We start from the raw sequence: 115,343 nt of genomic DNA, 5'->3' as shown, positions 1-115,343 counted from the left end.
TGACAGCATTGAACTGTTTAGCACGCTGGTGCTGGCCCTAGTGGCGCTGCTGACGCTGGTGGCGTTGATGGATTGGATTATGCGGATGCTGCGGGCATCTAAGCTGGCCCAACGGCGTCAGCGGCGCAAGGAACTGGATGATCTGGACTAGGGGCTAGACCGGATCGACAAAGGCGGGGCGATCGCTCTGGGTTTGCCCGAGCAATGTCTCTAGGCTGTCCCAGTCGGAGGTTTCGATGGTTTGGAGGATGGCATCCAACTGCTGACGATAGCCCTGCAGCGATCGCACCACGGCGGCCTGGTTATACCGGGCCATCATCACCCCCAGCTCCGGATTGCCGCCGCCCACCCGACTCGTATCTCGAAAGCCAGAGCTAGCTAGGGTTTGGGCAAGCGATCGCACTGTGGCGCTCTCTTCGTCCATGCAGCTAGCAATCAAACTAGCACTGACCATCACCGGCAGGTGGGAAATCCAAGCCACAGCCCGGTCGTGATCCTGGGGATCGCACTGGTAAACCTGGGCCTGCAGCGATCGCGCGAGCTGGGTGACCACCTCCACGGCCCGGTTCGGAGTTTGGGCTGTGGGCGTGATCGCGTAGATGCAGTTTTGGAAGAGCCCCGTCAAGGCAGCATCGAGACCGCTCTCCGCCGTGCCCGCCATGGGATGCCCGCCCACAAAATTCTCCCAGCGCGGGGCGATCGCCTCCACTACCCAGCCCTTCACCGAACCCACATCGGTGACAATCGTCTCTGGCGACAAATGGGGCAAGAGCTGATCCACTGCGGGTAAAAAGGCTCCAAGGGGCGTGCAGAGCACCACCACCTCCGCCTCTGCCATCAGAGCTAGGTCGCAGCTTGCCTGGTCTACGATGCCGCGAGCGATCGCCGCTTCACAGGTGCTAGGGCGACGGCTGACCCCCAAGATGGTATGGCCCAGCGATCGCCAATCGATGGCCAGCGATCCGCCAATCAGACCCAGTCCCACAATGCCAATTTTCATCGTTGTTGCTCCACGGCTAGCCCATTATCGTTCAACATCATGCCATGCAAGATTCATCCTACTGAACTATGGGGTTCAAGGCCTCTCACCCTCTGTGCAACCATGTTTCTGGGCAACCATGTTTCTGGGCAACCATGTTATCGAGGGGGCATCGATCGTCGAGGATGGGGAGTAGCAGGGGGCGATCGCTGATTCAGCCAGCCTTTGTGCCGCCTCCCAACATTTGAAGTAAGGGCTTCGTGGGAATTCGTTGACGCAGAACGTTAAGATATTTAGGGGTAGGGATAGGGCAGCCGTGCATTGTAGGATTCTAGAGAAGTAACCTACGGCGCTGAGCCTGTTTGCTAAACTGCGGCGTCCGTTCCACCTTTCGAACGTTGTCCAACTATTGCACACCGAGGTTAGAGACTCGTGCTGTCTACCCTAACGGCCGACTTCCGCATCATTTTTGACCGCGACCCGGCAGCCCGCAACTGGCTTGAAGTCATTCTGTGCTACCCCGGGCTACAAGCCTTAGTACTCCATCGCATTGCTCATCAACTCCATTGCTGGCGGCTCCCTCTGATTCCCCGCGTCATTTCCCATCTGGCGCGCTTCATCACCGGCGTTGAAATTCACCCCGGCGCGGTCATTGGTCACGGTGTGTTCATTGACCATGGCATGGGCGTCGTGATTGGCGAAACGGCCATCATCGGCGACTATGTGCTGATTTACCAAGGGGTGACCTTGGGCGGAACCGGCAAGGAAAGCGGTAAACGCCACCCAACCCTAGGCAATAACGTGGTGGTGGGTGCTGGCGCTAAGGTGTTGGGCAATCTAGAAATTGGCGACAATGTGCGGATTGGGGCTGGTTCCGTCGTGCTTCGGGACGTGCCATCCGACTGCACGGTGGTGGGTGTTCCCGGACGGATCGTCTATCGCTCCGGTGAGCGGGTAGAACCGTTGGAGCACGGCCGCCTGCCCGACTCGGAAGCCCAGGTGATTCGAGCCCTCCTCGATCGCATTGAGGCCCTAGAAAAGCAAGTGGAACAATGGCAGCAAACGGCTCCTCCCCAGCGGGTGTTGGTGTCTATGGGTGCGCCATCGGATCACGGAGCTGACCAAGATTCTGACTCCTGCCGCTTGAATGATCGGGCCATCGAAGAGTTTCTTAACGGCACAGGAATTTAGGACAGATCAACTCGCCTCTGGACGGGATCGGCCTAGGCAAGACTGAACAAAAGAGAGCGTCGCTGGAGTGATCCAGTCCAGCCCGCACTGTACCGTAGTTCAGTATTGGGACAACATCACATGCTTGAATGCCTAAGGATTTACGGACTGGCTAGTCCAAGTTGCTCCTTGGCGCTCATACAGGCAGCGATGTTGCGGTTCTCCCCGCAGGTCTAGATGATCAACGCTATCCGGATCTAGCAGCAGCAGACAGAAGGTATCCAGCGGCTGATCTAGGTCTAGGTCAGCGATCGCTTCTGAGCTTAGGTCTGAACCCTCCTTTGTCCGTGGCGCACCGGGATCGGGCCAGGCAAACTGGCTGCGGGCGTCTGGGGAGAGAGCGTGCCAGAGCGATCGCCGCGCGGTTTGGAGCATCGGCTCTGGTTCAGCATGGGTGACCATGGTTAAGGATCCTGCTAGGCGAAACTGCTCGCGGGTTTTGGGAAAGTACCAGCAGAGTTCACCGTAGGCCTGATGCTGAATCTGGTCAATTTTTTGGCTACGGACATCGGTCGCCATCCGTAGCTGATTGCTGTCATCCAAAAATCCGCGAAACACCACTGTGCGATTTGCCGGTTGGCCATTTGGCCGCACGGTCGCCAACTGTAGATAGCGAGCATAGGCTAGGGAACGATTGCGATGCAGAGCCCGAGCCAAGGGCGATCGCCAGGGAGCAAGCATGATCCATGTCTCCTTTCTAGACTGTCCTGAACCTTGAGCGTACCCGTTGCTGGCAGAGGTAGCGCGGGGACAGCCATCTATATCGCTCCTAGGGGGCTGGAACTCCATTCCCTGCCGCAGCGTTTGAGTCGCCATCCAGACCGAGCCTACCACCGATCCCAGAAATCTGATCCCAAACCCCTGACCTCCCTCAAGACAGCTTATGATCAAGGTCAGACTTGATGGATACAGCCTGTCATGGATTCCCGTTCTACTCCTCTCTCCCTGTTGCTTCAATCGTGGGACAAGCATCCTGCTCTCCGTTGGGGACTATCCGCCCTTGGGTTGGCGCTGCTCTGCGGTGGAGCCTTTTTTTTGCATCTGGGCAGCGTGGGTCTCATTGACGAAACCGAGCCTCTGTTTGCTGAAGCCGCCCGCCAGATGACCGTCACGGGAGATTGGATCACGCCCTATTTTAACGGGGATACTCGGTTTGATAAGCCTCCCCTCATCTACTGGCTGATGGCGATCGCCTATCAAACCCTTGGGGTCAATGAATGGTCGGTGCGTCTGCCGTCGGCCCTCTCCGCCACTGCGCTGACGGTGATGGGATTCTACGTACTGCGCCGTTTTGGGTTTCCATCCCCCGCCCAGGCGAATGATCCCCAATCTAGTTCAGGCCAGCGATGGGCAGCCGCTTGGATTGGTGCTGCTCTGATGGCGCTGAATGCCCATACGTTAATCTGGGCCCGCACGGGCGTGTCGGATATGTTGCTGAGCGGCTGTATGGGAACAGCCCTCCTGTCATTTTTCTGCGGCTATACAGAACGCGATCGCCCCCGAGTGCAGCAGGGATGGTATTTTGCGTTTTATACCCTCACGGCCTTAGCCGTACTTGCGAAGGGGCCGGTGGGTTTGGTGATTCCCGGCTTGACTATTATTTGCTTTTTGGCATACACCGGCAACCTCTGGACGGTGCTGTGGAAGGAAATGCATCTGGTGTTGGGGATTCTCTGGTTTGTGATCCTGACGCTGCCCTGGTATGTGCTGGTTATTTTAGAAAACGGGGCTGCCTACACCGATAGCTTTTTTGGCTACCACAACTTTGAGCGCTTCACCCAAGTAGTCAACAACCACGGTGCGCCTTGGTATTTTTACTTCATCGTTGTCCTAGCGGGCTTCTTTCCCGGCTCGATCTATCTGCCGGTGGCGATCGCTCGTTTGCAGGTTTGGCGGCGATCGCTCTGGGTAGATCAACCCCGATCTGGGCAACTGAGTTTGTTTGCCCTGGCTTGGTTTGGGGTGATTTTTGGATTCTTCACCGTGGCGGTCACCAAGCTACCCAGCTATGTGCTGCCCTTGATGCCGGCGGCCGCGATACTGGTGGGTTTATTTTGGAGTGATCAACTGCTGCGATCGCCATCTCAGGGCTGGGCGATTCGCCTCAGTCATGGTGTAACCGTGGTGCTGTCTGTGGCCTTGGGGATTGCCTTGCTCTATAGCCCTGCGGTGATGGGCGATGATCCGGCGATGCCCACGTTGCCGGAGGTGATTCAGCAAACATCGCTGCTCCAGGCTGGCACGGTCGTATGGCTGCTGATGGCGATCGCCATGGTCACCTTGTGGCTCAAGGGGCAGGGGCGCTGGTTTTGGTCTGTGCATATCGTCGGTTTTGCGGCCTTTTTGATGGTGACGGTGATGCCCATGGGGTTCATCGTCGATGAACTACGCCAAGCTCCCCTGCGCCATCTTGCTCAGGTGGCGGTTGCTCAGCAGCGGCCCAATGAACCCATTGCCATGGTGGGGTTTAGTAAGCCCAGCCTGGTGTTTTATACCCAGCAGCCGATTTTATATTTGAGCGCTCCCAGTTTGGTGATCCAGCGTCTGCAGCGCTTGGGCGATCGCCCGGATGCACCGGACTCCCTTCTGCTGCTGGGCTATCCAGGGCGGCTGCGGCGCACAGGCCTCCCCCTAGATCAAGCCGAAAAACTAGAGGAAACCGATGCGTTCCAGCTCTTTCGCGTCACCTTGCCCCTGCCCGATGATTTGCCGCCACCGCCGGAGGAGTAGTTCTCTTTGGAATGCTACCTGGAAGCGCTCACTGGGATTGGGAATATTGTTGCCCTAAGGTGCTTTGAATCCGCAAAATGACGTCTTCGACCAAAATATCCAGGGGTAGCATTTGGGCAGCGATCGCATCTAACCGCTGGCGCAGAGTTTGGGTTTCTGACCAAAACTCTGGACTAGCCGATCGCTGTCCTTGCCGTCCTGCCTGCTGCCACACTAAAACCGGTGGTCGAATAGGAGCCTGCTCTAAGATTTGAATCACCTGCACCAAGGCTGGGTTAAAGGCCAGGGTATCGGTGCAGAGCAGCAGCAAATCCCCAGACTTTTGCTGAAGCGCTTGAGCCATCTCCGTGGGAGATTGGGCAATAACACTGGCTAGACCTGACTGCTGTAGATATTGGAGCGGTGGCTGCAGCAGGGGCGTCTCTCCTGTTGTGGTGACATCGACCACCAAAACATGGGGTGTCCAATAGGTGCCGGTGGCCACCCGAATCACCTCCAGCAGGGTTGGAATGCCAGCATCTCGACTCATGGGTGAAACCGGGGCCGCAGGGTCGAGACAGGGGAACACCGTGAGTTCAGGGTATTGATTGGCTGCCTGGGTGAGTTCCGCCGTGAGGGTAATCATCGGCAGGGTGCTTAGGTAGGAGCAGTCCTGAATTTGCTGGAAATAAGCGACGGGATCCGCTGCGCGATCGCTGAGGAGTACCACATCCGGCCGCCACACCCGCGATAGCACATCAGCCTGATCGATATCGTCAACTTCTAAAACCCGGCAATGGTAGGGATGCAGCAAATGATTGAGGTCTAAAACTGGAGAGCGATCGCTGCCGTCAGGCGACGGCACCCAGTCGGGATCTGCCAAGGCGATCTCAGTCCATGGGCTGGGTTGGCCAAGGTGTAACACCGTTAGGCTCGGGTACTGTTCGGTAGGCGTCGCGATCGCAAGCTGTTGATCCATCAACTGCTCTAGGGCCTCCCCATCGATGGGTAAGCTGAGCACACCATCTACTCCGGCAGACTCCGCCCGCTGGCTTTCGGCCTGGGTGGTCATGGCAATGATGGGAATATGGCTGGTGTCGTCATCAGACTTGAGCAGCGTCAGTACATCCCATCCCGAAAGCTGCGGTAGGACGGGATCGAGGAATACCATAGCTGGCTGAAGCTGCCGAGTTTTTTCTAGGGCCTCGGTTCCGGAGCGAGCGATCGCCACCTGGTAGCCCAGTTTGCCTAGGTGATAGGTCACGTCGTCGAGCAACTGGGGGACAGACTCCATCACCAGCATCAGCCGATTATTAGACGATCGCTTATGGGGCAGGATCACCGCTGCTTCTGCCGGGTCAAGGGTTTGCTTGGCCTGGGGCGGCACCACGGGCAGAAGAATGGTAAACCGGCTTCCCTCCCCCTCTTTGGATGTGAACGTCACCTCACCCCCGTGCAGACGAGCTAGCCGCTGGGTGATCACTAACCCGAGTCCTGTTCCTTCAAAACTGCGTGTTAGGGGCTGTTCAAGCTGTTGGAATTTCTGGAAAATTAGGTGTTGTTTATCGGCGGGAATTCCCATGCCCGTGTCCCACACGGTGAAGGCTAGCCAATGCCCCCAGTCTTCCACCTCCAGCCCCACTGCCCCAGATGCCGTGGTGAATTTCATGGCATTTGACAGTAGGTTGGCCAGCATTTGGCGCAGGCGCAGTTCATCGGCTAAGAGGCAAGCTTGGTCTGTGCGGATCGTCACCTGAATAGAGGGGCACGATGCTGTTGGATCATCCTCCCCCTCTTGGTGTAGGGGATTGGACGGGCCGCCATGGCCCTGAGTCACCTGTTCGTAGGCGCGGTGGCAAACGACCTCTAGGTTGACGGGCTCTAGGATCAGCTCCATTTGCCCGGTTTCAATGCGCGTCAGATCGAGAATATCGTTGACAATCAGCATCAAATGCCGACTGCTTTGGTAGATCAATTGTGCATAGCGGGCTTGGCGATCGCTCATGGCTCCAATCGCCTGATCTTTCAGCAAGCTTGATAGTCCCAAAATGGATGTGAGCGGCGTTTTTAGCTCGTGACTGATGCAGGCCAAAAACTCATCCTTGAGACGATTGAGCTGAATGAGGTCGGCATTTTTGGCCGCCAACTCTTGCCCAACCCGCTGCTGTTCGGTGTAGTCCTGGGCTAAGACGAGCCATAGGGAATCATAGGCGGCATCGTAGTCTGGCGATCGCACGTCCCCTAGGGAGACGGTGGTGAACTGCCAGAGCCGATTGCTGCCATCGGAGGTCGGACAAACGCAAATGCAGGTATTCGTATCTGCATCAATGCGGCATTGATTGGCGCTCAAGACGTCGCCGCCCTTGGTGACTTGGTATCCCTGGGCGATGGAGGCGAGGGATAGGGAGGGTTGTCGGAGGCTGGAAAACTGTTCGCTTTCCCAGGGGTGGGCGAGGATCGATGGATCGGTGGCGGCCTGTTTCACCGTTTGTAGATTGCTGCGCAGATGGGGCACTTCGCCAATCTGCCGCTGCCAAATTTGATTTTGGGCGATGACTGTGCCGCTGCTGGTCTGCAGCATGAGGGGCAGCGGTAGGTGATCCAGAACCTGCACGAGCAGGGCGGTGGGGGACGGGTCAATTGGAATAGGCCAGGCTGGTGACTCGGGGGGCTTGGTGCTAGCCGATGGCTGAAGAGCGATAAACCGCCAAAATTCTGTTTGGTTGAGTAACCCCAAATAGCATCCCTCAGGATCGACAATGGCAATGATGTCTGGCAGGGGCGCGGCCATGCCCTGTCGTCCCAGCTCTAGCGCTAACTCGCTATTGGTTACTAAGGGCAGCGATCGCATCAGATCCGGTGGAATGCCATAGTCTTCTGTATGGTTTGATGAAGGGGATGCATTGCGCCGCCAAGCTACGGTCAGCACCTCTAGCGATCGCACCCACCCTATGGGCCGCTGGTGCTCGTTGAGCACCACCACCTGCTCACAGGGATGGTCAGCCAGCCAAGTCGCCACGGTGGAGAGGGGCTCCGTGGCGAGAATGGTAGGTGCTGATATTAAAAAGTTGAGAACAGTGGCGGTTGGCATAGGGATAAAACCGAGCACTCCGAGTTAAGAACTGAGCGGAGAGCTACGTGGGTAATAGATAGTGCGATATTCCCAGCAAAACTCCTACCCGTAAGACTATGGCAGTAGATGTAGAACCTATGAAGCAGACGACCGTAGCCACACCTGCTTATGAGACAGTGTGGGTTGCCCTCTACTTTATAGACTAACGCGATAGGCACAATAGCCCGCTAGACAGAAGAATCGTTTTAGAATCTCATCCAACCTTTTGACTCAATCTGTCTTAACACACTTGACGGTTGCTTGTGCTGAGACAAAAAAATAGCATTGCAAAGGACGAGCTTAGACGTCATGGCACAAGCTAGCCATGACCCGACTTTTTTAATTGTGTCTTATTCATTCTGAAACGCAACACTCTTTCTCGAAATTGCAGCTATAACTTTATATTTCCCCCGGCAGGCTGCTCTTTGTCTAATGGGGCAGGGGATGTTGGAGGTCAAAAGACGTATGGGTAGGGCGTTTGAGATAGATGAATGCTAGATTTGAGAGCCAGAAACGCCATGGCTTGGACGTTTGGTATGGACGATTAGCGTCTCGAAGCGGGGGGAAGTCCGATGGTTGTAGGTTCTGGGCAAGACGATCTGATGGATCGATCAATCCATCAGATCGATACCCAATCCCTTGCCCAACGTTTTTTGCGCTCAACCTCCCTCCTGTACCTAGGTGCGGACATACAAGGCGCGATAAACCGGTTTTCCTTGAGATAAGGTAACGGCTTCCCGCTCCGTTTGGACTGGGAATGGACTCGCGTCCAGCCAGTCTGGACTAGAACGAACAAACCCTCCATGCTCAGAAAAGCGATCGCCCATGGCCACAGCGACGCTTTCGATGTCAGATTGGAGAAACACCTGGCCGCCAGCGGGCAAGACCTCTGCTAGCACATGCACCAACTCGGGCTGCACAACTCGGCGCTTTTGATGGCGCTTTTTGAACCATGGATCAGGAAACTGAATCGAGGCACTGCGCAGCACCCCTGGCGGCAACGCCGTGAGTATACCGCGCAGGGAGTTGTTGGCATTGCCAAACAAGAAATGGGCATTGGTCAAAGCTTGTGCCTGACGCTGAGCGGCTTCGACTAAGGGTTCCCGAATTTCCAGCCCCAGAAAATTCCAGTCGGGCCACTGCTGGGCCATGGCGATCGCAAACTGCCCCCTAGCCGAGCCAATGTCGAGATGAAGCGGGTGGGTGGGGTCGGCAAAGATCTCTGCCCAATTGGGCGGTGGCAAAGGCGTGCCATATTTTGCGCTCAGGGGATTGACATGCTGTCTCACCCGTTTTTTCATGGAGGCTGGGAGCATAGGTTCGCTTCGAAGACTATATCGCCGGCTTTTGATCCTAGCATTCTGCTTGGGAGGATGGCTCAAAAAAGCGATCGCTTCCCTAGGGATAGCCAGGCTTCGGCATTCAACGATATGCTCAGAAAGAACCGTCTCACCTGTCTAATGGGTGCTTGGGTGTCTTGTTTTGAGCAAGGCAGGAACACATGTCGAAGGCTCGGGCTAGATGGGTAGCATGGGACGGGTTCAAGGTTAACGTTGCTCCTGGATTGAAGCTATGCCCCTGTCCGTTCGATTTACCATCGCCAGCGATTTACACATTGGGTTGCCCCACACCATTCTGGATCATCCCAATCGCTTCCATCTCGTTGAGGTGAGCATTCCGTCCCTAGAGGTGGTGTTAGACCATTTTTCCAGCCTCGATCTGGACTTCTTGCTCCTGCCCGGAGATCTGACCCAGCATGGGGAACCGGAAAACCATGCCTGGCTGGCCCAGCGCCTTGCCCAATTGCCCTATCCGGTGTACGTCATTCCCGGCAATCACGACCTGATTGCCACCCATAGAGGCGATCGCTTCATTGCCGCCAGTGATTTCCCTGAGATTTACCGCCAGTTTGGCTATCAAAACACCGACAAGCTGTACTACAGTCACCTCCTCGCGCCGGGGCTACGGTTAATCGGCCTCAATTCCATTGCCTTTGATGACGATGGACAGCAGCGATCGCTAGGAGCCCTTGATGATCAGCAAATCCACTGGCTAGAGACGACCCTTGCCCAGACCCACGATGAGCTGGTGATGGTGATGATTCATCACAATGTGGTGGAGCATTTACCCGGCCAGCGCCACCATGTGTTGGGACAACGCTACATGCTGGATCATGCTCCCCGCCTCCAGCAGATCTTGCGGGCAGCAGGGGTGCAACTGGTGTTCACCGGGCATCTGCATGTGCAGGATATTGCTCAGCAGGATGGTTTGTACGACATCACCACCGGCTCCTTGGTTAGCTATCCCCACCCCTATCGCATTCTGGAACTGCAGCAGGAAGCACAGGGCTACAGGCTCCATATCCAGTCGCATAAGGTGCCAGCCGTTCCTGGCTATCCCCATCTGCAGCAGATGTCGCGGGAATGGATGGGCGATCGCTCCTTTTCGTTCATGATGAAGCTGCTCACCCATCCGCCCCTGAATCTGCCGGTCAACCAAGCCCAAGCCCTCGCTCCCCACCTGCGTTATTTCTGGGCAGATATTGCCCAAGGGGATGCCCACATCCAACTCTCGATGTTGGACGAGCCCCTGCGCCAGCATTTTGAGCAGTTTAGTGCGTTGGATGCCCATGGCAACTACGCCCCTATCGATAACCATACGACGCTGCTGCTGCAAGAGCGTTTAGTCTCGGCGGGTCGTTAGCCTTAGGGGCGACCTGTTTTGATGAATCGCTAGATGGACTCTAGATGGATCCGTGAGGACTCTGAATGGTTCTGGATAGGTCTCTGCTTCGATTTATGGCGCAACTGGCAGGAAAATTTCCGTAGAATCTCCGTTAAATCTTTACCAGAGTTTTATGTTGTCTCAGCATATCTCACTGCATTCCTCTTATGGAGTTGTGTATAATTTGAGCCATGGGTATAGTTCACGACTGCCAACTGCATAGCTTCAGTAAAATCTATGATGTGATACAAACCGGATGCCCCCATGTGCTATCTACAGGCGAGTTGCAATCACTAAGGCTCTTCATATCGTTCTGGAGCACATCGTTTTTCGGTCGGTAGTTATCGTTCAGATATCCGGATCACGTCATAAGTAAAAACATACGTTGGGTGACATCAGCGATCGCGTCCGCATAGGGTATCTACCAATCAGTCATGAGCTTCATTGACGTCCGCCGACATGTTCTAGCCTGCTTGCCCCCAGATATCAGCGACGAGATTCCTCTCAGGGTTTGACCGTGCCTCCTGTTGGATAACCAACGCACTGAATTTCTATGCATTCTACCGCTTCATTCAGCCGATCCCAGCCGTTTTGCCTTAAGGTTCCATTAACGAAAAAGCTGCCGCCAAGATCTTGAATCAGAGCTTTTGCGGAGCTGATCTCTTTGCTGGATAAAAAATATCCGTAGTCTATCGCTGTCCTGCTGATGGGGAGGTCTGTATAGTCATGGGTATCCCAGCATGGAGAGATATCAGGTCATAGATTAGACATGTGATCTACCAATATCTCCGTTGTTCTACGGTCTCTCCAAGATCGCGGGCGATCGCTGCTCGTGGCTTCTGGGGTGAGACTGCTAGGGTAACCGTTGTGCTGGCTCTCAACTCTAGAGGATCAGTCTAGAGGAGCTGCTGCTAAGCAAATCGCTGGTGATTCTCAATTCTCTCTCATCATCGTGATGCGAGGGCGATTTTGGATGGGGCGATCGCTGATGACGTCGATGAATCTTACTCGTCTATCTATAGATTCATCTTGTTCTGACTTTGTTCCTGAATACTTTCCTGAATTGTTTACACCGTCACAAATACTAGGTTTTAAGATGTCTACCCGTCACGTTTTAGTTCCCACAACTCGGATTTTGAGCGCTACAAGCACCACGGATATTCTCTGCTGGATTAATCAGAGCCTAGACGATGGCGCTACCGAACTCCTGCTTGATCTCCGCAATGTTATGTTCATGGATAGCAGTGGTTTAGGTACGTTAGTCGTTGCCTTAACGAGAGTGCAAGCGATGGGGGGTACCTTCGCCCTATGTTCTCTGGGTGGGCAGGCCCGCATGTTGCTAGAAGAAACCGATACAGAACAGATGTTTACGATCTATAGCGATCGCAAAATGTTCGAACAACGGCTAGCCGCCGCCTAGCGGGGGACATCGATCGGCTGTGGTTATGCTCTAAACGGGTTTAGCGATCGCTAAACCCGTGGATGATGTGTGCCGTTGCGATCTGTTCCTTCAGCCAGATTAGGATGAGTGAAGAGCTTGATGATCTCCGTCGAATAGGGAGGACTTATTTTCTAGCTGGAGGTGTATCTGGAGGCGATGTCTGGAGGCGATATCTGGAGGCGATCGCCCGACTGAGATTAATATCTTGATGCAATGCCCATAAGGGCTTGATGCTTAGCAGTCATCGGTATTGACAGAGCTATCGGGTAATGTTGCTCCACAAAGATCGGTATTAGATAGGTCAGCGCCCTCTAAGCTGGCTCCCGTGAAATCAACCCCACGCAGGTTAGCACCGCTGAGGTCTGCTCCTGCTAGGTTGGCGCGACGTAAGACTGCCCGCTCTAGATTGGCGCGGCGGAGATTTGCGCCTGCCAACGTTGCCTCCATCAGTAGGGTATCGCCCAAATAGGCTTGCTCTAAGCTAGCGCCATCTAAACTGGCTCCTTCAAGATTGGCGTTGCCGAGATAGGCATAGTCTAAAAAGGCTTGGCGGAGATTGGCACCGCGTAGATCAGCTTCTTCTAGATTCGTTGCCCCTAGGTTGGCTTGCTCTAAGTCTGCGCCGCGCAGCATGGCTCGGAAGAGGTTGGAACCCAGGAGGTGGGCTTCTCTGAGGTTGGCGCTGCTGAGGTAGGCGGCGACTAGGTCACAGTTGACGCAGTTATTGGCCCGCTGGAGTCGAGTCAGGTGATCGGGCTCGAAGGCGATCGCCGCTTGTCCAGTGACGAAGGGAACCGTGAGTAACAGCAGTGCAAAAAGTGATCGCTTCATGGGTTTTCAGGAGAAGGAGCATGGAACCGACCGGTTCTTCAACGCGGCCCTGGATCCTCTGTCCGGCGGATCCAGTAATGCAAGTATAGTTATCTGTTCGCGCTGCTGTAGGATGATCCGGGCAGTTTCAGCAGGTTGCCGCTCAGACGTCGCCCTTGCCCTACCTCTGAAGGGTGTTGCTAGGGTGTTGGTTAAAGCTGGGGCAGGAGTTCCGGCAAAAGGTGACCTGGCACTTTTGAGAGGGCCAGATTTTGCCCGCTGATGCCGCCTTGGGTGTAGGCGGTGCGGATGGCCTGCAAGACACATTTGAGGGTGGCTTCTCGTAGGTCAGGGCGATGTTCCCAGCCTGCTAGCGCTTCTAGGTGATACTCCAGGGCTGATTCCATGTGCGTTTGCCGCTGATCTGTATCCAGTTGAATCTGGCGATCGCTGCCCAGTTGGTAATGGGCTAGCCCTAGATTGTTATGGGTGGCAAAGATATCAAAGTTGAGGGGAGGATGGTCGGGGCCGGCTTCTTTGAGATGCTGGACGATCGCCACGGCGGATTTGTAGGCAGCGATCGCTTGCTGTAGGTAATCAAGGCGGGCATCGGGGGAGTCTTTGGCATGGTTGGCCAAGTGCCAGTAGGCGGTGCCGAGATTGTTCTGGGTGGCCGCGTAGGCAACTGGAGCCGTTTGGCGGGTGCGGTAGCGCAGGGCGGTGCGATAGGCCGCCAGGGACAACATCAACCATTCCCTCGGACGCTCATGCTGCGCCAGGTTCCAGTAGGCGGTACCCAGGTTGTTTTGAATCATGGCGTGATTCATCGGCTCAGACTCGGGGCTGTAGTAGCGCAGGGCTTCTGAATAGGCAGCGATCGCTTGCTTGAGGTAAATCTTAGGTTGCTGATGCTGCGCCAGATTCCAGTAGGTGGTGCCGAGATTATTTTGGGTGAGGGCGTAGCGTTGGGGTTCATCATCCGGTTTGCGATAGCGCAGGGCTTGTTGATAGGCCTGGATGGAGCGCTGGAGGTTATCCGCCGTATCTTGATACCGAGCTAGATCGCCGTAGGCTGCCCCCAGGTTGCTCTGCACCATGGTGTAGCTGGCTACCTGGGTTTGGATGTTGATTTTGTTGAGAGCGAGCTGATAGGCCTGAATACCCTGCTGTAAATTAGACAACACCTCATCGAGACGGGCAGACTGGCGCGACAGCATCCAGTAGAGATTGCCCAAATCGTTGAGCACATCGGCCCAGAGGGGAGAAGTTTCATGCAGCCAGACGAGAACTTGCTCATAGGCTTGAATCGCTGCTTTTAGATCCTCGGCTGAGGCGAGTCCCTGCTCAATGCGATCGCGATACACATTGCCCAAGGTGCGATAGGCATTGGCCAGCAGAGCTGGCGGAGCATGTTGCTTATGCAGGCGCTCGATTTGTTCATGCAGCGTGGAGGGATCCAGATCCTGCACCGGCAGGGGCATCCCAACTGCCACGGCGGGGGCTTCTGCGGCGGCGGATTCCTCAACAGCGTCGGTCACCTGGTCTGCCACCTGGCTCGCTACCCGATTCGCCACTCGATCCACGACGGAAACGGCGGCATCCTCTCGCTGGCTGGGCGACTTATAGCTGTCGTGGGTGGCTTGGGACTGGCGGAGGGTTTTGCGCACAGCTTGCAGCACGGTCACCGGTTGGCGGGCCGCGGGTCTGCTGACGGGTCGATAGGGGGTCAACGTTTTGCGGGGCATGGTCTGAGCGACCACAGCCTGCTTTTCCTCTACCCGATCGCCCACCCGATCGCTCCCCCGATCATCAAGGTCTAGCTTGGAGCGATCGAGGGTATCTCGGTGCAGGCGGGGCGATCGCCCATTCTCGTCCTCTGCATGACCAGAGTAGTCAGGCTGATCAGGATCGGGCATGGCTGGAGCTTCTGTCCAGCCCATATCGAGAGGGCGATCGCCTTCTGCTGGGGAAGGTTCACGGGGCTCTGCAGAACCTTGCGACTCAGGCTCATCGCTGCTATCCTCACGACGTTCCTCAACGATAGGGGCAGACATGTCCATCTGCTGGCTGAGGTCATGGTGCAGAATAGTCCACAGCTCTTCCTGAGACAGAGGCAGTGGAATACCTCCGGTGGGCGGTGGTGGTAAGACTGGGGGCGTCATGGCTGGGGTGGCCATGGGCTGGTCGTCTACTAGGGGCTCCTCCTGTTGACTGTCTTGAGGGCTCTCTTGGGCAATCTCTTGAACGATGGCTGGCGGAGCATTCTCTTGGAGAGGTTCCTGGGAATCTTCGTAGGGATCCTCGTAGGACTCCTCGTGGGGGATGTCTTGGGAATTGTCTAGGGTGACGTCGTGGCGATTGTCGAGGATATCCTGCGCTATGTCTTGGGACGTATTTTGGGGAGTGTCTAGGGGAGCGATCGCCTCTAAATCAGCCGTCAACTCGGCGAGTAAGTCTGCGGGAACGTCCAGCCCATCTTCTAGGAAATCCGTTGGATCGGGCAATGCTTCGTCGTCTAGCAGCTCGTCGATCTCAAACGGCAACTCCGTTGGTTTCGGCATCGCTGCGGCGCTCACCACAGGCTCCTCAACCTGGGTGGTGGGCATCGGATCGCCGATGAACTCAAAAACGGCCGTGCGGCAACGCCAAAACTCTGGAGCCGACTGCGGTAGACCATTCACCCAAGGGCGAGGCATCCAAAACACAATGCCCGACTCTAGGCGGGGTAGGTTGCGTTCAACATTTTGTAAGTAGTTGAAAAAGAGCCGCTGCACCACCAAGGATTGGCGCGTCAGTTGCTCAATCCCCACAATTTGAAAGATCGGCATGGTGGCTCGTTGTCCACCCACAATCGGCGGTGGATATTGGTTGAGCCACTGGGCAATCTGGGCAATGGGGTTGGGGTCGCCTAGGTCTAAAACCAGGGTGACCACCGAGGGATAAATGGTGCCTGCGGATGGAGCGGAACGCCCTAAATCCTGCTGAAGCTGGGCAACGAAGCGATCGCGCTCTCTAGGATCATCACAGACGGCGATCAAAAGCTGACGGCGCAACCCGAGCTGCAACGATAACGTTAGCCGATCGTAGGTCTGTTGATTGGAGCCTGCATTCAAGTCTGAGGGAAGTTCTGTCACGGCAGTTGGGGCAGATGAGTCATGCAGTCATCAAACGGCTCAGCGCGATCGCCCATTCGTGGTTACCGTCGCCCGCTTACATGGCAGGGGCATCGGTGACTTAATGGAGGTGACTCGATCGCTGCTCCTGGAATCCAAAAAGGACAGGGTGACGGATCGGAGTCATGCAAGGGGATGAATAGGTGATGGATGCGGAGCGCCGTCGGTTGGCTTATCTTCTTCTTCGGTGACTTGACAGCAGGGTCAGGATAGGATTTGCCGCTGTTGGACGAACGGCGATCGCTTACCCTGCGCAAAGAGGCGCAGTCCCTAGGCTTGACCCTAACTCCGAAATGATTCTAAATATTTTTGTCTGGGTTGCTTCTGGGGCGTTTCTGGGGCGCGTTGTCGTTGTGCGGCTGGCTTTTAGGAGACGACGGCATACCGGACGAGCTGGATCATGCGCTGTCGGAGCGTCTCTAAACCTAGGCGATGGCTGGCGGACAAGAAAACGGCCTGGGGATATTCCTCACGGGCGATCGCTAAGGTCTCGCTCTCGGCCTGGTCAATTTTGTTGAAGGCCAGCAAAATTGGCCCCGGCGTAATCGGCATATCGGACAAAATTTGCATCACGGAGCGAATATGACTCTGCCAGGCCGGATGGGATAAATCTACCAAATGCAGCAGGGCATCGGCTTCTGTGACTTCTTCTAGGGTGGCTCGGAAGGCATTCACCAAGGGCGGCGGCAATTCATGGATGAAGCCCACGGTGTCGGTCAAAACAATGGGAAACGGTTCTTCGGTTTCCGCATCGGTGAGCGCTAAGCGGCGAGTGGTGGGATCGAGGGTAGCAAAGAGCTGGTCGGCGGTGTAGACCTCGGCGTTGGTCAACACATTGAGCAGGGTAGACTTGCCGGCATTGGTGTAGCCCACCACAGCAATGGAAGGCACCTGCTGATGCTGGCGCTGCTGTCTCATGCGCGATCGATGGGCCTGCAGTTGTGTCACCTCGCGCTGTAGGCGAGAAATGCGTTGCTGAATGGCTCGGCGCTCGGTCTCCAGCTTGGTTTCCCCAGGGCCTCGGGTACCGATGCCACCCCCTAGCCGCGACATGGATTGCCCACGTCCTGTCAGACGCGGCATCATATATTCAAGCTGGGCTAGCTCCACCTGCAGCTTCCCGGCCCCCGACTGGGCCCGCTGGGCGAAGATGTCTAGGATAACTTCGGTGCGATCCACCACCCGCACGCCCATCCGACCTTCCAAGTTGCGCACCTGAGCTGGCGATAGGTCTCGGTCAAACACCACGAGATTGGCCCCAATGGTTTGCACAGTCAGGGCAATTTCCTGCACCTTTCCATCCCCAACAACGGTGCGAGGGTGGGGGCGCGATCGCTTTTGGATCAACACCTGCAGCACCTCACCCCCGGCAGTTTCCACCAGCCGCGTTAGTTCGGTCAGACCATCTTGAAAGCGTTGGGGAGACACGGTTTGGGTCTGTACGCCAATCAGCAGGACGCGATCGTGGTCGAGGTCTACCTCCTCCGCCACATATTGCCGCCGAAACTCTTCCTCTAGGCCTTCCGTGAGGTCAACAAAATCTTGTTCCGCCAAATCCTCTAGGGACATGGGGTCTGACACTGTCCATGTCACTTCGGGATGGGGTACCAAATGGGCTAGGTACGCTTCTTGCACATAGCCAGCCACCGTACCGCCGCGACGGGTGAAGCCACTGCCCGACAGGGTCAACACGGCCAAGGCATCTAGTCGCTGAATAGCCATGGCTGTCAACACAGCACTGCTGGGACTCTCGGACTTCATTTGGGTGGAAATGCAGCGAATGCCACAGAGCCGTTCTGTGCCGTAGCGGGGCAGCTCGCCAGGGGGAATCTGGGTTTGGGCCGGCGACCCCACCCCCACGCGAATCACCTGGCCTCGGCGATTAATATAGGCGCTCACGGGTTGATCGAGTTCGGCACTCACGGCCGCCAAGCGCTGGGAAAACTCAGGCGTAGTGATGCGATCGCCTGGTAAGCGCTGGTGGTACAAGCGCTGAAGTAGTTTGAGCTGGCTTGATTTTAGCCCTTTCAGATTACCGTAAATAGTTTCGATAGGCGCACTCGACCGGAACTCCGGCCACCTCACTCAATAGTATAAAAAAGATCTACCCTCCATTCTATCGAGTCTATCGAGCGTTGCCCTGTTCAGGATCGATGCAGAATCTGTGATCTTTTGGAAGATTTGGCTGACCCATAAGCCAGCCTCGGTTAGCTTGTCTCCCAGACGAACCGAGGCTGAACACAGGGATACCTGTTGCTTGGATGGGGGGCATGCGCTTAGGGAATCCCGAGTTCCTTTTTGCTGTGCTTCAAGGTTTTCCAAAGATGGCTAACTTGGGTGTAGGCTTCCTCGGGCGTGAGTTTTCCAGCGGTTTCTAAATTAGAAATGTAGCTGACCCGCTGGGCGAATTCCTGTAGGTTTGCGTTGAAAATGAGATGGTTGGGGCGATCGCTGCCATGGTAGGACGCGCGAGGGTATAGCCAATCTCGATGGGTATTGTTGCTCATGGATCATCTCCAATCAAACGAGGTGGACAACCATCTAGAGGTCTAGATGAAATGCCGCTGACGACCCCTGGGATCATCATCCCTGATCATTCAAGGTCACTCAACGGCTGACAACCATGCCCTATGAAAGGTTGAAGAACTTCTCAAACCCAAACCCAGGGACATTGCTCAATTGCAGCATGTATCTGCTATGTAAGGGAACAGCCGCCGGAGTCTTGTTCCCATGGCTCCAACCGCGCACTATATCTACCCCAACTCTGCCTGTATCAGAGTCTGCATCAGAGTCTATGGGGTAGGCACAAGGAGCACAGTCTAGCTTTTATGATCATCGTCTGTCTTAATCTGATCTTAACCCAACCTTAACTAACTGCCTAGGCCACTACAATAAACGACACATCAGCCTCCATTGCTGACGAAGCTCAAGGGGACATGTTGATGGACTTCCAACGAACTGAGACTCCCCAGACTAAAAACCGGGGAGTCTCAAAGATGGGGCACTGTGCGCTTAGCAACTGTGCGCTTAGTAAGACTTGGAGTAGGGGGCAAGGCATCACGCCTACTCCACTACGCCTACTCCAGGAGTGAACGATGGATTGGATTGGGAGGATTAGAGCTGCATCAGGTGACGGCGGCGTTCGAGCACCTTGCTGGGATCAATTTGGGTGACGGCTTTGTGGAGCGGTAGGGTACGGACTGATTGATCAAACACATTGACTTGATACACCTGATGATGATCCACATCAACGCCTGTGAGCCAGCCGCTCTTGGGATGGTAGGCTCCGGTATCAATATCCAGCCAGCCTTGCCCTTGGGCTAATTCACCAGGATTCACCCCCGGCAGCGTAAAGGTGATGGTATGACCAATAATGATCAGCTTGTCTTCAAAGTAGGGCTGGGTCATGCTGTGGAAGCGTTCGCGGATCCAGCATAGTTCTTGGGTGGTTTGTTCAGACACCGGCAGCCCTGGATGGATGCCAGCGTGGGCCAGCCAGATATCCCCTAGATCGAGGTGAGTGGGGAGGGTGCGAATCCAATTGCGGTGTTCGAGCAGATGATCGACACTTTTGTAGCTAGAAACGGTGGACTGACCGCCGCTATAGAGCCATGCTTGCAGAGCGGGAGGGTGAACGCCTTCTTCGATCAGCGCTTCGAGTAAGAGGTGTTCGTGGTTGCCCATAATGCAGGTGTAGCTGTTCTCCTTGACGAACTCCACCACGTCACAGCTTTTGGGCCCACGGTCAATGAGGTCTCCGAGGAAGTAGATCTGGTCGTCGGAGGCGGGAGCGATCGCATCAAAAAGGGCCATTAGCCCATCATAATGACCATGAACATCTCCGATAAAAATTCGACGACCACTAGACACAGTTTTTAAATCCTTCCTAGGTGCAGATGAATGGCATGACCGGTAGATGGAATAGGAGACTGGTTGCACCAACAGTGGAGGGGGTTAAGATGCATAGGGCAGTCTTTCTTTAATGCTAACGCGTTCCTTCTATCTTGCGCGATCGCCCCTCGTCTCGCGTGAAAGAAGCGTATGGAAGTGATAAAGGAATGATGAATAAACAGCCTTGCAGGAGGCTCTCAGGATAGACATTGGACGTCATGGTACCCTTGGTCGCCCCGATCTGCTGCGCGTCATGAACCGACTTCTAGCCTAACCGCTGAAGCGCGATCGCTGGTTCCTCTTCTCTTAAAGTTTCCTTAAAGTTTTGGTTGGGATGTGGGCAGATGGCTGGATAGTTGCTGCTGGACTGAGGAGCCCCATGCCCAAGTCGTGTGACCAACCATGTTGGGATTACCCCACTCTTGATAGAGTGATTGAAGCCAACTCTCGCCTAGGTAGCACCAGGCAACAAGCAGTTAGGAGCAGACAACGATGGCGATTATTGATTCAAACGGGCGATTATTTGGGAAGGTGAGCATCCTCGATATTGGTGCCGCCGTGATTATTTTGCTGGTGCTGGCCGGCGTGTTTCTCTTTCCCGGCACATCGGGCTCCGTGGCGCAATTGGGCGTCACCACGCGGCCTGTGGAAGTGGATTTGATGGTGCGTGGATTGACGGTGGCAGAACCCCAGGCCTTGGTCACCAGCATGCGTGAAGAGGGCCGCCTCAATATCATCATTCGCAATCAACCGGCGGGGTCGGTGGGGGTGAAGGAGATTCAAGAATTGCCGCGATCGGTGGCGGTGCCCCAACCCGATGGTTCTGTGACGGCATTCCCCGATCCGCGGCCGGAATTGGGCTTTACGTTAGACATGCTGGTGACCTTGGCAGACGAAGCTCAGATTACGGACGGGGGGCCTATTTTTGGCAACAACAAGGTCAAAATTGGTACCCAGATTGAAGTGGAGGGGTTGACCTATCGCTTTAATACGTCGGTGGTGGGGGTGAGGATTTTGGAGGAATCCTAGGGGTGCGCCCTCATGATTCTGGGATGCCTCATGATTCTGGGATATTAGAGGTTTCTAAGACCTTGGCTGGTCGAGAGCGCTGATGCTTGCGCAGCGGCGGCGGTGTGGTGATCCGCTCTAGGACTAAAATACCCAGGTTGATGGCTAGGGCCAGGAGCGAGACAGCGATCGCTCCGGCCCAAATTTTGTCATAGCGTCCGGCTTGGGCAATGCCTTCAAACAGCAACACCCCCAGACCGCCAGATCCAAACTTGGCTCCGATGGTGGCGATGGCGATGGCAACAATGGCCGAGAGCCGTACCCCAGCTAAAAAGATCGGTAGCACTAGGGGCACCTGCACGCGCCACCAGCGTTGCCCCATGTCCATGCCCATGCCCTTCGCCGCTTCGATCAGGGCCGGATCAATGGACTGCAGGGCCACCGATAGATTGCGTACCAAAATCACCTGAATGTACAGCACCATGGCGGCAATCACCGACTGGGCATTGAGCCCCAGCAGCGGCACCAAGAGGATAATCAATGCCAAGCTGGGGATGGTGTAGATGATGCCGAGGGTGCCCATGACCGGCACGGTGAGCCAGCGACTGCGGGCAATCAACACCGAGAGCGGCACGGCAATCATAATGGCGATCGCTAGGGCTATGCCGGTCATTTGCAGATGCTGGAGCAGGTAGCCCCAGACCTGGCCTGGATTGTTCCACAAATAGTCCATAAACTAGTTGGCTAAACCTGAACGGCGGTAGCGGAGTCCCGAATATGTTCTAGGGTGAGCACGCCAATGGGTTTTCCTTGATCCAAGACGGTCAGTTGCGGCGCGCCGGTTTTGAGAATCAGCGACAGGGCATGGCGAAGGCTATCTTGGGGAGCGATCGCGGGTTGACCATTGTGGTGGTAATTATCGGGCGGCTGCACCATGGCGGTTTCCACCCGCAGCAGCCGCAGTTGGCGCACCATGTCATCCGCACCCATGAGATCATGCACGAAGCTATTCACAGGGCGAGTTAAAACGGCAAAGGGCGTGTCGTATTGCACAATCTTGCCCTCCTGCAGAATTAAGATGCGATCGGCTAACCGGAGGGCTTCTTCCACGTCGTGGGAGACAAACAGAATGGTTTTTTTGAGCTGCCGCTGGAGGCGAAGAATTTCATCCTGCAGACCAGCTCGGGTGATGGCATCAATGGCTCCAAAGGGTTCATCCATGAGCATCACCTGCGGATCGCCAGCCAAGGCCCGCGCCAGCCCCACCCGCTGCTGCTGCCCACCAGAGAGTTGGGAGGGATAGCGATCGCGATATTCTCCGGGAGTGAGGCTCACGAGGGCCAGCAGTTCATCAATGCGGGCTTGGATTTTGGGCTTGGGCCAGCCCAGGAGTTCTGGCACCACCGCCACGTTTTGGGCCACGGTCATATGGGGAAACAGCCCCGACTGCTGGATGACGTAGCCAATTTGCTGCCGCAGCTTCGAGACATTCATGCGGCGAATATCTCGACCGTAGAGCGTAATCGACCCTTGGCTGGGTTCATACAGACGGTTCACCATCTTCAGGAGAGTGGTTTTGCCACATCCCGACGGCCCGAGGATCACCACCAGTTCTCCCTCTTGCACCGTAAAGCTACAGTGGTTGACGGCAGGGCGGGATGCCTGGGGAAATTTCAGAAAAACCTGATCAAATTGAATTGCACTCACGGCTGCTGTGCCTCATGGTTAACCCCCAGGACGATCATCGGTGGCTAGTGTTTAGTGGCTAGTGTTGGCTGACTAGGATGGAGAACGGGTTGGATTGGCTGGCCTGCCAGGTCAGCAAGCTTGATGTCAGCAAGATTCTGAGTTTTGGCTCAACTATCGGCAGCAAGAATGCCTTGGCTGACCAGAAAATCTCGGGCCACATCCGAAGGCTCTCGCTGATTGCCGCTGACCTCGTAGTTGAGAGCTTGCATCACCTCATCCGTCAACAGGGGAGCGATCGCATTCAGAGCATCAGCAATGGCAGGATTAGCCTCTAAGACGTCTTGGCGCACCACTGGAGCAACTTGGTAGGGCGGGAATAGCTCTTGGTCATCCTCTAGCAAGACCAAATCAAAGGCGCTGATTTCGCCATCGGTACCAAAGGCTACAACCACATCCGCTTCACCGTCTACTAGTCCCTTATAGCGTAGACCAGAATCCACGGCCTTATACTCCTTGAGCGTGAAGTTACCGTAGGCGGCCTGAATTCCCGGTAGACCGTCTTCCCGAACTTCAAACTCAGGGGGCCCAATGAGAACCAAGTCGCTGGCCTGGGCAGCCATATCCGAGATGCTGGTAATGTTCAGCTCCTCTGCCTTAGTGCGGGTCATAGCCAGGGCTTGGGTGTTGTTCATCGGCGATGGATCAAGCCAGGTTAACTCAAACTGGCTTTCATATTCCGTGACCACAGTCTCGTAGACCGCTTGGCGATCGCTGCTGGACGGCAGTTTGAGCACTGTCAGCAAACCTGTGCCGGTATATTCCGGATAAAGGTCAATTTCGCCGCTGGTCAGAGCTGCCTGAGCCACCGGTGTGCCTCCTAGATTGAGCTTGCGTTCGACCTGAATATCAGCATTTTCTAGGGCTAGGGCATACATTTCTCCCAGGATAAACTGTTCAGTAAAATCTTTAGAACCCACGCGAATGGTCGCTGTAGCTCCATCGGCAGGGGACTGGGAGGTGGTGGTGTTGCAGGCAATCACCAATAGGGCAACAACGGCAGCTAGGCATGTGAGAAGAAGTGAGCGACGGGTAGCTTTCATAAATCCTGGGGGATGAAGAACAGACAAACGACCTGATTACTTCAACATAATACTGGAGTCTGCCAAGGTTCTGGGGGATGGAGAACCTACCCTGTCCCCAAGGTGATCCGGGCGCTTCACCTAGCTGATACCAGTTTTGGCATTTGATATCGTTCCTATACTATGCGTGGGAATGCTCCCAGGGTTGCTCCTGCGCCCAGATCTTTAAGTCTTAAGAGTCGCAGAAGCGATCAAGACCGGTACGCGGGAGCGCTGGCACCATACGAAGCGACCAAAAGCTTGTCTTTTCCCTCCTTATGCTCATAAGATAGGAGACTTGAAGGGGAGTAGCTATTGGGGAGAAAAACCCCAAGCTCTCGAATCAACATACTGGTAATTCACCTGGTTCGAGATATCCTAGGGCGTGCTATCGAGCATGGCCTGCGATCAGCGAGACCTTCACTTAGTTCACAACATCTGTGAGCTTGGTGAAGCCTAGTCTCCTATCAAGCTCACAGCCACTACGAGAGGAGCTTGATAGATAGTGCTAGAAGCATTTACGGCTGGATTGTTATTGATTACGGTCTCCGAGTTGGGAGACAAGACATTTTTCATTGCGGTCATTTTGGCGATGAAGCACTCGCGGCGCTTGGTGTTTCTGGGCGCTTGGGGTGCCTTGGCTGCTATGACGGTGCTTTCCGTCTTGTTTGGGCAGGTGGTATCGCTCTTGCCTCCCTCGCTGGTGCGCTGGGCAGAGGTGCTGCTGTTTTTGGGCTTTGGGCTCAAGCTGTTGTATGACGCTTGGAGGATGAAGGCGATCGCTGATGGGTGTGAGGAGGGAGAAGCGATGGAGGCGGTGGCTCGGGCGGAATCCAATAGCCCTCCTAAGCCCAGTGTTCTAGCGATCGTCTTTGAGGTGTTCAGCCTAACGTTTCTTGCCGAATGGGGCGATCGCACCCAAATTGCTACTATTGCTCTCGCTGCTGCTAAGCATCCCTTGGGGGTGACGGTCGGGGCGATCCTCGGTCATGCCATCTGTACGGCGATCGCTGTCATTGGCGGACGGGCGATTTGCGGGCGGATTTCTGAGCGCACGGTCACCCTCTTGAGCGGCATCCTGTTCTTGATCTTTGCTGGAGTGGCCGCCACCCGCTTAGGGTAGTCCGTCCTTCGCCCCACCTCGTAGAATAGAAAGACTGGGTCTTGTCTCCTTGGGGACGATGCCCACCGTCCCTCCATTCCCGGTTGCTATGTCTGTTTCTTTGATCGATCGCCCATCTCCTCTACCGCCGCTGCTCGGTGCATCCTTACCAGAACTCACCGACTGGGTGGCCCAACACAATCAGCCGGCCTACCGAGCCAAGCAACTGCATCAATGGCTCTATCACCAAGGTGGGCGATCGCTGTCTGATCTGTCCGTATTTCCCAAACAATGGCGCAGTGAGCTGGCGGATATTCCCGTGGGGCGATCGCAGATCCACCATCGCTCGGCGGCTCCCGACGGGACGGTGAAGTACCTGTTGCGGATGGAGGACGGACAGATTATTGAAACCGTCGGCATTCCCTCGGGGAAGCGGCTGACGGTTTGCGTTTCATCCCAGGTGGGTTGCCCTATGGCTTGTGACTTTTGTGCCACGGGCAAGGGCGGCTTTCTGCGTAATCTGCATCGCCATGAAATTGTCGATCAGGTGCTGACGGTGCAGGAAGATTTTGAGCAACGGGTCAGCAATGTTGTCTTTATGGGCATGGGCGAGCCGTTGCTGAATGTGGATGTGGTGCTCGATAGCGTGCGATCGCTTAATGAAGACGTGGGAATTGGGCAGCGATCGCTCACCGTGTCTACCGTGGGCATTCCGGGGCGCATCCGCAGGTTGGCTGAGCAACGCCTGCAGGCAACGTTAGCCGTCAGCCTCCATGCCTCTAACCAAGCTCTGCGCGAAACGTTGATTCCCAGCGCTCGCCAATATCCCCTAGAGCAATTGCTCGATGAATGTCGCGACTATGTCGATAGCACCGGACGGCGGGTCACCTTCGAGTACATTTTGCTGGCAGAACTCAACGACTGCCACTCCCATGCCTTGGAATTGGCCAAGCATCTGCGCGGTTTCCAAACCCATGTCAACCTCATTCCCTACAATCCCATCCAGGAAGTAGACTACCAGCGCCCCAGCCCTCAACGCATCCAAGACTTCATGGATACGCTCAAGGCGCAGCACATTGCCGTCAGCGTCCGGCGATCGCGTGGTCTGGCGGCTGATGCGGCCTGCGGGCAACTGCGGGCCAATGCTGATTCTTCCACGAGCCCTAGCTAGGATGACGGAGTATCCAGCAACTGGCGAATGGTTTGCAGTTCTTGCAAGATGGCCCGCAGCAGATCGTGGGTGACATTGGGCGGCGCTTCTTGTACCTGAATGGTGACATTTTGCCGCAGCACATCCTTGGCAAAGCGGGCAACTTCGTTGGGATGGAACATCAGCGGGTCGTCCTTCGTCATGCGAAGTTCAGGATTTAGCCGGTTCGGGTCATAGGGCGGATTGAGGTCATTGGCATCCGTATTGGCATAGCGATAGACAGATGCCCGCGATCGCCCGATGGCCTGCTGTACCGCTTCGACCGGCATCAGTTGGGCTACATCGGGAGCATCGAGGGCTGAAGGTTCGGAGGTCAGGGGATCAAGGCTCATGAATTCCATCGCTGTTGTCGGATGGTTGCGCTGTAAATCCTAACCGGAAATCAGGAAAAATGGCGGCGATCGCCTGTTTTTTTTATGACCTGCCTTCATCGTGGCATCTACGGGCAGGCGGTTTGTCAACGAATCAAGACGGGGCGATGGGAATCTTTGGGGTTGAGTAGAGGCGTTAGGACAGGATCAACGTCTTGATGACGGCTGTTCATGGTGCCTGAGGGCGATCGCTGAACCCCGTTGGCGGACAACAGCGATCGCTCCCCAGATGCTTAGCTCACCTCAGCGATCGCTTCCTCATCGACCGGATTCGACTCGCCCAGCTCCGTGAGGAACTGCAGCGCTTGGGCGATATATTCGGCGCAGGTGCGGGGCGAACTATCGTAGAACGCTTGCCAGGCTTCCGCTTTGAATTCATCGTAGCGATCGCTATGGTCGGGATGATGGGTTAGCCAACCCAGGCGCACCGCATGACCGATGAGGACATCCATGACAATGTAGTCTTCAATCTGTAGATCTGGGTTTTCGTCAGCCAGAACGGCTAGTTCCATCAGCGCCTCGATGTTGACTTGGCGATATTCTGGAGCCTGGATCTTGTTGAGTAAATGCTCCACCCGCAGGGCGAAGTTCTTTTCCTCGGGCGTCATTTCTGACACAATCACTTCGCCATCGAGACGATTGCGCCGCTCTAACTTATCGCCAATCACCAAGCCGCGACAGTGGTGTAATACCTGCCATACGCCAGGATAAAATCCTTCTGGCACGCGGTTCAAAGAGCCGTCGAGCTGCCGCTGCCGTCGCCAGCTTTCCGGTGTAGGAATGCTGCTTTCTTCGGGTAAGACCACCCATTGAATGGCCTGTTGCTGACGGATATGTAAGGACTCCTGCTGCATCAGGGCTTTGTTATGTCCTTCATAGCCTGCCAGCACTTGGCGCAGGCGAGTTTTGATCTCAAAGGGACTAAGCTGCATCAGATGCTCGTAGGCTTCGTCTTGGGTGACATGGAGTTCCTGGGCTAGCTCCGTGGTGATTAGGAGGGTCAGATAACTTACGCGCAGGGTGAGAAAGCCTCGGAATACACTGGGGTCGGTTTTTAGCAGGATGCTGAGGTAAATCAGCATTTCTTGGGTGAGGGAGCGATCGCGAATATCCTCTCCACAGAAGTCCTGGATTTTGTGCATGATCTCTAGGTGAGACATGGGGCGATCGATCAGAGAAGCTTGGCTGAAGGCCTTGCCTACGGTAATTTGCTTTTGGCGCACTAGGATTTCCATCACCGCATCGGATAAACCAATGTCGATCTTATTGAGGAGTCCAGCGGCTTTGCGAATAATTGACCACAGCTCAAGCTGGGTGGCTTTTTCGTAGACTTCATCCAGCAAGTCTGCCACCGTTAGGGGGCGATCGCTTTCCCAGGGAAGTTCGTAGGTGAGTCCTTCTACTTCACAAAGGGTGTCTAGCAGCTCGATCTGTTCATAGAGGCTGGCGGATTGTTTTAAGCGATCTAGAATTGCTTCAGCTTCGGTTTCGCATTCCAGCAAAAACTCCTGGGGGCCGGTCAGCGGTTGGTTGACCGCTGGATCAAAGGGTAAGAATTGGGGTTTGGGGGGTACGGGGCGCACGGGGGCTTGGCTAAAGCGGAAGTCATGGACGAAATCAATGCGCTCTACCGCTGCTGTGGACATTAATTGATTCAGCGGCGCAACGCGCACGGAGACATCATCACAGCGGCCGCTCATCAATTCCTGAATCAATTGTAATAACGGCGATTCACCAATGGCGCTGGGCTGACCTACTTCAAACATACTGTGGGTCAGCAAAAGGGTGAGGGTGGGTCGTCCTAGCTGGCTCCAGTGGCGCTGAATATAGGCTAGTTCACCTTTGATTTGGGCAACCAGGAAATGGTAGTCGATGGTCAGATAAAACTGTTGCTGATCCAAAAATGAAGGTAAGAAAGCTATTGCATCACCATGGACGTAGAAGAGGCGTGATGTGGTCAGACTGCGCAAGCGACGCAGGGGACGTCCTGATAGCCCTAATACGTCGTTGCGGCCAATTTGGCTGTAGATAACGGCTAGCTCTGCGGCATGGCGAATTTGCACCGGCTCCACTTGGGTGGGTACCTGGGTGGGCACGCCATAGGTGGATAGCTGGGCCTGCAGGGCTTCATCTTCGGCAATCAGGGCAACTTGCACCAGCGGCGCTTGGGGAGCCTGGAGGGATAAATGCCGTCCTAGAGGATCGAGATCGCCCACGGCAATCAAATGGTCGGACAGCAGCAGCCCTAGGTAGTAGAGGCTCTGGGCCCAGACCAGCGGGACATTGTCATTGGGTTGGCGGGGTTGGCTGCCGGGGTCGTCGCGTTCGGCATCCAGATGCTCTTGGGGGACATAGTACAGTTCGGGAAGCAGCATCCGCCCATTCTGTTCCACCAGCACCGATTGCAGGCGCTGCTGATAGTCGTCGATCTGAGGGCGATCGCCCCGAAAGATCGCGTCGAGGAACAGGTAGGTGTAAAACAGCGGCCACTCGCATTCGATATGCTCAAACTGCTTGAGTTCAATGGGCTCATAGTGCAACCGCTGGCTGTCTTCAATCACCGTTTGGTGCCCATCCCGCAGGAAGCGCTTGCAGCCGTAGTTGCCCTGGAGTTTGTCCACTACGTTGCGGCGGGTGCGATCGACCAAGTTGGGGTTATCAATGGCGAAGGCGGGGAAGCCGATGACGCTCAGCAGGGCCGCATCCACTTCCTTGGAGCCGGATTCCCTGGGCAGTAGGGATTCTAGGGTGCTGCGGGTGCGGGCAATCTCATCGGGCAGCACGTGGATGACGGAGGACTGATCGCCCTCGATGCCAAAAAGGTTGATGCCGTTCATCGCTTCAAGGGCCGCCTTGGCCATGCCGATGGAGCTGGCATTCAGCTCTGGGTCACCATGGTTAATCTTGTTGCCCCGTTCCCAGATGCCATAGTCGGGGGTGCGGTAGGCGCGGCCGATGTAGTACACCAGATTTTGCACCACGTTGACTTCATCGAGGGTGTAGATAATGCGCAGACCGGACGCAGTCATCTGCGCCAACATCAGCAGGTAGATGGAGGTGGCATCAAGCTGTAGGTGTCCCCATTCATGATCGCCGACCACCGTTTCGCCGGTGCTGGTGCGGTACTTGGCATGGAGGGCATCCATGGGCGACTGGGTGGTCTTGAAGCGCTCAATTTTGTTGGACTGCTTCATCATGGAGGTCAGTAAGCCGCGCATCAGCTTGATGACACTGTGGTCTAGCTCATAGGCGCGCCCCTGATCGCGATCGCATTTGCGGTAGGCTAGCCCCAAACCCCATACAGCCAGAATGCTGTACACATTGTCGCGCACCCAGGCGTCAGTATAGTTGCCGTGGCTATTGATGGCGGTGCTGGCGGGCAGCAGGCCCGTAATCGGGTGCTGACGGTTTAAGATCACCGCTTTGATGTCTTGGTAGTAGGTATCGAGGCGATCGCGCAGTGCTCCTTGGGTGGTGGGGTAGGCAGCAGAATGGGCATGAGGCTGAGACATAGGCATCCAACTAAGCATCCAACAATGATGACGCAATGACGACGACGCAAACAGTGGAAGCGATCGCTCCTACCAGAATGCCCATCATCGTACCGTTGTGCAACATGATCAGATTGTTCAGCCAGCAGATCAACCGCTAAATCAACCCTTAAATCAATCCTTAAATCAATCCTTAAATCAACCCTTAGATCTGCCATTAGACAGTCATAGATGAGTCATTAGGCCGTCACCAGTTTTCGAGCAACCAGACAAAAGCGCTCCTGACCATTTTGTTTAAAGTAATGCATCCCTAGGGAAACAGCGATCGCTTGCTGGGTGACCGATTGATGCTCCATTTGCAGGGTGATAAAGCCCCAATCCCTTAGCTTTTGGCGATATCCAGACCACTGGTCGGGCGTTAGGGTGGGGGCGATGGTGTAGAGGCTGAGGGTGAGCAAATCGCTATAGGAATAGCCGAGGTGCTTGCAGGCTGGCTCGTTGCCATGGATGACTTGGGCTTGGTCATCACAAAATAGAACGTAGTCGCCAATTTGCGCCATCGCTAGCCGCATCAGCTCGGCTTGGTTTTGCTCGGTCTTAATACGCTGCAGTTCTTCCTCAAGCCGTACATTTTGCCCCCGCAGCCGCTGCTGAAGCTGGCGAATTTGCATTTGATTTTCAATGCGGGCGGCCACTTCTTCAATGCGAAAGGGTTTGGTAATGTAGTCGGCTCCGCCAGCTTGAAAGGCCTTAACCTTATCGAAGGTGTCGTCGATGGCGCTGACAAAAATGATGGGAATGTCGGCGGTTTCCACCTGGGACTTCAGCTCGCGGCAGACCTCATAGCCATCCATCCCCGGCATCATGATGTCCAGCAAGACCAGATCGGGCTTCGCCGTTTTCGCCGCCGTAATCGCCATGGAGCCGCTCACGGTACTGCGAATGTCATAGCCCTGCTTACTGAGGGTGGTCGATAGCAATCGCAAATTTTCAGGCTGATCATCCACCAGCAGCAATAGCCCTCGATGTTCAGGGCGATCTAGCCGAAACCCTAGCAGCCAAAAAATTTCCGACTGGGTTTGCTCTAGTTCTTGGCGATGGAGTCCGCCTTGGGTGGCGAGAGCCTGATGACAGGTGGCTAGGTGCTCGATGCTTTGAACAGCTTCCTTCAGCTCATCTGCCTCCAAATATAGGCTTCCCATCACCTCGTTGAGGTCAGAGAGGGGGTTGGCCTCCAGCCCAGCTCCGCTGGCTAAGACCGATCGCAGCTGATCAAGGTTTTGATGCAGCAAGCGACGGATGTAGTAGCTGGTTGTGGGGGACAACCGAGGCAAGGGGGGACGAGATGATTCAGGCATTCTGTTCACCGTTCATCCTGGTAGGGGGTGGTGTTGGTTGACAAGGTAGATTGACGGTCAGGTAGATTGACGCTCAGGTGTGGGCGAACCATGGCTGCTGCCCTGGCCCTAAGCCTTTCTGCCAGGCGGGAAGAGGGCTTGGGAGACCATGACTCCTTAGACGTCCCCTACCTTTTGGGAAAAGGCATGGGAAGCAAGGTGTGTCCGTCAACCGGGATTGGTAGAGGATCCCTATTCTTCTTGTTCATCAAAAAACACATAGGTTCGGGAATTTCCTCACCTTTATATTGGAAAATCGATCACTTTCTCCTGAAAATATTCGATAGGGTAGTAGTGTCTAACGTCTACTAGGCGATCGCCCTGGGTATGCGTTAGTCCCCTAGGCTGCATCAGGGTGCCTAGACGACTCACCATTTCGTTGCTTGCCAACCTCTGTCGGGGTTTAGAATTCCTGAGTGTGTATCAGTTTAGGCAGTTGTTGCCCTTGCGGTGCTGTAGGCAACCTTGCAGCCTACAGAGAGCTATGTCATCGATGGGGGCTTGGAACTGTGACTCATCCCATTGGTCTAAGCTGGGACACTCTTCGAGGTAGCGATTCGAATACCTACAAGGCCAAACACCTCAAGCGAGGCTTGAGAGGAGAGATGGTGTTGCTCACGCTTGCGATCGTTAGACCTGATGCTTGGAAGACTACCCTAACCAGCGTCATGCCCCTGTCTATGTCGATCTGAGCATGGGTTCATCGTTGTCTACTTAAGCCCTATCTGGGGGTAGAGCCTGCACTCCCACCAAGGCTCCTAAGATGAGATATAAGTCAACCTAATGCTGTTTCACCCTCCTCTGCTTTTGGGCTATGCAAGGGTTTTATGGGGCGATCGCCCTCCATGTACATCACCCTGAGCTAGAGCAGATGCCATTTCATCCTCCGCCAGTATCTCTGGCACATTTGCACCTCTCGACCATGAACCCACCTACCTCTGACACTGCTGGCCACATTCTGGTTGTCGATGACATTTTGCCAAATGCTCGGATTTTATGCCAACTGTTAGAACAGGAAGGCTATCAAGCCACCATGGCTTTGAGTCCAGAGCAAGCGCTCCACAATTTGGCTCACATGTCCTGCGACCTTGTGCTGCTAGATATTCGTATGCCGCAGATGGATGGGTATGAACTTTGTCGGCGGCTGAAGGCTCATCCAGCGACGGCAGATATACCTGTCATTTTTGTCAGTGCTTTAGAAGAGCCGTTGGATAAGGTGCGGGCGTTTGAGGTGGGCGGTGCTGATTACCTGACCAAGCCTCTGAATATTCAGGAAGTGGTGGTTCGCATTCAGCATCAATTGCACATCCGCCATCTCCAGCAGCAGTTGCTGCAGAAAAATCAACGCCTTCAGCAGGAAATCCGCGATCGCACCCAGGCGGAAGCTCAAAACCAGGTGTTGCTGTCCATGATGCAGGAGGTGAGCAGTGCGCCAGACCTGAATGCCGCTCTAGACGTGGTGCTGAGGTATCTATGCAATGTGTTGGACTTTGGCTATGGCTGCGCCTGGATGCCCACGGATCCCAACACCTTAGCCTGTAGCTTTATGTGGTATGCCCAGCCTAAACTCTGCGCCAGCCACGTTGTGGAGCTAGAGGAAAGTCAGCAGCATCTTCAGGCGATCACGCTGCAGCCCCATCAAGGTTTAGAAGGGCAGGTATGGCAGTCGGGGGAGCCCATGTGGGGCACGCTGGGCAGTCCGGAGGATTGGGGCAGTCAGCCGTTACGGTGGCTGGCAGATTTGGGCTATGGGCGAAAGTTGGTGATTCCCATTGTGTCGCCCCAGGCGGAGGTGCCCCAGGTAGACTCTTGCCAGACGCCGCCCGTGCTGGCTGTCTTGGTGTTCTACACCCATCCCCATGCGGATGAACCGAAGCAGATGCAGCTTTCTATGGCGATCGCGTCCCAACTACGGGCCATTCTTGAGCAAAAGCGCATTCAAGACGCTCTCAGTCAAAGTGAAGAGCGCTGGCAGTTGGCCCTCGACGGCAATAATGACGGCATTTGGGATTGGGATATTCCCAGCAACCACATTGTTTGTTCCGATCGCTTTGCGGATATTTTGGGCTATGGGCCATCGGAGCTGGTGCTCAACTATGACAGGTGGCTGCAGCGGATTCATCCCAATGATGCTGAACTGGTGGAGGTGGCTGCCCAGACCCATCTGCGGCGACAGCGTTCTACCTTCATGGCGGAATATCGCATGAAGTGCAGCAATGGTGCCTATAAATGGGTGCTGGTGCGGGGCAAGGCCCAGTGGAACAGCATCGGGCAGCCCCTGCGCATGGTGGGTTCGCTACGCGATATTAGCGACCTCAAGCTGACCGAGGAAGCCCTGTCCCAGCAGCTTAATCAAGCCTTGCTGATCCGTCAGGTGACCGATGAAATTCGCTGGCAAATCGACAGCAAGAAAATTTTTGAGACGACGGTGGCTCAAGTGGCTCGCACCTTTGGTGTGAATCGCTGCATTATCCACACCTGCAGCCAGTCGCCGCCGTCTGCTATTTCCACCGTGGCAGTCTATGCGGAGTCGGGCTATCAACTGCCGATGACGTTTCAAATTCCGCTGCACAATAACTCCTACGCGATCGCTGTCTTGGCCCATGATCAGGTGATTCCTGTTCCCGATGTTGCAACCGATCCGCGTCTTGCTGCGCTACAGCCGTTGTGGAACCAGGTGCAGGTGCAGTCGATTCTGGCGGTGCGCACGTCTTACCAAGGGCAGCCAACGGGAATGCTGGAGCTGCATCAATGCGACCATCAGCGAGACTGGACGGAGGAGGACATGCATCTGCTGCAGGCGATCGCTGCCCAGGTAGGCATTGCTCTGCAGCACGCGAAACTGTTGGAACAGGAGCAGCAGCAGCGCCAGTTGCTGGATCGGCAAAACCGAGACCTCCAGCATGAAATTCGCGATCGCCATCAGGCCCAAGAAGCCCTCAAGGAACTAGCCGAACGCCAGCGGGCAGCGCAACATGTGATTGAACGGATGCGCCAAACCTTGGATCTAGAGCAAATCTTTCGTTCTACCACCCAAGAGCTGCGGCAATTGCTCCAGTGCGATCGCGTGGCCATTTACCGTTTTAATGCCGATTGGAGTGGCGAGTTCATTGCTGAATCAGCGGGGGCGGGCTGGAAACCCTTGGTGATTGACCAATGGCATGAAGGTGGCTTGAACGATGAGGTACTACAAGAAGATAGCTGTGTCGTCAAAGACTGGTCGAAGCGCGGCAGCGATACCCAAGATACCTATCTCCATGAAACCCAGGGAGGAAGCTATGCTCGGGGTACGCAGTTTCTCTGTGTCCGCGATATTTACCAGGCAGGATTTTCCCCTTGCTACATTAGCCTGCTGGAGCGCTATCAGGCCCGAGCCTATCTCACCGTGCCAATTTTCCAGGGCGATCGCCTCTGGGGTTTGCTCGCCCACTACCAAAACGATCGCCCCCGCTATTGGAAAGATAGCGACGTTCAGCTCGCCACCCATGTGGGCACCCAACTGGGCGTGGCGGTGCAGCAGGCCGAATTGTTGCAGCGTACCCAGCTCCAAGCGATTGAGCTAGCCAATGCCAGGGATGCCGCCCAATCGGCCAATCGGGCTAAGAGCGAATTTTTGGCTAATATGAGCCATGAGTTGCGCACGCCGCTTAATGCCATTTTGGGATTTAGCCAAGTGATGAACCATGATCTATCTCTGGGGTCTGACAACCGGGAATACCTGAACATCATTAACCGCAGTGGCCAGCACCTTCTCACCCTGATCAATGATGTCTTGGAGATGTCTAAAATTGAAGCCGGGCAGATTGATCTCAATGAGCAAAGCTTTGATTTATACAACTTGCTAGATGGCTTGGAAGATATGCTGCGCCTTAAGGCCCATGAAAAAGATCTCACCCTGGCCTTCCATCGTTCACCCGGTGTGCCGCGCTATGTGACGGCGGATGAAGGCAAGCTCCAGCAAGTGCTGATCAACCTACTGGGCAACGCCATCAAATTTACCCGCCAAGGCGGCGTGGTGTTGCGGGTGCATACTCTGCCCCGCTCGACGGACTTGGTGCCATCTTCGGATCCACAGGAGCGATATCAGTTGCTTTGGTTTGAGGTCAGTGATACGGGGGTGGGCATTGGTCGTAGCGATATGGAACGCCTGTTTTTGCCCTTCGAGCAGGCCGCGGCTGGTCATGCCCAGCGGGAAGGAACCGGGCTGGGGCTGAGTATTAGTCAAAAATTTGTGCAGCTCATGGGGGGAGCAATTTCCGTTAGCAGCGAACTGGATCAAGGCAGCACCTTCAAGTTTTATATTCAGGTGCGTTTGGCTAGTATTGCCGATCTGCCAGAGCGATCGCTCCCCCAGCGCGTCATCGGTCTGATGCCCGATCAACCCGAATGTCGGATTTTAGTGGTTGATGATCATGAAGATAGTCGTAATGTCTTGGTGAAGTTGCTGACCTTTATTGGTTTTATCGTCCAAGAGGCCGAGAATGGGGAAGAAGCGATCGCCCTTTGGCAACAATGGCACCCCCATGCCATTCTGATGGATATGCGGATGCCCGTAATGAGTGGCTATGAAGCGACTCAACGCATTAAAGCCGAGGAGCAGGGTCGGCAGACCCCCATTATTGCCGTTACGAGTAGCGTGTTTGAAGATGATCGGGCTGATATTCTCAATGCAGGGTGCGATGACTTTTTGTATAAGCCGGTTCAAGAGCAACGGCTGCTAGACCTCCTGTCCTACCATCTAGGACTTGACTATTCCTATGAAGATCAAACCGATGTGGCGACCAGTCAGATGGTGCTTACCCCCGATGCCCTAGCCACCATGCCCCCAGACTGGCTGGCCCAGCTCCATCGCGCTGCCAGTGGATGTAGCGATCGCTTAGTGCTGCAGCTCATTCAGCAATTGCCCGATAACCAGCAACCCCTTGCCCTTGCCCTCACCAAACTCACCCACGATTTTCGTTTTGAAGACATTGTCGCCCTGACCTCCTCCTCCTCCCACACCCTTCCAACTCCATGAGCAAGTCAGATCTAATGGACGATCGCTCCCTCAACGGCAACATTCTGATTGTGGATGACAAAGCCGATAATCTGCGTCTGCTGTCTCGCATGTTGGGGCAGCGGGGGTATGAAGTGCGCAGCGCCATTAGCGGTTCTGCAGCGTTGATGGCGGTTCGAGCCCTCCCCCCGGATCTGATTTTGTTGGATATCAACATGCCGGCTATGAACGGTTATCAGGTTTGTGAAGAGTTGAAAGCCTGTGAACAAACGGGGGCAATTCCCGTCATTTTTCTAAGTGCGCTGAGCGATACGGCGGATAAGGTCAAGGCGTTTCGAGTTGGCGGCGCAGACTACATTACCAAGCCGTTTCAGGTGGAAGAGGTGCTGGCGCGGGTGGAAAACCAGCTTACCCTGCGGCAAATGCAGCTTAAATTGCAGCAAAGTAACCAAACCTTGATGCAGGAAGTGCAGCAACGTAAGCAAGCCCAAGATATTTTGCAGGATTCGGAGGCGGCTCTACGCCAGCGTACCCAGGAGCTAGAAGTTGCCCTGGAGGAGCTGCGCTTGACCCAGATGCAACTGGTGCAGTCGGAAAAAATGTCCAGCTTGGGGCAATTGGTGGCAGGCGTGGCCCACGAGATCAACAATCCGATTAACTTTATTCACGGCAATTTGCGCCCCGCTCGGGACTACGCTGAGCACCTGCTGATGCTGATCCATGCCTACCAGAAAAGCGCACCCACGCCGCCGGAGCTCCAGGCGCAAATGGACAGTATTGATCTGGAGTTTGTGAAGCAAGATCTGCCGCAGCTCTTAGAATCTATGCAGGTGGGCATTGACCGGATTATGGGCATTGTGCGATCGCTGCGGACGTTTTCCCGGCTAGATGAAGCGGATATTAAAACCGTTGATCTCCATGATGGGCTAGACAGCACGCTGATGATTTTAAGCAATCGTATTAAGCAAGATAACCACCAAGATGGCAGTAGCGACGGTGTTGAGATTGTGAAGCGCTACGGTGATTTACCTCGGGTGGAATGTTATCCGGGGCAGCTCAACCAAGTGTTTATGAATATTCTCACCAATGCCCTCGATGCCATTGAGGATGGAAACAGCCAGTGCCTGGCCCAAGGGCGATCGCCCATTCCTGGGCAGGTGACAATTTCCACTTGGATGACGGAGGCGCAGACCGTACATATCGGCATCCTCGACAATGGCCCAGGAATGCCAGACAGCGTTCAGCAGCGGTTGTTCGATCCATTTTTTACCACCAAACCCATTGGCCGCGGCACGGGTCTAGGGATGTCCATCAGCTATCGAATCATCACCGAACGCCATCGGGGCACCCTCACCTGCACCTCTACCCTCGGGCAGGGGACGGAGTTTGTGATCACCATTCCCCTGCAGCAATCACGATCTCAGCCCCAGCCCAGGCAACGAGAGGAAGCGGGCCTAAGCCCAGAGCCTTGCTAAGCGTAGGCCGACATCGGTAGGCAAGCGCAGACTAAGTTGCGATCGCCATAGGCATTGTCCACCCGGGCCACCGCTGGCCAGAATTTACGCTGCCTCGTCCATGCCGTAGGATACACCGCCTGAGCACGGGAATAGGCGTGGGGCCATGCATCCACCGTGAGGCAAGCAGCGGTGTGGGGGGCATGTTTCAAGGGGTTATCCTGGGCATCCATCGCCCCGGTTTCGATCTGGCTGATTTCCTCGCGGATGGCGATCATGGCGTCACAGAAGCGATCCAGTTCAGGTTTGCTTTCACTTTCCGTGGGTTCTACCATGATGGTGCCGGCCACGGGCCAAGACATGGTGGGAGGGTGGAAGCCGTAGTCAATCAACCGCTTGGCGATATCATCGACCTCAATGCCCACGGCTTTTTTGAAGGGACGTAGATCCACGATGCATTCATGGGCCACGAGTCCGCCATTACCGCGATAGAGAATGGAGTAGTGATCCTCTAGCCGTTTGGCGATGTAGTTGGCATTGAGAATTGCCAGCTTGGTGGCATCGGTCAACCCCGTTCCGCCCATCATGCGGATATACATCCAGGAGATCGGCAGGATGCTGCTGCTGCCCCAGGGGGCAGAGGCGATCGCTCCAATACCCTGCTCGCCACCGGTGGGAATCAAGGCATGACCGGGTAAGAAGGGCACGAGATGGGCCGCGACGCCAATGGGCCCCACGCCAGGGCCACCGCCGCCATGGGGAATACAAAAGGTTTTGTGGAGGTTTAGGTGGCAAACATCGGCCCCAAAGTCGCCGGGACGGCAGATGCCTACCTGGGCATTCATGTTGGCTCCGTCCATATAGACCTGCCCGCCGTAGCTGTGGATGATCTCGCAGATATCGCGAATACCGGCCTCAAAAACCCCGTGGGTGGAAGGATAGGTGACCATCAACGCCGCTAGCTGATCCCGATGCTTTTCTGCCTTGGCTTGCAGATCTGCTAGGTCAATATTGCCATCGCGATCGCACCCGACGGGAACGACGGTCATCCCGGCCATTACCGCACTAGCCGGATTGGTGCCATGGGCCGACTCAGGAATGAGGCAAATCTGTCGATGCCCTTGCCCGCGCTGCTGATGGTAGGCTCGAATCACCAACAGACCGGCATATTCCCCCTGCGATCCGGCATTGGGCTGTAGGGAAATGCCAGCAAATCCAGTGATCTCCGCCAGCATGTCTTCTAGCTGCTGGAACAGAATTTGGTACCCCTCGGTTTGCTCCACCGGCGCGAAGGGATGGATCTGCCCGAATTCGGGCCAGGTGACGGGAATCATCTCCGCCGTGGCATTGAGCTTCATGGTGCAAGACCCGAGGGGAATCATCGCCGCCGTCAGCGATAGATCCTTGGCCTGCAGGTGATGGATGTAGCGCAGCAGTTCCGTCTCGGAATGGTAGGTGTTGAACACCGGATGGCTCAGGTAGTCCGACTGTCGCCAATGGTCGCGCAGACGATCGCTGTGGGTTTGGGCCCGCGCCATCCAGGCATCGCCTTTCCCCTGAAAGGGATTGCCTGCAAAGACGGTGAGCAGATCGACAACGTCTTGCTCTGTGGTGGTTTCATCCAAAGAAATCCCCAACTGCTGTCCTTCGAGCGGTCGCAGATTGATGCGCTGGGCCGCGGCTCGTTGAGCGATCGCCCCCAAACATTCCCCTGCTTCCACCGTCAGGGTGTCAAAGACCGGCACATTTTTGAGGGTGTAGCCTAAGCGTTCCAGACCGGCTGCCAGCAGCATGGTGAGCAGATGGATGCGGGTGGCAATGCGGCGCAGCCCTTGAGGGCCGTGATAGACCGCATACATGCTAGCCATCACGGCTAATAGAACCTGAGCCGTGCAGATATTGCTGGTGGCGCGATCGCGACGGATATGTTGTTCTCGGGTTTGCAGGGCCAACCGCAGGGCCACCTGCCCCTGTGCATCCCGCGAGACGCCCACCAACCGCCCTGGTAACTGGCGCTTATAGACCTCTCGGGTGGCAAAGTAGGCTGCATGGGGCCCCCCATAGCCCATGGGCACTCCGAAGCGCTGGGTGCTGCCCACGACGATATCTGCGCCAAACTCTCCCGGCGGCGTCAGCAGGGTTAGGCTCAACAAATCTGCCGCTACGGTGACCAAGCCCCCCGCTTGGTGTACCTGCTCAATCATCGGACGGTAGTCATAGACGCCGCCATCGGTGGCAGGATATTGCAGCAGCGCACCCACGATCGCTTCTGGGAGTGCCTCGGCCGTGAAGCTGCGGTGGTCACCCACGATCACCGTGATTCCTAGGGGCAGAGCACGACTTTTCACCACCTCTAGGGTTTGGGGATGGCAGAGATCCGACACCCAGAAAGCTTTCGCCTTGGTTTTGCACTGTCCGTAGCTGAGGGTCATGGCCTCCGCTGCCGCCGTGCCTTCATCTAGCAGCGAGGCATTGGCAATGTCCATGGCTGTCAGGTCGGTCACCATGGTTTGGAAATTGAGCAGGGCTTCTAGGCGACCCTGGGCAATTTCGGGCTGGTAGGGGGTGTATTGGGTATACCAACCGGGGTTTTCGAGAATATTGCGCTGAATCACCGGCGGGGTGATGCAGTTGTGGTAGCCCATGCCGATATAGGAGCGAAAGACCTGATTTTTGGAGGCGATCGCCCTTAGCTCTTGCAGGGCCTCATGCTCACTCACCGCCGCCGGCACCGCTAGATCCCGTGACAAACGAATGCTGGGCGGCACGGCTTGGTCAATCAAGTCAGGGAGCTGGTCATAGCCGAGTACTGCCAGCATGGCTTCGACATCAGCGTCGCTGGGGCCAATGTGTCGTGGTGCGAAGGCATCGGTTCCCGCCGCGATCGCCTTCAGATGGTCACTTAGGGTTTCACTCAAGGAGCGATCGCCCCCTACCCCATCGCCCCGTTTGGGTGTTGTAACGTCAGATGTGATCGCATAACCTACAGAGTCGGATGGCATGGACATGGGTAAACCCGTAAATGGCAACACTGCAAAATTTCTTTACTTATTGTGCATCACAGGCCCGCCTCTGTGCATCCTCTCAACCTCAGGAAGGACGATCGCTCCCCTCTAAGCATCTTCTATGTCCATGTCAATAGTTGGCTTAGGGTTATGGTCAACGCTGTTCAGCTAGCCCCAGGATTCCAAAACTCCAAGCTCTTGAAACTAGAAAAATCTCGAAAGTTATACGTCCAAATGGGGCAGCGATACTGCAGTGCCATCAAAACAACGGTTGCATCTTCCAAGGAACCCTTCCAGTCAGGAAGTTGCAGCACCATTGATTCCAGAACTTCAAAGTCCTGATGGGTGATCGTAAGTGGGTGGAGGCTTGCTTGCATTACTCTGAGTGTGGCTTGGGCTATGGTTGGCTGGGTGCGCTGGAGCAGCCACTTATAGACCTCAAAAATGATGGGAATAGGGGCTAGCAGACTAGTTGATTGGGTCGCCAATTGCTGAAATCCCTTTACACAGTTTGAGTGATAAGTATCTTGAGCGTAGAACAGACCGATCAACGGCCCGGCATCTAGGACAAGCTGTTTCACTCCTCAATACCCTCAGCAAAATCCTCAGCATGATCAGCGGCACCTCGGGGAGCAGAGTGGATGATTCCCGCTAGTGTCAACAACTGAGAACTGTCTTTTGGTGTCAGCTTAACGTGAAGGGCATCATAAAGCAGACTGGCTAGCGTTTCCTGAGGATTGGTGTTGAGATAATGTTGGAGCTGCTCAGCCAAGTGGTCAGGAAGCTCGATGGTGAGTTGGGTCATAGGTGTCTCTCGAACCAGAAATACTAGACTGCTCTGACCGATTCTGATGGATGCGGCGTCTTTTTTTATTGTGCATCACAGGCCTGCCTCTGTGCATCCTCTCAGACCCAGGAAGGGCGATCGCCCCCTTCTGATGCAGGCGTTCACCCCATGCTTGAACGAGAGACGCCATGGTACTCTCAGGGAAGTTCTTCATCAGCGATCGCCCATGGGTAGCCAATCCACTGCAAAAACTATTTTTCTGCTGACCTCCATGGTGGGTTGGCTGCTGGTGGGAGCTGCTTTGATGTACCTGTTTCCAGTGATGGCCGATGGGCTGGTGGGTTCTGAACTGACCCACCGTTGGCTAGAAACTTTGGCACGCAGTGGTTATAACCCCATGCTGGGCTGGGTGGGCGGTGGCATTGTTTTGGGGGTAACGGTGCTGGGAAATGTCATTTGGTATCAGCGGTTTGATGCCAAGAGCCGCCGCCCTATTTTCCCCGGCGGCATTGATAGCCGTGGAGAGTCAGCCGACTGAAGAGCAGCGCCACTTGATCGATCGCCTTGTCGCCGGGAGCGCGTTCGACGCCACTGGATAAATCGATGCCGTTGGGTGAAAGCGTTCCCAGAGCTTCTAGAACGTTGTTGGGATTGATGCCTCCGGCGAGAAACCAGGGAATGGGGGGATGAAAGTGTCGCAGGGCATCCCAGTTGAGGGCATGACCAGTGCCACCCCGCAGGGTGGGATGGTAAGCATCGAGCAATAGGGTATCGACGACATCGAGGTAGGGCTGAGTCATGGTTTGGGCATCAACGTCGTGCAGTTGCATGGCTTTGATCAGCTTCATCGTGGGTAAGCGATCGCGTAGGCGTTGACAAAAGTCTTTTGATTCATCGCCATGGAGCTGGATCGCCGTCAAACCCGCGATGCTGGCGACGTCTTTAATGGTGTCTAGGTCAGCATTCACAAATACCCCAACCCTGGCCACGGCAGGAGGTAAGGGCTCTGCGATCGCCCTAATTTGCTTGGGAGGAATGTAGCGAGGTGAGTCGGGAACACAGATAAACCCGAGGGCCGACGCTCCCATCTGAGCGATCGCTGCCCCTTGGTCTGCTTGAGTAATGCCACAAATTTTGACCCGTAGCGTCGTCACGATCGCCTCCCTGCACAAATCTCATCTATCTCAGGACTACCACACTACCAACCGCCTTGACCTATGTCCTGAGACTACTCCTAGATGATTGGCGTACAAACTTTTGTTGCGAAAAACCAGCAAACTGTTAACTCTTTCAACGAAGGGTAAGGGTAGGGGCCCCTGCTCTTTTATTCTAAGGGGCAAGACCTTCACGCTGAATTGGGAGAAAGCTCTAATGCATTCGATGGTGCTTGCGGCGGCGACAACAACGGCTTGGTCCTTTGATGTTGCATTGATTATGATTACCTGCAACCTCTTTGCGATCGCCATTGGCTACTACGCGATCCAGAAGCGCGGCGTTGGCCCCGGCCTACCGGTAGACATGCCAGCCATCTTTACCGGCTTTGGCATTCCAGAACTGCTCGCCACGGCTAGTTTTGGTCATATCCTCGGTGCTGGGATGATCCTTGGCCTATCCAACGCTGGATTGCTGTAGTCCATCCAGATTCTGCTCCTACGCTTTGCCATAGTGGCTTGGGCGTTTGGTATAGCTTCTCAGTCATGCCAGGCGTCTATGCCTCGCCTCAGTTCAACTGTTAGCAGCCTAACCGGCTGCTTTTTTTATCCCAAGGCGCTTGATCAGGAGGTGGACTCCATTCAAGAGCTTGCCGGGTTTCAACGACCCTCAACCCTCTTCTCATCAGGATTTGAGCCTTGATCGACGTCGAAAGGCTTGCCAATCGTTCCATTCTCCCAGTTAAGATCACTTACTATGCCTCATCTAACTCAGGAGATCTAACGCCTTGAAGCAACGTGGTACAGCAATTCGATGGATCGGCCTGGCCTTTATCCTGTCCTGGATGGTTTGGGTGGCGATCGCCCTCCTGCAGCCGACCAATGCCCAAGGGTATACCTATCGCTCGATCCATAGCCCCGATGGCATTGGTAAGTTCTACATGGGGCGAGAAATTGCCAAGGTGATGGGGCATCAAGAGGCCCTGTGGCTAGAGCGCCCCGAGCGTTTGACCCGTGAGCAACCCCAGGACGCGATCGCTGCCCTGCAGTTAAACCCCACCGATGTGATCGCCGACGTGGGCGCGGGTACCGGCTACTTTAGTTTTCGCATGGCCGCCCAAGTGCCCCAAGGGCAAGTGTTGGCGGTGGATATCCAGCCAGAAATGATTGATATATTGGACTTTTTGATTGCAGATCAGCAAGTGACCAACGTACAGCCCATTCTGGGCAGCGAGACCGATCCTCACCTGCCGCCTGAGTCCATCGACCTAGCTCTGATGGTTGATGCCTACCATGAATTTGCCTATCCTCAGGAAATCATGACCCGTATTGTAGAATCTCTGAAGCCAGGGGGACGGGTAGCACTGCTGGAATATCGGCAAGAAAATCCGCTGATCGCCATCAAAGGGCTCCATAAAATGAGCCAGCGCCAAGTGCGTCGCGAGATGGCAGCGGTGGGTCTAGAGTGGCTAGAAACCCTTGATACGCTGCCCCAACAGCATGTGATCCTGTTTCAAAAACCATCCCTGGTATCGCTGCGCAGGGATGAAGGCTATGAGAACTAGATGCTGTGCTTTGAAATCCTTAGGTGCGATCGCTCTCAATTCCGCCTATGATTCTGAACAAGATTCCCTGTGATGATTCAGCTAGTTTGGGCATGATAAATCCAGGCTAGAGCTTGCTGCAGGTTACTTCAATGAACCCTTGCCGAGTAGGGTGCGGTTAGGCGAAGCTGTAACGCATCGTTGGCGTTGCTGATGGCGTTGCTGATGGCGTTGCTGAATCTATATATGATTGGCGCAGAGGAACCGTGAGCGAGATGCTCACACTGCCTTGATGGTGAATGAGGTTTGAGTGTGAGCATCTTGCACCCATGCCGATTTCATAACCCCATTCAGCAATACCGCACCGTTTTATGAGGCTTGGATGCGTTACGCTGTCGCTTGAGCAAAGCCATGCCGTAGGCTATGCGCATCCTGCCAGACTCTTCCGTTCCTGATTCCTACGACCTGCCCCTCGTCCACCTCGTTGTTGTACTGCCCGTCCCAAGGAGGACAACCCATGGCTGCAAGTGATCAATTTAAAGAAGCCTTAGCGGCTGGAAATATTGGCAAGGCCCTGACCATTGCCCTCGGAGAAGCCGTTGAGCTAGACATCACCACCTGGGTCTCTGAAACGCCGCCGCCAGGGAGTGAAAACGCCGATGACTATAACCGTCCTCGCCCTGGTTTTCGGATGCATACCCGCATCAACATTGTGGATGGTGATATTGAAAATGAGATCGGGCGCGAGTTTTTAGACGGCCCCTATGCAGAGCTGCGTGACTTCCACCTCAGAGAAGTGGACAAGGGCATGGGCATTATTCGCCAAAATTTAGATAATCTTCAGCAACTTTTTCTGACCCTATCGGACACGCTGCAAGGTCTATCTCGCATATCGCGATCGCGCCCCGCTAGTGCAGATCCCCGCCTTTTGTCGAGCAGTGAGTCTCATCCAGGATCTCCCCCAACGTCCTAGGGCAGGGTTGCTGATAACACCCTGACATCTGGTCAAATCAGCGATACCTGCCTGGGTGGCGTGGCATTCTAGCCTGACCATACAATGGGATAAATGCCATCTGCCTACCCATCCGCGCTTTCCTAATCCTCTTCACCAATAACAGTCATGACTGCACGGGATGAATTTTCGAAGGAACTACAAGCCGGCCGCTTTCAGCAGGCCCTTGCTACAGCTCTGACGGACGCGATAGAACTGCATGTCGTGACCTGGGTATCTACGGGCGATGGATCCGACTGGTCTCAGGGGGAAGAGCGCCCCAGCCCTGGAAAACGGATGCAAACCCGCATCAATATCCTAGAGGGCGATGTTGAACATGAAATTGGCCGTGAGTTCTTAGATGGGGCCTATAGCGAACTGCGAGACTTTCATGACGATCAGGTAAAGCGCGGGTTTGACATTATCCACGAAAATCTGCGTACGGTGCAGCATCTCTTTCAGGTGTTGGTGCAGGTGCGTCAAGGGCGGCGGCCTAGTTCGCCAGACGCATCCACGGTTGAACTGCCGACCTATGACGTACCACCGGATGCTCTGAATGGTGCATGGCAGGGTGATCCACAGGCGCATCCCTTGGGCGTGACGGCGGATGAACCGGAGTGGGCGATCGCTGAAAATCGGGTCCTAGGCGATGCCGTGATATCTGAGTCTGGGTCTGGAATTTTGGGGGCGGAACCGTTGATGGATCAGCCCATACCAGAGGCTATACCAGAGGCTCCTCTATCTTTAGATGATATTGGTCGAGACATCGATTTGGATGATTTGCTGGTGGAGCCGGGGCCCATGCCGCAGGATCATCCTGAGCAACCAGATGCGGCGACGATGCTGGCCGATGATCCTGAGTTGGGAGACCTTGCGTTCCACAACACCTTAATCAGCTTGGATGAGGCGGATGCTATTTTTGATCATCCTTCTCTCGATCCGCTCCCCGGCGATGATTTGGATATTTCAGATTTACTGTACGAGGATTTGGAAGAAGCGATCGCCCCTGAGGATCAGGTTGTCGATCAGAGTGTGGCAGAGACTGCATCGGTTGATGATGCCGTGAATGCCGCGGCGATGCTAAGGGAAGATCCGGAGCTGGGAGATCTGTCATACCTGCCTGACGGCGCAGATCTGATTGAGCCAGATCTGCTGAACTCCGACGTAGACATGACGGCTTTGGAACCCGATAGTTCAGAACCCGATAGCTTAGAGCCCGATAGCTCCGGTCTGGAGGTCTTAGATCTAGAGGTCTCAGAGCCAGGTGGCTTGGATCTGGAAGCCTTAGATCTGGAAGCCTTAGATCTAGAGGATTTAGATCTGGAACTCTCTGAGACAGATCTCAGGTCGGACGACGTGCTGACCGATGGGGAAAGTCCTGAGTTGTCTCCAGACTTTTCTCCAGAGCCTTTCCCTGAGATTGGGGATGAGGATCATGCCGTGGCAGAAACGGTTAGCGCTGACATGATTGACGCAGCGATCGCCTCGGCGGCTTTGCCAGAAGATCTACAGCATCAGCTTGAGGTTGCGGCTAGCCAGGCTCCCCAAGAACCGCTGGTGCCGATGGATGTTGCGGAGGAACTGCATCTTCTAGAGCGCGATTTGCTGAACTCCTATACCGCTGCCGATCTAGAAGCGATGGTGGCACCGGGCGATCGCGCTACGAATTTGCGATCGCTGGCGGAGATGACGCCCCTCCATCCCCTGCCCAAGAAACGACCACCGACGACCCCGTCTCCGGTGGAGCCAGCTCCGGTTGAGCCTATGACTGAGCCGGGTACCGAGGTGGAACCGGAACCTACAGAAGCAGCGATCGCTCTGGAGGAGCTTCAGCTAGACGATGAACTGCCGGTTTATGAAGAACTCCAGCTTGATGGCATGGATCGGCAGTTCGACCTTCAGCCAGACCTTCAGGCTGATGAAGATGGGCAGCTTGTTGAAGAACCTCCGTTAGACTTTCAAGACGCACAGCTTGTTGAGGAACTCCAGTTTGTTGAGGAACTCCAGCTTGATGGAGACCTGCAGATTGACGAGGCATTACCAGACGATGACGACGACCTGCCGCTTGATGGCATGGAGTTTCAACCCATTGACGACTTGCAGTTAGAGGAAGACCTGCCGTTAGGCGATGACTTGCAGGTAGCGGACGAGCTGCTGTTAGCGGATGAGCTCTCATTAGACGACGACTTGCCGCTGGAGGAAATGGGGGATCTATCCTCGGATGAACCTAGGGCTTTTCTAGAGCTTGACTCGGATATTTTGGAGCAGGCTGATTTTATCCAAGCGATCGCGTCTGATCCTGGTATTGATGACCTAGAGTTTGAGTCGGATCCATCGGTGGTCAATCTGTCGCTGGATGAGCCCATGGTTGATGAAGCGGTCGAAATGTCGGAAGATGAATTATCTGACTTATTTGAGCTAGAAAATACTGATCACCTAAACGCAGATACTTTCCCATCGACAGAGCCGCTTTCTATGGATGAGGCGGAAGCTGAGTCTTTGAGTCTTGCAGCGGTTGCCGATCAAGAGATGGAGGATGAGCTAGCAGATGGGCTAGCAGATGGCGAAGCAACGTATCTGGATGGCGATTTAGATTTAACCGATGAACGGCTCAACGAGACTGAGGAACGTCTGGATCATGAGTTAGATGATGGGCTGGAGGATGAGTTTACCAGTACAGAAGTCACGGAAGACGCCCTGCAAGATTTTCAGGTTTTTCTAGGTCAGTTTGATGATGATGATTCGTCAGCATCATTGCCGTCTCCGACGGATGAGGATAATCCAGATGATGTATCGGATCTCAACGATCTGCTGATTGAACGTGAACTGAATCCCTCATCTGTTGAAGAGGATCTGTTGTCTACGCCAGAACCCGAGGCGATCGCTCTCGATTCCGACTCGAACGACTACGAAGAGCTGTTTGCTGAACCGGAGTCAGAGGCGATCGCTCTCGACACAGGCTCGGACAACTACGAAGAGCTGTTTGCTGAACCAGAATCTGAAGCGATCGCTCTCGATTCCGACTCGAACGACTACGAAGAGTTGTTTGCTGAACCGGAGTCAGAGGCGATCGCTCTCGATACAGGCTCGGACAACTACGAAGAGCTGTTTGCTGAACCAGAATCTGAAGCGATCGCTCTCGACACAGGCTCGGACAACTACGAAGAGTTGTTTGCTGAACCGGAACCCGAAGCGATCGCTCTCGACACAGACTCGAACGACTATGAAGAACTGTTTGCTGAACCGGAGTCAGAGGCGATCGCTCTCGACTCCGACTCCGATGTTTACGAAGAGTTGTTTGCTGAGTCAGAGCCAGAAGCGATCGCTCCCGACTCAGATGTAGACGAGGGGTTGTTCCCCACGTTAGAGCCAGAAGCGATCGCTGAGGTGGATGATCTAGATCTGTCGCATTTCGAGCCTTCTGCCGAGGGCGTTGATGTAGAAGCTGACCTGGATCCCTTTGCCATCCCGTCTGTGGAGCAGCAAGATCCTGAGGTTTTGGAAGCTTCAGACGATATGGACTTCGGTGAGCTGATGGAGCAAATGAATGACTTGGATGCGTCTGATGCTGCTGATGAACCCTTTTCATTGATGGACGATCTGCCTAGCAGCACGGATGATCCTGCCGCTACATCGTTCGACCTGCCGCAGGATGAGCCCCTCTTCCTCTCAGATCAGCCCAGTTCTTCAACGAGTTCTGTGGAAGATTTGGACTGGATTAATTTGAATGCTGATGATGAGTCGGCGGAGGATGATGCCGATCCTCTAGGATTATTCACCGACATGGAGCTAGAGCCCAGTGCAGCTCCAGATGAACCTGATATCTTGCTGGATCTACAGGATGACTTGACTTCCACGGAGCAACAGTTAGAAGAGTTGTTTGACCAAACGGCTGATCCTGATGGGGCGGTGGAGCAATTGCTCGATGAGGAGGTGGATCTCAGCGATCTTTGGGAGGCGATGGAAGGATCGGCCGATCCGATGAAACCATCGTCATCAGCTCCTACCGAGCATCCCCAACATCCTTCCCATCTACCCGACCCCTGGGATGAACTCAATTCCTAAGGGCTCCGGCCACTTTGAGGAAGAATGCAGTATCATATGGCGATCGCACTGGGTGGTCAGCGTCTGTCGTGAGCTTCAGAGCGATCGCAGCTAGCTGATGTCTGGCTGTGACCCATGACGACCTGCAGATCAGGCTAGACTCAAACCGTTGATTCTGCATGGTTTCATCAGACGACCTGCCGGTTCACCTCAGGACATGCACCGATGACATCCTCGAGATCTCGTTCAACGCCTCCCGTTTCCGCCATTCCGCCTACCCCGCGATCGGCTGCTCAGACCCAGCCGAGTTCGCTAGTTCGGGGTGCGGTTCAGCAAATTGAGCGATTTGCCAATGCGCTGGCGGAGGTGCTTAATGACATCACGGCTCTAGAAGTGAATACGATGGTCGTTTCGACGATTACTGGGGCGAAGTTCTTGCCGGAGGAAGCCTATCAAGATCTGTACGCCATGTATCACAGTCATGGGGAGTCTAGTAAGTATCAACCCCTGCGGCGCAGCCTGCAGAGTTCTTGTAAGGACTGTATGCAGAAAATGGGGATGACCTCGGTCAATATAGTGCCGGATCCTAACAATCCGACCGATCAGCCCGTTGTAGAGACGCTGCTATCCGATGGTGAGTTTCTCCGAAATTTGCGCAAGCTGAGTGAATTGGAAGCTCTTATGGGTGGGGAGCGGGCAGATCAAAATAACATTACCGATATTATCTACGCCCAAACGGTGATTCAATTAGATGGTGATGTCATCAACCGATTTCATGAACAACTGTTTTCCGATCGCCTCTCGGCTCAAGATAAGGAATTTCTGATTCATGTGCATAGCGAAGCCGTCACCTCAGGAGAATCCAACTGGCGAGAGTTGCTCAAATTCTTATTTGACTTGGTGCAACGTGTAATCTTGCGCCCTGGTCATGACACAGGCCGTTCGCAATCGCCCAATGACCCAATCTGACTCTCCCTCGAAACTCACGGTGCCCTACCAACTTGGGTTTGCTCCTCTGGAACAAGAGCGATCGCTGACCATTCGGGATGCCTTGGCTGCGATCAGCCGTACGGTGACGGTTATCCAGGGGGGGTATCGTTGGTCTATCAAGCTCAAAGCCGTGGGCGTTTTGCTAGGGCAAACCTTGACTCTGCTGTGGGCGGGCTTGGTGCAAGGTGGCAAGGGGCTGGGGCAATGGCTGGGACGGAGGATGACTCCTCGGTCTAAGACGACGGCAACGGAGAGACAAGCGATCGCCTCATCTGATCTAGCCATGCCGGTGGGTGAACAGGTGTTGATTACGGCGGACCATGGTGAATTCGAGTTTCATTTCACCCCGGATGGCCTGGATCGGCTGACCGAAGCCTGCTACCAAAAGCGTGCTCCTCAACTGCCAGACCAGCTCCGTTCTACGATTCGTCAGGCAACTCTATATCAGGTGATTCCGCCAACCTATCGCCGGACAAGATCGAGGGCGATCGCCTATGCCCAGTCTGGCATCAGCTTTTGTACGGTCTACCATGACGGCAAGGATGGAGACGCCCAACGGGTGGTGCGCACGGTGCTATCCATTGATGGCGATCTGCTCCAGCAAATTAGCCATCATGCCCTCAGCCATCCCCGCTGCGGGGAGATGATTGCCGTTCACCACTGGCTCTCAGGACAACTGCTGCATCAACTGCGCCTGAGTATCTCTGTTTACATTGATAAAATTATGGTTGGAGGCAGTCTGTCTGTATTTCTGGTGAACTGTGGGCACAGCCTGCCTCTCTTGGTGACTGAACCGTTGCTGGCCTTGCCACAGCTTGCCCTGGGCGCGATCGCCTCCATGGGATGGATGGTGATCTGGAGCTTGTGCCGTGGATCTGTTTTGCCCCGCCTAAATCGCTGGATTGTACGCTGGGTCTGGCAGCAGTTGATCACGCCCCAAAGCCGAGGGCGATCGCTGGCGGGCTGGCTGCTGGGGTTGCAGTAACGGGTGGTGATGCCTAGCTGCAAAACGATAGGGAGAAGAATGTATGAGGCTCAATGTTCAACGTGGTCTAGGCTTGTGCTTGGCTAGTCTTATTGTGGGACTAGGGGCATGTGGAGAGCCGTCCGATGTGCCGCCCGAATTGCCCCCGGTGCCAGAGGTGCCAGAGGTATCTCCTGAAGATGAGCCACCGGCAGATGATGGGAATCAGCCCACCTCGTTTGATCCTCAAGATGTCCAGGTGGGCGATCGCATTGCTGGGCTAGAACTCACCGGCCTTGAGGTGATGTTCCATGGCGACAACAACCAGATTATCTCGGGCTGGGCTGAGTTTGAGGGTACCACGACGGTGAGCGGCACCTACGAACCGGAGTTTATGTTTCCAGGGGCCTCGGAGGGAACGCCCTGTTTCAATGTCGATGAAACTCGTTCATCCCTGCCTCGCTTCGACTTTGATGAACGCCGCCTATGGTTTTGCTTCACCAATCCAGAGGCAGCGATCGCTGCGTTTCCAGACGCCACAGATGAGACCGATGCAACGATCGCGATTGATGCAACGATCGCGATCGCCAACTACCGAATTGACTACGCTCCCACAGATGTCGCCAATTCCGCTGAGTTTATCCAGCGCGAGGACTGATTTTAAATCCAGCTAGGCTATCTAATCTACCCCTCATCCTAGGGAGTGTTTTAAAACTCATCCAAGCCCTGATTCTCTCGTACGAAAGATCAAGGGGTTTAGCAGGTTTTAAAACAGAGCCTAGCCCTTTCCCAACGTTGGGAGAGGGCTGGGGTGATTTGTTGACCTAGCGTTTCCCCTCATCCCCCAGCCCCTTCTCCCACAAGGGTAGAAGGGGAGCAAGAAAGGTCAAGCACTTTCAAAGCCTCTCCCGTCCTGGGAGAGGGGTTTGGGGTGAGGGGCTTTGAGTTTTGTTCGTCAACTAAGGGAACTAGACATCCGTTGACTATTAATAGAACGATGCTCGGCTAGCTTGGGTAGAACCCTACAGCTTCGACATCACGGTACGCGCTGCTTCTAGGGTGCGATCGATGTCTTCATCGGTGTGGGCCAAGGAGGTGAAGCCGGCTTCAAACTGGGATGGAGCCAGGTACACGCCTTGTTCCAACATGCCGCGATGGAAGCGACCAAATTTGGCTAGATCCGACGTCTTAGCATCTTCGTAGTTATGCACCGGGCCAGCGTTGAAGAAGAAGCCGAACATGGCGCTGATTTGCCCACCGCAGGCCTCGTGACCCGTTTCTTGGGCGATCGCCAGCATCCCCTCAGCTAGCTTCTTGGTGATTCGATCGAGCTGCTCGTAGGTGCCAGGCTGGCGCAGCAGTTCTAGGGTTTTGATGCCTGCCGTCATGGCTAGGGGGTTGCCCGATAGGGTGCCCGCTTGATACATGGGCCCAGCCGGAGCCACCATGTCCATGATGTCGCGCCGACCGCCGTAGGCTCCCACAGGTAGACCGCCGCCGATAATTTTCCCGAGGGTGGTGAGGTCAGGGGTGACGCCAAAACGCTCTTGGGCACCGCCATAGGCAATGCGGAAGCCGGTCATCACTTCGTCGAACACCAGCAGCGCGCCATGTTCTTGGGTGAGCACCCGCAGTCCTTCCAGAAAACCGGCATCGGGGGGAATGAAGCCGGAGTTGCCCACAACCGGCTCTAGGATCACCCCAGCGATTTCGTTGGGATTCTCGGCAAACAGGGCTTTTACTGCTTCCAGGTCATTGTAGGGAGCGGTCAAGGTAGCTTGGGTGGCCGCCTTGGGGACGCCGGGGGAGTCGGGCAGACCGAGGGTGGCAACCCCAGATCCGGCCTTCACCAAGAACATATCGGCATGGCCGTGGTAGCAGCCTTCAAATTTAATGATCTTGTCGCGACCGGTGAAGGCCCGCATCAAGCGCAGCACGGCCATGCAAGCTTCGGTGCCGGAGTTGACGAAGCGCACCATTTCAATGCTGGGTACGGCGTCGATCACCATTTCTGCCAGCACGTTTTCTAGGTAGCAGGGTGCGCCAAAGCTGGTGCCTTTATCGAGGACGTCATGGAGCGCTGCCAAGACATCGGGGTGGGCGTGACCACAGATGGCGGGGCCCCACGTGCCGACATAGTCAATATATTGATTGCCGTCTACATCCCAGATGTAGGCACCTTTGACGCGGTCGAAGACAATCGGCTGCCCTCCCACGGACTTAAAGGCCCGCACTGGCGAACTCACGCCACCGGGCATGAGTTTTTGGGCGGCGGCAAAGATTTCTTCTGATTTTGTGGTTGTAAAAACAGGGCTGGTAACCAAAACACTCTCCTTAAAACTAGTCGCCTCACGGTCAATTCTCAGCGGGATGTCTGACGCGGATCGCCAGTGGGGATGCGATCGCTCCCCAGGTCACCCTTTATTCCACGGTCATGACAGGGTGGAATCGGTGTTCAGAATCTTCCTATTATCCTATCGTTGGCATCGACTGATCTTGGCGATCGCAAGAATCTTCGCGATAATCTTTAACCGATGGTCGATCAGGATGCCGACAGGGCGGGCTTGACGCCAATCAACAGCGCCATTTCTAGCCATTTCCAATAGCAGTCTACGTCATTGAAGCCCATCTCCCGCAACCAAGTGAGCTGGGTTTCAACGTCCAAAAGCTGATTAGACGGATCGTCGTCTTTGGGATCGATGCTGAGCGATCGCAGGAAGAGTTCATGTAATCGGGGCGTGGGAGATGAGACATGCTCTAGGTTGCAGAAGATGCCCCCCGGTTCTAGGCGATCGAAAATTTCACCGTAGAGCGATCGCTTGCGGGCGTCCCCGAGGTGATGAATGGCAAAGCTAGAGACAATGGCGTCAAAGGTGCCCAGTTCCGGCAGCGGTTCCTCTAGGTTATGGGCCACAATCTCCACCGTGGCGTCATCAGCAAAGCGCGATCGCACGGCCTCTAGCATTGTCGGAGAAAAATCCAGGGCCACGCCTTGGGTCTGGGGGCGATCGCATTTCAGCAGCGCCAATAGTCGCCCATCGCCGGTACCAATATCCAGAATGCGCCGAACATCCTGGGGGACGTGATCTAAGAGCACTCCTTCCCCTTCGGTGCGATGGGGAAGGGAATCGGCCCGGCGCAGATATTGCAGCGCATGGTCAGCAGATGTCCAGCGGTTGGTAACCATAGGTTCAACGATGAAGGGTGACGATCGGCCTCTGGCGGTGAATTTAGGACAGCGATCTTAGACTGGCGATCGCGCGATTAACGCCGGGAGGACGAGCCGCGATAGATGCGCTCTAGTTGCTCCGGTGGCAGCCAGGATGATTCGTATACGGGCTTGGGATCTCGGCTTGCCGCCGCAACCGCAGGACTCCCGTTGTTGCCGCGCAGGGAGGGCGATTCGGTGGGGGTGAATTCGATGGAGCAAATCGGATGTTCAGCGTTCACCGGTGTAAAGCCGTGGGCCTCGGGGTCGTAGGTCATCACGGTGCCGGTTTCAATGTTGTAGACCCAGGCATGAAGCTGAATTTTCTTCTGGGATAGCCGAGAATGGATCACCGGATAGGTTTTCAGGTTCTCAATCTGCGTGAGCACGTTCTCCGCCACGGTGAGGTCTTCTAACTCCTCGCCCTCTAGGTTGGAATAGTTCTCACGAATCAGGCGACGGGTGGCTTCGGCGTGCTTCAGCCAGTCGCAGACCAGGGGCATGGTGTCTCGAATGCTGTCGAGCTTGAGGAGACCTTTCATGGCACCGCAGTGGGTGTGGCCGCAGATCACCACTTGCTCAATATTCAAGGCATGGATGGCATATTCAATCGATGCTCCTTCGCCGCCGTTGGTGGAGCCGTAGGGGGGCACGATATTACCGGCGTTGCGGATGACAAACAGATCGCCAATGTCCGTTTGGGTGATGATGTTGGGTTCCACCCGAGAATCGGAGCAGGCGATGAACAACACCCGAGGTTTTTGCCCGTGGGCTAGTTGTTCAAACAGCTCTCGATGTTGACAGAAATATTGGCTCTGAAAGTTGCGCAGCCCTTGAATTAGCTTATCCATAGCAACCGGTATCCTTCCTTAGTGACCGACACGATCGATGGGCAGCCTGACTGTCCCGAGCTTTTCCTGCAGCGTTGCGATCGCCGTCTGAGCCGTCGCGTTGGTCGTGTGCCTACTATTGTCCTGCACTTTGGCGATCGCAACACACCGCCTCGATAGTGATCTCATTAGAATGCCTAAACCGATTGATTAGGCTACGACGCCTGTTAGTTGCGCAGATCGGACAGGGCACCCATGGCCATGGCAGCGATCGCCTGATCGTTGGCCTTGGGCAGATGGTAATACTTGCCGCCCGCCTGTTTCGCCAGTTCCTTAGCAAAGCCGGTGGAGACAAATTTATTTTCGGTATCAATCACCAAAAGCTGCATGCCCGTGGCTCGAACCTTACCGGCAATATCCAGCAACTCTTCCTTAATATTGGGCTTTTCGCCGTCGGGAATGGTTTCACCGAGCGATCGCGCTAGGGGAATGTTACCCCGTCCGTCGGTAATCGCCACGATCACCACCTGCCCCACATCCCCAGACTTTTGAGAATTGGTGCCCACCCGCACCGCCTGGGTGAGACCATGGGCTAGGGGCGATCCACCGCCGCAGGGCATTCGCTCCAGCCGCCGACTGGCTGCTGCGATCGATCGGGTTGGGGGCAGCAACACCTCGGCCTGTTCACCCCGGAAGGGAATCAGCGCCACCTGATCGCGGTTTTGGTAGGCCTCAGTCAAGAGTCGCAGCACGGCACCCTTGGCAGACTGCATGCGGTTCAGCGCCATAGACCCCGACGCATCCACCACAAAAATCACCAGGGATCCAGCTTTGCGGGCCAGGCGCTTGGCGCGAATATCCGACTGTTCCACAATCACCCGGCGGTTGGGCTGGCGCTCCCGGCGGGCCTTTTGGTAGGGCGCAGCCGATCGCAGGGTGGCATCCACGGCAATGCGGCGCACCTGGCCGCGGGGCAGCATGGGCTTGATATAGCGTCCCCGGTCTTCGGAGAAAATCATGCCTCGGGAACCCGATTTCCCCTGACGGTTGGCCATCTGGGCAAAGTACAGCACATTAGGGTCGAGAATCACCCCTTCTGGATCGAAGACAAACTCTTCCGGCACGCCCGGCGGTTCCTGCTCCTCTTGATCCTCCGGTTCGTCCTGCTCCTCCTCCTGCTCCTCTTGATCCTCGGGTTCGTCCTGATCTTGATCCGAGGCATCGGGCTGGTTGGGGGGTGGCGGTGGCGGTGGGGGCTGTTCTTCCTCCGGCGGCGTTTGCACCACCGTGGCTCGGGGCACAATCACCAGTTCCACGGCTCGGCGCAGATCGTCGGCGGTGACATCCACCCGGCCATCAAAAGCCGCATGGGCCTTGGCCACCCGCACGGCAAACAGCTCGGCTCGGTGCCCCTGCACCCCGGCCCGCATGGCTTCGTTCACTAAGTAGGCAATTTGGTCTGGCTTAATCCGAACGTCTTTCAACCATTCCCGCGCCAGCAAGATCTGGGTTTTGAGGCCATCTAGTTCTTCGTCATACTGGGCCAGAAAGGCCTGGGGCGTTTCGGCATAGTTCGTGGCTTGCTCCACCGCCATCACCCGTTCATCCAACCCCAGCACCGCATCGGCGGATAGGGCAATGGCAATGCGATCTAAAAGATGCGATCGCAACTCTCCCTCTTCGGGGTTGTAGGTGGCGATCAGCAGGGGACGGCAGGGATGCTGAAAACTAATACCTTCCCGTTCAATCAAATTGCGCCCGTCGGTTAAGGCCGACAGCAGCAGGTTAGCAATTTGATCATCCAGCAAATTAATTTCATCGACATACAGAACGCCGCGATTGGCCTCCGCCAACAGCCCCGGCTGGAACACCGTCTCGCCCCGCTGAATCGACTGGGCCACATCTACGGATCCAATCAGGCGATCTTCAGTAACGCCGAGGGGAATTTGGATGAAGGGTGCCGGTACGATCTCGGTGGGTAGGGGACAGGGAGGTGCAATACTATCTGTTGACTCTACGGGGGGCAGGTCGGCCAGCCGCTGCAGGGTGTCGTCATCCCACTGATCGGGGTGGAGGGGGTCGCAGTTGCAGCAGGAGCCTTGAACCACCTCAATGGGCGGCAAGAGGGCATGGATAGCGCGGGACATCACCGATTTTGCTGTGCCTCGCCGTCCGGCAATCACCACACCGCCCAACCCTGGATCCACCGCCGCCAGCAGCAGCGCTAGCTTAATGGCCTCTTGACCAACAACGGCTGACAAAGGAAATGCAGTGGACGAGCGAGTAAGGGCGACCATGGTCAAATTCAGTCATCACAATGGGTGCAGTTAACTAGCATACAGGAAAACCCTAGGGGAGGGCGATCGCTGTCTGCACCACCAACCTCGTTGAGACGGTCTAGCGCGGTTCTCATCTAGGTATCGGTAGCGTGAGGTTCAGAGCTGGGTGAAATATGACAAACCGCCGATCAGCAATCAGACTCAGCGAAGCAATGCTACACCACAAAGCTGATCGCCTCTCCCTGGGCTGCTTGCCAACTGCGGGCGTCGTAGTACAGATCTTCGAGCGACACGGTGTAGAGCGCCTGCTTCATGGTTTCGTGGAGCCGGTGCCAAATGGTGTGGGTGACCCAATCTTGGGCATGGTCGGCGCTGGGGAGATGACGCGGTAGGGGTTCTACGGTTTCGCCTACGGCATCTAGGATTTGCCCGAGGGAAATGCTGGCGGGCGATCGCGCCAATCGATAGCCACCATGGGCCCCGCGCACCGATTCTACTAAGCCTGCCCGCCGTAGCTGAATCAGCAGCTTTTCGAGGTAGGGGGGTGGTAGGTCTTGCCGTTGAGCGATCGCCCGCACCGATGCAGGGCCGTAGTTGGGCTGAAACGTCAAATCTAGGAGGGCTTTCACACTATAGTGCCCGCGGGTCGTGAGCTTCATGGGGGCACCGCAGTCAACGATCTTGATCATACGTCCTAGCTGGTGTCCACCGATGACTCACCGATGGCTAGGCGATCATTCTCATAACCTATTTTGACACCCTAGGCTATACCGATGAACGGATGGTTTCTGGCAGGCGGGGAAGGATCAATCAGGGAGCGATCGCGTCTCTGCATTGCATGACCAATCCTATCTAAGCCAATGGTAAGTTCTGTATTTCTCCTAGCTTGCAAACTTACAAGATCAAGCTTCTTTTTAAGTAAAACTAATAGAAATTAGCATGAGACGGTAAGTTTATCGGTGTAATATAGATCGAAGGAACGGTAGCAAGAGTGCAGTGGGTTCGTAGACGAAGATAGCCTTAGAAAGTTCTCTTAGTACCATCCATTGAATACCGTCTGAAGACCTTTAGGTGAGAAGCATTTCATCTTGGCAATAGGCTTCTTGATCGTCTTCCTCTAAATTCTGATCCTCGTTTGACATGGGTGGTAAACGGGATTGGCTCTTTGTCTAATGGATGTCAAAAGAGGGAGAGCCAGTCTCCAGTTGGGTGCAGGGTTAGAAGGATTCCTTCTGCTTCCGATGGTGTCGTGCCGTTTCTGCTTTTTGTTGATTGACGATCGCGATAGTAAGTAATGAGTAAAAAGAAGAAGATCGAGCTACTAACGGGCGAGGCACTCTTAGCCAGGGTCAAGGAATTAGAGCATTTGCCCAAGGATCAAACGGCAAAAGAGTGTGGTTACTACACCGTTACGAAGGGTGGAGTAGAGCGGGTTAATATGATGAAGTTTCTCAATGCTCTGATCGAAGCAGAGGGCATTGAACTCGATGGAAAACAAGGGCAGAATGGCCGCGGTGGACGCAGTGCCAGCTATCGAATTACGGTGCAGGCTAATGGTAACCTCCTCATTGGTTCGGCCTATACCAAGCAAATGGATCTCAAGCCCGGAGATGAGTTTGAAATTTCTCTAGGACGTAAGCACATCCGTCTTAAACAAGTGAATGGTCAAGGGATGGATGATGACGACGAATAGTCTTCACCAAGGCGATCGCTCTTATCGGCAGTGTCTTGATCTGAGAGAGATTCTGTGGGGGGTATTCCAGTTTTGCAGCCCTCACCCTAAATCCCTCTCCCAGGCAGGGCGAGGGACTTTGAATCCGGCTCCCCTTCTCCCATTTTGGGAGAAGGGGCTGGGGGATGAGGGACAGACGTGCAAACGTGAGATGCACCTGAGGCTGTGGGGGGCGCAGTCCAGTTGACTCTCTTGATTTGTCCTGGCATCCATGACCCCCATCTCACCCAAGGGTTGCTCAACGACCTGGGGCGATCGCTGCCGACACCGCTGATCGTTCCGGCGGATCAGCCTCCCTATTCCGCTGCGCATGGGTGGGATGTTTTGATGCGATCGCAGCCTGATGTGTCTTCTCCGCTGACGGTGCTGGCGTTTAGCGCGGGGGTGGTGGGGGCGATCGGCGTTGCTTGGGCTTGGTATGCTCGGGGCTATCCCCTGCAGCAGTTGATTGCTGTGGATGGTTGGGGGGTGCCGCTCTATGCGCCTTTCCCGGTCTATCGCGTCAGCCATGATGCCTTCACCCACTGGAGTTCTTGTCCCTTGGGGGGCACGACCTATGGCTTCTATGCCGATCCGCCGGTGGCTCATCTCGATCTATGGCGATCGCCCCATACTGCCACGGGCTGGGCCGTCCGTCCGGCACTGGGGCAGCCGTCTTGCCCGATTGGCCTGCCGGCGGAACGCACCACGGCTGCGGCTTGGCTGCGGCAGTCCCTGGCTTCGCACCTTGCACCTCCTGTCTGACCTTTGGGATTGGGACGCGATCTTAGGCGGAACCATGTCAGCAGTTGCTAACCACCTGCGTAACAGTCTCTGTAAGGAAAAAGGTGTTCGAGGGTAAGATGCAAATCAAGGGAGTATGGCAAGCCGATGGACAAAAAACTGTTGTTGAGAATACTAAACTTCATCCCTCTGACCCTCGACAGCATCAAAGCATCGGCATTAGACTGAAATATTAACGATTCTCTGAAAATCCAGGTCTGTCCTTTCATCCGTCCACACTGGCTATGGCTGAGGCTTTCTCCATGCATTCCAACAGCACTGCAACCAAAAGCGCCCTTTCATCCACCGTATCGAGCCCGACGTCCACTTCTTCGTCGTCGGTACGGGTCACCGGAGCCTTTGCTCTCATCGATAGCCTACGCCGTCATGGGGTCAAGCATATTTTTGGCTATCCCGGAGGGGCCATTCTGCCTATTTACGATGAACTCTATCGGGCTGAGGAAGCCGGCGGTATCCAGCATATTTTGGTGCGCCATGAGCAAGGTGCGTCCCACGCGGCCGATGGCTATGCTCGGGCGACCGGGCAGGTAGGCGTTTGCTTCGGTACCTCCGGCCCCGGCGCAACGAACCTCGTCACCGGTATTGCTACAGCCCAGATGGACTCGATTCCCATGGTGGTGGTCACCGGGCAGGTGTCTCGGGCTGCGATCGGTACCGATGCGTTTCAGGAAACCGACATTTTTGGCATTACCCTGCCGATCGTCAAGCATTCCTACGTGGTGCGCAATCCGGCAGACATGGGCCGGATTGTGGCGGAAGCCTTTTACATTGCCGCGACGGGGCGGCCGGGGCCGGTGTTGATTGATGTGCCTAAGGATGTGGGACTGGAGGAATTTGACTATGTGCCGGTGGAGCCGGGGCATGTGAACTTGCCGGGCTATCGGCCGACGGTGAAGGGCAATCCGCGCCAGTTTAACCAAGCGCTCAGCCTGATCCGTCAAGCTAAGAAGCCTTTGCTGTATGTGGGGGGAGGGGCGATCGCTGCCTCGGCCCATGGAGAAATTCGTACCTTAGCCGAGCGCTACGGTATTCCCGTCACCACAACCTTGATGGGCAAGGGCGCTTTTGATGAACACCATCCCCTTTCCGTGGGTATGTTGGGGATGCATGGCACCGCCTATGCCAACTTTGCGGTGAGTGAATGTGACCTGCTGATTGCGGTGGGAGCCCGGTTTGATGACCGAGTTACCGGCAAGCTTGATGAGTTTGCCTCTCGGGCGAAGGTCATCCATGTGGACATTGATCCGGCGGAAGTGGGTAAGAATCGCATTCCGGATGTGCCTATCGTGGGCGATGTGCGTCAGGTCTTGAGTGGCCTGTTGCAGCGCGATCTCGACTCCCACATTCAGCCTGAGGCTGCCCAAACCCAAGCCTGGCTAGACCGCATTAACCAATGGCGGCATGACTATCCGCTACAGGTGCCTCACTATGCCGATCAACTGTCGCCCCAAGAGGTGATTGTGGAACTCAGCCGTCAGGCTCCCGATGCCTACTACACCACTGATGTGGGACAGCACCAAATGTGGTCGGCCCAGTTCCTCAAGAATGGCCCGCGTCGTTGGATTTCCAGTGCTGGGCTAGGCACCATGGGCTATGGTCTGCCAGCAGCGATGGGCGCGAAGATGGCGTTGCCCGATGAGCAGGTGATCTGTATCAGCGGTGATGCCAGCTTCCAGATGAACCTGCAGGAGCTAGCGACCTTGGCGCAGTATCGCATTGCTGCAAAAACCGTGATTATTAACAACGGCTGGCAGGGGATGGTGCGTCAGTGGCAGCAAACCTTCTACGGCGAGCGCTATTCGTCGTCGAATATGCAGCCGGGTATGCCCGATTTTGTGAAGCTGGCGGAAGCGTTTGGGGTTAAGGGTATGGTCGTGAATACCCGCGAAGAACTGGCGGAGGCGATCGCTATCATGCTGGAGCATGACGGCCCGGTGCTGATGGATGTGCGGGTTTGCCGTGATGAAAACTGCTATCCCATGGTGGCTCCCGGTAAGAGCAATGATCAAATGCTGGGGTTACCTATTCCGGCGGGATCTGCGGCGGCACCTACGACGGCTGTTTGTTCGAGCTGTGGTCATGCGAATGAGCCTACCCATCGCTTCTGTTCGGAGTGTGGCACGAAGCTTTAAGGATCTGGCAGTAGATGGTTGGGTTGTGGCTTTCTCCCTTCGGGAGACGTTTCACGTTGGCGTAGCCTGTCCTCAGGACAAACGGCTTCGCTCAGCCAGCATAGGCCTTGGGATGTTGTTGATCCGCTGATTGATGTTGCCTTGTGCTAGTCCCTTGTCATGGGGGGCATGGTTATACATGTCATGTTTCCATGGGGCCATAGCGTTGGGGTTGCTTGTGGTGGGGTTGCGCTGTCTTGTCCCAGAGTTGATCTATCCTGTGGGAGGATATCCAAGCCGTTTGTTGAGGCATACACCATGAGTGAGGCACCCACCCTAAGCCTGTGCATGATTGTCAAAAATGAGGAAGAGAATCTGCGGCGCTGTCTGGATAGCGTCATGGATGTGGTGGATGAACTGGTGATTCTCGACACCGGTTCGGCAGACGACACACCGGATATTGCGGAAGCCTACGGGGCTAAGCTGCATTATTTCCTGTGGTGTGATGACTTTGCAGCGGCCCGTAATGCCTGCCTCGCCCATGCCACCGGGGATTGGGTGCTGGTGTTGGATGCGGATGAACAACTGGTTCCTGGGGTAGGGGCGCGGCTGCGGGAGGCGATCGCTGATCCTAATGGCTTGGTGGTGAATTTAGTGCGCCAGGAAATTGGTGCTGCCCAATCGCCCTATTCTTTGGTATCTCGGCTCTTTCGCCGCCATCCTAGCCTGTCCTTTTCCCGGCCCTATCACGCCATGGTGGACGATAGCGTGGCGGAGTTGATGCGCCAAGAGGCTCACTGGACGGTGGCCAACCTTCCCGGCGTCGCCATGTTGCATCACGGCTATACGGCAGAGGCGATCGCCAGTCGCCATAAGCTGAACAAGGCGCGGCTGGCTATGGAGCGATTTCTCGTCACCCACCCCGGCGATCCCTATGCCTGCAGTAAATTGGGGGCGCTCTATGTGCAGATGGAACGGGTGCGGGATGGGGTGGAATTGTTGGAGCGAGGTTTGCAAGGGAGCAACTTGGATCCATCGGTGGCCTATGAGCTGCACTACCATTTGGGCATTGCCTATAGCCAACTCACCCATGTGGATCAAGCTGCCCAGCATTACCAAGCAGCGATTCAGCAAGCTATTTTTCCGGTCTTAAAGCTAGGAGCCTACAACAATCTCGGCAGTCTGCGGCGGGCGGCGGGCGATCTGGCGGGGGCGGAGGCGGCCTTTCGTGCCATGGTGGACATTGACCCCGAGTTTGCCATCGGCCATTACAACCTGGGTCTGACCCTGAAGGGCATGGGCCGGTTTTCAGAGGCGATCGCCCACTATGACCAAGCGATTCAACGCCAGCCCGACTATGCTGAGGCCTACCAAAACCTAGGCGTCACCCTTTTTAAGCTAGGGAAGATGCCCGAAGGATTGGCTGCATTTCAAAAGGCGATCGCCCTCCATCAGTCCCAAAATCCGGTGGAAGCCCATCGTTTGCGTCAGGGGCTAGCCCAGATGGGGTTCACGGTTACTGCGCCCGAAGCCTAATCGCCGTGCCGCTAGCGGTGACCAGCAGCAGCGCCCCGCGATCGTCGATGTTGATGGTGCCGGTGTCGATTTCGATACCGATCACCGCATCGGCTCCCAGGCGGGCTGCTCGTTCTTCCAATTCCTCGAGTGCATCCTGATGCCCCTTCTCGAAGACGCGCTCATAGCTGCCGGTACGCCCGCCAATGATGTCACGAATGCCAGCAAAAAAGTCTCGCAGGGCATTACTGCCGTAGACCACCTCAGCGGTGACAATTCCTAGGTAGGCGTCCACAATTTGTCCCTGAAGGACATCGGTTGTTGTTAAAATCATAGGCTACATTCACCAACGACAAATCTTCCCACAACGAACCATTCACGTCCCGTTTGATGCCGCATGAATCCACCGGAGCTAACCGGATGGGCTGAACGAGCGACGTAAACTAGCAGCATTGAGGAGCTAGAGTTATACCCATGGTAAACCGAATTGCATTGACCCTAAGTGTTTTGATGGCCACGCAGGCGATCGTCCTCCCGGCTTGGGCCCAATCACCCCCGGCGCTCATCAGTCAAGCGTCGAGCGGCAATGAGCAGCTCAATGACCTGTTAGACGAAGGACGAGACCTGGTGGCTGCGGGAGATTATGGCGCGGCTCTGGCTGTATACCAGCAGGCGATCGCCCTAGAACCTGATAATGCTCGCATCTACTCCGGTATCGGCTTTGCCCATGCCAATCAAGGTGACTATCAAGAAGCTGCCGCTGCCTATGAGCAGGCGATCGCCTTGGAATCGGACAATGCTGATTTTTACTATGCCCTGGGCTATAGCCAGGCGAATCTGGGGAACTATGACGCCGCTGCCGAAGCCTATCGCCGCGCTACCCAGCTCTCCTCGGACTACAGCGATGCCTTCCTCGGTTTAGGGGTGGTGCTGGTGCGGGCAGAACGCTACGACGAAGCCCTAACGGCCCTGCGTCAGTTGCAGTCTCTGCGGCCTAATGATAGTCGAGCCTATGAATATCAAGGTGTTGCCTACATCCAGCAAGGGCAACACCAAGAGGCCGTCTCTGCCTTACAGCAAGCGGTTGCTATTACTCCCCGCAGTGACTCCTACCTCAACCTGGGCATTGCTCTGGTGAACTTGGGCAACATGCCAGAAGCACTCACGGCCTTTGAGGAAGCGATTCGTCGGAATAGTGGTAATGGGCGGGCCCATCTTCAAGTGGGTGATATCCGTCGTGCCCAAGGAGATCTAACGGCAGCGATCGCGGCCTATCAGCAAGCCACCCGCGTTCAGCCAGATATGGCCGAAGCCTATCGGCTGTTGGGCAGTGCGCTCTTGGAAGACGAGAATCCCCTTTGGAGCAGCGTTGCCTATCGCCGCTATACCGAATTAGCGCCTAACGATCCAGATGGATTTTATGGCTTGGGGGAGGCACTCATCCAGCGAGCGCTGTCCTATGATGCGGTGACGGTGTTTGAAACCGCCCTAGATCTCTACCGTCAGCAAGGCAACGCTGACGGCATTGCGAAAACAGAAGAGATGCTCAACGAGTTGCAGTAGCGATCGCCTTTGTGGGCCTAGAGTTTGTTGAAGAGATGGGCATGGCTCAACAAGCTCTGTGGCCTGCATCTCGCCCTAGCTAGGTTGCTGGTGGCAGAGCGGAATTGACATGTCCGGCGATCGCCGGACTGACGATTCGGTTATCCCCCGATGCCAGGAACTCTCCTGATCGAAAATAATTCTAAGAAGGTACATGCAACGGCTCCGGCGATCGCTCTGCCATCTTATCTACAGGCAAAGCTGGTCAGGAGAGCTGTACAAGCGCACCGCGACCTATCTGGGCAATATTGCTGGGCGTGATGCGAGGTCAATGGTTTCATCTGTGGAGAGCAGAGTATGGTTTGGATGAAGCAAATTAAGACAAGGATTGGCATGAAGCAAGGTCTCAAAACCCTTGTCCTGTCGTTGCTAGCAGGTTTGGTATTTGTGGGCGTTAGCTTTCAGGTGATTGGTGGGCGATCGGTTGCGGCTCTGGCTAGTCCAGCGATCGCCCAAGTTCCTGCCGCCCAGGTGCCGACTCCCACGGAGGTGCGAGGCGGCCACAATTTTGTCTCTGCAGCGGTGCAGCGGGTTGGCCCAGCCGTGGTGCGGATTGACACAGAACGCACCGTGTCTACTGGGTTTCAAACCGATCCGTTTTTTGATGATCCTTTCTTTCGGCAATTCTTTGGCGACAACTTTCCCTCCCAGATGCCCCAACAATATCGCCAGCAGGGGCAAGGTTCTGGGTTTATCGTTGATGCCAGCGGTATTGTGCTTACCAATGCCCATGTGGTCAGCGGTGCCGACAGTGTGACGGTCACTCTCAAGGATGGCCGCACCCTCCAGGGTGACGTTCGGGGTGTGGATGAACCCTCCGATTTGGCAGTGGTCAAAATTGATGGCAGTGACCTGCCGGTTGCGCCCCTGGGCAATTCCAGCGATGTGGAAGTGGGAGACTGGGCGATCGCGGTGGGCAATCCCCTAGGTTTGGACAATACAGTCACCCTGGGTATCGTCAGCACTTTGAATCGCTCCAGCGCCCAAATCGGTATTCCCGATAAGCGTTTGGACTTTATCCAAACCGATGCGGCGATCAACCCCGGCAACTCCGGTGGGCCGTTGTTGAACCAAGCAGGTGAGGTGATTGGCATCAACACCGCCATTCGCGCAGATGCAGAAGGCATCGGTTTCGCTATTCCCATCGATGCGGTGAAGGCGATTAAAGATCAGCTAGCTCGTGGGGAAACCATTCCCCATCCTTATATCGGCATCCAAATGCGATCGCTCACCGCTGACCTCGCGAAACAGTCCAATGACGATCCGAACGCCGCTATTCAACTTCCGGAAGTAAATGGGGTGTTGGTGATGCGGGTGATGCCCAACAGTCCTGCTGCGGAAGCTGGGCTACGGCGCGGCGATGTGATTACGGACATTGATGGGCAGACCATGACCACGGCGGAAGACCTCCAACGCACGGTGGAACGGAGCAACGTTGGTCAATCCCTGCGCCTGCGGGTGATTCGCAACGGCAATACCCAAACTATCACCGTCCGTCCTGGCAATCTCCAGGATATGCAGCAGGGTTAGAGCCTGGTTGGACTACAGATCCCCGATGTTTTTAAAACATCGGGGATCTTTTACATCACCCATATTTCACTACATCGTGCCGCGAAAGATGCCTTGGGGACGAATGAGCAGCACCAAGATCATCATGCCTAGGGCAACGCCTAGCTTATATTGGGCTCCCAAGAGCGGCACGCTGAGTTCCTGAACCATGCCAATGACCAGCGCTCCCAGAATGGCACCGTAGGGGTTACCGATGCCGCCGAGGATGACTGAGGCAAACATGGGCAAAATCAAGAACCAGCCCATATTGGGACGCACGGCAGTAATTAGACCATACAGGCCACCGCTTAGGGCCGTTAGACCGGCGGCGATTACCCACGTCCAAATCACCACCCTTTCCACGTCAATGCCGGAGACACGGGCTAGGTCAATGTTATCTGCGACGGCGCGCATGGCTTTACCTGTTTTGGTATGCTGCAGCAGATAATGTAGCCCGAGAATCACCACGGCGGAAAGGGCTACGACAACTAGGTTGTAGTACTTGATGCGTATGCCCCAGACGTCGAGGGCAGCGGTGATCGGGAGGTCATAGCTTTGGTTGCTGCCGCCCCAGAACAGAATGATGCCATTGCGCAGAAATAGCGCGAGTCCAATGGAAATAATGATCAGGGTGGTGGGGGTAGCGCGGCGATCGCGCATGGGGGCCCAGAGCAGTTGTTCGCAGAGCAGGGCAACTAGAATGGTGCCGATCGCTCCCACAACCATGGCAAGCCAAATATTTAACCCATTCAGATTGGCGACGAGGGTGAGGTAGGCACCGAGGGTCATCAAGTCGCCATGGGCGAAGTTGGCGAGGCGTAAAATGCCGTAGGTGAAGGTTAGCCCAATGGAGGCGAGGGCGATGATGCTGCCTACCGCAATGCCGTTCACCAAAAGCTGGATCAGGTCTGGACTCATGGGTCAATATGCCAAACGGGATAAGTCCCCATTGTCCAAGACCTGTGGCTGTTTGCAAAGCGTGGCCCCTAGGAGATGTTGACACAGGCTGGGAGGGCGATCGCTTTTTGCAGATCGGATACCAATGTGTAGATGGCCCACTCCATGTTGCCCTCACCCTAAATCCCTTTCCTAGAGGACGAGGAACTTTGAGGCATCTTAAACGATGACCTTGCAGATGGGACAATCGCCTGGGACAGCCTAATTTTTGGGGGGCTCTTCCTCAGGGTCGGGGGTCTCGATGGGATCTGTGGAGACATTATCGACCGCTAGGGATAGCTGGTAGTCCAAGGGTTCTCCATGGCGAGATACTACAACCACTTCGTAGTAGCCAGTCTGGGGCAGTTGTCCTGACCAAACCGTGTCAGAGGCATCTTCGAGCAGCACCGGTTGCTCAGATGTGGGGCGCGGTAGGTAGAGCGACAGCAGCGTACTGTCGGATGGGGCCTGCAGGGCGAGGCGCAAAAATTGCTTTTCACCCAAGTTAGCGATATAGATCTGTCCGCCTCCGGGCTCTAGGCGATCGCTGAGGTCAGTGCTGAATTGTCCTGCTTCAAAGACAACTTCCTCTAGCACGGCACCCTGTTCAATGGCGTCTACGTAATCAAAGGCGATCGCTTGCCACACCTGGCCCATGGGGGTTTCTAGAAAGTCTTGCCCCTGCTGCTCGGGCCAGAGGTGGAAAAAGCGGGCGTCGGTGAGGTCATTGAGGGCCCGACCGCTGACAAACTGCTCATTCACCTGTTGCCGCCAGCGATCGCGATCTGCCGCCGTAAATTGACCGAGTCGTTGCCGGGCTGCAGGACTGAGGTGGGTTTCTAGTTGATCCAGCCATTCGGAGGCGATCGCTGTCCATTGCGATCGCCCGTCTGCATCTTCGGGACTGTCGGAAAGCGTTTGCCCCCGCTGTTCAGGATAGCGATCGAAAAAGGTTTGGTTGGTGAGGTTCACCAGGAGGGCATAGTCTACCCCCAACTGTCGCCGTCGTTCGCCTAAGGCCGCCTGCCGGGCCTGTTCCTCGGGGGGAAGATTGGAGGACACTTCCGGCTCCGTCTCATCCACCGCTCCCGCATCCGGCGAGAAGGGTTCATCCACCGGCAACAGTAAGCGATTGGCTAGCCACCAGCCGCCCGTCCCCGCGCCGAGGATCACCGGGATCAACAGTAGCCAGACCCAGATGCCAGATCCAGATTTGCGGGCGGTGACCGGTGAAGCGGCGTAGGTCGGGTTGTGGGTCGGGGCGATATGGTTTGCGGTGGGTACCGATGATGGGCTGGCCGTTGGGGCTGGAGGTTGGGTGATGTATCCAGGCGTTGCTCCAGACAAGGTGCTTTGCAGGGCCTGCAGGACGGCTTGGGCAGAGGGGTAGCGATCGCTGGGGCGGGGCGACAGCATGCGCTGAAAAATCTGGGTGAGATGGGGACTGAGGGCCACCTTGCTCGTCCATGGCACCGATCCTTGGAATAAATCCTGGGGCTCTTCGCCGGTCATCAACACCAGCATGGTCACCGCTAGGGCATGGAGGTCGCTATCGGGGGAGGCGGTGCCCCGTTCCATTTGCTCGTGGGGTGCATAGCCTACCTTGCCAAGGCGGGTGAGGGCGGGGACGGGATGATTGGGATTGTAATATTGGGAGGCGATCGCTGCCACTTGTTTGACGCCGCCAAAGTCAATCAGCACCGGCAGTTGATCATCAAACCGCAGCATCAGGTTATCTGGAGCAATATCGCGGTGAATGACACCTAGCTTATGGATATAGTCCAGCACCGGCAAGAGCTGGCTCATCAATTGCAATACTTCCAGTTCGCTGAAATAGCGTCCTTCATCGCGGCGGCTGTTCAGCAAGCTGCGGTAGGTGCGCCCATCAACATAGTCCTGAACTAAGAAGAGGCGATCGCTTTCCCCATCCACCGCCCGAAACATTTCCCGAAACTTAGGAATTTGGGGATGCTGAAGTTCGTAGAGCACCCCGGCTTCCCGTCCAAAGAGTTCCTGGGCCTTTTTCAAGGCCTGATCGCCCTGCACCAGCGGCGCAAATTCTTTCAAGACGCAGGGTTCATTAAAGCGATAGGTATCTAGGGCCAAATAGGCCCGTCCAAAGCCCCCCTGCCCTAGCTCCCGCTCAATGTGGTAGCGCTGCCCCAACAGTTTGTCAGCCGAGCGTTGGGGGGTGACTAAGGCCTGACCGCAGATGCAACAAAATCGGCTATCGGCTGGGTTGGTATGGCCATTGCTACACAGTAACGTCATGATTGCGTCCTCGGGGGTCTCTAAGGAATTCTACGGACTTTTGCCTCATCATTCCTGACTGCAGACATCAACTATCGCCGTACACCGGAATGGCAGCACCCCGCAGATCCCCTGCTGCTTCGGAGGCCAGGAAACAAATCACCTGGGCCAAGGAAGCTGGATCCACCCATTGCTTCACCTGTTCTGTGCCCATGTCGTTGCGGTTGCTGGGAGTGTCGATGATGCTGGGCAGCACTACGTTGGCCGTGATCCGAGTGCCCTTGGTTTCTGCAGCGATCGCTTTCGTCAGCGCCACTACCCCCGCCTTGGCTGCACAATAGGCCGCCAACTGTGCCCCCGGTTCCACCGCCCCGCGCGACCCCACGGTCACGATCCGCCCGTAGCCCGTTTCCCGCATCCGCCGCAGGCTATGCTTGCAGACCAAAAACGTACTGGAAAGGTTGAGGGCAATGTCCTTTTGCCATTGGTCATAGCCGTAGCTGTGGGTGGCCCCCATAGAAAAGCCGCCCACCAAATGGATGGCCACATCCACGGCCTCCATGCGGTTCACCATCTGTTCCACCGCCGCTTCGTCCAGCAAATTCACCGGCACAAACTGGATGCGTGCCAGATCGCCGGGAGATAGCCGCCCCTTGAGGCGCTCCACTTCCTGGGGATTGCGATAGGGAATGGTGAGCGAGGCAACACCCTGACGTAAGACGGCTGGTGTTACCCCTAGCCCCAGACCGCCCGTACCGCCGGTGAGCAAAACATGCTTATGGTTCATGGTGAAGATCCCCTACATCGGTCACTCTCATTGTGACCAAGAATGGGGAAAAGCTGCAAAATCTAGCCGGACGTGGAAGGGCGATCGCTCTCCTCCCCAACGATCGCCCTCACCCTGAATCTACAGCGAACTATTGGAGGGCACATAGTCGGTGCTGGATTGCACCGATGGATCCGGTTCTGCGGTGGATGTGTCCGCTGGATCGCTTTCGGTATGTTCGTCCATTTGCTGGGGCGATCGCTGCAGCTCGGTGGCTTCGGTGATCGGTCGCCGTTGATCAATGAGCTGAATGGCACGGCTGACGGTTTCCGGTAAGATCACCACCAAACTGCCGCTGGGCGCTGCATCTAGGGCTGTATTCACCGCCGTTACCTCGTCCAAAATTTCCTCGTAGGGAAACTCGGGATTGACTTGGCGGATGCCATCAATGATGAAGTTAGCAGCGCTGCCTCGGGGACGTCCCCGCGTATCGTCGTCTTCTTTGACAATAATCCGATCGAAAATGCTGGCAGAAAGCTGACCCAGGGTGACAAAGTCTTCATCGCGGCGATCACCGGGCCCACCCACGACACCGATGCGATCGCCGGGCCAATTGCGCACAAAGCTGCCTAGGGCTTCGTAGCTAGCTGGGTTGTGGGCATAGTCAATCAAGGCATGGAAGTCGCCAAGGTTGAAGAGGTTCATGCGGCCAGGCGTTTGATCCACCGAGGCTTGGAAGCTATGCAGGGCTGCCCGAATTTGATCAATGCTGACGCCTTGGGAAAAGGCAGCTAGGCTAGCGGCTAGGGCATTGGCAATCATGAACGGAGCGCGGCCGTGCATGGTCAGCGGTACGTTGATTGCCTGCTCGATGCGCAGAGTCCAGTCGCCTTTGAGGATGGAGAGGTAGCCATTTTCGTAGACTGCGGCCAATCCGCCCTGCTGGGTGTGCGATCGCACCAGGTCATTGTCGGGATGCATGGAGAAGTAGGCAACTTGAGCCTTCACCCGCTTGGCCATGGCGGACACGAGGGGATCATCGGCATTCAGCACCGCATAGCCATTGGGCCGCGCCGTTTCCACAACCACGCTCTTCAGGTGGGCGAGATCTTCCACGGTGTTGATATCGCCGATGCCCAGGTGATCTGCCGCCACGTTGAGCACCACACCCACATCACAGTCCCTAAAGCCCATTCCCGATCGCAGTAGACCGCCTCGGGCTGTTTCCAAGATCGCCACTTCCACGGTGGGGTCTTGCAAAATCACCTGAGCGCTTTGGGGGCCGGTGGTGTCGCCCCGTTCCACCACGTAGTCGTTGATATAAATGCCGTCGGTGGTGGTGTAGCCCACCACTTTTTGGGTTTGCCGGAAAATGTGGGCAATCAGGCGGGTGGTGGTGGTTTTACCATTGGTGCCGGTGATCGCCACGATGGGAATGCGAGACGAGCTGCCGGGCGGATAGAGCATGTCTAAAACGGGAGCTGCCACGTTGCGCGGTAGACCCACGCTGGGGCAGAAGTGCATCCGGAAGCCCGGCGCAGCATTCACTTCAACGACCACGCCATCCACTTCTCGCAGGGGACGGGTGATGTCGGTGGTGACGACGTCAATGCCGGCAATATCGAGGCCAATGATCTTGGCAATTCGCTGGGCCAGCCAGACATTTTCTGGATGAATGTCATCGGTGCGATCGATGGCGATGCCGCCGGTGCTGAGGTTGGCGGTGGCTCGCAGGTAGCAAACCTCGCCTTCGCTCAGAATGGTGTCTAGGGTATAGCCTTGGCGATCGAGCAGTTGCCAGGTGGTGCGATCGACTTCAATGCGGGTGAGAATATTGGCGTGACCATCGCCCCGACGTGGATCGCGGTTGACTTCCTCCACCAGTTCGCTAATGGTGGAGCGGCCATCCCCAATCACATGGGCAGGCACGCGCTCTGCTACGGCGACGACCTGGCCATTGATCACCAAAACGCGGTGGTCTTGACCGAGGTAGTAGCGCTCAATGATGACTGCATGGGTTTTAGAGGTTTTTTGGGCTGCATCGTAGGCGGCTTCGGCCTCTTCCCAAGAGTTGATGTTAATGGTGATGCCGCGGCCGTGATTGCCGTCTAGGGGCTTGATGACGATGGGGTAGCCGCCCACATCATCGATGGCATCTTTAAGTTCATCGAGGTAGTAGATCACCACCCCGCGCGGTACGGGCACCCCGGCATCCTTGAGAATGCTCTTGGTACCTTCCTTATCGCAGGCTAGCTCCACGCCCAAAATGCCGGTGCCGTTGCTGAGGGTGGCTTGGATACGCCGTTGATTGACGCCGTGGCCGAATTGGATCATCGCCCTTGCGCCTAGCTGCACCCAAGGAATGCCGCGTTCATCGGCTTCTTTAACAATATTTTCGGTGCTGGGGCCCAGGGATGCTTTGGCCCAGAGGTCGCGTAGATCGACGAGATCTTGCTCCAGCTCCTCGGCTGGATAGACGCCTTCATTGATGATGCTTTGGCACATGCGCACGGCGGCCCGCCCAGCATAGCGGCCGACCTGCTCGTCGATATATTCAAAGACCACCCGATAGACGCCGGGGGTGCTAGTTTCGCGGGTGCGCCCAAATCCTACATCCATGCCCGCTAGGCTTTGTAGCTCCAGCGCCACATGCTCCACCACATGCCCCATCATGGTGCCTTCTTGAACCCGAGAAAGAAACCCTCCACGGCAGCCGGGGGAACAGAAGTGTTCCATCAGGCTCGGCAGTGCCTGGTGCAGTCCTTCATAGAAGCCTGGTATGTCACTTGTGGGGCGATCGGCAACGTCTTCTAGATCTAGGCGTAAGACGATTAATTTGCCATAGCGAATGCTCCAGTAGTTTGGGCCTCGTAGGGTCTGGGTTTTAAGAATTTTCATAACAGTGCTTGGCGACTCTCTCAGTAGCGGAGGGTGGGAGGTAGGCGGCGGGTGGGGTAGAACTAGACAGGTTGGATGCTCAGGGAAGGGTCGCAGGTCGGCCGCGGTGGTGTTGGTGCAAGGTAGCCGCGATCGCTTGGTGGTTGCTTCTAGGTCTAGTCTCGATGACATAAAACCCAGCAAACTGTTCACCGTGAACATGTATGCGACTGACGAGGAGTGCCGTTGAGCCGTATCTTGCCTTAGGGCATGGGGTTGAATGGTATCTAGAGCTATCTATCTAGAGCTATCTAGAACTATCTATCCAGAACTGTCCACGATTCAGAAGGCTGCTCGGTCGGCATCTGGTGAGCAGCCAGCATGAACGCTTCCCCTATTCTTATGCAGATTGGGGGAAAATTTCAATTGAATCTAGCCGTCAAGTCATTAGTAGGTGACATCCGTGGGGGGCTCGTTCCAGCCATCTTAGATAGGACGGGTGGCGATCGCACCTAGACTGTAGGCGATGGGAGGAACTAGGGATGGGCGGGCAGAGGGATGCGTTGATGGAGATCGAAGCGATCGCCATGGCTGAGAATATGAACTTTGAGGTGGTGCATACTCAAGGGTTCGGTCATGCCCACATCGGGTTGATTGGTGTAGGACATCTGCCCAGGATCAACAATGGTGACGGTGCCACGACCGATGACTTGAAACAGGTCATTGCCCTCAAACATGGCGCAGGTGTCTTCATCGATACCAATGCCCAGCTTGTCAGGATAGGTGGCGATCGCACTCATCAGCCGCGCCATGCGGTTGCGGTTGTGGAAATGTTGATCCACGACCAGTTCGGGCAAAATGCTCAGCCCGGTGGTGAGATCGACCAAGGCCCGGTTGGGAGATTCGCCACTGCCGCCGCCCGCGATCATGTGGTGCCCCATGATCGCGGCTCCGGCGCTGGTGCCTGCTAGGGTAACTTCGCCAAGCTGAGCCCGCATTCTCACCCGATCCATAATCGGAGTATCCGATAACAGACCACAGAGCCGCAATTGGTCACCGCCGGTAATAAAGACTCCCGTGGCAGTTTCAATGAAGTCCTGCCATTCAGGCTTATTGCCATCATCTCGCTCGCGAATGTCGAGTACCTCGATGGTTTTGACGCCCATGTCGTTAAAAATGGTGCGGTAGCGATCGCCAATGGCTTCCGGCTCGCGAGATGCGGAGGGAATGATGGCAATCTGGGCATTGGACGCGCCAGCTCGGCTCCAAAATGTTTGGAGAATTTGGCGACCGTGAATTTTATCTTCTGCACCGCCAATGACCATGACGGCTGCTTTGGTAGTCTTGGGCATCCTCTGCGTCAGAGATTCGGTTTCTAATTGCAGCATGATACTGTGCTTAGGCTTGAAGGTGATCAATCGCTCCAGCAACCTGCGGATAGAAGACAAGGGGCTGTCCATGGGGTGGCCGGCCTGGGCTTGAACAGAGTTCATTGTGTAGGGGTGAGACGATGGGTCTCGCCGCCGCCACGGAGATGCTCACTGGCAGAGCCCAGGGGCTTCAGCAGCATACCGTCTGGTATTGGCATCTTACCGCGAACGCTGGAGACTAGGCCCTTGAAGCACAGGGCTGAATCCTCTCCAACCAGAAACTGTGAGGATTGTGTCAGGGTTAGAGGCTTAATGGATGGCGTAAGACTGAATCAGCCCTCGGAACCATCCAGGGTTAAGACCCATCGTTGACAGAAACCATGCTGGAGCATGTTGCTTCAATAGGCATCATCCCAGATTTTTAACCCTTGTTTAAATATTCTGTAGAATTGACCCGAAGGTTTACGGTTTTGATGTCCAGCGAATATGGGATGATAAGGGGCATTTGGGGTTGAGGTTATGAACGTGTGGTTGGGCTGTGCGATTTGACATTATTACGCTATTTCCAGACTTCTTTGTATCTCCCCTGCAGTCAGGACTGTTGGGGAAAGCGATCGCCAACCAAATTGCTGCGGTGCATCTCACCAATCCCCGGGATTTCACCACCGATAAGCATCATCGGGTAGACGATGAACCCTACGGTGGTGGTGTCGGCATGTTGATGAAGCCGGAGCCAATTTTTGCTGCGGTAGAGTCCTTGCCCGATCTGCCTCGGCGGGAAGTGCTGTTGATGACACCCCAGGGGCAGCCCATGACCCAGCCGCTGTTCCAAACCCTGGCCAGTGACTATGACCAGTTGGTCTGCATTTGTGGACATTATGAAGGGGTCGATGAACGGGTGCTGAATCTGGTGACCCGCGAGGTGTCATTAGGAGATTTTGTACTCACCTGTGGCGAAATTCCGGCCCTAGCCCTGCTCAACGGCGTGATTCGCCTGATGCCGGGCACGGTGGGTAAAACCGATTCTCTGAAGTATGAAAGTTTTGAGGATGGGCTGCTGGACTATCCCCAATACACCCGCCCGGCGGAGTTTCGGGGTTGGACGGTGCCGGAGGTGTTGCGATCGGGCAATCACGGGGCGATCGCTCAGTGGCGACGGCAGCAGCAGCTTCAACGAACCCGCGATCGCCGCCCTGATTTATTTGAAGCTTGGCAGCAATCCCAGGAACGACTGGGGGAATCGAGCGATCGCGATTAGGGCTGGGGATAGAAGGTGAGATAGAAGGCGATCGGTGAAAGACAAGGTCAGGGACGAGGGGAGGAATCTATGGATATTCGCATTGGCAATGGCTACGACATACATCGACTGGTGCCCGATCGCCCCCTGATTTTGGGCGGCGTGACCCTGGAGCATTCCCTAGGGTTGCTAGGACACAGCGATGCGGATGTGCTCACCCACGCGATTATGGATGCCATGCTGGGAGCGCTGAGCCTGGGTGATATTGGCCATTATTTTCCGCCCACCGATCCCCAATGGGCAGGCGCAGACAGCATTGAACTGTTGAAGCAGGTACACCAATTGATCCAGACCCAGGGCTGGCAGATTGGTAACCTGGATTCGGTGATTGTAGCGGAGCGGCCCAAACTCAAGCCCCACATTAAGACCATGCGCGATCGCCTGGCCACGGCCCTCCAGCTCAACCCCGATCAGGTGGGGGTGAAAGCGACCACCAACGAGAAGCTTGGCCCCACAGGACGAGAAGAGGGCATCGCGGTCTATAGCGTGGCCCTGTTGATCCGTCCCTAGGCTAGGGAACCCCGCTCTGTACACCAGTGTCGATGAGCAGGGGAAGCCGTTAAGAATCAACGACCCGCTGCAGAGGGGCGATTTTGGGATCGACAATTTTTTGACCGATGCTGGGAAATTTGATCGCTAGGCAAATTTTGTTGCCTGCCCCAAAAATATGGGTCACCTGACCAACACCAAAGGCTTTGTGAACCACGCGATCGCCCACCGTCCAATCGTCTTCGTGGCTGCCGAGGGGATCGGAGGCCTTGCGTTCGCGGGTGGTGCGTTGGTTGATCGGTTTTGTCCACTTTTCTGGCAGGGCGCGATCGGAGCTGGTCAACAGCAGATCGCGGGGCAGTTCGGCTAGGAACAGGGATGGACTAGCGGATTCGCGGCTGCCGTAGAGTCGTCGCTCGGAGGCATGGGAGAGAAATAGGCGTTCCTTGGCGCGGGTGATGCCTACATAGCAAAGGCGGCGCTCTTCTTCCAAGGAGGCTGGATCATCCAAGGAGCGGTAGTTGGGAAACAGTCCCTGCTCTAGCCCAACCAGGAAGACGACAGGAAACTCTAGCCCCTTGGATGAATGCAGCGTCATCAACGAAACGCGATCGCTGCTTTCGTCGCCATTGTCTAAGTCAGACGCCAGGGAAGCGTTGCCCAAGAACATCATCAGGTTCGACTCTTCGTTGTCGTCCTCAAACTGTAGGACGGCGTTGTACAGCTCCTGCACGTTGGCAATGCGCTCTTGGGCTTCATCGGTGCCCTTGTCTTGCCATTCGTCTAGGTAGCGCGAATCTTCGAGGATCCCCTGCACAATTTCCGACGCCGAATGGTCATCCACACGGGACTGCCAGGTTTTGAGCATGGAGGCAAATCCTAGGACGGCCTTGGCCGATCGCCCCGCTAAGGGCTTCACCGAGGTTTCGTCCTGCAAAATTTCCCAGAGGGGAACGCCTAGCTGGGTGGCGGCGCTTTCTAGGCGATCGATGGTGGCTTTGCCAATGCCCCGACGCGGTGTGTTGATGATGCGCTTTAGGCTGACACTATCGGCTGGGTTGGCGATCGCCCTCAAATAGGCCAACACATCCTTAATTTCGCGGCGATCGTAGAAGCGCAGACCGCCGACGATGGTGTAGGGAATTTCTTGGGAGACCAGAGATTCTTCAAAGGCTCGGGATTGGGCATTGGTGCGGTAGAGGATGGCAAAGTCGCCCCAGCTTAGCTCTGGGTGCAGTTCCTCAAGCTGACGAATCTGCCGCGTCACAAACTGGGCTTCTTCGACCTCATCGCCCACCCGGTTGCAAAATACCATTTCTCCCGTGCCTCGGGTGGGGCGCAGGATTTTGTCAATCCGTTCGGTATTGTTCTCAATTAGGTGGTTAGCGATCTGCAGAATATTTTCGGTGGAGCGGTAGTTTTCCTCCAGCTTCACCATGCTGCGGGTGTCGTCATCGGGGAGCCCATCGCCAAAGTCGCCTTGGAAGTCCATCAAAATGGTGAAATCAGCGGCTCGGAAGGAGTAGATAGACTGATCTGCGTCTCCCACCACGAAGATCGAACGATGGTGCCAATCGTCAAACTGCTCGGAGCTAGCGCCGTTGGTGGTCAGCAGGCTAATCAGGTCATACTGGGTGCGGTTGGTATCTTGGTATTCATCGACCAAAATATGGCGAAACCGCTGGTGCCAATAGCTGAGCACCTGTTCGTTTTGCCGAAAGAGCTGCACGGGTAGCAGAATCAGGTCGTCAAAATCTAGGGCATTATTGGCGGCCAGGGCCGTTTGGTAATGGGAATAGACATCGGCAATCACCCGCCCGCGATAGTTGGGCTGCTCGGCTTCGATGTCTTGCGGTGACCAGCCTTGGTTTTTGGCATTGCTGATGGCATAGCGCACCGATCGCGGATCAAATTTCTTGTCATCCAGGTTCAACTGCTTGGTGACGATCTCCTTCACCAAACTCTGGGCGTCCGATTCATCAAAAATCGAGAAGCTGCGCGTCCAAGTGCGTCCCTGGGGATCTTGGTACTTTTCAATATCAAAGCGCAGAATGCGGGAACAAAGGGCGTGGAAGGTGCCAATCCACAAATTCTTGGTCACCGTGCGATAGACCTGCGATCGCAGTTGGGTTTGCTGGGCAGGCGATAGAGCCTCCAAGGGTTTTTGGTGCCGGTGTTGGGCTTCCTGTTCTGCAAAGAGCCGTTCAATCCGCTCCTTCATTTCCCGGGCCGCTTTATTGGTAAATGTGACGGCCAGGATATTTTCAGGATCGACCCGGTGGGTGAGCACCAGGTTAGCAATCCGATAGGTGAGGGCGCGGGTTTTGCCCGACCCTGCCCCCGCCACCACCAACATGGGGCCACAGAAATGCTCCACAGCCCGACGCTGAGAGGGATTAAGATGGCTAAGAAAATCAAGAGATTGCGTCATGAAATGCCCGAACAGTGTAGCCGTTGCGATCAACCGTGTCGTGCCCACTGACCCCGTCAGCAGGACACAGACCCTATAGCTTAGGGTATCGCATCTGTCTCCGTACCGAACGGTTAATCAGGGGCGATCGCTCTAAAATCAGCCCATACAACGATTCTGTTAACCTGATCCTGCCGGTTGTTCGTCCCCAGCAGCAGCGTTTTTGGGATCAAGACAGGCGATCGCTTGAAATCAAGACAGGCGATCGCTTTCCAGACGTAAAGGCTGCGGATTCGCTCGGTCTAATCTGCTGGCGTATGCCGAGAAAAGACATAGATGCGCTGGGTTTCAAGCTGTCCGCAGAGTTCTGAGGGACGTAAGGTTTCGCCGTTGGCTTCATCCAGGCGGAAGAGTTGCCGGTGTAGTTTCACCTGCAGATTGGTGAAGGGATCGCCGCCGGGAGACACCAAAAATTCAAGCTGCTGCACGGTGCTCCAGGTTGCCAAGTTGTCTAAGATTTGCCCGATCGCAAGGACGTAGGGATGGGTGCAGTCTTGGTACCAGTCGGCGGCGGCAACGTTGGCTTGATCGAGCCCTAGATGGAAGGTGAGGGAGGATTTGCCAAAGAGAGCGATCGCCATGGGGCGGGCTTCTTCTTGCAGCAGCAGATCATGGGCAGTGGTCAGGTGGCGCAGTTTTTCGAGGCGATCGTAGCGTTCGGTGACGGAATGGGGTTCATCTTGCCATTGGATGGCGACGGTTACCAGATAGGTTTGCAGGAGCAAATGCCCGAGTTTTTGGGCTTTGGTGGCCAGATAGTCCACGTTGTAGGAGGTCGCTTCGATCAATAACGGCACCCGGTCTACCATCTCTAGGTCGTAGCCCTTAAGTCCGGCAATTTTGCGGGGATTGTTGGTGATCAAGCGAAACTGTTTGACGCCGATGTCGTTGAGGATCTGCGCACCGATGCCGTAGTTGCGCTGGTCGGCAGGAAAACCGAGTTTTTGGTTAGCCTCCACGGTATCGAGCCCCATGTCCTGTAGGGCGTAGGCCTTGAGCTTGTTCACTAGCCCAATGCCGCGTCCTTCTTGGCGTAGGTAGACCACAACGCCTTCCCCCGCCGCCTCGATCATCTTCAGGGCCGCCTGCAGTTGCATCCGACAGTCGCAGCGCAGGGAGCCGAGGGCATCGCCGGTTAAGCATTCTGAATGCACCCGCACCATGATCGGCTGCTGGGCAAAGGTGGCCGGATCGCCCTTGACCAGGGCAATGTGCTCAGAGTTATCCAGCAGGTTGCGATAGGCGTAGATTTTGAACTGACCAAACTGGGACGGCAGATCGGCCACCGTCTCTCGCCGGATAAAGCGTTCGTGCTGCAGGCGATAGCTGATCAGGTCAGCAATGCTGATGATTTTGAGATTACGCTCTTTGGAATAGGTCACCAGTTCTGGCAACCGGGCCATGGAGCCATCGGGGTTTTGGATCTCGCAGATCACCCCCGAGGGATACAGGCCTGCGAGGCGTGCTAGGTCAACCCCAGCTTCCGTGTGGCCGGCCCGCTTGAGCACGCCCCCTTCCCGAGCCCGCAGGGGGAAGATATGCCCTGGACGGCGGAGGTCGCTGGGTTTGGCTTGGGGGTTGATGGCAATTTGGATGGTTTTGGCCCGGTCATCTGCAGAAATGCCGGTGGTGACGCCTAGATGCAGGGCTCCGTCGATGCTGACGGTGAAGGCCGTTTGCTCGCTGCTATCTTCAAAAGAATGGCTGCTGACCATTAGGGGTAGTTCTAGCTCATCCAAGCGATCGCCCATCATGGCTAGACAAATCAGCCCCCGGGCCTCCACGGCCATGAAGTTGATCATGTCGGGGGTCGCAAACTGGGCAGCGCAGATCAGATCCCCTTCATTCTCGCGATTTTCATCGTCTACAACCACAATCGAACGTCCGGCCTTCAGGTCAGACAGGGCATCGTCGATGGAGTCAAATTGGAAGGTGAGATCCATAGTGTCAGTTGAGATTTCCATTGCACCGGGCTGCGATCGCGCAAAACAAGCTGGAACACCATCCGGGTGAGGACGGCTTCATGTTTCTTCAAAGTAGCGTAGATTCTTATTTTAGCCCGTTGACTTGGCACCCAGCCGCGAACTTTCATAAAAGCAGGGCGATCTCACAGGCGATCGGAGATGACTATCGTGGTGATCGGGATAGTGCTGATCAGGGATCCTAGTGCTGATCAAGGATCACTATAGTAGAGAAGGTAGAGAAGAGCTGCCTATCAAGCTTGGGAGTAACGTCTATGGCTGAGTATCAACGCATTGAATATCGCATTGGTTCTGATGGACAGATCATCGAAACGGTGATGGATGGTCTGGGAAGCGGCTGTCTTGCGGCAACCCAGGCGATGGAGCAAGCCCTGGGTGAGGTGGAGCAGCGCCAGTTTAAGCCGGAGTATGAGGCTGGTGCGGAGGTGGAGACAACTCTGTCAGCGATCGCCTCCCAATCTATCTCGCCTTCCTAACCCTGGTTCACCCAGCGCATACCCTTCATCGTTTACTAACAGGATTTCAGCGTCATCATGATTGGAGCTAGTGGATTTTTTCTCTTTGATCTGGTGATGACCGTCGTTGCCCCGATCACCACCCTAGCGGTGTTGGGCAGTGGGTCGTCTCAGCCGTCTATCGAACGTGCCGACGTGAATGAGCTACGCCAACAGTGTCGGCGGCTTCAGGCGCAATTGCAGACGCAAGAGGAGCAGGCGATCGCTCAATCTCGTTTAGATACCTTCGAGGCTTTGCAATCGTTACTCATCGGCTATCCTAGCGCGGCCAAGATGGTGGGTAGCCAGCCAGAGTTTCCAGCTCGACATTTGATGGCGATGCTGACGCCCTTGGATCACCTGCTCAACCAGTGGGGCTATGAGCGCATTGGTCAGCCTTGGGACTCGGTGTCCTTTGATCCTCGTCTGCATCAGCCCGATGAGGAGGATATCTCCGTGGGCGACTCGGTCTATGTGCGGTTTGTGGGCTACCGTCAGGGCGATCGCATTCTCTGTCCCGCGAAGGTGAGCCGCACGCTGCCGTCTAATGTGCAATAACGGCAAGATTCCAAACCGGCAAGGTTGCTGAACGGCAAGATTCCAGACCTGCAAGATTTAAAAACCGCTAGGATGATGTGACACAGTAGGGTTGAGCAATCAGGGTATGACGGCGATCGCCATTGATTTTGGCACCAGCAACACAGTTGTTGCCATTCAAGATGCGGCTAGCCAACGGCCCCAAACCCTGGTGTTTGATCGGCTCTCGCGCCGAATGCAAACGCCTCGGGGGCCGGTGAGTGTGGTGCCTAGCCTAGTCTTTGTGAAAGATGCCGAGACCTTGATGGTGGGGGAATCGGTGCGATCGCAGCGCTTGGGACAAGTCCAGCCCGATCGCTACTTCCATGGGTTTAAGCGGGATCTGGCTGCCGATTTTCAGCCACCGCCCCGGATCTTGGACGGTCAAACGTACACCGCCGCCACCGTGTCGGAGGCCTTTCTGCAGACTCTTTGGCAGCAGGTGCAGCAGCAGGGCATGACGCCCAGTCACCTGATTTTCACCGTGCCGGTGGGAGCCTTTGAGCGCTACCTCGATTGGTTTCGTACCCTGGGCGATCGGTTGGCGGTGCCGACGGTGCAGTTGGTGGATGAATCCACCGCTGCGGCGCTGGGCTATGCGGTGCGGCGGCCGGGGTCACGGGTGTTGGTGATTGATTTTGGTGGCGGCACCCTCGATCTGAGTCTGGTGCGCACTGTTCCTACCACCCAGGGGCAGCGATCGCTAAAAGCAGAGGTGATCGCTAAGGCCGATGCCTATGTGGGCGGGGTGGATATCGATCGCTGGATTGGGGAACGCTGTTTGCAGCAGTTGGGGCTAACTCGGGAGCAGATTGGCGAAACCGGCTGGCAAATGGTGCTGGAACGGGCGGAGCGGCTGAAAATTCGGCTGTCGTCGGAGGAGACGGCGACGGAAAGCTGGCTGGATGACGAGTCGTTCCGGGCCTATGACCTGACCTTGACGCAACGCGACTTGGCAGACTTGCTGGAAGACCAGCAGCTTCTCGACCAGGTGCGCCAGGCGTTGGATGAGGTCTTGGCGATCGCCCAACTAAAAGGCGTGGGCAAGGCGGATATTGAACTGGTGTTACTCGTGGGCGGCAGTTGCCAACTGTTGGCGGTGCAGCAGTTGATGCTGTCCTACTTTGGACGGCAGCGGGTGAAGATGCACAAGCCTTTTGAAGCCGTAGCCCATGGGGCGATCGCCCTCAGCCAGATTAGCGAGGTGGATGACTACCTGCACCACAGCTACGCCATTCGTTTGTGGGAGCCTTATAGCAAAACCTATTCCTACTTCAAAGTATTTGACCAGGGGACGACCTACCCCTGCAGTCGTTCTGAACCGCTGACCCTGCAGGTGGCCCAAGAGGGGCAAACCGAAATTCGTCTGGATATTGGCGAAGTTGCCGACCTGGCCCAAGCCGAACTGGTCTACGATGCCCAAGGACGGATGACCAGCAGCGCCGTCCATCGCCAAGAGTCGTACCGCTCTCTGGAAACGCACCATAATCCAGTATGCATTGCCCATCTAAATCCACCGGGACAGTTGGGTAGCGATCGCATTACCGTACAATTTGCCGTTACTGCCGATCGCACCCTGGTAGCTACGGTGCGGGATCTGCTGACGCAAACCACGCTGGTGGAACAAGGAGCGATCGCTACATTGCAATAGTGCGATCGCCCCTAGAGGTGAGCCCTAACGTCCTCCCATACCGGGAATCAGACCAGAACTGAGCCGCTTCAGCGCTCGGTTGGCCACATCTCCGTAGCGCAACTCACCGCAGAGAATCTGCCCCATGCGTTGGGTGGCCGACGGCCGCTTCACGCCAACTTTATAACCGATCCCCGGCACCCGGTAGAATACACCGGCTAACCGCTGGGCCCAGGCCATATCACTGCCCCATACCTCGTTGACCACCTTAGTGTAGTGTTCTAAGGCGTTGGCATCGCCTCCCAGGGCCGCATCGATCGCATCCGCTGCCTTCACGCCAGTGAGAATAGAGGGACGAATCCCTTCAGCGGTAAATGGATCCACCACGCAGGCGGCTTCCCCTGCCAGGACTGCATTCTGGGTATGCAGCACCTGATCGCCATCCCAGAGGCAGAGGGGATGGACAAACTGCTTGGCACTGGAGAAATCCACGCCAAACATCTTGGCATAGTCCATCAACGTAGCTTTAAAGTCCTGAGGGTCGCCCCCCCGGAATGTGCTGACGCTGATGGAATAACCATCTGCCTTCGGAAAGTTCCAGATATAGCCGTTTTTGACCATGCCGAATTCAAAATAAATTCGGTCGATATCCTGCCCTTGCTGGGTTGCTTCTACTTCCAAGGCTCCAGCCAAGCGACGCTTACGCTCCTTGAAGCCTAGCCATTGGGCCATGGGCCCTTTTGCGCCATCCGCTGCCACAAGATACCGACCCTCCAAGGGCCCTTGGGCTGTGTTCACTTGCCAGCGATCGCTCTTAAAGTCAATGCCCGTAACCTCAGTGCCATCTCGGAGTTCAGCGCCTTGCTCTTGGGCTTTTTGGATCAAAAAGTGATCAAAGACATCTCGCTGCACCATCCACACCGGCTCTGTGCTTTCAATTTCCGCATCCACCGGGTCTTCCATTTTCCAGGTATAGCGCACCGTCTTCACTTTCATGGAGATGGCGGGCGAGAAGTCAAAATCAAACCATTGGGCAATCTGCGGAGAAACACCACCACCACAAGGCTTGTAGCGGGGCAGAGATTCCTTTTCCAGCACGAGAACCGAGCGCCCCCGTTTAGCCAGATGGTACGCTGCTGCTCCCCCGGCTGGGCCTGCGCCCACAATGATGCAGTCATACATAGGGCTTTGATTCTCACTCCTAATTAATAATTGAAGGCACTGTGATCAAGGCTTGGGTTTGAGTCTAGAACTCCGAAGGTCGTCATGGAAGCCATGAACGCGGTTTGGAGAGAGGCGAATGCTCCAGCGCTGGCGATCGCCCTGCCTCGATCTCGTTGGATCTAGAGCATAGATGGTGCGATCGCCTATCAAAACAAGGGTCAAGCTCGTTTTGGATCAAGATGGTTGATCTCTGGAGCACTTGCTATTGCTAGGGTCTGGTCGATGATGAGGTTATCAAAGGAACATTGATCACAGTTTCAACATCAGTGGTTCCTGTTTATGTTGGCACGGTCTCCATATCGATGTCCAACAGCCAAGCAGGGGCAGACCACGGAAGTGCCGACGAGCGGTGCGTCTTGCGGATAGTTTCTAGCCTTAGGGCATGGAGCCAGGCAAACGAGAGCTGATGTCAGGAATTATGGTGATAGCTTGTGAGGTAGTTTGAAGAAACCGTGAAGAATCTGAGATTTATCTATGGAAGTAGAATAACGTTGGTGAATTCATGGTTAGAATACTTAACGTTTGGTGTTAACCACGAAGAGTCGTTAAGAGTCTTCGGTTCATCGAGACTAGCAGGGATGCTTTTGTTGAGGATAGGTTAAACGTTAAAAGCCCTCAATGAGGTTGTAGTTGTTCTGTGACCATCGACTTAAAAGCCTGTGAGCGTGTATTGGGCTGGTTGCCTAGTGCGTAACGGTTGAGGATAGTTCATTCTGATGCTGTCCTGCGTCATGTCTTCAGGGTGCAATGCTGATAAGGGACATTCCTTTAATGTGACGACGATCTAGCAATGAAGCTAGGTTGTCTCCATGGTTTAGGCTGCATGTTAACCCGCCTAGAGATGAAGCAAGATAAGCAGCTTATGTCAGTGATCTAAGGTATTTGAGCTTGATCACCGTGCATAGTAGCGTTGAACCGGTTCACTAAGTCTGAGGATAGGCCTCAATGATGAGTCTTATTGAAGCATTCTGCGACACCATGCGATCGCGTAGACCTAATCAAAGGCTTGCAGGCAATACTCAACCTGTCCAGCTTGGATATTAGATGGTAGGGTCTAAAGCTGTGATCATATCCATTGATGACATCCATGTCGAAGTCTGGCCTTGCATGGCAGCCAAGCTCATGAGACAAGGGATAGATATCCTTCGTCAAGCCTAGGTTTTACGGTGGCGCGCTCTCGTTCCAGTTTTGTTCAATAGCCCGCTCAAGGGTTCATCCTGCCTGTCTAGATAGGTCTTTCTACAGGTTTTTCAGGGTGGTCTGTATCGATGGCAGATACAGAAAATAGATATTCACATCACATTCAACCCAACACTGAACCTTATTGACTATGTTGACGAGTCGTTATCAGCGCGTGTGGACAAAAGCCCAAGACTATGCCCAGCGTAACTACGAATGTTTAACCAAAGAGCCTAATCTCTTTTTGATGCGGAAGTCTGCTCGGTTTGAGATGGTGCGGGATTGGGTTGACTTTACGCACCGATCGAGCCGTAAAGGATTGCCTGGAGATGCTTTTGCAGGATCTCTCTTTCCAGATGTAGATGTTGAGCAGACGGTACAGGCTTTGGAAACCGATGGCTTGGCGCTCCATCTCACCTTGCCAGCCGACATTCTGCAGGAACTCTTAGACTTTGCCTATACGGCACCATGCTATGGCGATCGCGATCCGTTGCTGGAGTTCCATATCAATCAGCAGGATGAGTTTGAGCAACAGCTAGGGCGATCGCTGCTGGTGGGAAGTTATTTAGACAGCCATGCCGACTGTCCTGCCTTTCAGCGATTGAAGAATGATCCCAAAATCTTGGCGATCGCTGCCCGCTATCTGCGCACAAAACAGCCTCAGTACCTCACCAGTGAAATCTCGTGGAGTTTCCCGGCTCCTAGTGATCTATATCAGCAACTGAAGGCCGCTCAAGTCTTCCACTACGACATTGATGACTATAAGTGCATCAAATTCTTCTTTTATCTCACCGATGTGGATGAAGAGAGCGGCCCCCATGCCTGCATTCGCAAAACCCATCGCCGGAAGAAGCTTGTCCATCAAGTGCTAGGACAACGCTGTGCATCCATTAGCGATGAGCGCCTTATGGAACTCTATGGACAGGATAACGTAGAGTCTATCTGCGGCCCGGCCGGGTCGGGATTTGTGGAAGATATCTTTTGCTTCCATAAAGGTGTACCGCCCCGCAGCAAGACCCGCCTGCTGCTGCAGTTTGAATACACCATGAACTACTATCAGGGGGCGCGATTGTATACCTAGACCGTAATTTTACTTAGCTTACTTTAACTTAGCCTGGAAAGGCATCAAAATCGCTCAGAAAAGCTCTGGGCGATTTTTTTGACTGGGTAAACTATCCGTAATTTTGCTGGAAATTTAGCTAATCTCCTTTGTCTGTCTCCGCAAAAATCAGGAGGCTGCTCCTAGTCATTTCTGAAAAGTTGCTGAAAACCGCAATTTAAATCCTCATTTTGTCGCTTGTGTTGCTGAGGGGTGGTGGTGCAACGTGCTAATGATTTCAATACTTACACGGAGTGAAAGTGTTCTTAGACCTCATAGGATGAGTTTATAAAGGTTTAGTAAAGCTCTCCTAGACTTAGTCTTATAACAAGTTTGAACCCCGGAGACCGTCTAGTTATATAAGGATGGAACACCCCATGGTTTGGCAAATACGTGTTCAGTACGCCAATGGTAACGAGCGAGTTATATGGTCATTTCGCAACCGTGAATCTGCCCTGAAGGGGATTGATGTTCTTTACTCCCAGGGCTACCCGATGCATATGGCCTATGTCGTTCGCTCCGTTGATGCTCCGATCGCTGCTTAGTACGCCCTTTTTTGACTCTATTTTGAGATTCCAAGTTTGACTCTGGATGTCCTTGCCCTTGTGCTCATCATTCAGCCAGGTTTGGCAGCCAAGACTGGGTTGCTGAACCCTAGGGCATCTGTTGGACGCGTTATAGGACTCACGGGACTCACGTTCCTAACCTTTGAGTCTGGCAGTGCGGCGTGATCAAGTGGCTTTCAGTCAACCGTCCTGTAGGGTGCCGTTAGGCGCAGCCTTAACGCACCGTCTCCTAAAAAGGAACGTCATCGTCATCAAAATCAATGGGTGGCTGGGGATGGGGTGCCGGCTCTGGCGTCGGGGTGCTGACCTTGGGGGCGGCGGTTGGCTGAGGTTGCTCAGAAGCACTGCCAGGCAAATCATCACTAGGTAGGTCATCACCAGGCAAGTCACCGTCTAGATCCACCAATTGCCCATTGAATGTTTCTGCTAAGAACTTGGCGGCCCGCGTCACCTCATCTTCGGGCTGCCAAGGGAGCGGCTCTAGGGAAGCAGGCTGGGCGGGTGCCGGTGTGGGTGCTGCAGGCTTAGGTGCAACTGGCGGTGCCGGCGCGGCTGGCGCGGCTGGGGAAACGGGCGGAGATCCGGCCGTTCTGGGTGCGGGTAGCGGTGCAGGTGCGGGCGGCGGTGGAGCTGGTGGAGCTGGTGCCATGGATCCTTCTGCGGCAACGTCTAGCTTGATGTGAATAGGACGTTGGAAATAGTTTCCTAGGGCGGCCTCTAGATTTGGCAGGCGCTCCTTGACCATGCGGAAGAGCGGCTGGGAGCGGGTTGTGATCCGAGCTTCGGTGCCGTTGAAGGCGGCTAGGGTACATTGCTGCCGCAGCAGCATACGGGTGGAAATGGGTTCAACTAGATCCAAGATCGCCAGCCACATGTCCGCTAGGGTTTGACGCACATCGGGTTCTGGAGCCGGTGCGGGTGGCGCTGGAGTCGGTGTGGGTGCTGCAGGGGAAACTGCTGGTGCGGGAACTGGTGCGGAGGCGGGAGCTGGTGTGGATGTGGCTACGGGTGCGGCAGGTATGGGTGTGGCGGGTGCGGCAGGTGCGGCAGGTGCGGCAGGTGCGGAAATAGGTGCGGGTGCAGCGGTGGCTGGCACAGGCGCAGGAAGGGGCGTGGGGATAGAGGCGGCTGGTCTGGATCTTGGTGATGGGCTGGCGGCGGGGGCGATCGCTGATGGCAACAGCCCCAAGAGCGTGACTTCCAGCCAGAGGCGGGGTTGGGTGGTATTTTTCACCTGCACTTCGGTGCTGCGTAGATGCTGCTGTCCGGCCAGAATGGTCGCGAGATCTAGATCCTGGGCAAAGTCGCACAGTTCGCCCCAGGTGGATGCGGTGATTGCGACTAGATCTTGGCGATCGCGAGCCGTTTTGGCAATCAAGACATCCCGGTAGAAGCTTGCCAGGTTTTGCAGCACAATCAGCGGTTCCCGTCCCCGGTTCATCAACTGCCGCGCCTGTTCCAACACCGCAACGCCGTCATCGTGAGCGATCGCCCTTAGCAAATTCAGCAAATCCTGTTCGGGCACCGCGCCGACTAAATCCCACACATGGCTGATGCTGATCGATTCGTCAATTAAACTCAGTTGATCCAGCAGACTCTCGGCATCCCGTAGCCCCCCCTGGGCGAGCTGGGACACAAGCTGAATCGCATCGTCCTCAATGGCAATCTGTTCCTGACGGGCGATCGCCATCAGGTGCTGGGTCATGGCGTCGAGGGGAATGCGGCGGAAGTCAAACCGCTGGCAGCGCGAAATGATCGTCGGCAGCACCCGCTGAGGATCGGTGGTTGCCAACACAAACACCACCTGCTCCGGCGGTTCCTCCAAGGTTTTCAGCAGCGCATTGAAGGCCGCTGTGCTCAGCATGTGACACTCGTCAATCACGTAGACTTTGTAGCGACATTGCACCGGAGCAAACTGGGCCCGCTCAATCAGTTCGCGAATATTGTCTACCCCGGTATTGCTGGCGGCGTCAATTTCAATCACGTCTAGGGCCGAGCCCCGGGTGATGGTGCGGCAGGTTTCGCAGGTGCCGCAGGGCTGGGCCGTGGGGCGCGATGTGGTCATGCAGTTCAGCGACTTGGCCAAAATGCGGGCGCTGGAGGTTTTGCCCGTACCCCGCGGCCCAGAAAATAGGTAGGCCGGCGCGATGCGCTGTTGCTCTAGCGCACTGGAGAGAGTTTTGGCGATCGCTTCCTGGCCCACTAGTTGGGCAAAAGTTTGGGGGCGATACTTGTGGTGGAGGGGTTCGTAGGGCATGGACGGTGAGGAACCGATAGGCGAAGGTCGAGATGCCGAGGCGGGGAAGAGTCGGTCGCTATCTATCTGGGGGCAAGCGCTGCACAGGCTAAGATGATGGACGATCCCAGACGCGGTTTCTAGCCTAACCCGGATGGTGCAATTCTCTAGGAGTAAGGAGTGGATAGGCCCTGCTGCTTGCGATCGCCCCAGCTCCATCATCTGTTGACGAATGGGTGATTGAATCGGCCATAACTCGCTGATCAATCGATCTTAGGTTTCTACCCGTATTGCCACTCTTCCCATGATGCCCCGACTGTCTACCATCCTGCGTCTCACCCGATCGCGACTGTCGCGCGCCATCGTTTTTTGGGTTTTTCTGAGCATCGTTCTCGTCGAAGCCGTGATTCTGGTTCCCTCCTATTATCGTCGCCAACAAGAACTGTTGAACCAGTTGCAGCAAGTTTCCCAGGAAGTGTTGTCGTCAGCGCTGACGGATTCGGTGTTGATGCAGAATCCGGAGGATATGCTGCCCGCGGTCAGCGAGAAGTTGCGGGACGATTCGGTGATCTTGGGAGCAGCTCTTTACTATACCCATGGCGTTTGGATCGATGCGTTTGGAGATGCACCGATGCTGGAGCCTGAGGAGATTGTGGCGGCGGCGGATGTCTCCACCATGGTGACGGACTATGGGGGCGATCGCTACGATGTCGGCTGGTTTTTTTCCACTGACTCCGGGGACTTTTTGCTGGTGGTGCGCCACGATGCCTCGGCGGTGCAGCCGGAGCTGAATGCATTTCTCTGGCGGATTGCTGGTCTAGTGGCAATCATTGCTTTGGTGGTAACGGCGGCTACCATGGTCACCCTGGGCAAGATTGTGATTGTCCCGATTCTGCGCCTGCGAGACGATTTGCTAACGGCCACGGATATTGTGGGGACAGATTGCCCCGATCCTGAGTTTCGCAGCCTAGCGCGTCCAAGGCAGGATGAACTGGGGGAGGTGATTCAGGCGTTTGTTGATCTGTACGATCGCGTTCAGCAGGAAATTAGCGATCGCGTCCAGGCTGAGGCGGCGCTGCGGGAAGAGCAAACGCGATCGGAAAAGCTGCTGTTGAATATTCTGCCGGCCACGATTGCCACCCAGTTGAAGCACGATCAACGGGCGATCGCTCAGCGATCGGAGCAGGTGACCATCTTGTTTGCTGACCTGGTCGGCTTCACGTCGCTCTCGGCCCAGATGACGCCCACGGAACTTGTCAATACGCTCAACACCATCTTCTCCGCCTTCGATCGCCTGGCAGAACAGCATCGGGTGGAAAAAATTAAGACCATTGGCGATGCCTATATGGTGGTAGGCGGTATTCCCGAACCCCAATCTGACCATGCCACAGCGATCGCTCAGATGGCGCTGGATATGCAGCAGTTCATTCAGACCTTCTCGACCAGCCAAGAGCATTCGTTTCAACTGCGCATTGGCATTGGCACCGGCGTAGTGGTGTCTGGCGTCATTGGTCTCACCAAATTCAGCTATGACCTTTGGGGGAATGTGGTGAACCTAGCCAGCCGCATGGAATCCCAGGGCATCCCCGGCAAAATTCAGGTGACCGATGCCACCTACCACTGCCTCAAGGAGCAGTTTGAGTTGGAAGAACGAGGCCTGCTCAAGGTGAAAGGTTGGGGAGAGGTGACCACCTATTTTCTAGTGGGCCGTAAAGAAGCTTAGGGGTTGGCTCATCTTCCTCCTAGGTGCTGGCCCCACGGCTGAATCGGGTCGGGAATCATCGTCGATGCTCGATGGGTGATCAAGGTGTGCGACATTCCATCTAGCACTACGTCCTAGTGCTAGATGGAATGTGAAGGAGAGCAAGATCGCACCAATTGTTCATACAGAGCAACCTTTGTTGATGATCGCAGCCCACAATTATCCAGGGTGATGTCTATCTCACCCATTGATGGAAGCCATGACCAGCCGCTTCAAACTGGCTCCGTCAGGTATTAGGATGAATTATTAAGGATTGCTACAGGCGATCGCCGCTTCATAGACCCTAGATTCGGTCGCTTCAATCCCCTGTGAGTTCAGGCAGTTAGTTTTCTACGAGGTAGTTTTTTCATGACGGCAGTAACACCCCGCCCCGCTTTTTGTGAGGGAATTCGCTTCTTTGGCGAAAACCTAGCCCCGTTTGAAACCTATGGCCAAACTCCTGCCATTGCCGTGGGGCAAAAGGCGATCGCGTCCCCCAGTGATCCTGCTGCTGTTTTTCAAACTCTCTTGGCTGCCGATGCCCTGCGCTACCTCACGCTGCAAGTTACGGCTAGCAAGGAATCTGGGCACCCCGGTGGGTTTGCCAGTATTGCCGATGCGATCGCTTCTTTGATGATGCTAGGGCACAAAAATATCATCACGGAAGTGGGGCATCATGCCCCCGGTTTTTACAGCAATATGTTCCTCGATCGCTCCCTAGAAGATATGGGCATCACCACGGTGCAGCATATGGGCGATCGCTTCCGAGAAACCCATGGGCTCTTGGGGCACCTATCGGGCCAAATTCCTGGGTTGCTCAACCCGGCAGGGCCCTTGGGCCAGGGGCAACATTTCGCCATGGCCGGCGCTAAGCTGCATCCAGGTACCCTGTTTCCGGTGACCATTGGGGACGGTGGTTTGGGTGAACCCTACATCATGAGCAGCTTTGGGCATTTCAACACCGCCTATCCCACGGCGACCAATTTTCTACCGATTTTGGTCTGGAATGGCTACAGCCAAGAGCACCACAGCATGGTGTCTACTAAAACCAATGAGGAAATGGTGGCCTACTGGCAGGGCAACGGCTTCGCCAATGTGATCTTGGTAGATGCTAAAGAGTTTGATGACGCCGATCAGCCAGAGGCCTACGTCGATAGCACCCGCTTCTCCTTAAGCCAGCGTCTGGCCTTCACTCAAGCGGTGCTCGAAGCCACCAACCGGGCTGCAACATCGGCCCTGGGCGGTACCCTGACGGTGTTGATCGTCAAGCAACTCAAGGGAGCTGGGGTGCATAAGCGGGGTGCCCAGTCCCACAACCTCTATCCGGGAGACAACCTGGATCGTGACTACATTGTCAGCGCATTGCAGGAGCGGGCCCTATCGGTGGCTGCCTGGGATTTGGTGCGCACCAATTTTGAGCGGGCGGGGGGCGGCCCGGCATCGAAGACGGTGGTGACGGAAACGGAACTGCCCTTGCCGGATCTAGGCACCCTGCCCCTGAACGAATTTCCGGTGGGCGGTGATAAGCAGGTGGCAACGACAGCTATGGGAGCGATCGTCGGCCATGTGGGTCAGAAAGATCCTGCTTTTGTGGTCACCAATGCGGACGGTAATGCCGCCTCGGGGATCAACAATATCAATGTGGCCTTGAAAATCATCCACCCCACTACGGATGAAACCTATTACCAGCAGCCCCAGGGTCAGGTCTATGAACCCCTGAGTGAAGATGCCTGTGCTGGATTAGCTGTAGCGCAAGCGCTGTTTGGGGCACGAACCCTGTGGTGTTCCTATGAATCCTTTGCCATCAATGGTCTGCCCATTTGGCAAACGGTGACCCAAGCCATGGCTGAACTGCGCCGTCCCACGCCTTCAACCATTACCCTATTTACCGCTGGGGCGCTGGAACAGGGGCGCAACGGCTGGACGCACCAACGCCCTGAGGTAGAAAACTACTTCGCTGCCATGATGCGTAACGGGAATGTGTTTCCCCTCTTTCCCTGCGATGCCAACAGCATTCAGGTTTGCTATGAGTGGGCGTTGGAAACGCGCAATAAAGGGGTGACGATTACCGCGAGTAAGTCAGCCTTGCCGGTCTACACCACCTTCGATCAAACCCGCCAAGCCCTCAAGGATGGAGCCATTGTGCTGCAGGAAACGCCGGGCGATCGCACCGTCGTTCTAGCTGTGCTCGGCGATATGACCCTGCTACCGGCCTATGCAGCGGCGGCCCAGCTCCAGGACGCTGGCATTGGCAGTCGGATTGTGTCGATCATCAATCCCCGTCGTCTCTACCGTCCTAGCGATACCGCCTGGGATAGCTGTTCTCAAGCAGACGGCAATTTCTTGAAGGATGCAGGGTTCGATCGCCTCTTTGGGGGCGATGTGCTGTTGGGGATCACCGGCGGCAGTAGTGCCATGCTGGAGCCCATTATGCTGCGCAGCACCAGTCCACGCGATGTCTTTGCCTGGAAGCGTGGCGAAACGGCGGCCAGCGCTGGGGATGTGATGAAGATCAATGGCTTGACGGCGGAGCAGTTTGTGCAGCGGGCTCAGGTGCTGTTGGACGCATAGCCGAGGGCGATCGCTCCCTCAAGATGATGATGTATTCAGCCTAGGCTTCGCGATACCATCAAGATAGACCGATGATGTCACGGTTTGTTGATAGTGCCGGTTTGTTGATAGTGATGGAGGAGCCTGGGATGGATGCAATCTCGGCCAAGGGCGATCGCCTAACCCTGACGTTGGGCCACTATGCCCATCAGATTTTACATAAGCTCTACCGCCGCATTGTGAAATTTGAGGTAGAGGTATATCGCGATACCGACCCAGAGCCGCTGCACCAAATGCGGGTGGGAATGCGACGGCTGCGGACGGCCCTACATGTGTTTCAAGGGGTGGCCCATTTGCCAACCGGGGCAGATGACAAGGCCATTCGCAAATTCGGCAAAACTCTAGGAACCTTGCGGGATCTGGATGTCTTAAGCGATCGCCTCCGGCATGACTATCGCCCAGCTCTGTTTCCGGTGGAGCAGCGCGAACTGGATAAGTCGTTGAAAAAGCTGGCAAAACAGCGCAAGACGGCCCTAAAACGGGTGCGTAAAACCCTACGCGGCAAACATTACAAGCACTTCAAGCGATCGTTTCAAGCTTGGCTCGATGCCCCGATCTATGGCACCGTGGCAGGGTTATCCCTGCGGCAGGGTTGGCCAGATGTGGTGCAGCCCATCACGCAACGGGTGCTGCTGCATCCCGCCTGGATGATTGACACTGAAGGTTCTCCAGAGGGCGATCGCGTCGCTAAGCCCGAAACGGCTGGACAGGTTTCCCATGCCTCAGCGCTGCTGCTGCACGACCTACGCAAATGCATTAAACAGCAGCGCTATCAGATGGAATTTTTTATAGATCTTTACGATCATCCCGACCAGCTTGAGGGTTGGAAAACCCTGCAAGACTGCCTAGGGCAACTGCAAGACGGTGCCGTGATACGAGACTTTCTTCGGAAAACTCTAGGACGGCATTGGGACAAACTCGTGCCCAACCTTGTGCAGCGGCTGACGGTCGATGAACAGGCAGCCCGACAAGAATGGCGATCGCTGCAGCCCCACTATCTAGATTGGCAGGTGCGCCAGTCTCTACGGCAGGTGTCTAAGGAGCGATCGGGCTATCAGCTATCTGGGGCGCTGAATGGGATGCCAGATGGAGTTCCAGATGGAGTTCAAAATGAAGTCCCAGGTGGAGTTTCAAATGGAATCTCAGATGGAGCATCGGAACCAGAACACCTGCAAGCTCCGTCGGATGAATCTTCGACGCTCCATCCCTCTTCGTTGTGATCCGTTGGGATCCTAGCTTGGTAGGGGATCAAAGGCATTGAGCATGTCCGCCATCTTCAGCACCATCTGGGGCTGGTCGGGGATGCCATGGAGCGTGAGGGTGCCGGAGGCGCGCCGCACTCGTCCTAGGGCTCCTGCTAGGGCCCCCAACCCGCCCACATCCATAAAGCCGAGGTTGCGGCAGTCAATCACTAGGTGGGTCGTCCCGTCTGCTAGGGTATCCGTGACCCAGTTCAGCAAGTCTCGTCCTGTGAGGGTACTCAGGATGCAGTCTGGCTGAAATACTCGTACGTTAGGTAGATTCATCCATTCACTCATATTTACTCTGCAACTATGACGCAACAATCACATCCAGAACGAATTGCGCAACCCTGATGGGATCATCCGTCTCCCGATGGAGTAAGCTCCACGGGTCTCAGTCATCGATCGAACCAAGGTCAGCATCCCTTTCAGGCGACCTAACTAAGCCGGTTGACTGAATTTTCCGCCATTCTGCGCCCTGATCAAAACCTTAGGAACTCTTCCCATAACCCTGATGGGGAAGGATAGCGAATGGGATGCACGCAGCTTGGGTCAAGGAAGACCCTAATCAGATCTGGGAGATGCCATGGGCGATCGCCCTAGGATCTAAGCACTAGGCTTCATATCCAGCTTTCAGCGAAGGTAGGACTACCGGTACTAGGCCTATCTACGCTGCTATGGCTAGACGGGATGAAGCTTGGTACTTAGATGTAGCCGTTGTCCTGAATGTCTACAGCAAGCTATTGAGCTTTCTTAAGAGATGCCTTGGGCTAATCCTCTCTCCATGATGTCTGTGTGTCATGGATCTAATGATGGAGTTGTTCGTCAAGGATGGACTATCCAAACCAGCCGATCGTCTGGGCATGGTGTGCGTCTTACGGAGGGCTACATCGGGATCGCTTGGATAGCTAAACAGCTCGGTTGTGTGGGTGGATGTAGAGATCTAGTCTCATGGGTTAGGTCATGAAGCAACCCTGGAGATATTCAAACGTTTGAACGTTCGATCTAGGACTTGTCTTAACCAGACTGACCCCATCTATCGTCTTAATCTCCACCCTTAGGTTTGTACTCGGTCTCACGGCTAGAGCCACCCTTTTAACCAATACACCACGATGCCGATGTATTCCCGAATCACACGGGTCACATGTTGTAAGTTGTAAGCTTCGGGTAGGGAACGTAGGATGGCGGCCTGATAGGTTTGTTCGCGGGAGACCACCGGTGAGGAAGCAATAAAATCTGTGGGAGCAGGAATGGTCTCAATACCTTGTTTCTCAAAGATTTTGAGCGATCGCGGCATATGAACAGCCGAGGTAACCAACAGCACCCGATTGATGCCCCGTTGATCGAGAATTTGTTTCACATTGACGGCATTTTCATAGGTATTAATGGACGTTCGTTCTAACACCATGGCTTCACGGGGAACCCCCATGGCTTCTAAAATTTCAGCCATATCGTCGGCTTCTGCACCCCGAGGCCCAAACCAATCGATGCGTCCACCGCTCAAAATCACGAGTGGCGCTTTGCCCTGAAGGTATAACTGTGCGCCATGTAAGGGGCGATCGCCTGCTTCCAGCACATCCACCCAGGGGCGGGGATATTCTTGGGCACGCACGGCACCCCCCAGTACCACGATCGCTTCCGCATTGGGTAACTCCTCTGCGGGAATATGCTGCCACTCTAGCGATCGCAACATCGCTTCGGCGGTGTAAGTATTACTACTGACTAACAGCACAATTAGAGCGATCGCTAAACTGCCCGCTGCCCACCGAGGCCGTCGCCAAAGGGTGATCAGGGCTACCACAATCATTAAGCAGGTGAAGCCCAATGGGAAAACCAAGGTGGGCAGGAACTTTGAGAGGAAGAAAAACATGGCAGCTCAGTTGAAGGTCTAGACTGTGACAATTTAGAAATGTTCCGTCCAGATTGTACCCATTTCCGCTATAAAATCCGGCTGTAGCAGCAGGTATCTCCTGGGACTCGATTCCCACGAACACCACTACGAGAAAAACGTGAGTGCTAGCCCCACAACTCCGCTCACGTTAGAGAATAGTTGCCGACCCAAACATCGTAATTGCCAGCATTGCTAGCGCCTAAAACGCCTTGGGTTTGCCCCACCACATAAACATGACCGTTGGCACCCACCGTGATGCCGTAGGTTTCCTCATCCGCAGCGGTGCCTGTTTGAAGACTGGCGATCTCGCGACCGCTGCTGGAATATTTGACGATCCAAGCATCACTACCGCCTTGATGGCTGCCAAAGAGGGAGCCTTCGGTTTCGCCGGTGACGTATACATTGCCCGCTGCATCAAGGGCGATCGCTTGGGCCTCATCCAAGCTGCTGGTGCCAAACTGGTTGAGCCACTGCTGATTGCCGTTGGTGTCATACTTCACAATCCAGGCATCGGTGTCGCCAGCGCTGGTTTGTCCTGGCAGGCTGCCCTCGGTGTGGCCTACCGCGTAAACATTGCCGGCCCTATCGACGGCTAAGCGCCGTGCTGTATCGGTGCCGCCGGAATCCAGGGTGTTAAACCAAAGCTGAGTGCCGTTGGCGCTGTATTTGGCAATAAAGGCATCGCTGTTGGAATAGGGATTGCCGGGGTTGTTGATGTCTAGCTGAGCGTTGGTGATCCCCGCTACGTAGATATTGCCCGCTGCATCCACCGCAATGCTGGTGGCGGCGGCCTGTCGGCTGATGTCGTCAAAATCCCCAGAACGCTGTTGGAGATTGCCTCCATTGGTGTAGCTAGCCACAAACGTATCGCTAGTGAGAGGTAGCGAGGCTTGAACGGCTGCCCCAGCGAGCAGCACGGTGCCATTGGCATCAACGGTGACATCTGCGGCAGAGTCAAGGGTGCGAATGTCTAGGGTGTCTTGGTCTTGGGATACCAGTTCACCGTTGATGGTGCGATAGTCGGCTAGGACGACATCACCAGATCCTAGGAAAATTGGGTTAGGGCTAGGTGTACCCAAATTCCAGGTGCCGACGGCGTATAGGTTGTCGTTGGCGTCTATGGCTAGACCAGAAAAGATGTCCCTGCGGCTGGTGCCGACTTGGTCTATGTCAAGTAACCCACCGCCAGCGTTAAAGGCAGCAATAAAGGCATCCTGTCCACCGGCGGAGGTGCCTGCCAAATTGCCGCCGGTGGTACCAGCGACGTAGACCCGATTCTGGCTATCTACCACGATGCCGTAGGCGTAGTCGTTGGCGGCGGTGCCGATTTGACTAATCCACTCTTGGGTCAAGGTTTGCGTCAGGAGAGGATTGGCCTGAACGGTGAGGGCGTAGCGGGTTTGGGCATTGCCTCTGGGCGTCACCCGTAGGTAGTAGGTGCCAGCTTCTAGCTCTGTGGTGATGCGTTCGTTTCTGGTGCCTGCTTGGGTGGAAGCCTCTAGGAGCCGACCGCGGTTGTCGAGCAGGCGTAGGTCGGCGTTGGCCTGTAGGTTGGACAGGCGGAGATTAATCTCGCGAGCTTCATCTAGGGTGAAGCGATAGAAGTCATTGCGGTCAGAGGGGCCCACATAGTCGCGAAAGGTACGGAGGCGATCGCTTGCGATGATTGCCCGAGCTTGACCCCGGCTATCCCCAGCTCGATCCACATTGGCACTCATGCGTAGCCGGTATCGAGTATTCCCTTGTCCTCGGTAGACTCGAATGTAGTAGATGCCAGGATTGAGATTGAGGTTAATGCGTTCATCTTGGCGACCGGGGCGAGCTGATCGGGTAATACGACTGCCATTTCGCCGCTGAAGCTCCACATTGGCATTGGCCTGTAGCCCTGATAGGGTGAGGTCAAAGCTGGTGCGTTGCTGAAAGCGTACCTGATAGTAGTCGTTAGGGGCAGAGCGACTGACAACATCCGCAAATGTACGTGGGCGACTACTGAGTTGAATCCGTGGAGCCTGGGTACGACTATTGCCTGGTGACGTTGCCATGGGAGTGCATCCGTAACTATAGGGAAATTTCTCTCAAACTGTCCCATGCTAGAGGGCGATCGCAACCGTTTTATGGAAACTTTATGCAAACTTCACTCGGTATACGAACAGTCAAATCTCTAGCTTCCTCCCTCTCCTCCTGCACGAGTCCTTCGATAAGCCGGGTAGACGCATTACAATATCTTCAGTACGATCGCTTTTCTCTAGAGATTTCTTAACCTGTTCACCCCACTCAACGCTCCGGATCACTGGGCTGACCGACTGATCCTAGGTCAGGTCATTAGGTCTAGCAGTTGGGATGGGTAGTATGGGGGCTGAAAGGCTAGGGCTGAAGTACGAAACGATCGGAGACTCCGCTTGCATGGTGAATTGAGGCTCTATGACTGACGCACCCGTCTCTCGCATTCGTAATTTTTCGATTATTGCTCACATCGACCACGGTAAATCCACCCTGGCGGATCGCTTGCTGCAATCCACTGGCACCGTGAGCGATCGCGACATGAAGGAGCAATTTCTCGACTCGATGGATCTAGAACGGGAGCGGGGGATTACGATCAAGCTCCAGGCGGCCCGGATGCACTACCAGGCGCGGGATGGCGAACAGTATGTGCTGAATTTGATCGACACGCCGGGACATGTGGATTTCTCCTACGAGGTGTCGCGATCGCTGGCTGCCTGTGAAGGAGCGCTGCTGGTCGTGGATGCCTCCCAGGGTGTGGAAGCGCAAACTTTGGCGAATGTATACCTAGCGCTAGAGCATAACCTGGAAATTATTCCTGTTCTCAACAAAATTGATCTCCCCGGTGCCGATCCAGAGCGGGTGAAGGCAGAAATCGAGGAAATTGTTGGATTGGACTGTAGCAATGCCATTTTGGCCTCTGCCAAGGAAGGCATCGGCATTGATGACATCCTAGAGTCGATTGTCTATCTCGTACCGCCGCCCCCAGACACCATGCAGGAGCCGCTGCGGGCCCTGATTTTTGACAGTTACTATGATGCCTATCGCGGCGTAATTGTCTATTTCCGCGTGATGGACGGGGAAGTGCGTAGGGGCGATCGCGTTCGGCTCATGATCTCGGGTAAGGAGTATGAAATTGATGAACTAGGCGTGTTGTCTCCAACGCAGGTGAAGGTCGAGGCTCTCCATGCTGGCGAAGTGGGCTACTTTGCCGCGGCCATTAAGTCGGTTGAAGATGCTCGGGTTGGCGATACCATCACCCTTGCCAAGGGATCGGCGAAGGAGCCGCTGCCGGGCTACACCGAAGCCAAGCCCATGGTCTTTTGCGGTCTCTTTCCCACCGATGCCGATCAGTTTGAAGATCTGCGGGAGGCGCTGGAACGGCTGCGCTTAAATGATGCAGCGTTGCAATATGAGCCAGAAACCTCCAGCGCCATGGGTTTTGGCTTCCGCTGCGGGTTCCTAGGGCTGCTGCATATGGAAATTGTCCAAGAGCGGCTGGAGCGCGAATATAACCTGGATTTGATCACTACTGCTCCCTCGGTGATCTATCAAGTGACGACGATTGATGGGGAGGTGTTGATGATCGATAACCCCTGTCAGTTGCCCGATCCGCAATATCGCGAGTTGATTGAAGAACCCTATGTCAAGGTAGAAATGATTACCCCGGAGGCCTTCGTGGGCACCTTGATGGAGCTGGGGCAAAGCCGTCGGGGCGAGTTTAAGGACATGAAATACCTAGCCCAGGGGCGCACCACCCTCACCTATGAGATTCCCCTAGCGGAAGTGGTCACAGACTTTTTTGATCAGATGAAGTCGCGATCGCGGGGCTATGCCAGCATGGAGTATCATCTGATTGGCTATCGGGTCAATCCTTTGGTGAAGCTGGATGTGTTGATCAACGGCGACAAGGTGGATCCCCTGGCGACGATTGTGCATCGCGATAAGGCCTACTACGTCGGTAAGGCGCTGGTGGAGAAGCTCAAGGAATTGATTCCTCGCCATCAGTTTAAGATTCCGCTACAGGCGGCGATTGGTAGCCGAATTGTGGCCAGTGAGAGCATTCCAGCCCTGCGTAAGGACGTTCTTGCTAAGTGCTACGGCGGGGACATCAGCCGTAAGAAGAAACTATTGCAGAAGCAAGCTAAGGGTAAGAAGCGCCTGAAAGCGATCGGTACCGTGGATGTACCTCAAGAAGCGTTCATGGCGGTGCTCAAGCTATAAGGTTGCCTACTACTCTGCCGACTACCGTCTAACGCCAAACGGCCGCCCCATGGGGCGGCCGTTTGTTCGAGAGCTGGCTTGGTTGTCTGGGAGTTGAAGCTTGAGCGATCGCCCCTTCTGGATAGTTGCTACACTCCAACCGTTGGGGCTCGTGGCATGGTTAACCTAGGGGCGATCGCTGGGGTCTATAGGCTGACGGGTGTAGAGGGGTCAGACTGCAGTTCATCTTGACGCATGGTCAAAAACCGAATGATGTCTTCACTAAAGCGCATGTCTCGCTCCATTGCAGCGACCGCCGCCGGTTCTGCTTCGTAGTTCATCTGGATGTAGATCCCTTCTTTGTGATTCTGAATTTCGTAAGCTAGGCGACGTTTGCCTCGGTGTTGGGTATCAATAGACTCAACGCCGTTGTCTTTGAGAATGCCTTGATACTTGGTGATCACTTGATCGGCCATCTCTTCACCCATGTCTGGGCGCAGGATGTACATGGTTTCGTACGCACGTTTCATAACAAACAACTCCTTATGGACAAGTGGCCTCTGCTGTAAAATTGCCCTAGTCCTTTTTTGACTCAGTAGACCTAGAGCGATCGCTCTTCCGTCGTCGTTGGTCTGTCCTCTGACGAACGGATTCCCTGAGTCGCATGACATGGCTCAGCAAAGGCAAGGATATACAATCATACACTACGTTTAGGTCAACCCACTATGGCGCAGCGCTACGTTCGAGTTAAAACCCCGCCTGGGCAGCTTTATTACGGGTTACTGCACCTCGATCGCCAAGTGCAGATCCTGGATGCCCCGCCTTGGCTAGGGGGGCAATTAACCGAGCAATTTCTCAATCCAGATGAGTTTGATGTTCTGGCTCCCTGTGCGCCGTCTAAAATTGTGGCCATTGGCAAAAACTATGCCAAACATGCTGCAGAAATGGGAACGCCTGTGCCGGAGGAACCGCTGATTTTTATGAAGCCACCGACGGCGGTGATTGCTACAGGACATGCCATTGAGTACCCGCCCCAGTCGCAACGGATTGACTATGAAGGCGAGCTGGCCCTGGTGATTGGCGATCGCTGCTTTAACTGCACGCCGGAGCAAGCCCGGTCGAAGATCTGGGGTTATACCATCGCCATTGATGTCACTGCCCGCGATTTGCAACAGCGCGATAACCAATGGGTGCGGGCGAAGGGGTTCGATACCTTCTGTCCCCTCGGGCCATGGATTGTCCGGGAACTGAGTGCCGGAGCCATGCTGCAGACGTTTCTCAACCAGCAAAAGGATCCGGTGCAGTGCGCCTCGATTGACACCATGGTGGTGTCGCCGGAGCAGTTGGTGTCCTACATCAGTCGGGTGATGACCCTGTTGCCGGGTGATGTGGTGCTCACCGGAACGCCGGAGGGCGTGGGGCCGCTGCAGGTGGGGGATGTCATTCGGGTGGAAGTCGAGGGCATTGGCAGCTTGGAGAGTTCGGTGATTGCCCGTCCTGAACCAGACTCTAACCCGTCTTCCTCGGAGGATGCGATCGCTCCCTAGTCTCTTCTGTAGGAACTCGGACTCAGGTAAACCTAAAACGCGGGAAGGATATAGAACATCCCCCCCGCGTTGCTGCCTGGTGTTTAACTGGCTTGAACTGAAACTACACCCGTGCCGCCACCACTTTTTGCACCGCTTCAATAATTTGAGCCGGTTGCACAATGGTCAGTGCTTCCAGGGTGCCGTTGTAAGGCGTGGGGATGTCTTGCGATGCCAACCGCAAAACGGGGCCGTCTAGTTCATCAAAGAAGCGATCGTTAATCGATGCGGTTAGCTCTGCGCCGATGCCGCCCGAACGCATACATTCTTCAACGATGATCACCCGATGGGTTTTGGCAATGGATGCTCCAATGGTTTCAAAATCCAAGGGCTTCAGGGAAATTAGGTCGATCACCTCAGGATCGTACCCCTCTTTCTCCAAGGTTTTAACCGCATGCATGACGTGGTGGCGCATTCGTGAGTAGGTGAGGATGGTGACATCCTTGCCCTTGCGCACCAGTTCTGCCTTGTCTAGGGGCAAAACATATTCGTCATCTGGCAAATCTTCTTTGAGGTTATAGAGCAGCACATGCTCAAAGAAAATCACCGGATTGTCATCGCGGATAGCGGCTTTGAGGAGCCCCTTGGCGTTATAGGGCGTAGAGCAGGCCACCATTTTCAAGCCAGGTACACCTTGGAAGTAGGCCTCTAGCCGCTGGGAGTGCTCTGCCCCAAGCTGCCGACCGACCCCGCCGGGGCCACGAATCACAATAGGAATCTTGAAGTTACCACCGGAGGTATAGCGCAACATGCCAGCGTTGTTAGCAATTTGGTTAAATGCCAACAGCAGAAATCCCATGTTCATGCCTTCAATGATCGGGCGTAACCCGGTCATTGCGGCTCCGATCGCCATTCCTGTGAAACTATTCTCTGCGATCGGCGTATCGAGCACCCGCAGATCGCCATATTTTTTGTACAAATCCTTCGTGACTTTGTAGGAACCGCCATAATGTCCCACATCTTCCCCTAGCACAAAGACGCTAGGGTCGCGGGCCATTTCTTCATCGGTTGCTTGACGGAGAGCGTTAAATAGAAGGGTTTCTGCCATCTGATGGAAGGAAATGTATCTAAGGGTTCAAACTCGATATCTGTCCAGACTACAATTCTAACGGGACGAGGGCCTCTTTCGTGATCACTTCAAAAGTTCTCTAGTCTTTTTCCAAAGAGTTGGGTCTTGGTTCAAGGCTAGTCTAGGGCTTAGACGACATGGTGATAGTGTTCCATGCGTCCATTTGTATACTTAAAACTAGCCTTCTAAGACAGGACGAACCCTGGCGTTCCTTTTCCTGAGAGTCTGACCATGCAATCGCGCTTAATACTACAACCCATTTGCCTTGTGAGTGTGTGGAATGATAGATAAATTTCGATGGATCATGCGATCGCTCCTAGGGCGGCTGTTTGTTCTAACGCTCGTTTCTGCCTTGCTGATGCTCGGTGCCAGTCAAGGTGCATTTGCCCGAGTCCGGGTGTTATTTAGCCTCAGAAGTGAGCCGGTTGAAGCACAACTGCCAACGGTTGAAGCGATTCCCAATCCGTTTAAAAATCCCGCCCTGTTGCCTGCAGTACCCAATCCATCCATTGGCTATGATCCTCCCCAGCGCACTGCCATGGCTGATCCCAGCAACTACGATAGGCGGATTTTGCAGGATGTTGATGGCAATCTGCTCACCAATCCTCTCGTGGTGGTGCTTCATGAAACGGTTGGGACAGCCCAAAGCGCTATTTATCTATTCCAGACCCACCATCCCGATGATTGGGATCAGGTGAGCTACCACGTAATCATTGAACGAGACGGCACGGTTGTGTATATCGTTCCTATCGAAATGCGAGCCTTTGGTGCGGGCAATTCGGTTTTCGTCAACGCCAATGGGCAAGTGGAGGGTGTGCGCACCAATCCCGACTTTCCTCCCTCGGTGAATAACTTTGCCTACCACATTTCCCTAGAGTCTCCACCGGGCTCCTGGGAATCTGGGCCAACCCATCGAGGCTATACCGAGGAGCAGTACCAGTCTCTAGCCTGGCTGCTGGCTAGAACCGACATTCCCGACGATCGCATCACCACCCATGAGGCCGTTGATCGCACCGAAAGCCGTATTGATCCCCGCAGTTTTGATCGGGAGCGGTTTCTGGCTATCTTGCACCAGTATCCTAATCGCCCAGCTTAGGGAGCGAGAATTGTAGCAGAAAGCGTAGTCTTTGTGGCAGGTGGCTTGTGGTTATATGACAGAATATGAGAGATGGGAATGTATGGCCGTACTTAAGTAAGGGCATCCTGAATGTGTAGCGAGGTTGATTGGAACAACAGCAAAGCCTAAGCCTAAGGGTAGGCAGGTCTAAAACAAGCATGGCTGGTGCGATCGCCTTTGGTCTTGAGCAAGCGATCGCCTCCCCTCACGGGAGCGGCAAAATCTTCGTTCGTTTCGTTAGTATTAAAGATAAATCAATTATGAGGCGTGGCTGTTGCAGGCTAGCGTATACGTTGGACAGTCCGCTTTACCGAACTCACGTCTTGCATTCCCATGGAATCTAGTAGTCAATCTGATCTTCCTCCGAAATCCGCCGCTACTTGGCCTGGACAGGTTATGGGAACCATCATTGCGCTACTGACGCTCGTGATTCCACTGTTGGCGATCGCCTACTTCTCCTCTCAGCCCCTAGAGCCATGGCCGCCAGCGCCCTATCCGGTCTTGCAATCGACTACTGGATCCGGTGATTAGCCGTGAGCCCATCTCCTCCTCTGACCAACTCATCTCTACGTGACCCTCTCCAGTTCTTGTTAGACCCGTCTAGGCGAGTCCGTCTTCCACTAAAATGCTATTCGGGAGATGGTCTGGGTTGAATGGGTCATGGTGCTCGATGGAGCCAAGGATGGAGCAGCCAAGGGTGAGGGTGAAAACTTGCCTGGTGACCTGTTCCACCGATCTGCCCAGACGCACCCAGTTTGTTCACTGAGTTGTACTAGCCTGGAGATTTTTTGTGGACTTATCACGCATTCCTGCCCAACCTAAACCGGGTCTAATCAATGTTTTGGTTGAGATTCCGGCTGGAAGCAAAAACAAGTACGAGTATGACAAGGATCTAGAAGCGTTTGCCCTCGATCGCGTTCTCTATGCGTCGGTGCAATATCCCTACGACTATGGATTTGTGCCCAACACCTTAGCAGAAGATGGCGATCCTCTAGACGGCATGGTTTTGATGGATCAACCCACCTTTCCTGGCTGTGTCATTGCGGCCCGTCCCATTGGCATGTTGGAGATGATCGATGGGGGCGATCGCGACGAAAAGATTCTTTGCGTGCCCGATAAAGATCCGCGCTACACCCAAGTGAAGTCCTTGAGTGACGTTGCTAGCCATCGCTTAGACGAAATTGCTGAATTCTTTAAGACCTACAAAAATCTTGAGAAGAAGGTCACGGAAATTCTCGGTTGGAAAGATGTTGATCAAGTAGCTGCCCTTGTGAATGCCTGCATTGCTCGCTACAAGTCTAACTAGCGTATCGGCCAAAGGGCGTTGCCACACGTCATCTATCGGGACACAATCCCCATGACAAGAGGCGGTGGAGTGAGCAACGCCCAGGGCTGATGATCAACAACGCCGGTTCAGGGCTGATGCCGGGGTGCTAATCTACGTCAACCGGGCTTGCTCCTCTTTCTCCTCGTTCAAGTCAGAAGAGTATCCCGATAGGAGTTTTAGAACTGGTATATACATGAAAGACATTCTTAATGAAGCTGCCCGCTGGCTTAACGTGCAAGCGTTTTTGTAGGGATGCTTGGTCGTTCGTTGATGTGTATTGTTCGAGACAACGGCAGCAGCACGGCTGACAGCAGCATGGCTGACATAGATATGGCGTTGTTTCTCGACATGGCGCAGATACGTGAAAGGTTTGTCTTCACTGAGCCTTGGGCTAGGTGATTGGGGTGCAGCGCCATGGGGCATCACTCGATGGCAGACCATAGCGATGAAGGGTAGCATTGATTAAGATGATCACATCATCAGCATGAAAGTTTCAGGGGTAGAGTTGCTTGCTGTTTTTTGCACGACCTATCATCTTGCCAGGGGAGCCGTCTCTTGGGTTACACACTAAAACCTAGATCGTTGCTGTTCTTCGGAAAACCATTGCACACTGTATCTAGAACTGGGCAGCTATCCTAAATCGATATGCACGCCCCAGTTTTGGGCATACTTAAAAAACGATGGTCTATATCAGATCTCAGAGAAGAGTTCATGATGATGAACTCGGTTGGTACGACGACCTCCAACTATGGTTAATTTGCTCTAACAATGTCAGGCATTGATACCCCAACTACTCATGCTCAACCTGTTTCAATTCATGGTATTGCCCCACCTAAGCCGATGAGCACTGAAGCGTTCATGGTGTATTTTTGGGGCGTTCGGGGTTGTATCCCCACGCCCAGCCTAGAGACCGCCCGCTACGGCGGTAATACAGCCTGTGTAGAACTGCAAGTAGCAGGAAAACGCCTAATTTTTGATGGCGGTACGGGGTTACATGTGTTGGGCAATCACCTGCTGAAGCAGATGCCTGTTGATGCGCACATCTTTTTCACCCATACCCACTGGGATCGAATCCAGGGATTCCCATTTTTTATGCCTGCCTTTCATCAAGGCAACTGCTTTCACATCTACGGTTCTGTGGGCTTAAATGGAGCCTCGATTAAGCAGCGACTCTGTGATCAAATGCTGCGCCCTCATTTCCCTGTGCCTCTTCAGGTCATGCAGGCTGACATGCAGTTTCACAACATCTCGCCGGGCTCAATCATCACCCTAGATGATGTGACTGTCGAAACGGTCTCGTTGAATGGTACGAATAGTTCTCTGGGGTATCGGGTCACCTGGGAAGGGCGATCGCTTGTCTATGCCACCGATACGGAGCACAGCGGCGGTAACGTTGATCAAAATGTTCTGTACCTAGCCAGTGAAGCAGATCTGCTCATCTATGATGTTGATTATGCCGATCGCGCCTACTATGATCCAGCGGTCAAAGCAGTCACCCGTCAAACAAAAATCTGGAAAGAAGCGGTAGAAGTAGCGATTGAATCTCATGCCAAGCGAGTCATCTTATTCCACCATGATCCACACCATGAAGATGACTTCTTAGATCACATGGAACAAGAGGTTCAGGCCACATTTCCCCATGCTCAGTTGGCCCGAGAGGGAATGGCCATCAATCTTTTAGAGTAAAGGCTTCTGAGTCAAGGCATCAGCAGTGCTCAAGATGTAATGCTGCATATCGCTAGACCCCTTAAGAATCAAGGATCTCATTCCGCTATCATGACCAATTTTGAGCACTACCAGGGAATCTAGGTGTCTGGAAGGCATCCCCTCGCCCGCTTGGACGAGGGACTGCGTTGGGGTTTTAGATTGTGCTAGAGCACTGAGACAGGTGGCGGGGCTTGAGACAGGATATCTTGTTCCATGTGATTGATGAACTCTTGGTTCTCAAAATACTGCATGTACGCTTGGCGAGCATTTTGAACAATTTGATTGGCTTCCTCTGGGTTTTCTAGGTAGTAGCGACAGGTTTCTTCTAGATCCTGAAAGTCCCATCGGACAGGCACGTAGGTTTTGCCTGGGTAGAAGATATTGGGCCGGGTGTCGATATGATCGACGGAAGGTTTGATGAGCAAGCATCCATGGCAGGCTGCTTCATAATCCCTCCAGGTAATTTCTCCCCATCCAAAGGGGCTGAACACGATGCGACTGCGTTTAATCTCATCTAGATACTGTTTGCTAGACACGCTGCGTGCTCCCTCGGGGCTGCGATCGACGGCAAGTTTGTACTGAGCCTCTAGGGGAACGAGCGCTTGAACGGCGGCTAGTCGATATTGACCGTACCATTCCACCTGTTCGGGCGGCCCAAACGACAGGCGGCAAAACACATCAATGTCTTTTTCTGCGGCTCGACGCGCTGGTTTGCGGAAGGTTTTGTAGAATCCTTGGGACGTGGCAAAGTTCCAGTAGGTGCCAATTCTCGATTCATACCCCTTCGGAGCCTGAGAGCCGACATACCAGTTGTTGAGATTGTAGTTGAGTTCATGGGCTAGATAGTCGGTGAGGAAGCTACCGCCCACAAAGGAACGAGTATAGAGTTGAACGTCTTTAAGTCGCTGGTATTTGAGGAACTGATTGACGTAGGGCAAAACACTAAAGTATCGACTGCTGGTTTGGTCGAATGGATCGAGGAAAATGATTCTTTTGTAGGGGTTGTGTTTGCGAATATACTCCAAGCTTCGTTCAGCGGTTTCGCTATCTTCTCGCCAGTCAGGACGAATGATGATGACATCGACGTTTTTCGTCGTAGAGGCATCACAAATATCGCTGAAGGTATAAGCCTGAATATGCTTGAACTCTAGACATATTCTCCGACGAAGCTGCCGACGGTATAAAAAGAAAGGATATAGTTGAGCGGCTGCAATATTGTCAAGCTTGTTTTTCGAATTGCCGATCAGAAGTGCACGCATAAAGATAATGCCCCAGGAATCAGGTAATTATGATGAGTCAAATGAGTGAATGCAAGCCTGAATAGTCCCACTATTGTCCCATGGGCGAGAAGTAGACCATGGGACTGCTGCGCTTTCATAAACGCTGGAAGAAGGGTCTAAGTTATGTAACCCAATCGTTCGTGATTGACGGACAAAACTTCTGCAATCCTGATTCCTTCGTAGGATGGGTTAGCGTCAGCGTAACCCATTGGAATCTGAGCTGATGCTGGGTTTTACGTTACTCAACCCAGCCTACAGAAAAGATTGATCAGTCAACCCGTTTGCTTTACACCTTAAGATCAACTTTGAGAGTATCAAACCTGCCTGTTTAACAGGTTTTTAATCTTCTGTTAACGTGTAGAAGCGGTATTAATGGCATGATTGCAAGGAATAGGATGATAGGGGTGCATCCTACAACGATCGCTACGTTTGGCTGTGTTCGATACTATGGCGAGATTCAATGTCTTTGAGTCAGATGGTTCGTGAGTTCATGCCTCCTGTCCAATCTCCTGCTAGTGTGACTGCATCACCATCGCTCAAACTTAACTCAGTACTTGGTGAATTGTCGCTACATCATTGCCAAGCTCACCCTCAAAGCACGGCCCAGGATATTGCTCGTCAATTCGATGCTGATCCGATGATTCCAGGGGTCGTGTTGGTTGATCATGACCAGTTTGTAGGGATGATTTCCCGCCGTCGGTTTTTGGAGCGGATGAGCCGCCCCTACGCCCTAGAGCTATTTTTGCAGCGATCGATTCAGACCCTATATCGGTTCATTGCCCATGAATTTTTGGTCTTGCCTAGCCAGACGTTGATTGTCGATGCGGTTCAGCAATCTCTACAGCGATCGCCTGAACATCTATATGAGCCGATTGTGGTGCAGAATGGCGATGACTATCGACTATTAGATATTCATCAATTATTGCTGGCTCACTCCCGCATTCATGAGTTAGCCAAGCAGGTGATCCACGAACAGACTCAAGCGCAGATGTTTCAAAATGAAAAATTGGCAAGTCTAGGGCGTTTGATTGCAAATGTGTCCCACGAGATTTTAAATCCAGTGAATTTTATTGCTGGAAATATCAATTACCTTGGGAATTATGGTCAGGATTTGTTGGCGCTCATTGATGTTTATGATTCAGAAGATGCTGGGCCTGCTGAATCTGCGGCGATGAAGCAAGAGATTGAATTTGATTTCTTAAAAAAAGACTTTTCTGAAATTATTTCTAGTATGCGAGTAGGGGCTAATCGCCTTCGCAAAATAGCTGAAAGTTTACGAACATTTTCCTATCAACATAAGGATGAGTATCAAGAAACAGATATTCATGAATGCTTGGAAAATACGCTGATTATTTTAAGTACGCGCCTCCGAAATTCGGTGACGGTGGTACGGCAGTATGATGATCTACCCATGGTTTCGGTCTATCCAGGGCAGTTGAACCAAGTTTTTATGAATCTGATCAGTAATGCGGCCGATGCGATCGCAGAACGTCAGCAACAGCTCTCAACGATGAAGAGCGATCGCTCTCTAGCAATTGTAGATTGGCAACCAAAAATTACGATTACAACCCGACAACTTACGCGGGACGAGTTGCTTCACGCTAGCGATACCGATGCCGATCGCTGGATTTGTATTTCGATTGATGATAACGGTTGTGGTATTCCGGATGATCTGAAAGAGCGAATTTTTGAAGAGTTTTTTACAACAAAATCCGTTGAACATGGAACAGGTTTAGGTCTAGCTATTTGCCGGCAGATTGTATTAGAAAAGCATGGAGGATGCTTGCACTTGCGCTCTCAGGTGGGTGTGGGTACAGGGTTTGATATTTTTCTGCCGATGCATGAGTGATTGGACATAACCAGGGCAATACCACTGACGTAACCTGCTAGGTAAGTCCTCATGTTGGATTGCTTTTCATCATGATTTCATCAAAATCTATGCCGTTAGAGAGGTTTTTCATGATCCAAGGTTTGCCAAACTAGTTTATTAGGGTGATGTGGCATAAGGTATAAAGTCAGGCTAGTGACTTTAATCCAGTGTGCGTTGGGTGTCTTCAGATAGGTCTGTGCATGGATGCAGGTTCTGCGATCGCTCCTAGCGTTACGCTTCATCGTCGTGACGAGTCGTGACGATTGCCAACGTTCATGCTTCAGCGATCGCCCTATGAGAAGATGCCTATCCCCACATTGGACATCAGGCGGGGATTCTTGAGGTCTAGAATCGAGAGTTTGGCTCAGTTCATAGGACATCCATGCTTTAGCGATCGCCCCACTGTTGTTCAGACTATAAGGTGAGGGATGATGACTGCTCCGACCTATGTAATGGCGCTGGATTTAGGTACCACAGGTAATCGAGCGATCCTGTTCGATCGCCATGGCACCATCGCTGCCCAGGCCTACAAAGAGCTCACTCAGTACTACCCCCATCCGGGCTGGGTTGAGCACGACCCCCGAGAGATTTGGGACGATACCTGCTGGGCAATGCAGGCGGCGATCAAAAAAGCCGGTATCCAACCGCAGCAGATTGCTTCTATCGGACTGACCGTTCAGCGGGAAACCTGTCTACTGTGGAATAAAACCACCGGTCGTCCTCTTCATAATGCGATCGTCTGGCAAGATCGTCGTACGGCCGCCATTTGTCGCCAATTAGCAGAGCAAGGCCATGTCGATGAGATTTACGATCGCACTGGATTAGTCCTTGATGCCTATTTTTCTGCCAGTAAGCTGCATTGGCTGCTCAAACATCTAGAGAAAGATGATCCGCCCATGGAGCCCGACAATATCCTGGCCGGCACCATCGATAGCTGGGTGCTGTGGAATTTAACCGGTGGGCAGGTACATGCGACGGACGATAGCAGCGCCAGCCGCACCATGCTGCTCAATTTGGTGGATCGGCAGTGGGATGACAAAATGCTCTCCCTGTTCGGCATTCCACGGGAGATTTTGCCCAGTATTCAGCCCAGCATTGGCCACTTTGGTAAGCTTGTGCCGGATATTTTGGGTGCTGAAATTCCTATCACGGCTATTTTTGGTGATCAACAGGCGGCCCTATATGCCCATGGGTGCGATCGCCCTGGGTTGTTGAAATGCACCTACGGCACCGGCTGCTTTTTGGTGTCCCATACGGGCAACGCGATCGCCCGCTCCAAAAACCATCTGCTGTCTACCATTGCCTGGACGCAATCCCATGGCGATCAAACTGAGGTGGGCTATGCCTTGGAGGGCAGTATGTTCACCGCTGGAGCCTGCATTCAGTGGCTGCGGGATGGACTGAAGTTAATTACCGCGGCCTCGGATACTGGGCCGATGGCAGAACAGGTGTCTGATAATGCTGGTGCCTATTTTGTCCCCGCTCTCAGCGGTCTAGGAGCGCCCCACTGGGATATGACGGCCCGGGGAGCATTCCTCGGGCTCACGGCGGCGGTACAGCGAGAACATATGGTGCGGGCGGTGCTGGAAGCGATCGCCTACCAAGCCTGTGAGGTGGTGACGGCTATTGATCAAGATGGCGGCACCAAGACCACCCTGCTGAAGGTGGATGGTGGAGCCTGCCAAAATGATTTCCTCATGCAGTTTCAGGCAGATGTCCTAGGAATTCCGGTGGAACGTCCAGCGATTTTAGATGCCACGGCCCAAGGAGCTGCCTTTGCTGCCGGCCTAGCGGTGGGTTTTTGGGATGACTATCGCACCTTGGTAGATCAACGCAAGATCGATCGGGTGTTTGAACCCAGTGCCAATCGCGATCGCGCTCAGTCCCAGTTCTCCCGCTGGCAACAAGCCGTAGAGCGCTCTAAGCATTGGCTAGAAGAATAACCCGGTTAATCGCCGGTCTAGGGCTTGCTTGAACCTAGCCTGCACCTAGGTCACTATTCGCATACTCAAGTCCAACCAGGGCGATCGCGTAATCGGGGCACTGCTAGAAATGTAGTCCACGCCCGTTTCAGCGATCGCTCGAAGGGTGTCTAGGGTAACGTTACCGGATGCTTCAATCAAAATGCGATCGCTCTGCTGGCGAATCAGATGCACGGCCTGAACCATGGTTTCCGGTGGCATATTGTCCAACATAATAATGTCCGCGCCCGCATCCAAGGCTTCGTGAACCTGCTCTAGGGTTTCCGTTTCCACTTCAATCGTCAGGGGATAGGGCATGGAACTGCGAATTTGAGCGATCGCCGCCGCAATTCCCCCCGCCACCGCAATGTGATTGTCTTTAATCATCACGGCATCGTCGAGCCCCATGCGGTGATTCATCGCCCCACCGACCTGGATGGCATATTTTTCCAGCAGGCGCAGACCCGGCGTGGTTTTTCGAGTATCAACTAAACAGGTGGGCAAATCAGCGATCGCCTCTACATAACGTCGGGTCATCGTAGCAATGCCGCTCAAGTGCATCGCTAGATTCAACGCCACGCGCTCGCCCATTAGCAACGCGGTCAATAGCCCATGCATTCGCAACACAACCTGCCCTGGCTCCACCCGCTGCCCTTCTTCTACCAGGGTGGTACAGGTCACATCTGGTCTCACTAGATGAAACACTCGCTCTGCTAATGGCAACCCAGCAATAACGCCAGCTCCTTTTGCCCGCCACTCAGCCGCTCCCATTGTCTGGCTAGCTTTGACCAAGCCCTGGGTGGTGCGATCGCCCCGCCCAATATCCTCCCGCAGCCAGTCTTCCAGCATTGGGTTCAAAATAAGCGCCGGCGGTAAACTTGCGACGGGAGCTGATACCTGTGATTTCATCCTAGGACTGCATCTATAAGAGTACTGAGTTCAACTCTAGCCCCAATGCCGCCCCGTCTTGTGGAAAGGCACAAGTCTCTTGGAAAAAAAAGATCAGGATGTTTCAAATTCTCTAGAAAGCTTGCTCAGTAAGGCTTTTGGAGATTTTTGTCGGGGAATACTCCTCCAGTTTTTCCAAGAAAATCTCGAAGATCTGAGGAAAAATCGGTGATTTTTAAGGAGCTTAACGGCTGAACTGCTTGTGTAGAGAGAGTTTCAGCCGCTGAAAAAAAGAAAATGCCAAGGGTGTTGACAAGTCTAGATAGGTTGGATATATTGGTTAAGCGCCTGAGGGAAGGGCAACGAAAGCCGCCCGGACTGAGGGAGACCGAACCGATAAAACGAAATAGTTTGAAAGCCAG

86 protein-coding genes (1 of these 86 running past the window's edge) are annotated in these 115,343 nt (G+C 54.8%); 43 read left to right on the top strand and 43 right to left on the bottom strand.

Features of this window, described 5'->3' with window-relative positions:
* Positions 1-151 carry the end of a calcium/sodium antiporter gene (locus JUJ53_RS14565; protein WP_204152751.1) on the top strand. The gene continues 992 nt to the left of window position 1, outside the view, so 151 of the gene's 1,143 nt are visible here — the last part of the coding sequence; the start codon falls outside the window, past its left edge; its stop codon occupies positions 149-151.
* Positions 152-154: 3 nt separating this feature from the next.
* On the opposite strand, the gene JUJ53_RS14560 is transcribed toward JUJ53_RS14565, so the two are convergent.
* A complete protein-coding gene (locus JUJ53_RS14560) occupies positions 155-1,000 on the bottom strand; it encodes a prephenate/arogenate dehydrogenase (RefSeq protein ID WP_204152750.1) in 846 nt (281 codons plus the stop codon).
* 411 nt (positions 1,001-1,411) lie between these two features.
* Between JUJ53_RS14560 and cysE the strand changes: the two genes are divergently transcribed.
* Positions 1,412-2,170 carry a serine O-acetyltransferase gene (gene cysE, locus JUJ53_RS14555; protein ID WP_204152749.1) on the top strand — a complete coding sequence of 253 codons (759 nt, stop codon included), beginning with the start codon at positions 1,412-1,414 and terminating at the stop codon, positions 2,168-2,170.
* 132 nt (positions 2,171-2,302) lie between these two features.
* Here the strand turns inward: cysE and JUJ53_RS14550 are convergent, their stop codons facing one another.
* Positions 2,303-2,893 carry an Npun_F5749 family FMN-dependent PPOX-type flavoprotein gene (locus JUJ53_RS14550; protein ID WP_343327966.1) on the bottom strand — a complete coding sequence of 197 codons (591 nt, stop codon included), beginning with the start codon at positions 2,891-2,893 and terminating at the stop codon, positions 2,303-2,305.
* 234 nt (positions 2,894-3,127) lie between these two features.
* Between JUJ53_RS14550 and JUJ53_RS14545 the strand changes: the two genes are divergently transcribed.
* Positions 3,128-4,939 (top strand): glycosyltransferase family 39 protein, encoded by a 1,812-nt coding sequence (locus JUJ53_RS14545; RefSeq protein WP_204152747.1) that lies wholly within the window; start codon positions 3,128-3,130, stop codon positions 4,937-4,939.
* Positions 4,940-4,967: 28 nt separating this feature from the next.
* Here JUJ53_RS14545 and JUJ53_RS14540 read toward each other — a convergent pair whose 3' ends face one another.
* On the bottom strand, positions 4,968-8,009 hold the full coding sequence (locus JUJ53_RS14540) for a hybrid sensor histidine kinase/response regulator (protein WP_204152746.1): 3,042 nt from the start codon (positions 8,007-8,009) through the stop codon (positions 4,968-4,970).
* A gap of 698 nt (positions 8,010-8,707) precedes the next feature.
* Positions 8,708-9,346: a tRNA (guanosine(46)-N7)-methyltransferase TrmB gene (gene trmB, locus JUJ53_RS14535; RefSeq protein WP_239125073.1), complete on the bottom strand. Its 639-nt coding sequence runs from the start codon at positions 9,344-9,346 to the stop codon at positions 8,708-8,710.
* Between the two features lie 256 nt (positions 9,347-9,602).
* On the opposite strand from trmB, the gene JUJ53_RS14530 reads away from it, so the two are divergent.
* Positions 9,603-10,733 carry a metallophosphoesterase gene (locus JUJ53_RS14530; RefSeq protein ID WP_204152745.1) on the top strand — a complete coding sequence of 377 codons (1,131 nt, stop codon included), beginning with the start codon at positions 9,603-9,605 and terminating at the stop codon, positions 10,731-10,733.
* 1,117 nt (positions 10,734-11,850) lie between these two features.
* Complete coding sequence (locus JUJ53_RS14525; protein ID WP_204152744.1) at positions 11,851-12,174, top strand: STAS domain-containing protein; 324 nt, start codon at positions 11,851-11,853, stop codon at positions 12,172-12,174.
* 255 nt (positions 12,175-12,429) lie between these two features.
* Here the strand turns inward: JUJ53_RS14525 and JUJ53_RS14520 are convergent, their stop codons facing one another.
* The 5 genes from JUJ53_RS14520 to JUJ53_RS14500 all read right to left on the bottom strand — a co-directional run bounded on the left by JUJ53_RS14520 (position 12,430) and on the right by JUJ53_RS14500 (position 20,048).
* The gene (locus tag JUJ53_RS14520) at positions 12,430-13,026 is read right to left on the bottom strand and encodes a pentapeptide repeat-containing protein (protein WP_204152743.1); all 597 of its coding nucleotides are present in this window, start codon (positions 13,024-13,026) and stop codon (positions 12,430-12,432) included.
* Between the two features lie 191 nt (positions 13,027-13,217).
* A complete protein-coding gene (locus JUJ53_RS25515; RefSeq protein WP_204152742.1) occupies positions 13,218-16,139 on the bottom strand; it encodes a tetratricopeptide repeat protein in 2,922 nt (973 codons plus the stop codon).
* Positions 16,140-16,544: 405 nt separating this feature from the next.
* Positions 16,545-18,230, bottom strand: a complete 1,686-nt coding sequence (gene hflX, locus JUJ53_RS14510) for a GTPase HflX (RefSeq protein ID WP_343327965.1) — start codon at positions 18,228-18,230, stop codon at positions 16,545-16,547.
* A gap of 224 nt (positions 18,231-18,454) precedes the next feature.
* Complete coding sequence (locus JUJ53_RS14505) at positions 18,455-18,685, bottom strand: hypothetical protein (RefSeq protein ID WP_204152741.1); 231 nt, start codon at positions 18,683-18,685, stop codon at positions 18,455-18,457.
* Positions 18,686-19,292: 607 nt separating this feature from the next.
* Positions 19,293-20,048 carry a metallophosphoesterase gene (locus JUJ53_RS14500; protein ID WP_343327960.1) on the bottom strand — a complete coding sequence of 252 codons (756 nt, stop codon included), beginning with the start codon at positions 20,046-20,048 and terminating at the stop codon, positions 19,293-19,295.
* A gap of 513 nt (positions 20,049-20,561) precedes the next feature.
* Here JUJ53_RS14500 and JUJ53_RS14495 point away from each other — a divergent pair.
* Entirely contained in the window at positions 20,562-21,098 is a 537-nt protein-coding gene (locus JUJ53_RS14495; RefSeq protein ID WP_204152740.1) for a DUF4330 domain-containing protein, read from the top strand.
* Positions 21,099-21,126: 28 nt separating this feature from the next.
* Here JUJ53_RS14495 and JUJ53_RS14490 read toward each other — a convergent pair whose 3' ends face one another.
* The 3 genes from JUJ53_RS14490 to JUJ53_RS14480 all read right to left on the bottom strand — a co-directional run bounded on the left by JUJ53_RS14490 (position 21,127) and on the right by JUJ53_RS14480 (position 23,866).
* A complete protein-coding gene (locus JUJ53_RS14490; RefSeq protein WP_204152739.1) occupies positions 21,127-21,810 on the bottom strand; it encodes an ABC transporter permease in 684 nt (227 codons plus the stop codon).
* An 11-nt stretch (positions 21,811-21,821) separates the two neighbouring features.
* Positions 21,822-22,784, bottom strand: coding sequence for an ABC transporter ATP-binding protein (locus tag JUJ53_RS14485; RefSeq protein ID WP_204152738.1), 963 nt, complete (start codon positions 22,782-22,784; stop codon positions 21,822-21,824).
* A 149-nt stretch (positions 22,785-22,933) separates the two neighbouring features.
* On the bottom strand, positions 22,934-23,866 hold the full coding sequence (locus JUJ53_RS14480) for a glycine betaine ABC transporter substrate-binding protein (RefSeq protein WP_204152737.1): 933 nt from the start codon (positions 23,864-23,866) through the stop codon (positions 22,934-22,936).
* A gap of 523 nt (positions 23,867-24,389) precedes the next feature.
* Between JUJ53_RS14480 and JUJ53_RS14475 the strand changes: the two genes are divergently transcribed.
* Entirely contained in the window at positions 24,390-25,007 is a 618-nt protein-coding gene (locus JUJ53_RS14475) for a TMEM165/GDT1 family protein (protein ID WP_204152736.1), read from the top strand.
* 88 nt (positions 25,008-25,095) lie between these two features.
* Positions 25,096-26,157 carry a 23S rRNA (adenine(2503)-C(2))-methyltransferase RlmN gene (gene rlmN, locus JUJ53_RS14470; protein WP_239125072.1) on the top strand — a complete coding sequence of 354 codons (1,062 nt, stop codon included), beginning with the start codon at positions 25,096-25,098 and terminating at the stop codon, positions 26,155-26,157.
* Here the strand turns inward: rlmN and JUJ53_RS14465 are convergent.
* From JUJ53_RS14465 to JUJ53_RS14455, 4 genes are all read right to left on the bottom strand, one after another.
* The gene (locus tag JUJ53_RS14465) at positions 26,154-26,528 is read right to left on the bottom strand and encodes a resolvase (protein ID WP_204152735.1); all 375 of its coding nucleotides are present in this window, start codon (positions 26,526-26,528) and stop codon (positions 26,154-26,156) included. The genes rlmN and JUJ53_RS14465 overlap by 4 nt on opposite strands.
* Before the next feature lie 125 nt (positions 26,529-26,653).
* The gene (locus JUJ53_RS25135; protein WP_275415772.1) at positions 26,654-26,779 is read right to left on the bottom strand and encodes a hypothetical protein; all 126 of its coding nucleotides are present in this window, start codon (positions 26,777-26,779) and stop codon (positions 26,654-26,656) included.
* Between the two features lie 21 nt (positions 26,780-26,800).
* Positions 26,801-30,079: a glycoside hydrolase family 15 protein gene (locus JUJ53_RS14460; protein WP_204152734.1), complete on the bottom strand. Its 3,279-nt coding sequence runs from the start codon at positions 30,077-30,079 to the stop codon at positions 26,801-26,803.
* A gap of 218 nt (positions 30,080-30,297) precedes the next feature.
* On the bottom strand, positions 30,298-31,416 hold the full coding sequence (locus tag JUJ53_RS14455) for a response regulator (RefSeq protein WP_204152733.1): 1,119 nt from the start codon (positions 31,414-31,416) through the stop codon (positions 30,298-30,300).
* Between the two features lie 853 nt (positions 31,417-32,269).
* Between JUJ53_RS14455 and JUJ53_RS14450 the strand changes: the two genes are divergently transcribed.
* Positions 32,270-36,472, top strand: coding sequence for a response regulator (locus JUJ53_RS14450; RefSeq protein WP_204152732.1), 4,203 nt, complete (start codon positions 32,270-32,272; stop codon positions 36,470-36,472).
* Entirely contained in the window at positions 36,469-37,926 is a 1,458-nt protein-coding gene (locus JUJ53_RS14445) for a response regulator (protein WP_239125071.1), read from the top strand. Before JUJ53_RS14450 ends, JUJ53_RS14445 begins: the two co-directional genes overlap by 4 nt.
* On the opposite strand, the gene gcvP is transcribed toward JUJ53_RS14445, so the two are convergent.
* The 3 genes from gcvP to JUJ53_RS14430 all read right to left on the bottom strand — a co-directional run bounded on the left by gcvP (position 37,923) and on the right by JUJ53_RS14430 (position 41,715).
* On the bottom strand, positions 37,923-40,913 hold the full coding sequence (gene gcvP / locus JUJ53_RS14440; RefSeq protein ID WP_239125070.1) for an aminomethyl-transferring glycine dehydrogenase: 2,991 nt from the start codon (positions 40,911-40,913) through the stop codon (positions 37,923-37,925). The two genes, JUJ53_RS14445 and gcvP, sit on opposite strands and share 4 nt — an antisense overlap.
* 161 nt (positions 40,914-41,074) lie before the next feature.
* Positions 41,075-41,491 carry a type II toxin-antitoxin system VapC family toxin gene (locus JUJ53_RS14435; RefSeq protein ID WP_204152731.1) on the bottom strand — a complete coding sequence of 139 codons (417 nt, stop codon included), beginning with the start codon at positions 41,489-41,491 and terminating at the stop codon, positions 41,075-41,077.
* The gene (locus JUJ53_RS14430; RefSeq protein ID WP_204152730.1) at positions 41,488-41,715 is read right to left on the bottom strand and encodes a hypothetical protein; all 228 of its coding nucleotides are present in this window, start codon (positions 41,713-41,715) and stop codon (positions 41,488-41,490) included. Before JUJ53_RS14430 ends, JUJ53_RS14435 begins: the two co-directional genes overlap by 4 nt.
* A 208-nt stretch (positions 41,716-41,923) precedes the next feature.
* On the opposite strand from JUJ53_RS14430, the gene JUJ53_RS14425 reads away from it, so the two are divergent.
* Positions 41,924-42,235: a hypothetical protein gene (locus JUJ53_RS14425; RefSeq protein ID WP_204152729.1), complete on the top strand. Its 312-nt coding sequence runs from the start codon at positions 41,924-41,926 to the stop codon at positions 42,233-42,235.
* Here JUJ53_RS14425 and JUJ53_RS14420 read toward each other — a convergent pair.
* Positions 42,189-42,851: a phosphoribosylanthranilate isomerase gene (locus JUJ53_RS14420; RefSeq protein WP_204152728.1), complete on the bottom strand. Its 663-nt coding sequence runs from the start codon at positions 42,849-42,851 to the stop codon at positions 42,189-42,191. The two genes, JUJ53_RS14425 and JUJ53_RS14420, sit on opposite strands and share 47 nt — an antisense overlap.
* A 217-nt stretch (positions 42,852-43,068) precedes the next feature.
* Here JUJ53_RS14420 and psaK point away from each other — a divergent pair, with 217 nt between their 5' ends.
* From psaK to JUJ53_RS14385, 7 genes are all read left to right on the top strand, one after another.
* Positions 43,069-43,329 (top strand): photosystem I reaction center subunit PsaK, encoded by a 261-nt coding sequence (psaK, locus tag JUJ53_RS14415; RefSeq protein ID WP_204152727.1) that lies wholly within the window; start codon positions 43,069-43,071, stop codon positions 43,327-43,329.
* 364 nt (positions 43,330-43,693) lie between these two features.
* Positions 43,694-44,413 (top strand): class I SAM-dependent methyltransferase, encoded by a 720-nt coding sequence (locus JUJ53_RS14410; RefSeq protein WP_204152975.1) that lies wholly within the window; start codon positions 43,694-43,696, stop codon positions 44,411-44,413.
* A gap of 496 nt (positions 44,414-44,909) precedes the next feature.
* On the top strand, positions 44,910-45,365 hold the full coding sequence (locus tag JUJ53_RS14405; RefSeq protein WP_204152726.1) for a hypothetical protein: 456 nt from the start codon (positions 44,910-44,912) through the stop codon (positions 45,363-45,365).
* Between the two features lie 147 nt (positions 45,366-45,512).
* Positions 45,513-49,448: a hypothetical protein gene (locus tag JUJ53_RS14400; RefSeq protein WP_204152725.1), complete on the top strand. Its 3,936-nt coding sequence runs from the start codon at positions 45,513-45,515 to the stop codon at positions 49,446-49,448.
* 204 nt (positions 49,449-49,652) lie between these two features.
* Positions 49,653-50,396, top strand: a complete 744-nt coding sequence (locus tag JUJ53_RS14395; protein WP_204152724.1) for a hypothetical protein — start codon at positions 49,653-49,655, stop codon at positions 50,394-50,396.
* On the top strand, positions 50,356-51,402 hold the full coding sequence (locus JUJ53_RS14390) for a hypothetical protein (RefSeq protein ID WP_204152723.1): 1,047 nt from the start codon (positions 50,356-50,358) through the stop codon (positions 51,400-51,402). The genes JUJ53_RS14395 and JUJ53_RS14390 overlap by 41 nt, the downstream gene beginning before the upstream one ends.
* 43 nt (positions 51,403-51,445) lie before the next feature.
* Positions 51,446-52,039: a hypothetical protein gene (locus tag JUJ53_RS14385; protein WP_204152722.1), complete on the top strand. Its 594-nt coding sequence runs from the start codon at positions 51,446-51,448 to the stop codon at positions 52,037-52,039.
* A 364-nt stretch (positions 52,040-52,403) separates the two neighbouring features.
* On the opposite strand, the gene hemL is transcribed toward JUJ53_RS14385, so the two are convergent.
* The 3 genes from hemL to JUJ53_RS14370 all read right to left on the bottom strand — a co-directional run bounded on the left by hemL (position 52,404) and on the right by JUJ53_RS14370 (position 55,440).
* Positions 52,404-53,705, bottom strand: a complete 1,302-nt coding sequence (gene hemL / locus JUJ53_RS14380) for a glutamate-1-semialdehyde 2,1-aminomutase (protein WP_204152721.1) — start codon at positions 53,703-53,705, stop codon at positions 52,404-52,406.
* Positions 53,706-53,923: 218 nt separating this feature from the next.
* A complete protein-coding gene (locus JUJ53_RS14375) occupies positions 53,924-54,568 on the bottom strand; it encodes a class I SAM-dependent methyltransferase (protein ID WP_204152720.1) in 645 nt (214 codons plus the stop codon).
* A 77-nt stretch (positions 54,569-54,645) separates the two neighbouring features.
* Complete coding sequence (locus JUJ53_RS14370; RefSeq protein ID WP_204152719.1) at positions 54,646-55,440, bottom strand: carbonic anhydrase; 795 nt, start codon at positions 55,438-55,440, stop codon at positions 54,646-54,648.
* A 21-nt stretch (positions 55,441-55,461) separates the two neighbouring features.
* Between JUJ53_RS14370 and JUJ53_RS14365 the strand changes: the two genes are divergently transcribed.
* Positions 55,462-55,599 (top strand): hypothetical protein, encoded by a 138-nt coding sequence (locus tag JUJ53_RS14365; RefSeq protein WP_204152718.1) that lies wholly within the window; start codon positions 55,462-55,464, stop codon positions 55,597-55,599.
* A 47-nt stretch (positions 55,600-55,646) separates the two neighbouring features.
* On the opposite strand, the gene bchD is transcribed toward JUJ53_RS14365, so the two are convergent.
* Complete coding sequence (gene bchD / locus JUJ53_RS14360; protein ID WP_204152717.1) at positions 55,647-57,716, bottom strand: magnesium chelatase ATPase subunit D; 2,070 nt, start codon at positions 57,714-57,716, stop codon at positions 55,647-55,649.
* 197 nt (positions 57,717-57,913) lie between these two features.
* Positions 57,914-58,357 carry an RrF2 family transcriptional regulator gene (locus JUJ53_RS14355; RefSeq protein ID WP_204152716.1) on the bottom strand — a complete coding sequence of 148 codons (444 nt, stop codon included), beginning with the start codon at positions 58,355-58,357 and terminating at the stop codon, positions 57,914-57,916.
* A gap of 635 nt (positions 58,358-58,992) precedes the next feature.
* Here JUJ53_RS14355 and JUJ53_RS14350 point away from each other — a divergent pair.
* The 4 genes from JUJ53_RS14350 (at position 58,993) to JUJ53_RS14335 (ending at position 63,860) form a co-directional block, all read left to right on the top strand.
* Entirely contained in the window at positions 58,993-59,391 is a 399-nt protein-coding gene (locus tag JUJ53_RS14350) for an AbrB family transcriptional regulator (protein WP_204152715.1), read from the top strand.
* 222 nt (positions 59,392-59,613) lie between these two features.
* The gene (locus JUJ53_RS14345) at positions 59,614-60,174 is read left to right on the top strand and encodes a hypothetical protein (RefSeq protein WP_204152714.1); all 561 of its coding nucleotides are present in this window, start codon (positions 59,614-59,616) and stop codon (positions 60,172-60,174) included.
* A gap of 281 nt (positions 60,175-60,455) precedes the next feature.
* Complete coding sequence (gene ilvB, locus JUJ53_RS14340) at positions 60,456-62,345, top strand: biosynthetic-type acetolactate synthase large subunit (protein WP_204152974.1); 1,890 nt, start codon at positions 60,456-60,458, stop codon at positions 62,343-62,345.
* 297 nt (positions 62,346-62,642) lie between these two features.
* A complete protein-coding gene (locus tag JUJ53_RS14335) occupies positions 62,643-63,860 on the top strand; it encodes a glycosyltransferase (protein WP_204152713.1) in 1,218 nt (405 codons plus the stop codon).
* On the opposite strand, the gene JUJ53_RS14330 is transcribed toward JUJ53_RS14335, so the two are convergent.
* Positions 63,841-64,173, bottom strand: a complete 333-nt coding sequence (locus JUJ53_RS14330) for a YbjQ family protein (RefSeq protein ID WP_204152712.1) — start codon at positions 64,171-64,173, stop codon at positions 63,841-63,843. The genes JUJ53_RS14335 and JUJ53_RS14330 overlap by 20 nt on opposite strands.
* A 140-nt stretch (positions 64,174-64,313) precedes the next feature.
* Here JUJ53_RS14330 and JUJ53_RS14325 point away from each other — a divergent pair, with 140 nt between their 5' ends.
* Positions 64,314-65,402 carry a tetratricopeptide repeat protein gene (locus JUJ53_RS14325; protein WP_204152711.1) on the top strand — a complete coding sequence of 363 codons (1,089 nt, stop codon included), beginning with the start codon at positions 64,314-64,316 and terminating at the stop codon, positions 65,400-65,402.
* A gap of 345 nt (positions 65,403-65,747) precedes the next feature.
* Positions 65,748-66,971 (top strand): HhoA/HhoB/HtrA family serine endopeptidase, encoded by a 1,224-nt coding sequence (locus JUJ53_RS14320; RefSeq protein ID WP_343327964.1) that lies wholly within the window; start codon positions 65,748-65,750, stop codon positions 66,969-66,971.
* A gap of 69 nt (positions 66,972-67,040) precedes the next feature.
* On the opposite strand, the gene JUJ53_RS14315 is transcribed toward JUJ53_RS14320, so the two are convergent.
* The 5 genes from JUJ53_RS14315 to JUJ53_RS14295 form a co-directional block, all read right to left on the bottom strand.
* Entirely contained in the window at positions 67,041-67,907 is an 867-nt protein-coding gene (locus tag JUJ53_RS14315) for a branched-chain amino acid ABC transporter permease (protein WP_204152710.1), read from the bottom strand.
* Between the two features lie 240 nt (positions 67,908-68,147).
* Positions 68,148-70,196, bottom strand: a complete 2,049-nt coding sequence (locus JUJ53_RS14310; RefSeq protein ID WP_204152709.1) for a serine/threonine-protein kinase — start codon at positions 70,194-70,196, stop codon at positions 68,148-68,150.
* A gap of 67 nt (positions 70,197-70,263) precedes the next feature.
* A complete protein-coding gene (gene fabG / locus JUJ53_RS14305) occupies positions 70,264-70,962 on the bottom strand; it encodes a 3-oxoacyl-ACP reductase FabG (protein WP_204152708.1) in 699 nt (232 codons plus the stop codon).
* A 120-nt stretch (positions 70,963-71,082) separates the two neighbouring features.
* Entirely contained in the window at positions 71,083-73,839 is a 2,757-nt protein-coding gene (gene cphA / locus JUJ53_RS14300) for a cyanophycin synthetase (protein ID WP_204152972.1), read from the bottom strand.
* A 515-nt stretch (positions 73,840-74,354) separates the two neighbouring features.
* Positions 74,355-75,206 carry a cyanophycinase gene (locus tag JUJ53_RS14295; RefSeq protein WP_343327963.1) on the bottom strand — a complete coding sequence of 284 codons (852 nt, stop codon included), beginning with the start codon at positions 75,204-75,206 and terminating at the stop codon, positions 74,355-74,357.
* A gap of 520 nt (positions 75,207-75,726) precedes the next feature.
* Between JUJ53_RS14295 and trmD the strand changes: the two genes are divergently transcribed.
* Entirely contained in the window at positions 75,727-76,446 is a 720-nt protein-coding gene (gene trmD, locus JUJ53_RS14290; protein ID WP_204152707.1) for a tRNA (guanosine(37)-N1)-methyltransferase TrmD, read from the top strand.
* 69 nt (positions 76,447-76,515) lie between these two features.
* On the top strand, positions 76,516-76,995 hold the full coding sequence (gene ispF, locus JUJ53_RS14285; RefSeq protein WP_204152706.1) for a 2-C-methyl-D-erythritol 2,4-cyclodiphosphate synthase: 480 nt from the start codon (positions 76,516-76,518) through the stop codon (positions 76,993-76,995).
* 49 nt (positions 76,996-77,044) lie between these two features.
* Here the strand turns inward: ispF and pcrA are convergent, their stop codons facing one another.
* Together pcrA and ribBA are read right to left on the bottom strand one after the other, a co-directional pair.
* The gene (gene pcrA / locus JUJ53_RS14280; RefSeq protein WP_204152705.1) at positions 77,045-79,405 is read right to left on the bottom strand and encodes a DNA helicase PcrA; all 2,361 of its coding nucleotides are present in this window, start codon (positions 79,403-79,405) and stop codon (positions 77,045-77,047) included.
* A gap of 281 nt (positions 79,406-79,686) precedes the next feature.
* Positions 79,687-81,387 carry a bifunctional 3,4-dihydroxy-2-butanone-4-phosphate synthase/GTP cyclohydrolase II gene (gene ribBA / locus JUJ53_RS14275; protein ID WP_204152704.1) on the bottom strand — a complete coding sequence of 567 codons (1,701 nt, stop codon included), beginning with the start codon at positions 81,385-81,387 and terminating at the stop codon, positions 79,687-79,689.
* A 293-nt stretch (positions 81,388-81,680) separates the two neighbouring features.
* Here ribBA and JUJ53_RS14270 point away from each other — a divergent pair, with 293 nt between their 5' ends.
* The 3 genes from JUJ53_RS14270 to JUJ53_RS14260 all read left to right on the top strand — a co-directional run bounded on the left by JUJ53_RS14270 (position 81,681) and on the right by JUJ53_RS14260 (position 84,147).
* Complete coding sequence (locus tag JUJ53_RS14270) at positions 81,681-81,902, top strand: DUF2997 domain-containing protein (protein WP_204152703.1); 222 nt, start codon at positions 81,681-81,683, stop codon at positions 81,900-81,902.
* A gap of 57 nt (positions 81,903-81,959) precedes the next feature.
* Complete coding sequence (locus JUJ53_RS14265) at positions 81,960-82,478, top strand: molecular chaperone GrpE (protein ID WP_204152702.1); 519 nt, start codon at positions 81,960-81,962, stop codon at positions 82,476-82,478.
* Between the two features lie 106 nt (positions 82,479-82,584).
* Positions 82,585-84,147, top strand: a complete 1,563-nt coding sequence (locus tag JUJ53_RS14260) for an Hsp70 family protein (protein ID WP_204152970.1) — start codon at positions 82,585-82,587, stop codon at positions 84,145-84,147.
* Between the two features lie 24 nt (positions 84,148-84,171).
* Here JUJ53_RS14260 and JUJ53_RS14255 read toward each other — a convergent pair whose 3' ends face one another.
* Positions 84,172-85,308, bottom strand: coding sequence for a geranylgeranyl reductase family protein (locus JUJ53_RS14255; protein WP_204152701.1), 1,137 nt, complete (start codon positions 85,306-85,308; stop codon positions 84,172-84,174).
* Positions 85,309-86,680: 1,372 nt separating this feature from the next.
* Here JUJ53_RS14255 and JUJ53_RS14250 point away from each other — a divergent pair.
* Both JUJ53_RS14250 and JUJ53_RS14245 read left to right on the top strand, forming a co-directional pair.
* Positions 86,681-87,610 carry a hypothetical protein gene (locus tag JUJ53_RS14250; protein ID WP_204152700.1) on the top strand — a complete coding sequence of 310 codons (930 nt, stop codon included), beginning with the start codon at positions 86,681-86,683 and terminating at the stop codon, positions 87,608-87,610.
* A 395-nt stretch (positions 87,611-88,005) separates the two neighbouring features.
* Complete coding sequence (locus tag JUJ53_RS14245; RefSeq protein ID WP_204152699.1) at positions 88,006-88,173, top strand: hypothetical protein; 168 nt, start codon at positions 88,006-88,008, stop codon at positions 88,171-88,173.
* Positions 88,174-88,423: 250 nt separating this feature from the next.
* Here the strand turns inward: JUJ53_RS14245 and JUJ53_RS14240 are convergent, their stop codons facing one another.
* On the bottom strand, positions 88,424-90,451 hold the full coding sequence (locus tag JUJ53_RS14240) for a DNA polymerase III subunit gamma/tau (protein ID WP_204152698.1): 2,028 nt from the start codon (positions 90,449-90,451) through the stop codon (positions 88,424-88,426).
* 286 nt (positions 90,452-90,737) lie between these two features.
* Here JUJ53_RS14240 and JUJ53_RS14235 point away from each other — a divergent pair, with 286 nt between their 5' ends.
* The 3 genes from JUJ53_RS14235 to JUJ53_RS14225 all read left to right on the top strand — a co-directional run bounded on the left by JUJ53_RS14235 (position 90,738) and on the right by JUJ53_RS14225 (position 96,001).
* On the top strand, positions 90,738-92,153 hold the full coding sequence (locus JUJ53_RS14235; protein ID WP_239125065.1) for an adenylate/guanylate cyclase domain-containing protein: 1,416 nt from the start codon (positions 90,738-90,740) through the stop codon (positions 92,151-92,153).
* 387 nt (positions 92,154-92,540) lie between these two features.
* On the top strand, positions 92,541-94,742 hold the full coding sequence (locus tag JUJ53_RS14230) for a phosphoketolase (protein ID WP_204152696.1): 2,202 nt from the start codon (positions 92,541-92,543) through the stop codon (positions 94,740-94,742).
* 128 nt (positions 94,743-94,870) lie between these two features.
* Positions 94,871-96,001 (top strand): CHAD domain-containing protein, encoded by a 1,131-nt coding sequence (locus tag JUJ53_RS14225; RefSeq protein WP_204152695.1) that lies wholly within the window; start codon positions 94,871-94,873, stop codon positions 95,999-96,001.
* Positions 96,002-96,013: 12 nt separating this feature from the next.
* Here JUJ53_RS14225 and JUJ53_RS14220 read toward each other — a convergent pair whose 3' ends face one another.
* The 3 genes from JUJ53_RS14220 to JUJ53_RS14210 all read right to left on the bottom strand — a co-directional run bounded on the left by JUJ53_RS14220 (position 96,014) and on the right by JUJ53_RS14210 (position 99,955).
* Positions 96,014-96,307, bottom strand: coding sequence for an STAS domain-containing protein (locus JUJ53_RS14220; RefSeq protein WP_204152694.1), 294 nt, complete (start codon positions 96,305-96,307; stop codon positions 96,014-96,016).
* A 796-nt stretch (positions 96,308-97,103) separates the two neighbouring features.
* A complete protein-coding gene (locus tag JUJ53_RS14215; RefSeq protein WP_204152693.1) occupies positions 97,104-97,892 on the bottom strand; it encodes a YdcF family protein in 789 nt (262 codons plus the stop codon).
* A 164-nt stretch (positions 97,893-98,056) separates the two neighbouring features.
* Positions 98,057-99,955 carry an SBBP repeat-containing protein gene (locus JUJ53_RS14210; protein ID WP_204152692.1) on the bottom strand — a complete coding sequence of 633 codons (1,899 nt, stop codon included), beginning with the start codon at positions 99,953-99,955 and terminating at the stop codon, positions 98,057-98,059.
* Between the two features lie 379 nt (positions 99,956-100,334).
* Between JUJ53_RS14210 and lepA the strand changes: the two genes are divergently transcribed.
* Positions 100,335-102,137: a translation elongation factor 4 gene (gene lepA / locus JUJ53_RS14205; protein WP_204152691.1), complete on the top strand. Its 1,803-nt coding sequence runs from the start codon at positions 100,335-100,337 to the stop codon at positions 102,135-102,137.
* A 185-nt stretch (positions 102,138-102,322) separates the two neighbouring features.
* Here lepA and rpsF read toward each other — a convergent pair whose 3' ends face one another.
* On the bottom strand, positions 102,323-102,646 hold the full coding sequence (rpsF, locus tag JUJ53_RS14200; protein WP_204152690.1) for a 30S ribosomal protein S6: 324 nt from the start codon (positions 102,644-102,646) through the stop codon (positions 102,323-102,325).
* 195 nt (positions 102,647-102,841) lie between these two features.
* On the opposite strand from rpsF, the gene JUJ53_RS14195 reads away from it, so the two are divergent.
* Positions 102,842-103,663: a fumarylacetoacetate hydrolase family protein gene (locus tag JUJ53_RS14195; protein WP_204152689.1), complete on the top strand. Its 822-nt coding sequence runs from the start codon at positions 102,842-102,844 to the stop codon at positions 103,661-103,663.
* 103 nt (positions 103,664-103,766) lie between these two features.
* Here JUJ53_RS14195 and JUJ53_RS14190 read toward each other — a convergent pair whose 3' ends face one another.
* On the bottom strand, positions 103,767-104,750 hold the full coding sequence (locus JUJ53_RS14190) for an alpha-ketoacid dehydrogenase subunit beta (RefSeq protein ID WP_204152688.1): 984 nt from the start codon (positions 104,748-104,750) through the stop codon (positions 103,767-103,769).
* Positions 104,751-105,051: 301 nt separating this feature from the next.
* On the opposite strand from JUJ53_RS14190, the gene JUJ53_RS14185 reads away from it, so the two are divergent.
* From JUJ53_RS14185 to JUJ53_RS14175, 4 genes are all read left to right on the top strand, one after another.
* Complete coding sequence (locus JUJ53_RS14185) at positions 105,052-105,867, top strand: peptidoglycan recognition family protein (RefSeq protein WP_204152687.1); 816 nt, start codon at positions 105,052-105,054, stop codon at positions 105,865-105,867.
* A 417-nt stretch (positions 105,868-106,284) separates the two neighbouring features.
* The gene (locus JUJ53_RS25130) at positions 106,285-106,419 is read left to right on the top strand and encodes a hypothetical protein (RefSeq protein WP_275415771.1); all 135 of its coding nucleotides are present in this window, start codon (positions 106,285-106,287) and stop codon (positions 106,417-106,419) included.
* 259 nt (positions 106,420-106,678) lie between these two features.
* Complete coding sequence (locus JUJ53_RS14180) at positions 106,679-107,194, top strand: inorganic diphosphatase (RefSeq protein WP_204152686.1); 516 nt, start codon at positions 106,679-106,681, stop codon at positions 107,192-107,194.
* 861 nt (positions 107,195-108,055) lie between these two features.
* Positions 108,056-108,901, top strand: coding sequence for an MBL fold metallo-hydrolase (locus JUJ53_RS14175; protein WP_204152685.1), 846 nt, complete (start codon positions 108,056-108,058; stop codon positions 108,899-108,901).
* Between the two features lie 185 nt (positions 108,902-109,086).
* Here JUJ53_RS14175 and JUJ53_RS14170 read toward each other — a convergent pair whose 3' ends face one another.
* Entirely contained in the window at positions 109,087-110,181 is a 1,095-nt protein-coding gene (locus tag JUJ53_RS14170; protein ID WP_204152684.1) for a glycosyltransferase, read from the bottom strand.
* Positions 110,182-110,719: 538 nt separating this feature from the next.
* On the opposite strand from JUJ53_RS14170, the gene JUJ53_RS25510 reads away from it, so the two are divergent.
* Entirely contained in the window at positions 110,720-112,051 is a 1,332-nt protein-coding gene (locus JUJ53_RS25510; protein WP_204152683.1) for an ATP-binding protein, read from the top strand.
* A gap of 452 nt (positions 112,052-112,503) precedes the next feature.
* Positions 112,504-114,015 carry a glycerol kinase GlpK gene (gene glpK / locus JUJ53_RS14160; RefSeq protein WP_204152682.1) on the top strand — a complete coding sequence of 504 codons (1,512 nt, stop codon included), beginning with the start codon at positions 112,504-112,506 and terminating at the stop codon, positions 114,013-114,015.
* Positions 114,016-114,060: 45 nt separating this feature from the next.
* Here glpK and nadC read toward each other — a convergent pair whose 3' ends face one another.
* Positions 114,061-114,942: a carboxylating nicotinate-nucleotide diphosphorylase gene (gene nadC, locus JUJ53_RS14155; RefSeq protein WP_204152681.1), complete on the bottom strand. Its 882-nt coding sequence runs from the start codon at positions 114,940-114,942 to the stop codon at positions 114,061-114,063.
* Between the two features lie 125 nt (positions 114,943-115,067).
* On the bottom strand, positions 115,068-115,343 hold a 276-nt coding region (locus JUJ53_RS14150), incomplete at its 5' end, for a hypothetical protein (protein WP_204152680.1).

Origin of the sequence: Leptolyngbya sp. CCY15150, from assembly GCF_016888135.1 — a bacterium.
Classification (GTDB): Bacteria; Cyanobacteriota; Cyanobacteriia; order RECH01; family RECH01; genus RECH01.
Note: the sequence above shows the minus strand (reverse complement) of the source record. Positions and strands in the feature narration are given on the sequence as shown.

Excerpts from the sequence above, each read along its gene's own strand:
- JUJ53_RS14560 (WP_204152750.1), bottom strand. The coding sequence starts at position 1,000 with ATGAAAATTGGCATTGTGGGACTGGGTCTGATTGGCGGATCGCTGGCC.
- JUJ53_RS14545 (WP_204152747.1), top strand. The coding sequence starts at position 3,128 with ATGGATTCCCGTTCTACTCCTCTCTCCCTGTTGCTTCAATCGTGGGAC.
- JUJ53_RS14540 (WP_204152746.1), bottom strand. The coding sequence starts at position 8,009 with ATGCCAACCGCCACTGTTCTCAACTTTTTAATATCAGCACCTACCATT.
- trmB (WP_239125073.1), bottom strand. The coding sequence starts at position 9,346 with ATGCTCCCAGCCTCCATGAAAAAACGGGTGAGACAGCATGTCAATCCC.
- JUJ53_RS14530 (WP_204152745.1), top strand. The coding sequence starts at position 9,603 with ATGCCCCTGTCCGTTCGATTTACCATCGCCAGCGATTTACACATTGGG.
- JUJ53_RS14525 (WP_204152744.1), top strand. The coding sequence starts at position 11,851 with ATGTCTACCCGTCACGTTTTAGTTCCCACAACTCGGATTTTGAGCGCT.
- JUJ53_RS14520 (WP_204152743.1), bottom strand. The coding sequence starts at position 13,026 with ATGAAGCGATCACTTTTTGCACTGCTGTTACTCACGGTTCCCTTCGTC.
- JUJ53_RS14505 (WP_204152741.1), bottom strand. The coding sequence starts at position 18,685 with ATGAGCAACAATACCCATCGAGATTGGCTATACCCTCGCGCGTCCTAC.
- JUJ53_RS14495 (WP_204152740.1), top strand. The coding sequence starts at position 20,562 with ATGGCGATTATTGATTCAAACGGGCGATTATTTGGGAAGGTGAGCATC.
- JUJ53_RS14490 (WP_204152739.1), bottom strand. The coding sequence starts at position 21,810 with ATGGACTATTTGTGGAACAATCCAGGCCAGGTCTGGGGCTACCTGCTC.
- JUJ53_RS14480 (WP_204152737.1), bottom strand. The coding sequence starts at position 23,866 with ATGAAAGCTACCCGTCGCTCACTTCTTCTCACATGCCTAGCTGCCGTT.
- rlmN (WP_239125072.1), top strand. The coding sequence starts at position 25,096 with ATGTCTGTTTCTTTGATCGATCGCCCATCTCCTCTACCGCCGCTGCTC.
- JUJ53_RS14465 (WP_204152735.1), bottom strand. The coding sequence starts at position 26,528 with ATGAGCCTTGATCCCCTGACCTCCGAACCTTCAGCCCTCGATGCTCCC.
- JUJ53_RS14460 (WP_204152734.1), bottom strand. The coding sequence starts at position 30,079 with ATGTCTCAGCCTCATGCCCATTCTGCTGCCTACCCCACCACCCAAGGA.
- JUJ53_RS14455 (WP_204152733.1), bottom strand. The coding sequence starts at position 31,416 with ATGCCTGAATCATCTCGTCCCCCCTTGCCTCGGTTGTCCCCCACAACC.
- JUJ53_RS14450 (WP_204152732.1), top strand. The coding sequence starts at position 32,270 with ATGCAAGGGTTTTATGGGGCGATCGCCCTCCATGTACATCACCCTGAG.
- JUJ53_RS14445 (WP_239125071.1), top strand. The coding sequence starts at position 36,469 with ATGAGCAAGTCAGATCTAATGGACGATCGCTCCCTCAACGGCAACATT.
- gcvP (WP_239125070.1), bottom strand. The coding sequence starts at position 40,913 with ATGTCCATGCCATCCGACTCTGTAGGTTATGCGATCACATCTGACGTT.
- JUJ53_RS14430 (WP_204152730.1), bottom strand. The coding sequence starts at position 41,715 with ATGACCCAACTCACCATCGAGCTTCCTGACCACTTGGCTGAGCAGCTC.
- JUJ53_RS14425 (WP_204152729.1), top strand. The coding sequence starts at position 41,924 with ATGGGTAGCCAATCCACTGCAAAAACTATTTTTCTGCTGACCTCCATG.
- psaK (WP_204152727.1), top strand. The coding sequence starts at position 43,069 with ATGCATTCGATGGTGCTTGCGGCGGCGACAACAACGGCTTGGTCCTTT.
- JUJ53_RS14410 (WP_204152975.1), top strand. The coding sequence starts at position 43,694 with ATGGTTTGGGTGGCGATCGCCCTCCTGCAGCCGACCAATGCCCAAGGG.
- JUJ53_RS14405 (WP_204152726.1), top strand. The coding sequence starts at position 44,910 with ATGGCTGCAAGTGATCAATTTAAAGAAGCCTTAGCGGCTGGAAATATT.
- JUJ53_RS14400 (WP_204152725.1), top strand. The coding sequence starts at position 45,513 with ATGACTGCACGGGATGAATTTTCGAAGGAACTACAAGCCGGCCGCTTT.
- JUJ53_RS14395 (WP_204152724.1), top strand. The coding sequence starts at position 49,653 with ATGACATCCTCGAGATCTCGTTCAACGCCTCCCGTTTCCGCCATTCCG.
- JUJ53_RS14390 (WP_204152723.1), top strand. The coding sequence starts at position 50,356 with ATGACACAGGCCGTTCGCAATCGCCCAATGACCCAATCTGACTCTCCC.
- JUJ53_RS14385 (WP_204152722.1), top strand. The coding sequence starts at position 51,446 with ATGAGGCTCAATGTTCAACGTGGTCTAGGCTTGTGCTTGGCTAGTCTT.
- JUJ53_RS14375 (WP_204152720.1), bottom strand. The coding sequence starts at position 54,568 with ATGGTTACCAACCGCTGGACATCTGCTGACCATGCGCTGCAATATCTG.
- JUJ53_RS14370 (WP_204152719.1), bottom strand. The coding sequence starts at position 55,440 with ATGGATAAGCTAATTCAAGGGCTGCGCAACTTTCAGAGCCAATATTTC.
- bchD (WP_204152717.1), bottom strand. The coding sequence starts at position 57,716 with ATGGTCGCCCTTACTCGCTCGTCCACTGCATTTCCTTTGTCAGCCGTT.
- JUJ53_RS14355 (WP_204152716.1), bottom strand. The coding sequence starts at position 58,357 with ATGAAGCTCACGACCCGCGGGCACTATAGTGTGAAAGCCCTCCTAGAT.
- JUJ53_RS14350 (WP_204152715.1), top strand. The coding sequence starts at position 58,993 with ATGAGTAAAAAGAAGAAGATCGAGCTACTAACGGGCGAGGCACTCTTA.
- ilvB (WP_204152974.1), top strand. The coding sequence starts at position 60,456 with ATGCATTCCAACAGCACTGCAACCAAAAGCGCCCTTTCATCCACCGTA.
- JUJ53_RS14335 (WP_204152713.1), top strand. The coding sequence starts at position 62,643 with ATGAGTGAGGCACCCACCCTAAGCCTGTGCATGATTGTCAAAAATGAG.
- JUJ53_RS14330 (WP_204152712.1), bottom strand. The coding sequence starts at position 64,173 with ATGATTTTAACAACAACCGATGTCCTTCAGGGACAAATTGTGGACGCC.
- JUJ53_RS14325 (WP_204152711.1), top strand. The coding sequence starts at position 64,314 with ATGGTAAACCGAATTGCATTGACCCTAAGTGTTTTGATGGCCACGCAG.
- JUJ53_RS14320 (WP_343327964.1), top strand. The coding sequence starts at position 65,748 with ATGAAGCAAATTAAGACAAGGATTGGCATGAAGCAAGGTCTCAAAACC.
- JUJ53_RS14315 (WP_204152710.1), bottom strand. The coding sequence starts at position 67,907 with ATGAGTCCAGACCTGATCCAGCTTTTGGTGAACGGCATTGCGGTAGGC.
- JUJ53_RS14310 (WP_204152709.1), bottom strand. The coding sequence starts at position 70,196 with ATGACGTTACTGTGTAGCAATGGCCATACCAACCCAGCCGATAGCCGA.
- fabG (WP_204152708.1), bottom strand. The coding sequence starts at position 70,962 with ATGAACCATAAGCATGTTTTGCTCACCGGCGGTACGGGCGGTCTGGGG.
- cphA (WP_204152972.1), bottom strand. The coding sequence starts at position 73,839 with ATGAAAATTCTTAAAACCCAGACCCTACGAGGCCCAAACTACTGGAGC.
- JUJ53_RS14295 (WP_343327963.1), bottom strand. The coding sequence starts at position 75,206 with ATGCTGCAATTAGAAACCGAATCTCTGACGCAGAGGATGCCCAAGACT.
- ispF (WP_204152706.1), top strand. The coding sequence starts at position 76,516 with ATGGATATTCGCATTGGCAATGGCTACGACATACATCGACTGGTGCCC.
- pcrA (WP_204152705.1), bottom strand. The coding sequence starts at position 79,405 with ATGACGCAATCTCTTGATTTTCTTAGCCATCTTAATCCCTCTCAGCGT.
- ribBA (WP_204152704.1), bottom strand. The coding sequence starts at position 81,387 with ATGGATCTCACCTTCCAATTTGACTCCATCGACGATGCCCTGTCTGAC.
- JUJ53_RS14270 (WP_204152703.1), top strand. The coding sequence starts at position 81,681 with ATGGCTGAGTATCAACGCATTGAATATCGCATTGGTTCTGATGGACAG.
- JUJ53_RS14265 (WP_204152702.1), top strand. The coding sequence starts at position 81,960 with ATGATTGGAGCTAGTGGATTTTTTCTCTTTGATCTGGTGATGACCGTC.
- JUJ53_RS14260 (WP_204152970.1), top strand. The coding sequence starts at position 82,585 with ATGACGGCGATCGCCATTGATTTTGGCACCAGCAACACAGTTGTTGCC.
- JUJ53_RS14255 (WP_204152701.1), bottom strand. The coding sequence starts at position 85,308 with ATGTATGACTGCATCATTGTGGGCGCAGGCCCAGCCGGGGGAGCAGCA.
- JUJ53_RS14250 (WP_204152700.1), top strand. The coding sequence starts at position 86,681 with ATGTTGACGAGTCGTTATCAGCGCGTGTGGACAAAAGCCCAAGACTAT.
- JUJ53_RS14245 (WP_204152699.1), top strand. The coding sequence starts at position 88,006 with ATGGTTTGGCAAATACGTGTTCAGTACGCCAATGGTAACGAGCGAGTT.
- JUJ53_RS14240 (WP_204152698.1), bottom strand. The coding sequence starts at position 90,451 with ATGCCCTACGAACCCCTCCACCACAAGTATCGCCCCCAAACTTTTGCC.
- JUJ53_RS14235 (WP_239125065.1), top strand. The coding sequence starts at position 90,738 with ATGCCCCGACTGTCTACCATCCTGCGTCTCACCCGATCGCGACTGTCG.
- JUJ53_RS14230 (WP_204152696.1), top strand. The coding sequence starts at position 92,541 with ATGACGGCAGTAACACCCCGCCCCGCTTTTTGTGAGGGAATTCGCTTC.
- JUJ53_RS14225 (WP_204152695.1), top strand. The coding sequence starts at position 94,871 with ATGGATGCAATCTCGGCCAAGGGCGATCGCCTAACCCTGACGTTGGGC.
- JUJ53_RS14220 (WP_204152694.1), bottom strand. The coding sequence starts at position 96,307 with ATGAATCTACCTAACGTACGAGTATTTCAGCCAGACTGCATCCTGAGT.
- JUJ53_RS14215 (WP_204152693.1), bottom strand. The coding sequence starts at position 97,892 with ATGTTTTTCTTCCTCTCAAAGTTCCTGCCCACCTTGGTTTTCCCATTG.
- JUJ53_RS14210 (WP_204152692.1), bottom strand. The coding sequence starts at position 99,955 with ATGGCAACGTCACCAGGCAATAGTCGTACCCAGGCTCCACGGATTCAA.
- lepA (WP_204152691.1), top strand. The coding sequence starts at position 100,335 with ATGACTGACGCACCCGTCTCTCGCATTCGTAATTTTTCGATTATTGCT.
- rpsF (WP_204152690.1), bottom strand. The coding sequence starts at position 102,646 with ATGAAACGTGCGTACGAAACCATGTACATCCTGCGCCCAGACATGGGT.
- JUJ53_RS14195 (WP_204152689.1), top strand. The coding sequence starts at position 102,842 with ATGGCGCAGCGCTACGTTCGAGTTAAAACCCCGCCTGGGCAGCTTTAT.
- JUJ53_RS14190 (WP_204152688.1), bottom strand. The coding sequence starts at position 104,750 with ATGGCAGAAACCCTTCTATTTAACGCTCTCCGTCAAGCAACCGATGAA.
- JUJ53_RS14185 (WP_204152687.1), top strand. The coding sequence starts at position 105,052 with ATGATAGATAAATTTCGATGGATCATGCGATCGCTCCTAGGGCGGCTG.
- JUJ53_RS25130 (WP_275415771.1), top strand. The coding sequence starts at position 106,285 with ATGGGAACCATCATTGCGCTACTGACGCTCGTGATTCCACTGTTGGCG.
- JUJ53_RS14175 (WP_204152685.1), top strand. The coding sequence starts at position 108,056 with ATGAGCACTGAAGCGTTCATGGTGTATTTTTGGGGCGTTCGGGGTTGT.
- JUJ53_RS14170 (WP_204152684.1), bottom strand. The coding sequence starts at position 110,181 with ATGCGTGCACTTCTGATCGGCAATTCGAAAAACAAGCTTGACAATATT.
- glpK (WP_204152682.1), top strand. The coding sequence starts at position 112,504 with ATGACTGCTCCGACCTATGTAATGGCGCTGGATTTAGGTACCACAGGT.
- nadC (WP_204152681.1), bottom strand. The coding sequence starts at position 114,942 with ATGAAATCACAGGTATCAGCTCCCGTCGCAAGTTTACCGCCGGCGCTT.